Origin of the sequence: Marinoscillum sp. (assembly GCF_965229915.1) — a bacterium.
GTDB lineage: Bacteria > Bacteroidota > Bacteroidia > Cytophagales > Cyclobacteriaceae > Marinoscillum.
On record NZ_CBDDJZ010000002.1, the window covers coordinates 57265 to 172607 of the forward strand.

The following is a 115343-nucleotide window of genomic DNA, read 5'->3' on the forward strand; positions in this document are numbered from 1 at the left end:
ATCCCAACTACTGGTTTTGATTGGGAGAGGAGTGGAAAAGTGGTATTTTGGAGGGGTAGAAGTGTTTGTTTACAACATCCCAATTGCTGAGATAATGAAAAAGAAACTAAAGAAATTAATTGGCATTAATGAAGAGGAATTCAAAAGCTATATCGAAGATGGAGAGATAAAGCTTAGAAAAGCTCGCTTAATTCCTCTTATTAAGATTGGAGATGAAATGGCTTTGACTTCAATCTTCTTGTCTGCTCTTAAATATGTTGATGAATATAGGGCAAGCTTCTTTTCTGATATCAAGCTTAGCAAAGCAGGTAAAGCTAAATTTTACACAGAAATCTGTTTCCCTAATATCTCAAAAGAGCGATTTGATGGATTGGTAATCATTATTAGTGCAGGTAGAATCAAGGATGCTGCATTTTTCGAAATGAAGAATAAGAATAATGAGATCGACTCCAAGCAAATAGAGTCTTACATGAACTTGATCAAGGGAATTGGTGTGGATAAAATGATAACCGTTTCAAATCAATTTGCTCCAAATCAATCTCAATTACCATATCAAATAAAGAAATCTTCTAGCATAAATAACTATCATTTCTCTTGGACTTATTTGCTTACAATAGCTCATTTATTGCTTTTCAAAAATGAAACTAATATTGAGGATGATGACCAAGTGAATATTATGAAGGAAGTCTTAGCCTACTTGGAACATAAGGATTCAGGAGTTACAGACTTCAATAAAATGAAACCAGGTTGGAAAGCAGTGTCAGAGAAAGTCTTATCAAGAAGCCCATTAAACCAAAATGATGAAAGTGTTATTGAGGCTGTTGAAAGCTGGGTACAGGAGGAAAAGGATATGGGTTTGATGCTAAGCAGAGAGCTAGGTGTAATGGTGAAGTTGGGAAGAGATTCTAAATCCTACAAGATAGACACTGACATAAAAAAGTTGATTAAGAGTCATCACCTTCAATCGACATTAAAGGTCGTAGGCTCTGTTTCAGAGATATCCATTCAGGCAGATTTTATAACAAGAACCGTTTCAATGTCTGTTGATGTTGACGCACCGCTGGATAAAGGCATGAAAGGTCGCTTGGGATGGATGCTAAGACAAATTGAAAAGAGCAAGGCAAGATATCCTGAGGAGTTCTCTAAAATCGAAAATGAGATTTTCATTGATGTAATTGTTAAATACTCTCGTAGCAATGTTCGTCATGGATTAAAGGTCTTTGAAAAGTTCTATGAAATCGATAAAGCTTCAGATATTACACAGTTCAAGGTCGTAATGATTAGAGATTTTGGAAGAACATTTGAAAGTGTTAGAAAATTCGTGGAAGTTTTAGAGTCTATGCTTTTAGAGTATTATATGCTTGTTGTTCAAAATTTGTCCAATTGGGATAGACCTGCCCCAAAACTTCAAGAGAAAGCCTAACTATTTCATCTCACATCCAAACTTCGTATATTCATCCTATGAAATTCGGAGCTCCTGAAAACCTCGACGATCTGGACAGTCTGGATCTCAGCTTGCCACCAGATCACCCAGATAATGCCAGTGTGCTTTCTGGTTCGTCTAACCCTCAAATCTTTGTGGGCTGCAGTGTCTGGGGAGAAGATGCCTGGGTAGGTGACCTGTATCCGGAGGGCACTAAAAAGAAAGATTACCTCACGGAGTACATCAGACGGATGAGCTGTATTGAGCTCAATAGCACCTTTTACAATGTCAAGAAAGCCAACATGCAGTCGTGGGCAGAGGCTGCCAAAGGGCATGAGTTTAAGTTCTGTCCGAAGTTTAACCGCCGCATCAGCCACATCAAGCGACTAAAGGACGAAATTTTTGATATTACTGACTACTTCGTAGAAATGTGTCAAAACTTTGGGGACAATCTGGGCATGACCTTTCTGCAGATGCCGGAAAACTTCATGCCGAAGTGGTTTGACCGACTAAAAGAATTTCTGGAGCACCTGCCCAACGACTTTCCGGTGGCAGTGGAGCTGCGTCATCAGGACTGGTACGAAGGAGCGGTGTTCGATGAGTTGTTTGATTTACTGAAAGCAACGAACAAAACAGCCGTCATCACCGATACGGCCCTGAAACGGGAAATCATTCACCAGCGATTCTCCAATGACAAGGTGTTTGTCCGCTTTGCGGCTTACGAGCAGCATCCGACCAATCTGAAACGCATGGACGAGTGGTCAACACGAATAGGTGAGTGGGTCAGGCAAGGAGTGAATGAAGTCTACTTTTTCAGCAAACAGGACGATGAGACCTTTGCTCCACGCCAGGCGGAGTACATGATCGGTCAGCTCAAGAAAACAACCGGATTGCCGTTGGTATCTCCTTACTCGGTGTAGTTCATGCCCAAACAAAAAGTGCATGTAGAGGTCGGGAAGCGGAAGTTGGAACTGTCCAATTTGGAGAAGGTCTTGTATCCGGATGATGGAGTGCTCAAAGCACAGATCATCGAATACTACCTGACGCTGGCTCCAACCATTCTCAGGCATATCAAAGGACGTCCATTATCGTTAGTTCGGTTTCCGGATGGCATCTATGGCGAACAGTTTTTCCAAAAGAACCGACCCGACTGGACCCCTGACTGGATTGATTACATCCGTCTGGGAAAAGAACGCAAGAAGGAATACATCGTAGCGAAAGAAGAGGCTACGTTGGTGTGGTTGGCCAATCTGGCCTGTCTGGAGATTCATCAAATACACAGCTTTAGCGAATATGCCGATAGACCGGATTACATCGTCTACGACCTGGATCCTCCAGAGGGTAAGGATGATTTTGAAGAGGTGAAGGATTTGGCTTTTAAGCTCAAGGAAGAACTGGAAAGCTATGACTATCATGTATTTGTGAAAACAACAGGGGGTAAGGGGCTGCATTTGATTACACCGCTAGAGACCAATTACACGTTTGATGAATGCTTTGATACGGCAAAGAAGATTGCTGATAAGTTCATCAAAAAGTACAAAAACACCACACTCCATCTCAACAAGGAAGCCCGTAAGGGACGGGTGCTCATTGACATCTTTCGCAATAAGTCGTCTCAAACCATTGTCAGTCCCTACAGCATGCGTGGACGTGCAGGTGCTCCGATTTCTACACCCATCAGCTGGGATGATCTTGAAAAGGTCCAGTCTCCAAAAGAGTTTACCATTGATTATGTGAAACAAAAGGTACTGGACGAAGGTGATCCCTGGGAAGCTATTCGCAGTTGGGCAGTGCCTTTGCATACCGATACGGCCAGGCGATCACAGTATCGCGAGTTACCGGAAAACAAGCGACATAAAAGTCCGGAGCAGCTAGCTGAATATGAAAAGAAGCGTGATTTCAATAAAACGCCCGAACCCTATGTGCCGGAGGATGATGGTCGGGGAAATCGCTTCGTCATTCAGCGACACCATGCCAGTCACCTTCACTATGACCTGCGGCTGGAACAAGATGGGGTCTTAAAATCCTGGGCGGTTCCACGTGGCATGCCCCCACAGCCTGGTGTGAAGCGGCTGGCAGTCCAAACGGAGGATCACCCCTTGGAATACCTGGCTTTCGAAGCAGAAATTCCGAAAGGACAGTATGGCGGTGGCATGATGTGGATTTATGCAGCCGGTAGATATGAGATCACCAAAACCAAAAAGAACGGGTTCTATTTCCGCTTATCTGGTCCATTGATCAATGCCGAATACCGCATGCATTTGATGAAAGACAAAGAGTGGCTGCTGGAACGCGTGGATGCACCACAGATCAACATGCTGGAGCAGGAAGTGCAACCGATGATGGCTGAGGCTTTAAAGAAGCCACCAAAAGGCGATTATCGCTATGAAGTCAAGTGGGATGGTATTCGGGTGATGATTACGCTCAATGAAGGCGAGTTGACCATTAGAAGCCGGAACATGAACATCATTACCGATCAGTTCCCGGAGCTGAACATACCAGAAGAAGCCTTTCGGGTCAATAATGGCGTGTTTGATGGGGAGATTGTGTGCCTAGATGCTGAGGGAAAGGCCGATTTTAAAAAGGTGATCAAACGGCTGATGACTAAAAAGCAAATGGAGATTGATTATCTGGTAAAAAAGAATCCAGCCTATTGTTATCTCTTTGATGTGCCGTATCTGGATGGTAGATCGCTTGTTAATGATCCGTGGTTGAGAAGGCGGGAATGGTTGAAAGACTCTTTTCGGAAGAACACACCTTACAGATTGAGTGAAGATATAAAAGATGGCGAGGCACTTTTTGCTGCCACTCGTCAAATGGGCGTGGAAGGAATCATGGCCAAAGACCCATTGGGGAAATACTACCCTGGCAAGCGCTCAGATGTGTGGTATAAGATCAAGGTGAAGAACTATGTGGATGCCTGGATCGTTGGGTATACAGAAGGCAATGGAGATCGTCAGCCCTTTTTTGGATCGCTACATATTGTGGAGAAGCAAGACGATCAATTGGTTTATCGAGGAAAGGTAGGGACAGGGTTTACAGACAAACTCATGAAGGAGTTGACCAACGAAATGCAGGAGCGAGTAGGAGAGGTTCAGCCGATCGAGGAAAACATCAAGGAGCCGAGTTTCTGGTTAGCCGAATTCATTCCTTGTGAGATTGAATATAGCGAGCTAACAAAAGACGGAAATTACCGTGATCCGGTCTTCAAAAAAGCACGGTTTGATTTACTATAATCAACTGTTATACAATAATTTAAGTCTACTTACTTGTAGTTATAGTTGATTATTGATTAACTTTCTCGACGAAAGTTAACGAGAGAAGCTATGAGAGCAATCTGGAAAGGACATATTCGGTTTTCATTGGTGACCATTCCCATTCGCATATACAACGCGATTGATAACAAGCAAACGGTTTCCTTCAACCTGCTAGCCAAGGAAACCAACAATCCTGTCAAGTACGAGAAGAAGGATAAAGTGACTGGTGAGACGCTACGATCTGAAGATATTGTCAAAGGCTACCAGTATGAGCCGGGACAATATGTCTTGATTGACCAGGAGGATTTTGAGAAAGTAAAACTCAAAAGCACCAAGGTGATTGAGATTGAGGGTTTTGTCGATGCGAATGAAGTGCATCACACCTTGTTTGACTCGCCATATTTTGCCGGGCCTGATGGGGATGTTGCGGCCAAAACGTATCAGCTACTTTCAGAATCGTTAAGAGAGTCTGGCAAAGTGGGAGTAGGTAAAGTGGTATTGAGGGACAGGGAAAGCACTGTTTTGTTAACTCCACATGAGAAAGGAATTCTTCTCTACAAGCTGCGTTATCCTGATGAGGTTAGAAGCATTAAGGATGTACCGAATACCGATAAGGACATTGAATTGGAAGCCGAGCAGTTGAAAATGGCCAACACGTTGATCGACTCCATGACCAAGAAGTTTAGCGATCTGAAGCTGGAAGACCGATACAACGGGGCACTGAAGGAGATGATCATGAACAAGATCGAAGGCAAGGAAGTTGTGTCCTTTACAGAGGAAGAGCCTGAGGTAGTGGATATTATGACCGCATTGAAGGCAAGTATTGAGCAGGCCAAGGCAGATAAGAAGCCAATGAAAAAGGCCAAGAAAGAAGAGCAAGAAACCAAAAAGAAACGCAAGGCTAGTTGATGGCTAGAATCGTCAAATTTCCGGTTACACCTCCTGAGAAATTAGGACCGAAGAAAGTCAGGAAGAAAAAAAGCAGAAAACCTGACCCGGAAGACTTTGGCCAATTGAACCTGTTTGCTCAACCACCCAAGGAAGCCAAACTGGTCAACTTACCACAATCAGATAGTTTTTTTGAGGAAGCCTTGACACTGGATGAAGAAGGAAATCCGGAGGCTGAGAAGTTCTATTTATTGGCCATCAAGAACAAAGAATCGGAAGTAGATGCCTATTGCAACCTGGGCATTCTTAAGTCCCAGCAAGGTGATTTAGCGAAAAGTATTGACTACTTAACGAAGTGCCTGGAATTGGATCCGCGACATTTTGAAGCCCATTACAACCTGGCCAATGTCTATTCAGATATGGGCAATTTCAAGTTGGCCAAAACACACTATGAAGTCTCGATCAACATTGACCCGGATTTTCCCAATAGCTATTACAACCTGGGGTTGGTACTGATCTCTCTTAAGAAATACAAGGAAGCGATTGAGGTCATTGATACCTACATTAACCTGTCACCAGACGGTGACCTGGAAGTTGCAACCGAACTGATTAAAACCTTAAAATCCTTTGCCTAATGACGAAGAAAAACGAAATCCTAAGCCAACATTTTGAGCAGTTAAAAGCGCTCGTACCTGAAATCTATCAGCATCAACCTGAGTCTGAAGATCATCGGGCCACCAAACTATATGAGATCCTCAAACGATCTTTGGGAATCATAGAAGCAGTATATCTTCAAAATGCTGAAGGATTTAAGAATGTCCGGATGGAAGAATATGGGAAATTGATCCGTGATTTGAAATCTTTAGGCTATGATTATGAAGGAAATGCTGAGCTTTTAGAAAAAGCGGCAGGATATTTGATTTTGCAAAACAAGAAACCGATGGAGAAAGCCAAAGGTTCTAAGAAATCAAATCAGGAACGCAAAGCAATGTAACATGATCAAAAAACTACGACTCCCACTTTTCTTACTGGCCTTCGCCAGCTTAATGATCTTCAACCACTGTACTGAAGATGATGTGTTAACCCAGTGCGCGGGTTGTCCTTCAGACTCTCCCTGGTCTGTACCAGGCTCTACCCAGTGCTACCAGACCTTTGATGATTGTGATGCAGTAGAAAGGGGTGATTGCACAATTTGCGATTGATATTTAAACTTTGTTAATTCATCTAACCAAACGAATTAACAATGAAAAAGACCATTACCAACCTATTGTTCTTAATTGGAATACTGTCTTTCACCGCACTGATGTCCTGTGATGAAGATCTGGAAAACTGTACGGGTTGTCCAGATGATGCACCATACGGCACTATCGATGGAGGCTGTTATGCCACATTGAGCGATTGTGAAAACAATGAATCAGGCAACTGTGTGATCTGTCAGTAAACGGGCAATTCTGCTAGAATTGCCTCTGACAGCAGTGCGGCATTGACCGCTTCTAATTCTACTTTTTTGGTTATTGTTCCTTTCTGGACAAATGTGATCGTAGCCTTAAGCAATCCATCAACTTCTTCATACCGCCCGTTGATGATGGTGGCTCCACTGAAGTCTTTGTCATCTACAAATGCGATGGAAGCATCGTCCATTTTACTCCATTCGATGAGTTGCTGATCCACCATATCGCTCAAATCAAGTCGATCAAAAATCGCCGATTCATCCTGAAAACGACTGTGTACATAGACTGGTTTAGGAGCTGCAAGTTCTATAGCATCCCTGTCGGCTGAGTTCAGGCGTCCAATGTCAAAACTCTTACCATCCTCAGGTACTCTGATTTCTGGCTTTTGAATACCTCCGATCTCTTCTGCCAGTTCCGGCACTTTGTTGGCTGCAAACTGAAACAGATCCAGCACATCGATGAATTCATTGTCGCGCAGCGCGGCACCTTTCATCCCAAAAAGCAGGGAATAGGTGAGCAATCCCTGACCGTACAGCGTTGTTTCATAACTCACTGCATCAGCAGCTGATCCGGCGAGTACAAATAGGCCGGTTCGGTCTTTCATACGCTCCAGGGCTCTTATTTGGGTAGAGCTCATCGCACTTCGGCTGGAGGCCAATGAAGAGGCGAGGCGTCCGGAGTGGCATGCGTCAATGATCAGGATCTGTTTCAGCGCAGGAACAGCCTTGATGTACTCGGTAAATTCACTGCTGGAAATAGCAGTTTGATCTCGCAAGACCGTATTGTTCATATCTCCACTTCCGGCAGTACAGGTTAGGTAATAGAAGTCGCTCTGATCTCCTGTATGATTCACACCATGACCGGAAAGGTAAACCAATAGAATGTCACTCGCTTTTGCCTTGGACGTATACTCTTCAAAGGCCTTTTGAATGTTCTGCTTGGTTGGCCACTCAGACTTATCCTTGTCAGTGGTGAGTAGGGTGATGTTGGTGTTTTCAGTGCCCAGGTATTTAGAAGCACTCAACTCCAGCGCATGTGCCAGATCAGCAGCATCCTTGGCCGCATATTTCAGGTCCAGCGCTTCACCTTCATAATCCGAACTACCCGCGATGATGGCATACAGGTTAGGAGCTTCCAGAGTCTTTTGCTCACCAAATACATACAGGCTTTTTTCTTCGGTACTCAGCGTACCATCTGTGTTGTAAGCCTTGATGGTAATCTTGCTCACTTTGTCGTTGTACAGAAATGGGTGATCTGTAATGTCGTAATCAATCTCTAGCGAACTGGCATCAGGTGTGCTACTGGCAGCTCGCACGTCGCTGCTCACTTCCTTGCCATTGATGAGAATAATCACACGACCTATTCCTCCACCTTTGTTGCCCAGATGGATGCCTAGCTTACCGTCATTTTTAAGTGGGTGTTCAAGGGTCATTTCCGGGTATAGCCCAACTCCCGCAAGGCTTTCCGATGAACGTATCGGCTCGGTGTTGAGCTCGAGTAGCTTGGAAAGCAATTTAGGTTCGTAGTAGCTGTCTTTGATCTGTTCCAGGTTGATCAGTTCACCTTCTTTGACATAATGGAGCTGATCCATTGCCTTTGCCGTCGCGTCAAACAAACCAGAAGGAGTGGTTACCACATATTGATCGTTGGTTAGCGGAATGACCATTCCCTTGGGTTCAGTGCTTTTATCGGTTACCTCCCAGATGTTAATGACGCCATCCACCGCACAGGTCAGCATTTTTCCATTCACAAATTCCACATCAAAAGTAAATCCAGAATGACCAGATAAGGTTTTTTTCAATTGACCGGTCATTGCGTTATACAACTTGATGGAAAAGTCCGGTGCGCCTTCTCCGCGTTTTACCGAGTTTCGAATCCCGATTAATGTGGTGGCATCTGGCGTCCAATACAGTTTGTCTGCTGATGCTTCCAGGGAAATCGTTGATTGCATCTTCATGTTGCTGGCATCATAGATTTTCACAGTTTGATCGTCGCGCAGGAGTACTCCAAGTTGCCCGTTATTGGATATGGATAGGTGTTGGATGTTTTCTAAAGGTAATTCTGTCAGTTTGGTCAGTCCAATTGGATCGAATGCCGTAAGTCCTTTAGAAGTATGAAAGATGAGTTTTCGACCATCAGGAGTGAATACATAATCCTTACCATCCTTTACTTTCAGGTTGTTGGGCTTGTTGGTAGAGAAATTGTAAAAATCAAAGTCCTCATCACTGCTCTTGCGCAATACATATTTACCCGTAGGATCAAAAGTTACTGGAGTGGTGCTGTATTCTCCTTTTGCTTTGAGGGTAAAGAGTTCCTTTTGATTGATCAGGTTGGTGACCCGAATTTGCTCATCCAATCCATAAGATGCGAGTACTGGATTTACCGGGTGAAAGTCAACGGCACGTGATCCTGATGGGCTGGCCTCAAAAACCACGTCAGAGGATGCTCCAGTGAGGTCCAATACCTTAATAACACCATGATTGGAAGCAATGGCTAGCTGGTGACCGGTGCGATCTACCGCCAGGTCGTAAATGCTTGCAGCTTGACCTTTGAAAGTTTTATTCCACCGCTTGTTTTTAAAATCATATTCAAGAATTTGGTTTTCATAGTTGGCCAATAACAAAGTAGAGTCCGTATTGGTATTTACCACACGCAATCCAAATTGAAACGCTTCCGACTCCATGTTTTCGGACCAGGAGAAGGGCAGTGGCTGTTCTTGCAAGTTGAGGTCAAATGACTTGATGTTTTGTTTTGAGTCTCTCCCGCAGGCAATTATCTGATTCAATTGTTTGTTGTAAGCAATATCATAGGTTCGGAGGGAGAACGCATTGGTAGATTTAGTGGATTTGGATACTGGATTGTAAGTAAGCAATTGACCTTGCTGTGTACCTATTAGAGCTCCTTCTGGATAACTGCTGATACTAATCAGGTCATCTTCCGACACTTCAGCCAATCCAAGAGACTCCATTTTATTCAGGTCAATTGTTTCCAGTTTTCCACCGGCACCACCTATGTACAAGATCTTCTTGTCTACACTGGCAGTGTTTATTTGACCTATTTTGGATTTCAGTGTTTGGTCTTGCTTCCCTTTAATCCAAAGTGAAACCAAATTGTCAGCCACTACCACCAGTGAATCCGAACCCAGTGCCTTTATCCATGGAGAGGAACTATTCGTGTTGATGGTTAGTAGGTTTTGTGCTTTTTCATTGAGTTGATACACTTTACCGGATAGGTCAGCTACATAGAGCATTGGGCCTTTTGGCGCATAAGAGATGGAGGTGACTGGCTTTTCAGTTGAAAAATGATAGGTTTCCAGCTCATTGGTATAATTCCAAATCTTCACTACATCTGAACCATCTGTAGAGGCCAGCCATTGTTGGTTAGCGGACTGTTGCACCTCTGTAATTCGTCGGCTGTGGCCAATGGGGACAATGAGTTCTACTTGCGCTACAGAAAACATGGATGAGCTGAGCAGAGTGAAAATGGCTAGTGTGAATCGCATGGGTACTTTGGTTAATCCAATATAAAGATAGGAGTGTTACCCAATAACCGGGCCATTTGCATAGGGCAAAAAAGAGTTTTGAGGATTTCGTCGGTAGTGGCCAACATTATGATTAGCTTTGCAACATCAGAAAGCGGTTAGAGTCACGCTGTATTTAGCCTTCTAGTAGTCCTAAGGCGCCTCATTGTTGATTTTGTTTCGTCTTTAGAAACACGCTGACCTCCGTCAGTGAGCTGTGCTTATTGGTTTAAGACCTCATCTACGAGCAAAAAAAGGGCATTCTGGTTAAAGAGTCTACACCGACTCACGTGACTTTATTTATTCATCTAAAAAGTAAAAATGTATGGGAAGATCACAGAATAGTTTCATCAAAAAGCAAAAGGAGAAGAAGAAGGCCATGAAGAAGAAAGAGAAGATGGAGAAGAAAATGGAAAGGAAGGAGAACAATGATAAAGGTGGAACTCTGGAAGATATGATCGCCTATGTAGATGAGTTTGGAAATATTGTTGATGAAAAGCCGGAGCCTCCTAAAGAGGACAAGAAAAAGAAAAGAGACGAAAAGCCAGAAGAAGAATAAAGAGATGCAACCCTGACAGAAACGTCAGGGTTTTTTTTGTGCAATCATCCGATCCAGACCAAGTCCCATGCCCAACAAACTGGCACCAGAGGTCAGCCCGGCAAGAACAGAGGTATCAAAACCTAATGCTGTTAGTGAATAGATCGAGGCAATGCATGACAAGGCCCCGATGGCAATGAGAATGGATTTGATCGCTACTTTTTGAGAATGACTAATGGAGTGGTTTGATTGTGTCATGAGCTTTTTATTTTGGTTAGTGTGGTTGCACGGCTCACGATTACAAAAAAGTCAGAAATTTCTGATTTTTCTTCTACAACCTCAAAGTTGGCCGTTTATGGCCCCTAAAAGTCCTCTCTATAACCATCCTCGAACTCCTACTGTTGTTGGGTCAACCCGGTTAGATCCAAGCTCAGCATTAGGTGTTTAACCATCTCCAAAACTTGCCCAATACGGTCTTAGGTTGTGGGCGCTGTTCTTCCACGGATTTAGCTTTAGAGGCTTTCTTTTTTTTCAGCTTGGTCGGTGGGACAGGCTTGTTGATTTTTTGCTTGTAGTGGTTCTCTTTGATTTCCTTTACACGTCTTTCTTCCTGTTCCTTACGGCGGGCTTCCTGTCGTGCTATGCGTTTGGCCTTCTCCCGCTTGTTGCGTTGACGTCTGGCTTCACGTTCTTCTTCTGTGAGCTGACGTCTGGCGTTTTTTCGGTTGTGACGAATCACCTTTGGCCCTTCTGTACTTTCTTCTATCGGTTCTTCTGAGTTGTCCTCGTCTGCTGTTTCTTCCTTTACCTTGGGTTCAGGAAGGTCAATCTTTCCGACTACCTTCAGTCCGGGAAGCTCTACTTTAGGTGCTTTGATCACGTCAAAGTCTGTGTATTCTACTTCGCCATCCTCATCCTCGGAGTTCAACTCTGCCGCCGTGATGGCAATGGGAGATTTAGATGCTTCTATCGTGTTTTCATTGTCCTCTGGGAGAGTCACTTCCGATTCAGTCAATGGTTCAGCCATCTCAGGTGATGCTGTCTCTTCTTCCGTTTCAGAGGTGAACTTGGTGGCTTCTGGGGTGGGTGGCTCTTCTACCACTTCATCAACTGCAGCTTCTACCAAATCGGGCCTGAAATGTGCAATGACAGAAGCCTCATCTTCCTCATTGAGTTTTACATTGGGATGACTATTCTTCTCGATACCTTGGGTTGCCAGGTATTCAGTAATGTCGTTTATCGAAGTATCTAGATGTCGTGCGAGTTGACCGAGCCTCATTTTTTGCAAATCGTATTTGGTGCAAAAATAGAAAACTGTCATAAATCGATCTTGCTGATCCAATTATTTATTAGTGGACTTGTTTTCTTCTTCCGCCAGAGAGGATTCCCACTCATTCATTGTCTCTTCTATGCGCTTCAAATGACCATTTTTATCTTTCTTTTTTAAGAACCTGAGGTATTTGCGAAGAAAGGGGATTTTTGGGGCAAGAATGAACAAGGCTAAAAAGATGAGAACGTATCCTAAGGGTATGAAGGGAATGAATAGGAATGCAACACCCAAAATGGCGCTGATTCCACCTAAAGCATACCTGATGTACGTTCCGTAAGCTTGCACAGATTCTTATTTTTGATTCAAATCCTCGACGTGTTGAAAAACAATGTCTAGCAATTGACGCCTGGAAGCCTGAGATGCCCAGGCTATGTGAGGAGTTATAATACAGTTGTCTAACAGCGCAAGAGGGTGAATTGTTGTGGGTGGCTCCTGAGAAAGGACGTCAAGGCCTGCTCCGGCAATGCGATTTGCCTTCAAGGTATCCAAGAGATCTGCTTCGTTGATCAGGCCTCCCCGGGCCGTATTAATCAAATAGGAGGTAGGTTTCATCAGAGATAACAATTCCTTGTTGATTATTCCTGCCCGATCTTTGGTCATAGGCCAATGCAGGCTTACCACGTCAGCTTCTTGGAAAGCCTTGTTGAGCGATACTAGTTCGAAGGCTTCTAGATCTGTGGCATGTTGGCTTACCACCATTACAGACATTCCAAAAGCATGACCCAATTTAGCCACAGCCTGTCCGATCTGCCCATAACCCACTACTGCGAGCTTCATGGAAGAAAGCTCAGGGATGGTATGGAGAGTGTAGCTGAATCCCTTGCTTTTGTCCCACGCTCCACCTGCTACAGATTCATGATGAGCCTTCACCTGGTTGGTGAGTTCCAGGAGTAGGCTAAAGGTATGCTGTGCTACAGAATTGGTGCTGTAGCCCGCCACATTTTTCACGGTTACACCATATTGACGTGCAGCATCTAATGCCACATTGTCCATTCCGGTGGCTGAAATGATCACCAGCTTTAACTGCGGCAGTTGTTCAAACTGGTCAGCACCAAGATGGATCTTGTTGATAATTAGGATATCGGCATTTTCAGATCGGGAGATTACCTCATCAGGGCTGGTTTGGTCATAAACCGTGGTGGTGCCGAAAGCCTTCAAAGGGTCCCAACTTAAGTCTCCAGGGTTGGCGTACTTTCCGTCTAATACAACGATATTATGCGACATTGTTTACCTCGTCTTTTCGAAGTTCTTTTCTCAGGATTTTACCGACATTTGATTTAGGTAGTTCCTCACGAAACTCAATGAACTTGGGCATTTTGTAAGCCACCAGATGATCTCGGCAATGCTTCATGATTTGTTCATCAGACAAGCTTTCATCCTTTTTGACGACAAAGGCTTTGACTACTTCACCTGAATTCTTGTGAGGAACCCCAATAACACCTACTTCGAGTACTTCTGGCATCATGGCTATTACATCTTCTACCTCATTAGGAAATACCTTCATGCCTGATACGTTGATCATTTCCTTTTTACGATCCACGATTTTGATATAGCCATCACTGTCAAAGAAAGCAATATCTCCCGTTTTGAACCATTCACCTTCCATCACAATGTCCGTTTCTTTCTGGTTTTGCCAGTAGCCAGTCATCACCTGTGGACCTCTCGCCCAGATCTCCCCAAAGTCTCCAACACCTTTTTCTTCGCCATCATCTCCAATTATTTTGATCTCGGTAGATGGTACTGGTAGTCCAATGGTGCCCAGTTTACTATTGCCATCAATAGGATTGCAAGTGAGTAGTGGGGACGTTTCTGATAACCCATAACCTTCTACGATTTCATTGCCGGTGATGGCTTTCCACTTTTCAGCCACCGCTTTTTGTAAGGCCATTCCGCCAGCTACAGCAACTTTTAGGTGAGAGCAATCAACTTCTTTAAATTCAGGACGTTGTACTAACCCATTGAACAAAGTGTTGACTCCCGTAATTACAGTGAAAGGGGTGTTTTTCAATACTTTGATGAAGTCTCCCATTTTACGAGGATCAGTGATCAAAACACTCTTGGCACCGATCCGCATCATGCCAAAACAATTGACGGTGAGTGCAAAAACGTGATACAATGGGAGCGGTGTGATGGTGATTTCTTCTCCATCCACGAGCGAGGGCTTCATCCAGGCAGCTACTTGTTCGATATTGGCTATCAGGTTTCGGTGACTCAAAGCAGCCCCTTTGGCTACTCCAGTAGTGCCACCTGTATACTGTAACAGGGCCAGATCAGTATTGGTGAATGGAGGACATAGATAGTTGTGTTTTTTACCCTTTTTGAGTGCATCACCAAAATTAATAGCTGCGGGTAAGTCATAATCAGGAACCATCTTTTTGACCCGTTTGACCATGAAATCAACAATGGCTCCTTTGAACATTCCCAGCATGTCACCAACTTCAGCAATGATTACTTCAGTGGCCGGAGTGTGTTTCATCACTTCCTCCAGTTTATAAGCAAAGGTGCTCAGAATGATGATTCCTTTGGCTCCAGCGTCGTTGAACTGATGCTCCATTTCGGATGGTTTGTACTGAGGGTTGGTATTGACTACCACCATTCCAGCTTTTAGCACTCCGAACAGTGCTATGGGATATTGCAGCACATTGGGCATTTGCAGTGCGACACGATCCCCTTTTACCAGTGAGGTCTCATGCATCAGGTAATTGGCCAAAGCGGTACTTTGCTCATCTAACTCATTGAAAGAGAGTTCGACACCCATATTCTCAAATGCCGGCTTGTCGTCAAATCGCTTGACACAATCATCAAGAAAATCTACAAGCGAGGTGTATTTATCGGGATTGATCTCATGGGGAACTACTTCAGGATACTTCGCAAACCAGGAAAAATCTTTCATTTTGTGGGATAATGTGTTAGTTGTTATTTCTTAATCAGTGCTTTGGCGGAAAGTGCTGCGCCAATAATTCCAGCGTGGTTACGCGTAGCAGCAGGAACGATCTTGGTATCCAATGTGAAGAATTTTTCATAGCTCTCAAACTGTTTGCTGATACCACCACCCATGATGAACAGGTCCGGCCAAAAAAGCTGCTCCAGGCGCATCAAGTATTCGTTGAATCGTTTCGCCCACTGTTCCATGCTTAGATCCTCCGCTTTTCGAACTGAGTTGGCGGCATAATGTTCCCCAGCCATTCCATGTAATTGGACAAACCCCAATTCGGTATTGGGCACTAGTTTTTTGCCGATGAATAGAGCAGTACCAATTCCCGTCCCGGCTGCCACCATTAGTGTGGTGTCATCTTTTTTCTGCTTCACCCCAGCTCCAAACTTCATTTCGGCCATACCAGCCGCATCCACGTCATTCAGCAGGTGAGTAGGGCATTTGGTGGCTTTTCTGATTTGCTCTGCAGCGTTCATACCAATCCAGGATTTATCGATATTAGAGGCAGTCTTGACGATTTCATGTCTGACAGCTGCTGGAAAACCACAACCTATAGGACCTTTGTAATCGAACTCTTTGACCAGTTGAATGACCGTTTCTATCATCGCTGTGGGTGTGGCTGGATCTGGGGTAGGTATTCTTACTCGGTCGGTAATCAATACCCCTCGTTTAGTATCTACAATACCTCCTTTGATTCCCGTGCCTCCAATATCAATTCCTAGTACTTTCATATGTAATTTCAAACATACCAAAAAACTATCGATTCAGAGAGTAACCGGCTTTTGCTTTAGCAAATAAAGTGATCTACCTTGGTGCTCAAGACAAACTTTTGAAACACATGATAAAGAAAATTTTAATTGGTGTTGGAATACTTGTAGTCCTGCTAGCTGCTGGAGCAGGTTACATGATTTATCGCGGATATGCATTGAGCCCTTCGGATCAAGTGCAGCTAACTAACGGTGACCTTGAGGTGTCAGTGGACTATTGCAGACCATCTGTAAGAGATCGTTTGATCTTTGGGCAGTCAGAAGAAGGTGCATTGCAGCCTTATGGTCAATACTGGAGATTAGGTGCTAACGAGAGTACAGAAATAGAATTCAATCAGGATATCCTGCTGGTTGATCAGGAAATTCCAAAAGGAAGGTACCGAATGTATACTGTACCTGGAGAGCATTATTTTGAATTGTTTCTCAATTCAGAGCTCGGTGTATGGGGAGCCATAGAGCCCAATAAGGAATTGGATCTCGCTTCAGTTATGATTCCTGTTCAGAAGGCAGATCCTACCGAGCAGTTTACCATTCGACTGGAGCCACTATACGATAATAGTGTCAAACTATTCATGGAATGGAGTAATGTCAGACTGGAAGTGCCGGTTATCGTTAATAACTAGTGTGGTCACCAATGGGTCAAAATAAGAAAGGCCGCTGAGCGGCCTTTCTAGTTTGTTTACAATCGAGCAGGTCTAAACCTTAGTAAAGGTATTCTAGAGCCACACGATCATAATTTCCGAATTCTCCGTCTTCATTTGCGCTAAAGCAAGATAGCATTATGGAGTTGGCATCAAATCCAGTTGGAGTGCCTGGAATATGAACGGCTCCAACGCCACCACTACCTTCATTGCCACCGCTACCACAAGAAAGTGATCTGTTGAAATAGTCTGTGTGTCTCAGACCAAGAGTGTGACCAATTTCATGCGTAATTACGTGCTCTGTGGTGTTAGTTCCATAGCTGGATGTGCCAGACTGGATCTGCACCCACTTGTACGGATTACCTCCACTAGGGAAACCAGCAGAACCACCACCTCCACCACTGACACGGTAGACTACAATGTCAGAATTGCTGAAGTTGGTACCATAGGATAAGCTGAAGTTCAACCCAATGTTGAGTGCATTGTAGTTGTCAACAGCCCATGAGAGTGCTGTTCTCATAGTGTTGTCCAACGCATTTCCACCACCGGTGTAACCCAACACAGTAATTGTTTGTGGAGAGCTTACAAGATTGTTCGTTCTGTACTGTTCACCGCAAGCACCTTCATGAGCAATTTTGCTTTCAAGCATCTCTTCGAAAAGAGTGCTTGTGATCATGATATCATTTTCCAATAGATATCCAGATTCTACTTCTCCTGAAATTGGATTTTTACGCGTTGACTTCTGAATGTCACTCACGTCAAAACCAAGTTCTTCAAACTTGGCAGAAACCTCGTCCGAGATTTCATCTGTGGTAGGCGTTACATCATCTTGAGCACAAGATGACCAAATGAATACTGAGGCTAAGAGTGCAACAGCACTCATTAGCGGAAATCTGAGTTTTAACATAATGAATTAGGTTTAATTAAGGGCCCAATATAGGAATCATAAACTATTGAAGAAATAAAAAATATAATATTTTATTCGTAGTATATCATTTGATATAACAAATTAATAAAACAAATAAAGCGTAAATGCAAAATTTAATTTGGTTTACGTTCAATATTATTTATAAAAATTATTGAATGTAATTGTGTGTAAATTCACTTAAACCTTCCAGTTATGCCGTGTTTCATGCATTATCGTTTTATTCATTTTAGGCGCTCAATCATGGGCTTGCTATTGGGTGTTTTGACCCAGTTCTCCACCATAGGTCAGCCCGATGAGGATTGGATGAAGGAGCTACTTGTGAACCCGTCTGTCAATCTCAAAAAAATGACTGGGAATACATTTTTAGCACAACTAAAACCGGAAGCTTACTTAAATCCTGAGTTAAAAAACCGTTTCAAACCAGTGCGTAGGCTTGACGGAAATTGGCTGGTGGTTCAGAGTGATTCAGTAGGTATACTAATGGCACACGCTACTCAGATTTATCCTGTCAATGATAAGTGGAAATGGTCCAAGTCCATTTTCAGCTTACCGAAGGGTAAAAAAGTTTCATTTTTGGTGGATTTTATATCAAATGATAAACAACAAATCCACCGGACGGCACAGAAATATCAGCTTCATCGAATCACAGATCGTTACTATCAAGGCTTTGGGAAGAGGAAGCTCCTCGCTGCACTGGCGAAAGAGTCCTGTGTTAGCTTTCTGTCACTTGAGTCCTTGGAGGCACAAGAAGAAAGCCGGGTGATTGATTTAAACTTAAATGCCAATGTCATTTCAAGAATACATGCTGAACGGCCAGATTTAAATGGCGAAGGTGTCATCATATCTGTCAAGGAAAATGCCTATAACTCCACAGATTTGGATTTGAGAGGTAGAAGTACCCCGTCAGGACTGGAGGCCGAGTCACTCAGCAATCATGCTACGGAAATGGCCACCATCATCGCTGGAGCCGGCAATAGCTTCATCACGGGCAGGGGAGTGGCGCGTGGTGCTCATCTCACCGGCGCTTCATTTGAAGTGTTGTTTCCTGAAGCTAAAGAGGACTATGATCGCTTGGGAGTGCACCTACAAAACCACTCTTATGGTACAGAAGTGGAGAATTTTTACGGTCTGTCCGCTCAGGCTTATGATGAAAGTACCCAGAATGACTCTACACTCATACATGTCTTCAGCATTGGGAATAGTGGACAAGAAGTGCCAGTTGAAGGTAAATACACTGGTATTGGACCCTTTGCCAACATGACTGGAAACTTCAAATCCGCCAAAAATGTACTAACCATCGGAGCGGTGGATTCTGTGGGCAGGAGTCAGGTGTTTTCTTCACGGGGACCTACATTTGATGGGAGAGTGAAACCAGATCTATCCGCTTACAGCATGGTGGGAAGCTCCAACAGTGCAGCGATGGTGTCTGGGACTTTAGCTTTGCTGCAGCAGTCATTCAAGAATCAAACGGGGCAATATCCGGCATCCTCGTTGCTACGTGCATTATTGGTGACTGGATGTGAGGATTTGGATGCTCCCGGACCAGATTATGAGCGGGGATTTGGTATGCTGAATGCCTACCGGAGTTTATCTCTTTTGTCTTCGGGCCAATTTGTTAATTCTAGTCTTAACGCCAACCACACCGATTGGAATTATGACCTGGAAGTAGACGCCACAGTAGCTCAAGTGACTATTGCTTTAGTGTGGAATGACCCACCAGGAAACCCCGGAGATCAAAAACCCCTGATAAATGACCTGGATTTACAGGTAATCTCCCCCTCTGGTCAGGTGTACTTACCCTGGGTGCTGGACAGTAGTCCTGATGTGGATCGACTCAAAGCCCCAGCCGTCCGGAGAAAAGATGTAGCCACCAATACGGTAGAGGTGGTGTCATTTTTAGTGGAAGAATCTGGAACGTATCAGTTGCAGGTATCGGGAACTCTGTTGACAGAGAAGCAATCTTACAGTGTGGTGTATCGAGCAGACACGCTCAATACATTCGAATGGAATTACCCGGTGAAAGGTGCCAATATGCCCTACAATGGAGAAACAGGCACTTACTTCAGATGGGAGAACACCTTGTCTTCACCAACAGGATCACTTATCTACTCCTATTTGGGAAATTCTGATTGGCAGGTTCTTGATGCAGCGGTTAATCTCAAGCAGAAGAGTTGGAGGTGGGAAGAGGCTGATCGGCAACCGGCTGGTGTTGTTACTGCTGCAATGGTTGTGGGAGTGGATACGTTTAAAACGGAGCCATTTACCATTTCATCAGCACTTTCATCAAGTGTTGGATTCAATTGCGGAGACTCACTGTTACTTGCCTGGGAGAATGTAAATGGAGTGGCAAGCTATGCGGTGAGACAACCGGGTGACCAATATTTAGAGGATTACCAACTATTACAGGACACCTCATTGCTGATCTATTCTCCAGATAACCCATTTTTCAGTATTACCCCGATGTTGCAGGATTATCAGCTTTTACCAACGTACACTTTCGATTATCAAGAACAAGCAGCCGGTTGTTTTGTAAAGTCCTTCTTCCAGGAAGTAGATGTGGAAATGGGAATATACCTCAATCTACAGCTAAGCAGTACGTATGGAATCAACAATCTACGGATAGAATCCTGGAAAAACCAGCGATATGAACTGCTGTATGAATCCACGACGATAAAAGAAAATGAACGAGTGTTAGATGCTTTTCCAAATCAAGGATACAACAAATACCGTCTCACGATTGAATTTATCAATGGTCAGATGCTACAGGAGGAGATAGGTGACACCTATTACCTTACAGAGAAAGATGTTTTAGTATTTCCGAATCCGATCAAGTCAGGAGATCAGTTATTCGTTTATAGTCGTGAAAATGCTTCTTTGGGCAGATGTAGCGTATATGATGTTCAGGGCAGACTCGTTCTGGATCAGGAACTGCAATCAACTAGGGAGGCCATATCCGTACATGACCTACGGCCAGGTCTTTATACTTATATCATAACGCTCGACGGACGGCAAAACAAAGGAAAGCTATTAGTGAATGAATGAGATGGCCTCCAAGTGTTCAAGGCATCTTGGGTCCGTGTTCAATCTGCACTCTTATTCTACTTTTTACTTGGCAGGTTAGTAAGATGAGGTAGACTTATTGACCAAGCTGCTCTCAAATACTCCAGAACCAGACTTGGCATTGTACACAGTAAACCCAACGATGAACCCTGCAACAATAACACCCAATATGAGTAATCGTTTTCGCATGGTGGTAGAACATCACACAATGCTTTATGTTTAAAGAAAAAATGAAAAGTTTAAACAAAACTACTAATAGGTAGTGAATGACCTCTAGTCATCAGAACTTAACCCAAAATAAATGATGAACGGTTATTTATATCGCCTAATAGCTCGTAGTTTTACGAGGCTTCATTCTATGGACCATCGTAAAGAAATAAAATTAACCTCATTCAGTACTTCAATGAGCATCACACAAATGGTTTAGCGTGTGACAGAAGTACTTACCAACCTTTCATGAATACATACAAATTTGCAAATCACACTGGCATCAATTTCACTAAAGAGTTGAAGGAAAGTGTCAATCAATATTTTGCTTCGAAGAAGATCTCCAAGAGTGGTGATTATCGAATGCTGATCAAGTCAGCTGTAATGCTCTCTTTATTTCTCATTCCTTTGATCGTTCTTAGTACAGGAGTGGTCAGTAATGTGGCTCTTCTATTTGGATTGTACCTGATCAGTGGATTGGGTATGGCTGGCATAGGCATGAGCGTAATGCATGATGCTTTGCATGGGTCATTTTCGTCTAAAAAGTCAGTCAATAAGATCATGGGTTGGTCCATTAATCTAATTGGTGCCGATCCTACAGTCTGGAAGATTCAGCACAATGTGTTGCATCACACCTATACCAACATTGATGAGGCAGATGATGATCTACATATTCCTGGTATTTTAAGGTTTTCACCTGATCAGAATCGCTATTGGATTCATAGATTCCAGTTTGTTTATGCTTGGATACTATATGGGCTCATGACGCTTATTTGGGTAACCACTAGAGACTTCACCAGACTGGGGAGGTACATGGAGTTTGGATTCATCAAAAGCAAAGGAGAGTATAATCGCTTACTAGTGTCAGCAGCTTTCTGGAAACTGTTCTATTTCAGCTATGCACTTGTTTTGCCGCTAATTATGCTACCAATGGCCTGGTGGGTGATTGTGGTTGCGTTTCTGAGCATGCATTTTGTGACTGGCATTATCCTTAGTGTGATCTTTCAGATGGGGCATATCATGCCTACTTCCGAATTTCCTCAACCCGATGAGAATGGTTTGATCGGTCAAAACTGGTCCATTCATCAGTTGGCTACTACGTGTAATTTTGCACCATCCAACCGGATTTTGTCCTGGTATGTTGGTGGCCTTAATTACCAGATAGAGCATCATTTAATGCCTCACGTTTGTCACGTCCATTATCGAGATATTTCGAAAATTGTGCGAGCTACTGCGGAAAAGTACGGAATTCCATATCATACACAAACGACGCTTTTTGAAGCACTGAGAAGCCACACCGACATGCTTTATCAATTAGGTAGAGCCTGATAAGTGGTTGTACGATAGTTATTTAGATGGTTTTACTACTATTTTGCTCAAGTTAGATAGAATAAAAGAGCTGGGATAGTGAAATGCCATTAATAAGGTGTAGCTTTGCACCATCATTTCGTTAATACGGGAGTAATCATATCAATAGTTTAGTTTTCGAACTTCTCCTATTCTCATTCTTATTCCTTCATATTTTCAAGTGCAGACTAGCTCAAGGCTACGGTTTTGATCTGGTCGAATAATATTTTTAATCAATACAAGTAATACAATGCAAGAAGGAACAGTTAAGTTTTTTAACAATTCAAAAGGATTTGGTTTCATTAAGCCAGCTGATGGTGGAGATGATATTTTCGTACATGAGAGTGGTCTTGTAGACGAAATTCGTGAAAACGACAAAGTAACATTCGAAACAGAAAGAGGAAGAAAAGGAATGAACGCTGTAAATGTAGAAGTAGTCAGCTAATTCCTGGATAACAATATTCCAGTTTTCATTAAGAGAGCCGTGTTCGAGAGATCACGGCTTTTTTTATAGCATCGCGTAAACCAATCCTGCTATCAAAGCACCCAGAACAGGGCCAATCACTGGAATCCACGCATACCCCCAGTTGCTGTCTCTTTTGCCTGAAATAGGAGCAATGGCATGAAAGATTCTGGGACCCAAATCTCGTGCAGGGTTAATGGCATAACCAGTACTTCCGCCCAGAGAGAGCCCAATTCCCAACACCAGCAACCCAACTGGAAGAGCATCCAAGGAGCCCAACCCTTCACCACTGACTAAAAAGAACACCGCAAAAACCAGGACGAATGTTCCGATGATTTCAGACATCAGGTTATCTACAGTGCTTTTGATTGCTGGACCCGTACTGAAAAGACCGAGTTTAGCATCTGCATTTTCTGTTGCTGTAAAGTGTGGTCGGTATTGTAAATAAGTAACCCATGCTCCCAAAAAGGCTCCAATCATCTGGGAGACAATGTAGAAAGGAACCTCTTTCCAGGGGAACTTTCCAGCTACTGCCAAACCAATAGTCACCGCAGGGTTAATGTGAGCACCACTTATGGGTCCAGAGATAAATACTGCCACGAATACGGCAATTCCCCAACCAAGCGAGATCACTATCCAGCCAGCATTTTGACCATAGGTCCTGTTCAATGATACATTGGCATTTACGCCGTTTCCCAACACCATGAGTATAAAAGTGCCAAGAAGTTCTCCAAAAAATGGGGTCATCAGTTTCAGGTTTGATTCCTCCCAAATTAAGGAAAAGAACGCATATATGGAGAGATGGTCTGCGGTATTCTTATGCCATTCCAATTGAAAAGTAGGGTTTATCCATGTTTGGCCTTTCTACCATCAACAATCAAACGATTAAACCATGAAACATATCAGTATTTTCCTTTTTCTGGGTTTGTCCATTTTGTTAATGGTCCCTGCCTTCGCTCAAGGCGCACCACCTGCCACGCCAATTGACGGAGGATTATCTGCACTGCTCGTAGCTGGCGGAGCCTATGGCTTGAGAAAGATTTACAAGCATCGAAAGTCTTAATCCTTCCTTTGAAGAATCAGTCACTTAATCTATCAATCTAACCATGATACAAACCAAGATTAAAAACCTACTTTTCATTGTGCTGCTACTCGGTGTGTCAACAGCGTGGGCACAAAACGTAGGTATCAATGAAGATCAATCCGCACCAGATCCATCAGCTATGTTGGATGTTAGTTCTGCCAGCAAGGGGCTTCTGATACCTCGTGTATCCACTGCAGAACGGACAGCCATCGCGTCACCAGCTATTGGACTCGTAGTTTTCGATACGGATTTAAGCTCGTTTTACTACTACACGAGCGCCGATTGGCGGGTAATGAAAACGATCGCTACCGGTACCAGCAGTTCAGATGTCCCGGATAGTCCCTATACAGGCCAGTTATACTTCGACACAGCAGGAGAAAAATTATTTGTATACGTAAGTACTGGCTGGGCCGAAGTAGCACTCGGTACAGCAGGATCTTCTCCGTATTAATCACTCCAAAATGTTTGAATCTATGAAATCAATTAAAACAACCCTCATAGTGATGGGTCTTCTGATGGGACAGTGGTTACTTGCCCAACAAGTGATCATCACCTCCGAGGCTGAAGTAAAACTAACAGGTGATGTTAATGTGGTGCTTCAAGACATGTCCCTTGTAAACAAATCCACATTAGATGGGGCCGGAGGAGTAGTCAAGTTCAACCCGATTACTACAGAACGAATTCTAGAAACGAACACTCCGGTGTTCTTTAATGGATTCAACCTTGGTGATTATGGGGGCAACTTCACACTCTATGGAAGCCTGGAAGTAAACGATCTTGGCATAAGCGCCAATTCAAATTTTACCATTGCGGATACGTCAGGTCTTTTGATCAATACTTCCATAGCAAGTATGGGAAATCTTTTTGTAGAATCTGGAGGCTCTTTGATTATCAAGCCAGCAGTGACGAGTCCAGGGGTGGTGACATTATATCGAAATACCACCTTTGACAATACCACCGGAAAATATAGTGTAGTTGGCTCTCCCATAGCTGCTGCAGCGCTTTCTGATCTAGGTGTAAATGCTCAATCATGGATATTCGAATACGATGAGAGCACTCCCTACGGTGAAGATGGCTCAGATCGCTTCCAAACTCCTTCTGAAAGTAACATGATTCCTGGCAAGGGATATTTCAGTGCTTTTACAGGAGACGAAAACGGGATAGTGGTATTTTACGGAACACCAAATTACAAGAATGTTCAGTATGCCGTGACCCTCACTGACAATGCAACAGATGCGTCTGACGTAGAAGGGTTTAACCTTCTTAGTAATCCATTTACCAGTCCTATTTCCTTTGATCAATTCATGATCGTAAACACTGATGTATTGAGTGAGGAAACCATTTGGATTTGGGATGACTATTCATCCAATTCGGGTGGTGGGGATGCATCATCGGACTATATCACTATCAGCAACCTGGGAAATACCGATAGTAGGGGTGAGCGTCTCTCGGATTGGGATGGTAGCATCAATGTGGGCCAAGGATTTTTTATCAAAGCCGATGAGAACAACAATGTGGTATTTAATCATGCCATGAAAACGCATGATGGAAACGATGATGCTTCATACTATCGAGTAAACGAGTCTGAAGTGGAGCGGTATTGGGTAAGCATTGCTAGTGACAAAGGTGCTAGAGGATCTAATATGCTCGTTGGATTTACAGATGCCGCCACTGCTGGATTTGATCGGAAGTATGATGCAAGCAAATTAGGAACGGGTTTTTCTGTTTATTCCCTGATGGGTGATCGGAAATTGGCAATTCAGGGTCTACCAGTTAATTGGCTAAATAAACAGGCGGATCAATCAATTGCTCTTGGTATTTATGTACCAGAGGCAGGAGATTACACACTGAATCTTCAGGAGTCAACCAATCCTCAAAGCGAACTGCTATACCTCAACGATCACCTCAGTGGTCGGTCTGTTGATCTATTTAAGGAGTCCTATAGTTTTCATTCTGAGGCGGGTACATACAATGACCGCTTTAGTTTGTCATCTTCACCATTGAGCACTTCAACCATTCTGGGCCTTCAAAGCCACCAGTTGGATTTGGTTGTTTATGGCATTTCCGGTGCTATAAGAGTTCGGTCAGAAGTGACCGGTCACCTGACTATCTACACAATGGAGGGTAAGAAAATAATGGAAAATACCCTAAGGGTTGGGGAAATGGAAGTTCCTGTCCCGAAAGGAGGTCTTTACATAGCTACTGTTGCAAACAAGGATGGAAATGCTTCCTATAAGGTACTAGTCAAACACTAACCCCAAAATGTAAAACGAGGACCGGTAACGGTCTGTCATTGCTCTACCAACCAAAAGTTAATACTATCATGAAAATAAAAAACATAAAATACCTCTCAACTATTCTTCTAGTGGTTGTCCTGAATAGCGTCTACTCTCAGGGCATGGCGATCAATGAAGATGGCTCCTCACCAGATGCATCTGCCATTTTGGATGTAAGCTCCACATCAAAAGGAGTCCTCATTCCGCGCATGACCACATCTGAAAGAACGGCCATCTCCAGTCCAGCTATAGGGCTGATGGTTTTTGATACGGACTTGTCAGTGTTTACCTACTATACCGGTAGCAGTTGGCAAACGATGGATGCGACAGTTGCTGGCTCATCGGCATCAGATGTCCCCACCAACCCTCTACCGGGGCAGTTGTATTTAGATGCCGCTTCAGACAAGCTTTTTGCTTATGTGAATTCAGGCTGGGCCGAAGTTTCGCTAGGAACTCCTGCCGCTTCACCTTATGGTGAGGAATCTACCTGTGCTAATGATAATTCTACAGATATGGACAATCACGAGTGTACTACATCTCCTGTGACCAATTCGTACAGTGAGTCAGTTAATGCTATGGATGGTGATCTGGTCATTTCGACCAATGGGATCCCCACTCATGATTACCGCAATCAAATACCCGAGATAGTTTCAGACCTTGACAATAGTGCCAAGACTTACGTAGTGGCTCTATCGCCCTCTAAAGCGGCGAGTATAACTGACATTAATGGTTCATCTGGTATGCCAGAGTGGAGGTTTGGAGTGGCTAAAAATGGTGTAGCTATCGATCCGGCACCCGCCGAGCCGTTCATTTTTGAAGATGTGAATACCGGTGAGTACAATTGGGACTGGGTGATGGAGCCTAATAATAACATGGATGCTGTAGGCTTGGACTGTGCCGTGGCTCATGTACAGCCAGATGGCCTATACCACTATCATGGCGACATGGCAATCTATGCTGAAGAACTATCTTCGGGGATCTCAACAGGCACAGCACCTAGTACACCCGTGCAAATAGGATGGGCTGCTGATGGATTTCCAATCTTTTACTATTACGCACCGACAGCTGACGGAACGGGCGTGGAGAAGTTGACTTCTAGCTATCAACTGAAATCTGGCGAACGACCAGGAGATGGGGAGTCTGCTCCGTGTGGTACCTATAACGGAAAATACACCAACGATTATGAATACGTAAGCGAATCCGGAGATCTGGATGAATGCAACGGTATCGACAGGTCTGTGACCATCGATTCACGAACGTACACTTACCTTTACGTAATCACAGAAGAATTTCCGATCATTTCTCGATGTATAACCGGAACTCCAGATAACTCCTTTTCCATTGGGATGTAATTAATGAAGAGGCTGTCTCAAAAATAATTTCCGAATGTCAGGTTGAGCCTGTCGAAACCAATTATCGTGCTATTAAGTACATTTCGACAAGCTCAATGTGACAATTATCGAGATTGGTTCACTTTTGAGACGGCCTCTTTTTCACTTATCAGCCACCAGGAGCTAGGAAGAACTGGCGGCTTCTTCCTCCAATTCGATAAACTGGGTGTAATAACTGAACCGTTCCAGAATTTCCTTCACGTAGTTGACGGGCTCTTCACCTCTGCAGTAACCATAGTGGACTACTTCATCATTATAGTATTTTTTCTGACTCTTCAGTAGCATACAAGACTCCACATTTTCATACCATACATTGGCATCATAACCCAGCTTCTTAGCCAATCTTCTGGCGTCCTGCACGTGGTTGTGGCCGGCATTGTAGGAAGCCAAAATGAACTTAACTCGCTCCAGGCTATCTGATATATGCTCATGCCAGTATTCATTTAAGAAGGAAAGATGAGCAACTCCTGCCTTTAGGTTATTTGTTGGTTTAGTCAGGTTGTTTGATTTTACACCATAACTTATAGCTGTTTTGGGCATCACCTGCATTAAACCAACAGCACCTACCCAGGATTTTTCTTTCGGGTCGAAGCGCGATTCCTGGTATATCTGGGAAGCCAGAAACCTCCAGTCCCAATTGATCACATCTGCATTGTTTTGAATTACCTCATCATACTCGGAAATCCGATTTCCTTCTTTGGAGTACAGATCGCTTTTTGCCCTTGTAGTAAATGCTCTGCTGTTTTTAAAATACTTGTTATAGATGACATAGAAGTCCGTTTCTTTTCGTTGCGATTCCAGCCATTGGTTTACTGCGTTCTTCAAGTCTGGGGAAGTCTTTCGTACGGCCCAGGCCAGTTGCTGCATGACTCCCACGGTTGTTTCTATATCGATGTTTTGATAGTATGAAGCATTGATATTAGCAATATTGAAGTCTGCAATGGTATAGTCAATTTCGCCTCGGCTTACCTTCTTGATGATCTCATCCGTAGAGAGGTTGCCATCCACAAATTGGATGTCGATAGTACCTCCCAGTTCATTTTGTAGATTGATCAATCGCTCTCTATACGAAGAGTTTTCCCTTACCGATACTGGTAAATCAATCATCTGGATCGGATTACGAATCAGCTCTTGTTCTATTTCGTGAAGCTTCATCTGTCTCCAGTTTGAAGGTTTACGCTGAACAAGCACCTGGTGGGTGAAGTTCAATGGAAGCGTAAAGTCAACATATTGTTTACGGTTATTGGTGACTGTGAGGTTATAGGTGATGATATCACCTTGTCCATCCACCAGCATGTTGAATATTTCATTAATGTCTTTGGCAATGATCATCTCCAATTCAACACCCAGGTGCTCAGACAATCTTTTGGAGAGCTCATATTCATAGCCCATTGGCTGCCCTTTGTACAAGAAGTACGAAGTGGCAGAGTAAGTGGTGATCGCTTTGAGCGTGTCTCTTTGTTGGATTTCATCCAGATCCGCTATGAATTTGGACGTTCGGTCTATTTGGCTCAAAAAGGAATCTACAAAATCATTTTGTGCCGTTTCTTCATTGTGTGTTTGGTAGCTCTTCTTCTCTTGTGAGGTGGATTGTGAGCAACCTATTAAGAGCACGAATACAAAAACTAACAGTAAGGTTGAATGGTTTGAATACTTCATAAAGAGGTGGGAGCGTTCAAAAGAACTGTCCCTAAGAATTTTAGTTGGTTCTATTTTATAACACCAGATGTGGCGTACTGTTTAAAACCTACCTTCTGATCAACTACCCCTTTCTAATTGCTGACTGGACATGTTTCAGTGTATTCGATTGAGGTCCCGACGTATTCCACCCATTCCTCTTTGCTCAGATTACGATTGACCATAGTGCATATTCTATCGGCTAGTTCCTGATGATCTACCGGCCAAAAACGGATATAATTGTCTCTTGATCCTGAGATGACACGTTTACCATCTGGCGAAAAACAAGCAGACATTACCCAGTCAGTATGATCATCTAGTACTAAGGGGAGTTTTCTTGGGTCATTGACATCCCACACACGCACCGACCCATCTCGGCTGGCAGATAATAGCTTGGTGCCGTCAAAATTAAAATCCACATCTGTTATTGCCGATTGATGTCCACTGATAATTCGTATCATTTCGTGCTTTTCCAGATCATAGAGTACTACATCGCCTTTTTCTCTTCCCAGCGCCAATGTCTTGTAATCTGAACTGATGGCCATCGCGTTGACGGCAAAGGCCTCTTCTATGTAAAGCTTGCGTGCCAGTGTATCTTCCCAAAATTGTACATTTCCTGAAGCGGTGCCAACCAATATTTCTTTATTCGATTTATTCACTTCCATAGAAGATACTCTCTCAGAGGTTCTTCCGATTGTTTCTTCTTTTCCGAACCCTTTAATTTTCAGTTCACCATTTTTGGTGACTACTGCTACTTTGTTTTCACCGGGCATGAACACCCCGCTTTGGACTAATTCCCGATCTATTGCCAATTCAGATTCTTCATCGGAAGTAGTTGCTTGGCGATGCGCTGGCATGATAATAATACCCTGCTGTTTGGTAACAACAAGAATCAACTCTCCATCATCGGAGATGTCCAAAGAGCGTATCAGATGATCGCCCTCATAGATCACTTCTGGGGTGTTGAATCCTTCTTCCAGTTGCCATCGAATCACTTTGCCATCTGATCCGGCCGTGTAGAAGGTGTTAGCATTTGCACCATATTGGACACCTATGACCGATTCATTATGTCCCAATGCCTGATTAAACGACTGTTTTTTTACGGGATCATACCCCAGGTACTTGTTGGCGTAGTACAACGCCTGATATACATTCAGATGAGAGACTAAACGATCACCGGGATTCTCAATCCAAAAATTATAAGCCTGCCGCGCTACCAATGCTTTTCGTTCAGGAAAATAGGAGGGAGTGAGCAGTGATCGCTGTGACATGGATTGTACGAGTTCTGTGGTTCGCAAAATCGCTATTTCTGTTTCCAAATCCAGTTTGGATGGCTGACCATACATGACTACAGAAGCAAGTAGCGAGATAATTAATGTGAGGCTTAGTTTCATTATGATATGGTTTATCAATTAAAGATAACTCATTTGAGAGTGTTTGTGAACAATTTCACTTTAGTAGGTTAATAAAAGAGGACTAACAATACGCTATGTCATTCACAGCATCACTTATCAAGGGGGCCATTGATCTGAATCAACGGTTGAGTTTTTCTTCAGTCGATCCAGGAGAGCAACAGAAAGAACAACTGACCCATTTATTAGAAAAGGCCAAAAACACTTCATTTGGCAAGTATTACAACTTCTCTGGACTCTTGAAGTCCGATAATCTACTTGCAGCATATCAAAAGTCCGTTCCCATTTTTGATTACCATCAAATGGATGAGGCCTGGTGGTCTCAACAGCAAAAACATCCTGATATCACCTGGCCCGGGCTACCAGACTATTTTGCGCTTAGTTCAGGTACTACAGGTAAAAGCAGCAAGAGAATACCCATTACTTCTGAATTCATTCAGAGCATGCGCGATGTTGGTACGAGTCTGGTAAAGTCGCTACCCAATTTTGATTTCCCAAAGGAGCTTTTCGATACGGAGATCTTAATGCTTAGTAGTTCCTCAAACCTCAACAAACGCAATGGCCATTTTGAGGGGGAGATTAGTGGCATCAACGTGAGTAATTTCCCTGGCTGGTATGACTGGTTTTATCGTCCAGGTCAGGAGATAGCCGCCATTGATGATTGGGACGAGCGAATTGCCAGAATTGTTGAAGAAGCCCCATCATGGAATATTGGGGCGATTGCTGGAATTCCTTCCTGGGTGTTGACCATGCTACAAGAGATTGTAAAGGCTCATGACCTGAAAACCATTCATGACATTTGGCCCAATCTCACAGTCTATGCTTCTGGTGGTGTTGCTTATGACACCTATCGCAAAGGGTTTGATGCTATCAGTGAAAGACCGCTTACCATTATTGATACCTACCTGGCATCAGAGGGCTTTTTTGCCTATACCTCCCGACCGGATAGTATGTCTATGCAATTGGCTCTTTCACATGGTTATTTTTACGAGTTTGTTCCGTTTGATCAGCGGGGTGTGGACGACCAGGGCAATCTGTTGCAAAACCCTTTGGCTTTAGATATAAATGAGGTTGAATTGAATCAGGAGTATGTCATGCTCGTTAGCACTTGTTCTGGAGCCTGGCGATATGTTATTGGAGATGTGATTCGATTCACCAGTCTGGATCCACATGAAATGGTCATTACTGGGCGAACAAAATTTTTCTTGAACGTTGTTGGTTCACAGCTTTCAGAAGAAAAAATGGATGCCGCTATCTTAGAAGTCAATGAGCAATTAAAGGTAGATGTTGGTGAGTATGCAGTAGCTGCCTTACAGGATGAACACAGTGATTATTTCCATCAATGGGTAGCAGTGTCTGATGGTCAGATCGATGAAAATGCCTATAGGCTCCAACTTGATAAGGCATTACAACAAGCCAATAAGAACTATCAGGTAGCTCGAGGCAAAGCGCTGAAATACATTAAGTTAAAAGTGATTAGTAAAAGTACTTACCATCAGTATTTGGCATCCACCAAAAAAGTAGGGGGACAAATGAAAACACCTAAAGTAATGGGAGCTGAAAAGATGCAGAACTTTCTACAAGCGATTAACTAAATGTCTGCATTGGGGTTGAAAAACAACTCATCTTCTGTGCAGAGCTCTACATCCTCTATGGGAAGGTAGTACTCTCTGATTTTGTTCTTGTAAGATTCGTCCAGCATGTCATTGTTCAGAAGGAAATTTTTACTCGCCAAAATCTCCTGTTTGAAACCATACGTAATGGCAATGTAGTCTGCGGCATGCTCTACCTTTCGTTTAAAATCTCCAGACACTAGGTATTTGATTCCATATTCAATCATCTCCAGATTGGTATAGGGCTCATAGTCCACCAGGTGACCCATTTCGTGGGCAAACCACCCGACCAATACATCTTCTGATAAGTCTTCCACACGAATCTCATCGCTATCACGTACAAACTCAGCTATCTTAATTTGATAACTCTTTACTCCTCTAAACAAGGTTTTTAGGCTATAAACAGGCTGAGCCTGCATGGTAGATTCCTTTATCTCGTCCTGTACAAGAGTTATTTCATAGTTCTGAAGTGGTTGGTATCGGTCTAGTACTTTCTTGAATGCATTGATGATTTTCTCACTCTTGATGTTTTTGACTTTCACTTTCATGAAGGCACTACTTTGAGAATAGGCCTGATCATTAGCAGATACACCAAAAACAATGGCCAATATCAGTGGAGCGATAACGTGAAAAAATGTAGTTCTCAAAATGGACAGTAATTTCAATGCGGGCATGAGAGTAAAACAACCAGCTAATGGTAAAGTTCCATGCCAGTTGATTTGACAAAGATAACAGGTAATAAAAAACCATATATATTCACGTCGATGAACAACCCAAAAATATCGAACAAAAAGACCCAAATCCTGCAGACCAGTACGGAACTCTTCCGCAAAAAAGGATATGCAGGCACCTCGATGAATGATATTGCTTCTGCTATTGGTATCAAACCGGCAAGCCTTTATAATCATATTGCTTCAAAGCAAGAGATGCTGGTGGAGCTTCTTTTACATGGAGCTGGATTGTTTGTGTCTGGAATGAAAGATATCAAAGCATCGCAGTTGAATGAACTTCAGAAGCTCGAGCGTTTAATTGGATTGCATTTACGCGTGACAGTCGAGAATACTGATCTGATGGCGCTAATAGCTGTGGAATGGAGACATCTGGATGGGCAGGCCATGCGGGATTACATACAGCTTAGAAACTCTTATGAAAATGATTTTAGGGTCATATTAAAAGGAGCTATGGAAGCAGGGCTAATCCATGAAATGGATGTTGAGATTGCTTTTTTTAGTATTCTTACGACACTCAAGTGGTTTTACAGTTGGTATGACAAACATTCTGACCTCAGTATCATTGACCTGGAAGAACACCTAAAGCAACTCTTGCTAGGAGGCTTGAGAAAATAAGTTTTTTGAACTTTAGCTAATAGTCGTTAGTTTTGAACTAATAACTGTTAGTATGCAATTTTACCCCATTAAAGTACGACAGCTCGACAGATCAACCCAAGACTGTACCATTGTGACACTTGATGTCACACCAGAGCTGCATGACCAGTTTCAATATAAACAAGGACAATACCTAAATCTCAAAACCCATATCAATGGAGAAGAAGTACGCAGGTCGTATTCTCTGTGCTCCAGCCCATTGGATTCCGAATGGAAAATAGGGGTTAAAAAAGTGCACGATGGTAAGTTTTCTACTTACGTGCATGATGAACTCCAGGAAGGCGATGAACTGGAAGTAGCGGTTCCGGATGGACGCTTCTTCGTCGAGTGCACAGATACGGAGCAACGAAATTATGTTGCCTTTGCAGCTGGTAGTGGTATCACACCCATACTGTCTATCATTAAAACGCACTTAACCAAGGAGGCCAACTCCACCTTTAAGCTCTTTTACGTGAATCAATCCGTATCCACCATTATGCTGAAAGAAGAGCTGGAGGCTTTGAAGAATCGATTCATGGACCGGTTGGAAATCTATCATTTCCTAACCCAGGAACAGCGAGATGTGGAACTGTTCAATGGACGTCTTAGCGAAAAGAAGTTAGAGATTATCTTTAAAACAATCTGTGAGCTGGATAGCCTCGATCATTTCTTCATTTGTGGTCCCGAACCAATGATCTTTATGATTCGGGATTTCCTGGAAGCTAAAGGCGTCGTGAAAAAGCAGATCCATTTCGAGCTTTTCGGCACATCAGGTAAGTCCGTGAAGAAGAAGGTGCCAAAAGCATTTGACGGCAAGGTGTCTGATGTCACCGTGCTGGAAGGAGGAAAATCCATAAACTTCAAGACACCACAGGGAGTTAATAGCATACTGGATGAAGCATTAAAGAACAATGCAGATCTGCCATTTGCCTGCAAAGGAGGGGTGTGTTGCACCTGCAAAGCCAAATTGGTAGAAGGTCAGGTAGATATGCAAGTCAACTACGGTCTGGAAGATGATGAGATTGAAAATGGTTATATTCTAACCTGTCAGTCGCTACCTATCTCAGATAAAGTGGTGGTGGATTTTGATGAAAAAGGATAAGAATGTAAGTGATTGGTCATGTGGTGATTGGTGATTAGTGAGAAGTAATTAGTAGAATCTCAGCTTTTCACTAGTAACTAATCACTCATCACGAGTCACCAAAAACTAAAGAATATGGACATAAAAAGCTTAGAAGATCGATTTGAGGCAAAGATTGCGGCTGGTGAGAACATCGAGCCAAAAGATTGGATGCCTGAAAAGTATCGCAAAACCCACATTCGTCAGATATCGCAGCACGCGCATTCGGAGATTGTAGGAATGCTACCTGAAGGAAACTGGATCACACGAGCTCCTTCTTTACGCAGGAAAGTTGCGTTACTGGCCAAAGTGCAGGATGAAGCGGGACACGGCTTGTACTTGTATAGTGCCGCTGAAACGCTTGGCATCACGCGTGACGAAATGACGGAGCAGCTTCTGTCTGGAAAAGCTAAATACTCTTCCATCTTCAATTACCCTACGTTGACTTGGGCAGATATTGGAGCCATTGGATGGTTGGTTGATGGAGCTGCTATCATCAATCAGGTCATGCTCACCAGAACCTCTTTTGGTCCATACGCTCGTGCGATGGTCAGGATTTGTAAAGAAGAAAGCTTTCACCAGCGTCAGGGCTACGAAATCATGCTCACGCTTTGTCAGGGGACCCCAGAGCAAAAAGCCATGGCTCAAGATGCACTGAATAGATGGTGGTGGCCTTCCTTGATGATGTTTGGTCCAAGAGATGCAGAATCCCCACACACTGAGCAGTCTATGAAGTGGAAGATCAAACGTAAAACCAATGATGAATTGCGCCAGCAATTTGTGGATATCACCAAACCACAGGCTGATATTTTGGGAATTACCATCCCTGATCCCGATTTGAAGTGGAATGAAGCCAGAGGTCATTATGACTTTGGAGACATAAATTGGGATGAATTCTGGCAGGTGGTCAACGGAAATGGTCAATGCAACAAAGACCGAATTGCGGCCAAGCAAAAGGCTTGGGACGAAGGTGCCTGGGTACGTGAAGCAGCGGTAGCTCACGCGGAAAAAAAGGAGCAAAAGAAACAAAAGTTAAGTGCATAATGAATTGGTGATCAGTGACTATAGGTTAAACCAGTCACTATTCAACTAATCACTATTCGTCTAATCACAAAAATGATGAACAAAAAAGAATGGCCTCTTTGGGAGGTTTTTGTACGAAGTAAAAATGGTTTGGAGCATCGACATTTTGGTAGCCTCCATGCAGCCGATGCTGAAATGGCCATCGAAAATGCTCGAGACGTATACACCCGTAGGAGTGAAGGAGTAAGTATCTGGGTGGTCAAATCCAGTGAAATCACCGCTTCTAATCCTGAGGAGTCTGGTGAGCTGTTTGAGCCTGCTAAGGACAAAGTCTACAGACATCCAACTTTCTACAATTTGCCTGACGAACTTAAACACATGTAATCATGCATCAGTCCAAATACGAATATCTTTTGATGCTCGGTGACAATTCCATCATTCTTGGACACAGACTGTCTGAATTATGTGGTCATGGACCAAGTCTTGAAACGGATATTGCTTTAACTAACATCTCATTGGACCTTTTTGGTCAGGTGCGGAGTTATTTTCAACATGCCGCTGAACTCAAAGATGAAGATGCTACGGAGGATTCCATTGCTTTTTTACGAATGGATCGGGAGTACCGAAACAGCATTCTCGTAGAGCAACCAAATACCGATTTTGCTCACGTTATTGTAAGGCAGTTTCTTTTTGATAGCTTTCATTTACCACTGTTGGAGCAATTGATCCATTCCAAAGATGAAACCATAGCGGCGATTGCAGCAAAGTCTATTAAAGAATCGAAGTATCACCTGCGTTTTTCTTCCGAGTGGGTGAAGAGACTAGGAGACGGTACTGAAGAGAGCCATAAAAGAGCTCAAGCAGCCTTAGATCATTTGTATCCATATCTCCATGAGCTTTTTGAAGAGTCGCCAATTGAAAAGGAGATGAAAGAATCTGGTGTTGGCGCTGATCTATCTAAAGTAGAAGAAAAATCAAGAAGTCGGATTCATGAGGTGATGCTAGAAGCGAATCTCGCCATTCCAGAGATTGCAGATCGCATGGTTCGTGGGAAACAAGGGATTCACTCTGAGCACATGGGATTCATTTTGTCTGATGTGCAGTACATGCAGCGAGCTTATCCGAACATGCAATGGTAACACCAACGCTACATATCGATAATGATCAAGTAGAAAAGGCATTATGGGACGTTACAGACCCGGAGATTCCTGTTCTGTCCATCATGGATATGGGAGTGGTGAGATCAGTGACATTAGATGGAAAGGAAGTCCAGATTGCAATTACCCCAACATACTCTGGATGTCCGGCCATGGATACGATCGCTGACGATATCAAAAGAGCCTTGAAAGGGCTGGGCTTTACAGCAAGAGTAAAGCTGGTTCTTTCACCAGCATGGACCACAGACTGGATCACCGATCGTGGCAGAAAGAAATTAGAAGAATATGGGATTGCTCCGCCTATGAGTGAGGCCGCTGATAAGGCCGCTTTACTCGATGGTGAGCGAATTGTGAAATGTACACATTGCGGTAGTACCAATACGCGAATGATTAGTCAGTTTGGGTCTACTGCGTGTAAAGCCTTGTTTCAATGCAATGAATGTGATGAGCCATTTGATTATTTTAAATGTTTGAAGTAAACCTAAATCCCTGGTCGGGCACCCCTAGTCGGGCACCCCTTTGAATGAGACTTAAATGACACCCCTTAAGCCCCGATGACTATCGGAAGGGGGTAAACAATAACTAACCAACAAAAACCCAATGTCTGCAGTACTTTTTGATGTAAAAGACAACATCGCTACCATCACCCTCAACAGACCTGAGGCTTACAACAGTGTCAACACCGAGTTGGCTCACGGGCTAATCGATGCCTTACAAAAATGTGAAACAGAAGGTGAAATCCGAGCAATAGTTCTCACTGGTTCAGGAAAGGCTTTTTGTGCTGGCCAGGACTTGAAGGAGGTTACAACTCCCGAGTTGAATCCAGGTTTCGATACACTCATGAAAGAGCACTATGAGCCAATTGTTCATTTGCTTCGAGGGATAGAGAAACCTATCATTGCTGCAGTGAATGGCGTAGCAGCTGGAGCAGGAGCTAATTTTGCACTGGCATGTGACATCATTTTGGCTGTGGAGCATGCATCATTTATTCAGGCGTTCAGTGCCATTGGTTTAATTCCTGATTCTGGAGGCACTTACACGTTGCCACGGACGATTGGTATGGCCAAGGCTACTGCATTAGCCATGTTGGGAGATAAGGTCTCTGCTGAAGAAGCAGAGCGAATGGGTATGATCTACAAGTACTTCAGTGCGGATACATTCGAAGAAGAAGTTAAGAAGATAGCTACCAAGCTATCAAAAATGCCCACCAAAGGACTTGGTCTAACCAAGTTGGCATTCAACCAATCCCTCAAAAATTCATTTGAACAGCAAATGTTGCTGGAAACAGACTTGCAGCTCAAAGCAGCAAGTACAGAAGATTACAATGAAGGAGTAGCGGCCTTTGTAGCCAAACGTAAACCCAATTTTAAAGGAATGTAGCATGACAGTAGGAGTAATAGGAAGTGGAACGATGGGTAGTGGCATTGCCCAGGTAGCAGCTACTGCGAATTGTAAAGTGGTTGTTTATGATACCAGTGAATTCGCCATAGATAGAAGTCGAAAGCAATTGGCTAAAATACTTTCACGCCTTGTGGAAAAAGGAACCATAGATGAAAGTAAGAAACAATCAATACTCAATAACATTCTGTATATCAATGAGATAAAGTATTTCAAATCATCTGATCTGGTAATAGAAGCGATTGTTGAAGATGATGAAGTTAAAAAAACAGTTTTCAAGGAGTTGGAAAAGCATGTTTCCAGTGACTGCATCATCGCTAGCAACACATCTTCTCTGTCTATCACGTCATTAGCGGCTTGTTTGGAAAAGCCAGAGCGTTTCATTGGTATTCACTTTTTCAATCCAGCGCCATTGATGAAGTTGGTAGAGGTAATCCCTGCCATTCAGACGGCACCATCATTAGCTAATCAGGTGAAAGAGATTATCACCGGGTGGGGGAAAGATGTAGTATTGGCGAAAGACACTCCAGGTTTCATTGTGAATAAAGTGGCCCGGTCTTTCTACGGAGAATCCATTCGCATTTACGAAGAGGGTATCGCTGATCAAGCCACCATAGACTGGGCCATGAAAGAACTGGGAGGGTTTAAAATGGGACCTTTCGAACTAATGGATTTCATTGGTAATGATGTGAATTACACGGTGACTGAAACGGTTTATAAGGCCTTTTTCTATGACTCCCGATTCAGGCCATCTTTTACTCAAAAGCGATTAGCTGAAGCAGGTTACCTCGGTCGAAAAAGTGGTAGAGGACATTATGATTACTCAGAAGGAGCTAAAATGCCTGAACCAATCAAGAATGAGGAAGAAGGGCAAAAGATTTTGGATCGCGTGTTAGCCATGCTGATCAACGAGGCAGCCGATACCCTTCATTACAACATTGCCTCACGGGATGATATTGATACAGCGATGACCAAAGGAGTCAACTACCCGAAAGGCTTGCTTCGCTGGGCCGATCAGATAGGTATACAAACCTGCGTGGAACGTATGGATGAGCTATATTTCGAATATCATGAAGAGCGCTATCGATGCAGTCCACTACTTCGAAAAATGGCTCGTGAACAGCTTAAATTCTATTCCGAATGAGCAAAGCCAAAGATGTATATGATCGAATGATGGACCAAGACTACTGCAGTCAGTGGATGGGTGTGGAGCCTGTACAGATTGAAGAAGGTCATTGTTCCATTCAGATGACGGTCAAAAAAGAGATGCTCAATGGTTTTGGGATTTTGCACGGAGGTATAGCCTACGCCTTTGCGGACAGTGCTTTTGCCTTTGCGTCTAACTCCTATGGACGCGTGGCAGTCTCCATCCAGGGTAGCATGAATTTTTTAAAATCAGCGAGTGAAGGTGATGTCTTGGTAGCTGAGGCTAATGCCTTAAATGTCACACACAAAACGGCTGATTTTGATGTGGTGGTAACCAATAAACAAACGGAAGAAAGGCTCTATCTTTTTAGAGGGACTGTTTACAGAAGCAGTAAAGAACATTTAGCATAAGAGATGAAAGAAACTTACATAATAGACGGCATAAGGACACCGATTGGAAGTTTCACTGGCACACTGGCTCCGGTGAGAACAGACGATTTAGCCGCTCTGGTTATCAAAGAGTTAGTAGCTAGAAACAAGAGCATTCCAAAGGAAGCGTATGATGATGTGATTTTGGGTTGTGCCAATCAGGCTGGTGAGGATAACCGCAATGTGGCTAGAATGAGTGCCTTACTTGCTGGACTACCTCATACTGTACCAGGAGAAACGGTCAATCGACTGTGTTCTTCCGGCTTGTCAGCTATTATTCATGCAAATCGTGCGATAAAAACCGGAGACGGAGACCTGTTCATTGCAGGCGGAGTGGAGCATATGACTCGTGGACCCTGGGTGATTTCCAAAACATCCACACCATTTGGTCGTGATGCTGAGATGCATGACAGCAGTTTCGGGTGGCGTTTCGTCAATAAGAAGATGGTCGACATGTATGGCACGGATGGAATGGGTCAGACCGCTGAAAACCTTGTTGATAAGTACGGGATTAGTCGAGAAGATCAGGATCAGTTTGCCTACTGGTCTCAGATGAAAGCAACTAAAGCACAGGAAAATGGGCGATTGAGTAAAGAGATTGTTGCTGTAGAGATTCCTCAGCGCAAGAAAGATCCGATCATATTTGACCAGGATGAGTTTGTGAAGCCAAATACAACATTGGAGGTTTTAGGAAAATTACGTCCTGCTTTCAGAAAAGAAGGAGGTTCGGTTACAGCTGGTAATGCCTCAGGCCTTAATGATGGAGCTGCCGCTGTACTCGTTGCTTCCGGTGATGCCGTGGAGAAGCATGATTTGAGACCATTGGCTAAGATCATCTCTTCAGCGGTAGTTGGGGTAGAGCCACGCATCATGGGAATTGGACCCGTAGAGGCTTCCAACAAAGCTTTAGCAAAGGCGGGATTGACCATGGATGACATGGACATTATTGAAATCAACGAGGCATTTGCTGCACAGGTGCTTTCTTGTACAAGGGCATGGGGTATAGCTGATAATGATCCTAGAATCAACCCTAATGGAGGGGCCATTGCCATTGGTCATCCACTTGGAGCAACCGGTGCCAGAACGTGTTACTCGGCTGCATTGGAGCTGAGTTTGACTGGTAAAAAATATGCATTGGTGACCATGTGTGTGGGCGTTGGTCAGGGATACGCGGCAATTTTAGAAAGAACCTAGTGATCAGTGACTAGTGATTGGTATTGAGTATTTCTAATCACCAATCACTAATAACTACATAACTAAACAACATGAATAAACTCGAAAATCTAGTTTGTGGAAAGTGGATCGCTCCGGATGGAGATGGCATACCCCAGTATGATGCTATCACCGGGGATGTGATCAGTATATGTGGAAGCGAAGGTCTTGACTTTGCCGACATGGCTAATTATGCCCGTACTGTAGGCAATGAAAACTTACGCAAGATGACCTTTCAGGAGCGAGGGATGATGCTCAAGAAGCTGGCCATGTTCCTCCACAAAAAGCGAAAAGAATACTATCCATTGAGCTTTCGAACCGGAGCTACCAAGGTGGACAGTTGGATTGATATTGATGGAGGGATAGGAACTCTATTTGCTTATGCAAGTCTGAGGAAGCAGTTTCCCAACACACCATGGCATGTGGATGGAGAATTAGCCAATCTATCCAAAGAAGGCACTTTCATAGGTCATCACATCATGGTTCCGAAACGAGGCGTGGCTGTTCATATCAATGCCTTCAATTTTCCCATCTGGGGAATGCTGGAGAAGTGCTCGGTCAACTGGTTGGCTGGTATGCCGGCCATTGTGAAATCAGCTGAGCCAACATCGTTTCTAACAGCTGCCATGGTTCGTGATATCATTGATTCTGGAATACTTCCTGCAGGAGCCTTGCAGTTGGTCAATGGACCTGGAAATGGAATTTTAGATCCATTGAACGAACAGGATGTCGTGAGCTTTACTGGATCTGCCAGCACTGGAAGAATGCTTAAAGGCCTACCAAACATCATTGAGAACGCTATTCCCTTCAATATGGAAGCGGATAGCTTGAATGCTTCAGTCCTCGGTGAAGATGCGGTGCCGGGAACTCCAGAGTTTGATTTGTTTATAAAGGAAGTACGAAATGAAATGACCGTGAAAAGTGGTCAGAAATGTACGGCTATTCGTCGGATCATTGTCCCTGAAAAACTGGTAGAAGATGTTCAGATTGCAATAGGCAAACAACTAGGTAAAATCAGTATCGGAAATCCAACCAATGAATCCGTTCGAATGGGATCACTTGTCAGTAAGGAGCAAGTGGAAGAAGTGAACAAGCAAGTAGAAAAACTACTGACCGAATGTGATATTGCTTTCGGAGACCCTAAGGGTACATTTGATGTCATAGATGCGGATGTGAAAAAAGGTGCTTTTTACTCTCCGTTGTTATTGATCAATGCAGATCCTTTCAAAAAGACGTTAACACACGAGACGGAGGCTTTTGGCCCCATCAGTACCATTATGCCTTACAAGACATTAAGTGAGGCGGTTGAGTTATCGCAAATGGGTAAAGGTTCATTGGTTAGTTCCATCGCTACTTACGATGATACAATCGCCAAAGAATTTGTGGTGAATGCAGCATCGCATCATGGTCGCATCCTTGTTTTGAATAGAGAAAGTGCCAAAGAAAGCACAGGTCATGGTTCACCTATGCCAATGCTGACTCATGGAGGCCCGGGTAGAGCCGGAGGTGGCGAAGAAATGGGCGGTAAGCGCGGAGTGATGCATTATTTGCAGCGCTGCGCTATTCAAGGTACGCCGACCACTTTGACCGCTATCACTGAGCAATACCAGCCAGGAGCGAAAGTACAGGAAGCTCCTCAGCATCCATTCAAGTACCATTTTGAAGACATTAAGCCGGGCATGTCACTGACTACTCATAAACGCACAGTAACTGATACAGACATTCAGAACTTCGCCAATCTCACCTGGGACCATTTCTACGCACACACGGACATTACCTCTTTAAAAGGGACGATTTTTGAGAGGCGGGCTGCCCATGGTTATTTCTTACTGTCGGCAGGAGCAGGCTTGTTCGTGCATCCTAATAAGGGCCCCGTTCAGGCCAATTACGGATTGGATGAATGCCGGTTTCTGAAGCCGATTTATCACAACGAAACCATTTATGTGCGGTTAACCTGTAAACAGAAAATCGATCGGGACAGTAGAGGCAGAGAGTTTCCGTCCGGAGTAGTTAAGTGGTACGAAGAGATTTTTGATGCAGACAATGAATTGGTTGCGTTTGCCACCATACTTACTCTGGTGCAAAAGAAATGTCCATTTGATGAGATCAGCAGATCTTATCTGGAAGAGAAACTGTCATTGTTAACCGAAGACATGAAACCGCAGTGGGGCATCATGACTCCTCAGCACATGGTAGAGCACATTGAGTTTTTCCATCGTATGAGTATTGGTGAAATAGCAACGGACATTCAGACACCAGAAAAATACATCGAAAAGTTGCAAGAGAGTTTGTACACCTATGAACCCATGGTGAAGGAGTTTGATCATCCATTGTTGAAAAAAGGAGAAACTGAAGATCTGAGATATGGCAGCTTGGCAGAAGCCAAAGAGAAATTGCTAGAGGCCTATGACAACTTCGAAGCATATTTCAAAGAAAACCCCGATGCAGTAACGCCTAATACCGTATTTGGTATGCTGGATAAAGAGCTGTGGGATTTATTAAATAGAAAACACTTTGATCATCATTTTAGGCAGTTTGGAATTGTTTAGTGGTATTAAATCAATTTGTTTTACCTGAGCCTAAAGCCAGGCGCCCTAAAGGGTGAAAATTGATTTATGAGTCTTCCCTTTAGGGAGGCCCATAGGGCAGGGTAAAAGGCGTTTGAAAGTGAAAGAATCGAAATAATGAATTAACCAGCGTCATTCCGAACTTGTTTCGGAATCTTTTTGATTTATCCAGCAGATTCATAATAGATCCTGAAATAAATTCAGGATGACCAAACGATTGTTAATTCATCAAATAGAAAATATACATGTCAGAAGCATACGTAAAAAGAACCGACACAGACAAAGGAATAACCACCATCGAGTTTTTCCATCCTAAGCACAATTCTTTACCAAGTGATGTGTTGGGGGATTTGGCAGAAACCATCACCAAAGCAGGTGAGGATGCTTCAGTGAATGTGATCATTCTCAGAAGCGGAGGAGACCGCACATTCTGTGCTGGTGCGAGTTTTGATGAGCTCATCAATATCGATGACTTTGAAACGGGTAAGAAATTCTTTTCGGGGTTCGCCAATGTCATCAATGCTTGCCGAAAGTGTCCAAAACTCATTATTGGTCGAGTACAGGGTAAGGCTGTAGGTGGTGGAGTAGGCGTTGCTTCCGCAGTAGACTATTGCTTTGCTACTACGTTTGCCTCCATCAAACTAAGTGAGCTCAATGTCGGTATTGGCCCTTTTGTGGTAGGACCTGCGGTGGAGCGCAAGGTAGGCTTATCAGCCATGAGTCAGCTAACGATCAATGCAGATGAGTTCAAGTCAGCGGAATGGGCTCAGGAGAAAGGACTCTTTGCTGAAGTGTTTGATGATGCTGAAGCAATGGATAATGCTGTTGAGAAGCTTGCCGATTATCTCGCAGATACTAACCCAGAGGCACGTGCTGAACTGAAGAAAGTGTTCTGGGAAGGGTGTGAGAATTGGGATAAGTTACTCGCCAAACGAGCAGAACAAAGTGGAAAACTGGTGCTTTCTGAATTCACTAAAAAGGCATTGGCCAAATACAAATGATTTACGAATTCAATGGTTTTGTTCCGGTAATTGATCCAAGTTCATTTGTTCACCCGATGGCGGTTGTTACGGGTGACGTGATCATCGGAAAGGATTGTTACATTGGTCCGGGAGCAGCCATTCGAGGCGATTGGGGCAGGATCATCCTGGAAGACGGCTGCAATGTTCAGGAAAACTGCACCATTCACATGTTTCCCAACAAAACCGTAACACTGCATGAATCTGCTCATATAGGACATGGAGCTATTGTGCATGGAGCTAATATTGGTCGTAACAGCATGGTAGGGATGAATGCAGTGATCATGGACAATGTGGAGATAGGTGAGGAGTGCATCATTGGAGCACTGGCCTTTATCAAGGCGGGTGAGGTGATACCACGAAGAAGTCTGGTCGTAGGCAATCCAGGAAAGGTCATCAAAGAGGTATCTGATGAGATGATCCATTGGAAAACTGAAGGGACCAAAATCTATCAGAAATTACCCATGTACTGTTACGCTACATTGAAAGAGGTCGAGCCACTCAGAGAGGCTAATCAAGAACGATTACAACGCAAGATTGAGGTGGATTATAAGCCCATTAGCGAGAAGGAATAGCAAAATAGTGATTAGTTTAGGGTACATAAGATCATACTTATCTCTTGTCTATATATGAAACTGCTCTCCATTCAAATAGGTCAGCCCAGAACAGTCAGCTACAATAACCGCCTTGTCAAAACCAGCATATTTAAGGAATCCATAGATGGACCAGTCAAAGTGGGCAAACTGGGAATAACGGGAGACACACAATCTGACCTCACGGTACACGGAGGACAGTTTAAGGCGGTATATGCGTACCCTACTGAGCATTTTGAATACTGGAAAGTCACTACTCCACAACACAGTTTTAGTAACGGCTCTTTTGGTGAAAACTTAAGTACTCAAGGGATGCTGGAAACTGAAGTATCGATTGGTGATGTTTTTGAAATTGGCTCGGTGGTTTTGCGGGTCTCTCAACCCCGTTTTCCATGTTACAAACTAGGTGTCAAGTTTGGTGATTCTCAGATGGTCAAGCATTTTTACGACAGCTTAAAATCAGGAATTTACTTTGAAGTATTGGAAGAAGGGATGATTGAGGCGGGTGATGAGATTGTCATGAAATCTAAAAGTGGAGGCACTAGCATTCATGATTTTGTTATGGCCAAAAACTCCAATGGATCAGACAAACTGCGAATCAATAAATTGTTAGTTGATCCGCACCTCATTGACGAATGGAAAGAATACTTTGAGCAAAAGCGCTAAACCTTCAGTGTCTTATTCCTGCCTCGCTTCACATCCAGTGAAAGGAAAGACTCAATTCGGGCGATATTCGGTATGCCAAACAGTTTCTCGGTCACAAACTCTTTGTACTCTTCCATATCCTTCAGTCGAATCTTAATGATAAAATCAGCAGCACCAGTTACATAATGACACTCCAATACTTCTGGCAGATCCAGAATGCGATCTTCAAACTGCTTGATGAGTTCTTTAGAATGGTCTTTAAATGAAATGTGAGCAAAGGCTGTAAACTTTTGACCGAGCAGTTCATGATTTATTTCTGCAGTGTAGTGATCTATGATTCCTGACTGTTCCAGTTTTTTGATCCGCTCAAACACAGGAGTGGTGGAGAGGTTCAACTGAGCCGACAATTCCTTCACCGTGATGCGAGCATTCTCGCGTAATTGCTGCAGTATTTTGAGGTCCGTTTCGTCCAGTTTCTTAATCTCTTTCATTGCTAGAAAATTCGTGATTGACTAATCCAAATGCCTGATTAACTATCTCACTAGAATGGTATTCTTTTTTTGAGTAATTAATCGATTGTAAAAGTAGGAATATTCTAATGTAACTCCATAAAAAAGAATAAAACCCTTAATTATCTATAAATAAATCAATAAAGCACATCATTCGTTAATTTTATAGTAGAAACACAGAATCATTACCCATATAAACCACAATCAAAATGGAAACGCTGACAAAACCCCGGGTTAGTAAAAAAGTCCTCAAAGAAGCATTTCTAAAAATGGCCACTGCAAAGGCCATGACCGAATTGTATGAGGAGCATTTCAAAGTGGTTTCTAAATACGTTCATGCTACCTCCAGAGGGCATGAAGCGATCCAATTAGCGGCTGCCATGCTGCTGAAACCTCAGGACTTTGCTTTTCCATATTATAGGGATGATTCCATGTTACTGGGCATTGGCATGAGACCATATGATCTGATGCTGCAATTGCTGGCCAAGCGCGACGATCCGTTCTCAGGCGGAAGAACCTACTATTCGCATCCCAGTTTGAATGATCCGGATAAACCCAAAATCCCTCACCAGTCTTCTGCTACGGGGATGCAGGCGATACCTGCCACTGGTACGGCAATGGGACTGCAGTACAAAGAACTTCAGGGAATAGATGATGGCGATCAACCATTGGTTTTGTGTAGTCTGGGAGATGCGTGTGTAACTGAAGGCGAAGTTGCTGAAGCATTTCAGATGGCCGCTTTGAGACAATTACCCATTTTATTTCTGGTGCAGGACAATGGCTGGGACATTTCAGCCAGCGCCGATGAAATACGTGCAAATAACGCGATGCATTATGCCAAAGGATTTAAAGGACTGGAAGCAGTTCACGTTGAAGGAAATGATTTTGTGGAAAGCTACGACAAGCTACAGCAAGTCATCAAAACCATCCGAAAGGAGCGAAGACCATTTTTGGTACATGCCTCTGTACCCTTGCTGAACCACCACACCTCCGGGGTAAGAATGGAGTGGTACCGAGATGACCTGGACGAACATAAGATCCACGATCCATACCCAATGTTGATTGAGGAGATGGAAGAAGCCGGGTTCTCTGAAAAGGAAATTAAGAAATTAGAGGCGCAAGCTAAAGCAACCGTGGCAGCAGACTATGAAGAAGCACTGAAGGCAGAAGATCCTACACCGGACGATCTTTATACTTACGATTATGCACCCACACCAATTACCGAAGAGCGAGGCGAACGAAAACCCAAAGGTGCTGAGAAGTCTGTGATGGTGGATAGTGCACTGCATGCAGTAGAGGAGATGATGAAGGCGGATAAGAAATGCTTGCTTTATGGTCAGGATGTGGGGCATAGACTTGGAGGTGTATTCAGAGAAGCTGCCACGTTATCTCAAAAGTTTGGGAAAGATCGGGTGTTCAATACCCCGATTCAGGAGGCATTTATCATTGGATCAACTGTGGGGATGTCTGCTGCTGGACTGAAGCCGATTGTAGAAGTGCAGTTTGCCGATTACATCTGGCCAGGTCTGAATCAGTTATTCACCGAGGTGAGCCGATCGTGCTATCTAAGTAATGGCAAATGGCCGGTGAGCATGATCCTGCGTGTGCCAATAGGCGCTTACGGTAGCGGTGGTCCATATCACTCTTCCAGTGTGGAGTCTGTAGTTACAAATATCAGGGGAGTGAAGATCGCCTATCCAAGTACAGGAGCCGACTTGAAGGGCTTGATGAAAGCGGCTTATCATGACCCCAACCCAGTAGTCATTTTTGAGCATAAAGGGCTGTATTGGTCCAAAGTACCGGGCACACTAGCTGCAAAAACACATGAGCCTGCAGAGGATTATGTGTTACCATTCGGTAAAGCCAATGTATTTCAAGCTGCATCCGAAGAAGCGCTGGAGGCCAATGAAGCCATGACCATTGTGACTTACGGTATGGGCGTGCACTGGGCCTTAAATGCATCGAAAGATTTTGAAGGACGTATTGAGATCATTGATTTAAGAACCTTAAATCCAATCGATTACGACACCATCTATCAATCAGTGGAACGTACCAATCGATGCATGGTGCTGACTGAAGAGCCTCGCAACAACACCTTTGCCATGAGCTTATCTGGAAACATTCAAGAGCACTGCTTCAAGCATTTGGATGCCCCTGTCGTGACGATGGGTTCAGAAAACATGCCAGCTATTCCTCTCAATAGTGTATTAGAGGAAACCATGCTGCCTAGTGCAGAAAAAGTATCTCAGAAGATCGGTGAGTTGTTTGATTATTGGGGGTAGTTAATAGACACTAGACGTAAGATTTAAGAAGTAAGACTGAAGATCAATCCGTCACTCCCCGAATCAATAGAAGAACCGGTTTGTTTTCAAGAATTTCGTTTGATTCCAGAGGAGTCCCAAATGGGGATAAATCCAATGCGGTAGCAAGCTCGAAATTGTGAACGCTACTATCATTCGGATTCCCTTAGAATGCATAGTGATTCCGATAGGCATGGTATTCTTTTGAAGCATTCAGGGAATGACGAATGCTATTTCCTCACACTCCAAATTTCATAAATCGGATCGCCTTTGCTCGATAGACCTTTATGGTGCCAATCACCATCTTTAAGTGCATAGTCAAACTCCAGGCTGGCTCCAACACGCGAATCATCTCTGGAAAAGAACTCAATGTTTTCGGTGTATTTGCCGTCCACAGTGGTGTAGGTGCCACCGCCTGTACCCATAAACTCTTTCGTTTCGGTATTATAGGCAATCCACTGAAAACGGGTGCCAGATAAGATCTTCATGGTCTTTCTTGGACGGCTCGTATCTCTTGCCTGAATTTCACCATCACGCACTCTTCCAGACATTAGCCAGGCACCTGCTAAAGCTCCAGGTGCACCATCGTCTACACGCGTCATGATCATGTCACGGCCAATAATAGCAAGGGTGCTATCAGTGATAGCTACTTCAAATTTGACTTCAGTACCAACTCGCTCAGGAGTTTTGGTGTCAAACTCAACCGTTTCTGTCATGGTATTGCCTTCGAGCACCCACGAACCACCATTGGTGCTAATGAATGCTCCAGTCAGTGCATTGTAATTAGCGATGGACTGGTAGCCATCTGCAAAGATGACAACTGATCTAACTTGCTGACCAGCTTCATCCTGGTAGGTACGTTCCCAGGCACCAATGGTGATTGGGCGTATATGGATAGAGGAATGAGTCCGAGAACAACTAGGAGGATTTTCATTTGGATAAGTTACTCCTTTTTTTAGCTTTAACCTTTCTGACAACCGCAATAGCTATGAGAATTAGCGACGGCCAGAAAGTAAAATAGGCCATAACACCATAGAGAAAGGGGTTAGGATTCGGGTCTTCCGTTAAACCAAACTGAGCCATCAGCAGTTTGGTTATTAATGGTCCTGAACCTACTATCAGTAGCACTAGCCCAACAACTAAAATCCAATTGTTTTTTGACATAATTCCTTAATGGATGTTTATCAAAACAGGACGATCACTTCACTATTGCAATTTGGGTGAAACGGCTCATTTCAGAATTTTTGCATTCAAAATGCGGACATCCACCACTGGTCGGTCTAATGAATTGGTTTCCACTGCTGCGATAGAATCCACCACAGCCAATCCTGAAACAACTTCCCCGAATACGGTATAATTCTGATCCAAATGAGGAGTACCTCCTATGGTTTTATAAACCTCGCGGTGTTCCTGTGGAATCACATACTTTTCAAAGTCCTCCAGTTGTTCTGCTTCTTCTTTGAAGAAATTTGACAGACGCATGTAGGTTTCACGGTCTCCATTTCGCATGGCCACATTCATGGAATCCACATATGGAGTATAGGTACTATCATTTTTGAGGAAACTCTCAGCCAACCAACCATTGATCCGGCCTTGAGCGGCATCTAGCAAACTATCTGTAAATACTCTTCCCTGTACAATGTAAAATTGAGTGCTGCTGGACGCTTTCTCTGGGTTGTTGTCACGGGCAGCGGCTAACACTCCCTTCTTATGAAAGAGGTCCGTGTGGAATTCGGCAGGAACTTGGTAACCCAGACCTCCGTTGCCCAATGTGTCATCTGGTGCAGCCATTTTACTATCCGGGTCACCACCTTGAATCATGAACTCTTCGATCACACGATGGAATAACACGCTATCCAATACACCTTCCTGCACGATCTTGATGAAGTTGTCACGATGCTGTGGTGTTTCGTTGTAAAGTTTCAGCACAATTTCACCTTTCGTGGTTTCCAGCTTGATTTGTGTTTCTCGCAGAACTTCAGATTCTTGAGTGGTGTCTTTAGTGGAGTTGGTGCAGGCAAAGGCTAGCATCAAAGCAATCAGAGATAGGTTTTTCATGGATAAATCGTTTGATCAAATATCTATTATTCTGCGCACTTTCTCACCCAATCAGGTATTCTTGGGTTCAGGTATCAATTATTCCCGTTCACTTAAGCTTTTGACTTTTCAATCTTCCATCAAAAATCAATTATTTTAGGTTTGAGTTTTACACTGCATAACCATTAAACCTAACCCACAATCAATGCGCTTCATTGCCTCACTTCTGATATACCTGCTCTTTAGCACAATTACTTTAGCCCAATCAAATAAAACAGAAAAACAACTGGTTAAATGGGTTGATGAGCATAATCAGGAAGCGTTGATGCTTTTGGAAGAGCTCGTCAATATCAATTCGGGCACCATGAATTTTGAAGGTGTAAAAGCCGTAGCGGATGCTTTGGTTCCAAAATTTGAAGCATTGGGCATGGAAGTGGAGTTTACTGATGGCTCGGCATTCAACAGAGCAGGTCATCTTGTTGCGAAGATAGAGGGAGGGAAGGGCCCTAAAATACTGATGATCGGTCATTTGGATACCGTTTTTGAACCTAACAGTCCCTTCCAGAAATGGGAAAAGGTAGATGACAATACGGTCAAAGGTCCTGGTATTGCGGACATGAAAGGTGGCGATGTGATCATTTTGCAGGCACTCTCTGCTTTGCATGCACAAAAGTTACTTAAGGACATGAATATCCTTGTGGTGATGACCGGTGACGAAGAGCTCAGTGGTAGCCCTCTGTCAGAATCCAAAAAGGAATTGATTGAAGCGGCTAAATGGGCTGATATTGCCTTGGGATTTGAGAATGCGGATGGCAACCCCGCCACTGTTAATGTAGCACGAAGGAGTTCGTCCAGTTGGAAACTGGAGGTGTCGGGAAAGGCGGCCCATTCATCTCAGGTGTTTAAGTCTGAAGTAGGTGCCGGCTCCATCTACGAAGCTTCCAGAATCCTGAACCAGTTTTATGTAGAACTAGCGGGAGAGGAGTACCTGACATTCAACCCCGGGGTGATCCTGGGCGGTACGGATGTCACCTATGATGAAAAGTCCAAATCAGGAACTGCTTTCGGTAAAAATAATGTGGTAGCTCAGTCAACTATTGTTACTGGCGACATACGCTGCCTCACCAATGAGCAGTTGGAACGAACCAAAGAATCCATGAAGCGAATAGTTAAAGGGAACCTACCTCGCACCACTGCAACTATAACATTTGGTGAAGGTTATCCTCCATTTGCCCCGACCGAAGGTAATTATCAACTAATGGAACAATTCAGCAAGGTCAGTCAGGATCTGGGGTTTGGTCCTGTAACTGCCGTGAATCCGGCAGATGCGGGAGCTGCGGATATTTCTTTTACGTCGGAATACATCAGCATGGGGATAGACGGTATGGGACTCAGCGGAGCGAACGATCACTCTGTCAATGAAATCGGTTATCTGGATGCCTTACCCAAGCAATCCAAACGAGCTGCAGTCTTGATTTACCGATTGACGAAATAACAAGGTGCTAACCAATGCAGCGCTAAGTCATGTTTTCAATGGTTCTTATCCTCGCTTGAAGGCCAACAAGTTGTCATTCGAATTGGCTTCATCAAAGTAGTAATCCTCGTAGTTGAAGCCTTTGAGATCCTCTACAGCAGTGATCTTATTTTTGATGATGTATTTGGCCATTAACCCCCGAGCTTTCTTGGCATAGAAGGAGATAATCTTGTACTCTCCGTTCTTAAAATCTTTAAAGTCTACGTCAATTACATTGGCTTTAAGTGCCTTTAAATCAACAGCTTTAAAGTATTCTTGTGAAGCAAGATTAACCAGAGTATTGTCTCCTTGCTCTTTCAGATCGCGTCTCAGTTTCTTGGCGATTTTATCTCCCCAAAACTCATAGAGGTTTTTGGAACCATTCACGCGAAGGGAGGTTCCCATTTCCAGGCGATATGGCTGAATGGCGTCTAGCGGACGTAGCAATCCATACAAACCAGATAGAATTCTAAAGTGATCCTGGGCAAAGGCCACTTCAGACTCGTCAAAAGATTCAGCATCCAATCCTTGATACACATCTCCCTGAAATGCATACATCGCTTGTTTGGAATTCTTTTCAGTATGCCGGGAGGAAAAGGCCGCAAATCGCTCCACATTTAAAGAGGCCAGTTTATCACTAACGCTCATCATTTCCTGAAGGTCATCTTCAGTCTTTCCTTTCAGTGTTTCCAACAGCACTTTTGAATCATTGAAAAACCGCGCTTTGGTTCGTTCAGTATCTATTTTTGTCTCAAAATCCAGTGTTTTCGCAGGGGAAACGATAGCAATCATAACTTCAGTCAATGTTTCTTAATAAAATCGAAATACGATGGAATTGTTCCGATCAGATGCGAAGATAATTGGCTAAGTATAACTATAACTTATAGCGCCTTAGTAAATAGTCCATATGCCCATTGTATTTCGATAGTTGTGCTGTTCATGTAATGTCAATTGACTGTTGACTATTAACTATCTTGCGAAAGCATGTCACAAGTTCCCAAAACACTGTATGCAGTCATTGATACCGAGACCACTGGAGGAACTCCCCGGTTTTCAAAGCTGACGGATATTTCCATCTTTATTACCGATGGAGAGCAGGTGCTGGATGAGTTTTCATCATTGATCAATCCTGGCATACCCATTCCACCCTTTATCACTCAATTGACCGGTATTGATGACGGCATGGTGGCCGGTGCTCCTCGTTTTGAAGAAATCGCTAAACAAATTGTGGAGATTACTGAAAATACCGTTTTTGTAGCTCACAATGTCAACTTCGATTACGGCATGTTGCAACATGAGTTTGCCCAGCTCAGTTATCCATATGAGCGGAAAAAGCTCTGTACCGTTCGGTTGGCAAGAAAGTTTTTACCCGGACATCACAGTTACGGTCTGGGCAATATATGTTCGGACCTGGGCATACCGATAGTGGGTCGTCACCGTGCCAGGGGAGATGCGGAAGCTACTGTGGAGCTATTTCATCTGATCTATGAGCAATCCGATGGTCATCCCACGATGGAAAACGAGAAGTGGCTTAAATCGCTTCCGGCCCACATGGATCGTGACATTGTAGATCGATTACCCGAGGAGCCGGGCTTGTATTATTTGTATGATGAAGCGGGCACCCCACTGTATGTAGGAGCATCTCGCAACCTGTTCAAAGCAGTAACCAAACAGCTGACCAGCAAAGCACAAAAGAATAAGCAAATCATGTCGCTCATTCATGATATTGATTTTGAATTGACCGGTAGCGAACTGATTGCTCAATTGAGACTGCAGGAAGAGCGCGAGCGACTAGAACCACATTTCAATTATGTAAAGTCTCGATCTAAATGGTCCATTGCCACACACCCTGATTTGTTTGGTTACCTCAATCTGGCTGTAATGCCTGGTGAAGGCTCAGGACAAACTTTTGGTTCTAAGAAGGAAGCACTGGCTTTTTTAGAGAAAATCACACAGAATTACCACTTGTGCAAACCGCTGGTTGGATTAGGTTCTGCTTGTCAGGGAGCGTGTTTGGGTGCCTGCAGGCAATTAGAAAAGTCGGGTACCTACAATGATCGGGTGGAAGCTGCACTTTCTTCCAGAAACTTCGAAAGAGATAGTTTTGTCATCCTCGATCATCGCTTGTCGGTCAACCACGACCAACCTTTCGTGCTGGTCGAAAATGATCAGTATATAGGCTATGGACTTATTGACACCAGTGAAGAATCAGTAGGGGATTTTTATAGCCTGAAAGATCGAGTAAACATAGATGAGAACACATCTGATAAAATCTCCATTATTCAAACCTATTTATCTAAAAACAAACCTAAAGTCATCTATGCCTAAATTAACATCAATCTATTTGTTAGTACTGATCATCACTTCATGTTCTAATCCAAAAGAGCAAACTAAATCAATAGTCGCTGAGGGAGCTGAGTTACAATTGGTAGCTGATCAATTCAAGTTCACAGAAGGTCCAGCGAGTGACCGGGAGGGTAACATTTACTTCACAGATCAGCCAAATGATGATATTTGGAAATGGTCTCCAAATGATGGCTTGACGTTGTTTATGGATAGCTCTGGAAGAGCTAACGGTCTGTATGTGGATGATCAGGGTTACTTACTTGCCTGTGCTGATGAAGCCAACGAACTTTGGCGAATCAATCTAGCTGACAAGTCCCATGAAGTGCTTCTCAAGGGTTGGAATGGCATGAAGTACAATGGTCCGAATGACATGTGGCTAGACGCAAAAGGAGGAATTTATTTTACAGACCCCTTCTACAAAAGAGTTTACTGGAAAGACACGTCGATGCAGCAGTCCAACTGTAAAGTGTTTTACCTACCACCTGGTGGTAGTACACCGATTGTTCAGGATAGTACATTGATTCGGCCTAATGGAATCATTGGCACGCCGGATCAGAAATACCTGTATGTAGCCGACAATACCGGCAAGAAGCTCTACCAATACCACATTGGACTTGATGGCCAATTAGAGAACAAAAGGCTTTTCGCAGATACAGGGTCTGACGGTATGACGATAGACAATCAGGGTAATATTTATGTGACTGGAGATGGTGTGACAGTTTATGACGATTTGGGAATAAAGATTCACCACATTCCGGTAGATCGTAGCTGGACTGCCAATGTAACCTTTGGTGGACCTAATCAGGACATTCTTTTCATCACGGCTATGAATTCCGTATTCACACTAAAGATGAATGTGAAAGGAGTGAGATGGCAATAGATTCGGCGCTTTTATTCGGTTTCATGTGGTATTTCTTCGGTATGAATGAATAAATAGTTGTACTAACGAAATACCATTTTATTATGTCTACCTTTGCAGTTCATTTAATACACATTCTTTGAATAAGTTTAGTCAATTAGGTTTGTCCCAGGTTATTGTAGACAACCTTCAAAAAATGGGGTTTGAAACCCCAACTCCGGTTCAGGAACAAGCCATTCCCTTACTTTTAAATCAAAATCCAACAGACTTCATCGGTTTAGCACAAACAGGAACGGGTAAAACCGCTGCTTTTGGGCTTCCCCTGATAGATCTGATAGAAGACGATAGCCGTACTCAAGCGCTGGTAATGGCGCCAACACGGGAGCTTGGACAGCAGATTGCCAAGCAACTTGATGATTTTGCCCGAGGCATCAAATCTGTCAACATAGAAGTGGTCTATGGTGGAGCCGCCATTACCAATCAAATGAAGGCACTCAAGAAGCCTACGCAAATCATTGTGGCCACTCCAGGCAGGCTGAAAGACTTGATCAACAGACGAGCAGTGAAACTGGACAATGTCCAATATGTAGTGCTGGATGAAGCCGATGAAATGCTCAATATGGGCTTTAAAGAAGACATTGACGAAATTCTGTCTTACACCAATGAAGATCGGGTGACGTGGTTGTTTTCAGCCACCATGCCTTCGGATGTTCGCAAGATTGTCAATAAGTACATGAATAACCCGCTAGAAGTGGCGGTCAATACTGTTCAGCAGAGTAATACAGACATTTCCCATAAATATGTGATCACCAAAACAGCGAATAAACTGGCTGCGGTCAGAAGGTTTATGGACCTTCAGCCCGAAATGAGAGCGGTGATGTTTTGTCGTACCAAATGGCAAACCCAAGAAATCGCTGATGAATTGGGTCAGCAGGGATATGGGGTAGAGGCCTTGCACGGAGACCTATCTCAATCGCAAAGAGATGCAGTCATGAATCGCTTCAAAACACGCTCTATGCAGATGTTGGTCGCTACCGATGTGGCTGCCAGAGGGATAGATGTGAACGATCTGACCCATGTATTCCACCACACGCTGCCTGATCAGCTGGAAAGTTATACCCACCGAAGTGGTCGAACAGGACGTGCAGGTAAGAAAGGCATTTCCATGGTGTTTATCAACCCAAGAGAAGGCCGGAAAATCCAGGAGTTAGAGAAAAAAATCAAAATCTCCTTTGAGCGTGTGGAAGTTCCTACGATGGAAGAACTGAAAACGAAGCGCATTCATAATTGGGCCAACATCATCATCAACACCAATGTGGACCCACAATCTGATGATATTCTCAGCGAAGTGTCCCATCACTTTGCTCATCTGAGTAAAGAAGATCTTTTGAAGCGATTAATCACCACTCAGTTAGATCACCTGACGTCCGGTACGAAGGAAGAAGATAATCTGAACGAATCCCATGGAGGTAACCCTGAAAGGAGGGGTAAAGGGGGTGGATTTAACCGCTATTTTATCAACGTGGGTTCGGTAGATGGTTTGACAAAATCCGATCTGGTTCACTACATGTCCGACATCACTAATATAGATAGGAAGTTTTTTGGTGACATTACCATGCAAAAGACACGTTCTTATGTGGATGTAGATTCCAGCAAGGATAAAGGCATCAGCCTGAAGTTTGAAGGAATTGAGATTGAAGGCAGAGCCATCAGAATGAATAAAGATGATCAAGCCGGTCCGTCATCTTCTGGTGAAGGAGCGTTTGACAAGTTCAAGAAAAAGAAAAATAAGGACCGTAAACGCCCAGATAAACGTCGGGAAGGCAGACGTGGAAGAAGAAGATAGTCTTGATAAAGTGTGATTTTTCTGAATCACACTTTTTTTATTACGCTAATCATCGTATTATTGCAATATAATTATGGGAGTATCTAGAACAGATCTTTTTTCAGACAGACAAAATGCACTGGCTACAGCAGCTAAGGCGTTTTCACATCCAGCTCGAATCGCCATCATTGAATATTTATTGCAGGCTAATGCATGTATCAATGGGGATCTTGTGCAGGAGCTCGGTTTAGCTCAGGCAACCATTAGTCAACACTTGAGGGAATTGAAAGATATTGGGATCATTCAGGGAACAATAGAAGGGGCTCGGATTAGTTACTGTATCAACCCTGCACGTTGGAATGAAATACAACAACAATTTGATCGCATTTTCAAAAGACTAGATACCAACAAAAACTGTTGCTAAAAAAATTTAATTTAATCAATCGTAATATTGCAATAATATAAAGCCATGAACAACGAACAAGAATTAAAGCAGGTCGTTCGGGAACGATACGCAAAGATCGCCGAACAAGGTAAAGCCGAAAATGCAGCATCATGCTGTGGAGCCACAGACACTTCCAACAAGGTGTACAACATCATGATGGATGATTACACGGACACCGGAGGATATGTAGAAGACGCAGACCTGGGACTTGGGTGTGGTCTTCCTACTCAGTTTGCACAGATAGATAAAGGAGATGTAGTAATCGATCTGGGTTCTGGTGCGGGTAATGATTGTTTTGTCGCTCGTCATGAAACGGGTCCTGAGGGTAAAGTAATAGGTATAGACTTTACACCTGCGATGATCAACAAGGCGAGAGCGAATGCTGAAAAACTCGGCTTCAACAATGTGGAATTTAGAGAAGGCGATATAGATGATATGCCAATTAGTGATCAGGTGGCTGATGTGATTGTGAGCAATTGCGTACTCAATTTGGTTCCGGACAAGCCTAAGGTTATCAAAGAAATTTTTCGCGTGTTAAAGCCTGGTGGCCATTTCAGCATTTCAGATATCGTATTGGTAGGAGAGTTGCCTGAAGCGCTTAAGAAAGATGCCGAAATGTACGCGGGTTGTGTTGCGGGAGCTATCCAGAAGGAGGATTACCTAATGGCCATTGAAGACTCCGGATTTGAACAAGTGATCATTCAGAAAGAAAAGCCCATTACCATCCCTGATGATATTCTGAGCAAATACCTTTCTGCTGAGGAAGTTATCGAGTTCAACAATGGTGCAACAGGTATTTTCAGCATTACCGTTAATGGCCAAAAGCCGGGAGGAAAACCAAAAGAGTTGGTTGAGGCAAGCGAAGAAGCATGCTGTGGACCTGGGTGCTGCAACTAATCACTGTACTCAACTATGTCGACAAAACCTAGTTTATACCCTGAGCTTTCTCGGACAATAGGGAAAGCCAGGGCTTTGTCCATACCAGCTGGACGCAAGGAGGTCTTAAAAGCTTTAATCGACTATATCCAGAAAAAAGTAGATGCTGGTGGCGATAAGGTTAATCTGAACTTCATCTGTACGCACAATTCTCGTAGAAGTCAGTTTTCACAAATTTGGGCACAAACGGCTGCAGATTACTTTGGCATACCGGCTCAATGTTATTCGGGAGGAGTAGAAGTTACTGCTTTCAATGAACGAGCCGTTGCTTCGATCAAGCGAAATGGTTTTCAGGTAAAGGCCGAAGGTATTGGTAATCCAATTTACTGGGTCACTCATTCCCGGGAAGGCCAACCCATCAAAGCTTTCTCCAAGGTATTTGATGACCCGGCTAATGATCCTGAACAATTTGCTGCCGTGATGACCTGCTCACATGCGGATGAGAATTGTCCATTCATACCAGGCACAGAACAGCGCATACCTGTTCGTTACGAAGATCCGAAGGCATTTGATGATACTCCGGAGGAAGCAGCTAAGTATGACGATCGTTCCTTGCAGATTGCTTCGGAAATGTTTTATGTATTCTCTAACATCCATCTTGCTTAATTTTTTTCCTCAACTTGTAAGAATCCATAACCGCCCTGGTACTAGTTAGCCAAATGTTCGATTGATGACGGAAGAAAAGCAGCAGGACATACTTCATGATTGGTTGGACCGCCATAAGGGACTGTTCTTCAAAGTAGTAAGAGCGTATGCTCGTACAGAAGAAGACCGGGATGATCTGTTTCAGGAAATCACCTTACAAGTCTGGCGCTCCATTCCCAATTTCAGAAGAGAGTCCGCTGAAACTACGTGGATTTACCGAATTGCTTTCAATACGGCCATTCGATGGCATGGCAAGGAGAGAAAGCATCAAGATGGCAGACAGTCAATAGAGGCTATGCCTATCCTTGAGTATCAGCCGGAATATCAGGATGAGCGCCTGGTTTGGTTGTACGAACGAATCACTGAATTGGCAGAGACGGATCGATCTCTCTGTCTGTTATTGCTTGATGGTTTTAGCTACAAAGAAATGGCCAAGATCGTAGGGATATCTGAAAGCAACGTGGCAGTAAAAATCCATCGCATCAAAAAGTACTTACAAGAACAGTTTGAAAAAATGAAAGTTTAACAATGGAATTTGAAGACATGCAAAAGATATGGAATGCTGATAGTCAGCAATACGCTTATGCTATCAATGAAGATGCAATGTATCAGCGTATCTTGACAAAAAAGAGAAGTTCTAGTAAAGTGATTAACAAAATGGAGCTAGGGTTGATGCTTATCAATCTATTAGTTGGATCCTTTGTCCTGGGTGTAAATCTGATGAAGGAACTATCAAACCCATATCATTATGCTATGGTGGGCATCCTGTATGCCTCTGTCATATATATATTCTGGAGACGGCAGGAGCGACTAAAAGGAGAAAACATGTTTGATCGCACCATGCTCGGAGATTTGGATCATGCTATCCGCAATGCTATTTACCGTGAGCGGTTATCATATTTTGCGTTCATTTATGCTTTCCCGATGTTCGGTGTGGTATGGGTCTCTTTCTATCAAAAAGATAAACCAGTAGAGTATTTAGTTGGCATCTTCGTATTCTTTATCATCATGATCATATTGGCTTTTTTTGAGCACAAACTGATTCATAAACGTTACAGAAAACGCCTAGAAAAGATGAAGGAAATGCTCTTAAACGGGTAATTATCAGTCATTCACAAACTGATCAGGTCGTTGGTGAATTAAAATACAATAGCGCATCAAATAATGGCTAAATAGGTGTGAGTAAACTAAAACTCCGCCTATTATGAAAAAGACTTATTTCTTATGCTCCTTATTGGCAGCCTTACTCATCAGTTGCCAGCAAGACCAACCAGCCGATCCAGAAGACTTTGGTTACTTAACCATTGGAATTACCGTAGAGGTGGAATCTGAACCAGCATCTGGCCGGATAGCCGCCGTGAATACCGACAATTTTAAAGTCACCATCTTTCAAGCAGACGGCACTGAATACCTGGTGATCGATCCGTTCTCAAGCGCTCCACCTGAGGTTCAGCTACCTGTAGGCGAGTATTACGTGGAAGCGACCTCCAATGACCTGGTAGAGGCCGCTTTTGATAGTCCATACTATTTCGCCAGGTCAGACAACTTCACCATCGATAAGGAGGAGCTGAAGACCATTGACATAGAAGCGAAGCTGGCCAACTGTAAAGTGGCGATCAATTTCTCTTCAGAGGTCACGAGTGTTTTTGATGCTTACAGTGGCCAAGTGGAAGTGGTCAGTTCGGGTACTACCTTAGTTTATGCCCAAGGGGAAACCCGGGAAGGATACTTTGTCGTGGAACCGCTGGCTGTTGAAGTTTATCTAAGCTATACGAAACTAGATGGTACTACCATTGATCGCACATTCAATGCTTCCATAGACAATCCTCAGCCAGCCACCCTTTACAATATCAATGTGGATGCTACACTGGAAGATGGACAGATCGTCTTCAACCTCACGGTCGATGAAAGTGTGGATACAGTGAATATTGATTTGGGCAGTGATGTTGTTACCCCATTTGCTTCCTCTTATGGAGGTTCATTGTCAGACCTGGCACTTGGTGGCCCGCTTGTTTTAAGTGACGGTAATTTTCTCATTAGTGGCATGACAGAATCTAGCGATGGTGATCTCACCACCAACAATGGTTCAAGGGATGCCTGGGTTTTCAAAATCGATCCAGATGGTAACATTATTTGGAGTACTACTTATGGTTCACCCGGGATTGAAGAAATACAAGACATTCAGGAAGACTTAAACGGAAATATCATCATAGCCGGAAATCAATCCAATGCCTCCGTTTTTTATGATGCACACATTGCGAAAGTAGATGCATCTGGTATCCTGATTTGGGATTACATTTTTGGAGGTGGCAATGAAGATAGGGTGGATGCAGTAGTTCCGTTGTCTGATGGAGGATACCTTATAGGAGGTTCATCATATTCCCAAGGACCTGGAAGCCCGGATATATGGTTGTTTAAATTGGATACTGATGGCATCCTGCAATGGGAAAAAACTTTTGGTGGTTTTTCACTTGATTTCCTGGGAGATATGATTCCTACATCAGAAGGCGGCTTTATGATCATCGGAAGTACGTCTTCTTCAGATGGTGATTTAGGTGAGGACAATGCAGATGGCAATACTTGGATTATTAAGCTGGATGCATCTGCTGAAATTGAATGGGAACAAACCTACGGTGGAACTGGCTCAGAACAAGGTGTCAGTATTCTGGAAAATGGCACTGGCTACATAGCTAGTAGTACAACGCAATCCAGTGAATTACCTGGTTTTCAAGGAGATGTAGATACCTGGCTTTTTCAGATTGATTTTAACGGCAACATGATTTGGAACCGAGCTTTCGGTACTTCTTTGAAGGATTATTGTACAGCAAATCTCAACACCTCTGATGATGGGGGATACCTACTTGGTGGCTACAGCACACCTTTGCCTGGAAATGGCCTGGATGAAGGTTGGTTGGCAAAAGTAGATGCTAACGGCAATGAAATCTGGAACAAAACATTTGCCGGCAATCATGATGATCAAATTACAGGAGTTGCAGCAATACCCGGTGGAATTTTAATGGCAGCTCATTCCAGGTCCACAGACGGTGATTTCCCAACAAACCAGGGCTTCTGGGATGTATGGGTATTCGTACTGGATGAACAAGGAAATTATTAATCACACTAGATCCTCATAAACATGAAAAAATCATCCATGTGCTTCGTTGCGGTTTTAGTGTGTGCCTATGCTTGTGTTCAACACATGCCAGAAGACTTTGAATCTCAAGCATTTGGATATCTCGCTCTTGGCATTTCTGTAGAGGTGGAATCTGAACCAGCATCTGGCCGGATAGCCACCGTGAATACCGACAACTTTCAAGTCACCATCTTTCAAGCCGACGGCACAGAATACCTGGTGATCGAACCGTTTTCAAGCGCACCGCCTGAAGTACAGCTTCCTGTCGGAGAGTATTACGTGGAAGCAACCTCCAATGACCTGGTAGAAGCCGCATTTGATAGTCCATACTATTTTGCACGCTCAGATAACTTCACGATTGATAAGGAAGAACTGAAGACCATTGACATAGAAGCCAAGCTGGCCAACTGCAAAGTGGCGATCAACTTCTCCTCTGAGGTTACCAGCGTCTTTGATGCATATAGTGGTCAGGTCGAAGTGGTCAGCACCGGTACCACTTTAGCCTATGCGCAAGGCGAGACTCGAGAGGGATATTTCGTAATAGAGCCACTAGCTGTGGAAGTCTATCTCAGCTACACCAAACTGGACGGTACCACCATCGACCGTACGTTCAATACTTCCATTGATGATCCACAGCCCGCCACGCTTTACAACATCAATGTGGATGCGACGCTTGAAGATGGACAAATCGTATTCAACCTGACGGTAGACGAGAGTGTAGATACAGTGAATATTGATTTGGGTGGATCTGCAAATCCGGCTGGAGGAACATTGTTCATTGATGGCTCGGATTATGAATTAACTACTGCCTATTTCGGTTGCTCATTCCAACCAGATCTGGGCTTTTACGATTGTCAAATTCTCTTTTCAGATGGAGAGCCTGATTTGTGCAGTGGCAACCAAATTGCCTCCGTTGCGGGAATAGGTACAGCTTTAGAGTTGGATCAACTAACTAATGCTTCGTTCGATTTCAGCACCAATAATGGAGGTAGCTCTAATACTCCTCAGGAAGAAGGCATATTTATTTGGGCATTGACCATTTGGGATATCCCAGGTTATGATAGTAGTTGTGAAGTTCTTCCTGGCTATACACTGTATGATACTGATATCAATGGCACTTCTGATGGAGAAATCACATTCCAAAAAGCTGGCAATATCTATCAAATAAATTTCAATTACTCATTTACCGGTGGTCCTGATATTACTGGGAACTATAATGGCCCGATAATTAATCTTAACTAATCATTATGAAACACTTACTGCTTTTATTTCTATCAGCAGCACTCGTATTCAGCTGTCAACAAGATGAACCAACCACCCCTGAGGACTTTGGTTACTTAACCATTGGAATTACCGTAGAGGTAGAATCTGAACCAGCATCTGGCAGGGTTGCCGCTGTAAACACTGACAACTTTAAAGTCATCATCTTTCAAGCTGACGGTACGGAATACCTGGTCATTGATCCATTCTCCAGCGCACCGCCGGAGGTACAACTTCCAGTCGGTGAGTATTACGTAGAGGCAACCTCAAATGACCTGGTAGAAGCGGCGTTTGACAGCCCATATTACTTTGCTCGATCAGACAACTTCACCATCGACAAGGAAGAACTGAAGACCATTGACATAGAAGCCAAGTTGGCCAACTGCAAAGTGGCGATCAACTTCTCTTCGGAAGTTCAAAACGTATTTGATGCTTATAGTGGACAGGTAGAAGTGGTTAGTTCCGGGACTACCCTTAGTTACGTGCAAGGGGAGACCCGAGAAGGCTATTTCGTAGTAGAGCCACTAGCCGTTGAAGTGTACCTCAGCTATACGAAACTGGACGGAACCACCATTGATCGTACGTTCAATACTTCAATCGATGACCCACAGCCTGCCACGCTTTATAATATCAATGTAGATGCTACACTGGAAGATGGACAAATCGTCTTCAACTTGACAGTAGACGAGAGTGTAGATACGGTGGACATTGACCTTGGTGATCTGCCTGTTTCTTCCATAGATGGCTGCAGAATGACCGAGTTTTCTATTGTGGAAGGAGCAGACGTAGAGAGTTGGCTGATCAGTTATGACGTTGATGGTTTAATCGACTCTATAGAAATTGTAGATAATGATAGCGACGCTCACTGGACATTAGAATACAATGGCATTGGTCAGCTGATCAGAGCAAATGGTTACGGAGAAACGGTACGAAGAGAAGACTTCATCTATGATGACAATGGCAATTTGTCCATAAGAGAACGTTATTATGATTTTGGATCAGGTTTAGAGCATAGCAACCATGCTGAGTACACCTATAACGCGCAAAACCAATTGATCCATTATCAATCATTCTCAGTGAGTGGAGCCAATATGAACGTTCAGGATGACTATCAATTTACCTATACGGATGCCAGTAACAACCCGGCACGACTCGATAAGTACGATGCTAGTGGAAATCTCTATGAATACAATGAATTCATCTACGATGATAAGATCAACATCATCAGAGAGTCAGGACTTTGGGTTTGTGATGATTGTCTGGACTTTGAGTTTCTTCCATTTACGGATAACAACATGGACTCGATGTTAAAATACTTACCGGACGGAACGTCAGATGGATTTGTATTGGCTAGTTTCAATTACAATTCCTTCGGATATCCATACAATGTCTCATATTTTGATGGGGAGGATGTTTTTGAACATGACTTTGTATTGGAATGCCAGGAGCCTTGACAGGTGATTTGCCAAAGATTGATGGCAGCTAGGTGTTACTTAGCTGCCACTCTCTAGGAGTCATTCCTACCTCTTGTTTAAAGCATTTGGTGAAGTGTGACACATTTTCAAATCCACTTGAATAGCAAGCCTCTGATATGCTGATATACTGCGACTTAAGGTGATCCTGTGCCAGTTGAAGTCTGGATTTAAGGATGTATTGGGCAGGAGTGATACCCATCGTTTCTTTGAATTTTTTGAAGAAGCTGGCCCGGCTCATGCAAGCCTGATCGGACAGCTTATTCATATCGATTTTACTCCGCAGGTTCACTTTAATGTATTGTATCGCATTGGCCAAAGCATTGCTAGCTGATAGGATATTGTAGGACTCTTCAAACAGTACTCGAGCTTGTGTTTGCATCAACCGAATGAGCATCTCTCTTAGCGTAAGCTCCACCATGAGATCTTTGACTTTTCCCTGTTCACTTTTTGTGATTCTGATGATCCGGTTAATGGTATCGGCCAGTTCCATATTATTGGTCAGATGAAAAATGGAAGCATCAATGGTCCAGGCTCCCCATGTTTGAGCTTTAGGGTGAAGGTCATTGAGATTATCCATGGTTTTCTTGATGACATCATCTGAGATAGTTAATGCGAGACACTGAGTGGGATTTCGCTCACGTGCTTCTGGGAAATCAATACTCATTAGTTCCCCCGGGGGTAGGATAACCGACTCACCCGGCAAATAGTCAAAGGGCTTTTTTTCAGGTAGTTTCATCACTTTTTTCCCGCTGAGCATGCTGGTGAGCACGAAATGATCGAACATTAAATTCACATTTTCAGCACTCTGATGTGTTTCAAACAAGTTTAGTTCACAAGTGTCAAATGAGTGTGCCGTTCTATTCTCCACCAGGGTGAAAAGTGAACGCTCTTCCTTCGGAGCAACTCTGTCGATGAAATACTTCTTCATACTATTTCCTTTCAATTATCCCATTAAAAACACGGTATAACTATCAATTTGCAAAATTATCTGCATTAATAAGGTGTGAGTTTAGAATATTTTCAATCTTTAGACGCATAGCACAGCGTTTTAGACTCAGAGCAAATTGGAGCTGAGATTATTGAAGGAGCTTTAGAAAAGCATTATTCAATAACAACTTTCAAAAATGAGTATGGAAACGTTAACAGAACCTTATCAGGCCGTAGAGCGACCAAGCATCAAATCGCAGTACGATCATTTCATTGGTGGCGACTGGGTAAAACCCAGCACTGGAGAATATTTTGACAACATCAGTCCGATCGATGGCAAAGTTTTCAGCACTGCAGCAAGAGGAAACGCCCAGGACATAGACAAAGCACTTGATGCCGCGCACAAAGCTTTTGCCACCTGGTCTAAAGAATCTGCTGCAGCGAGAAGCAATGTGCTGTTAAAAATTGCTGATATCATTGAAGCTAACCTCGAAATGCTCGCACGGGTTGAAACCATCGATAACGGCAAAGCCTTACGGGAAACCAGAGCAGCTGACTTACCTCTTTGTGTAGACCACTTCAGGTATTTCGCTGGAGTCATCCGAGGAGATGAGAGCACCATGTCGGAGCACGATGAAAATACCGTCAGCATCAACCTTCAGGAGCCACTTGGAGTAGTAGGGCAAATCATTCCATGGAATTTCCCACTTCTTATGGCTACCTGGAAGATTGCTCCAGCGCTCGCAGCTGGCTGTACCACGGTGGTGAAACCGGCTGAGCAAACACCTACCAGTATTATGGTGCTGATGGAGCTTATCGCAGAGGTAGTTCCTCCGGGAGTGATCAATGTGGTGACGGGATTTGGCCCGGAAGCGGGCAAGCCATTAGCTACTTCGTCCAGAGTGGCCAAAGTAGCTTTCACTGGTGAAACTACTACTGGTCGCCTGATCATGCAGTATGCTTCAGAAAACCTGATTCCAGTCACCATGGAGCTTGGAGGTAAGTCACCAAACATTTTCATGCCCTCCATAGCGGAAGCCGACGATGAGTTTTTTGATAAATGCGTGGAAGGTGCGGTAATGTTCGCCCTGAATCAAGGTGAGGTATGTACCTGTCCATCGAGGATTTTGGTTCACGATTCGATCTATGACCGATTCATGGAGCGTGTGGTAGAGCGCACCAAGGCTATCAAGCTGGGGCATCCATTGGATGGGTCAGTCATGATGGGTGCGCAAGCTTCCAATGACCAGTACGAGAAGATTTTGAGCTACATGGACATTGGTAAGAAAGAAGGAGCCGAGGCACTGTGTGGTGGTGGAGCCGCCAATCTCAACAGTGGTCTGGAGAATGGGTACTACATCCAACCAACCATCTTTAAAGGACACAATAAGATGCGCATCTTTCAGGAGGAGATTTTCGGACCCGTTACGTCGGTCACTACTTTCAAAGATGTGAATGACGCTTTGGATATTGCGAATGATACCTTGTATGGTTTAGGAGCAGGTCTGTGGACCCGAGACGCTCATGAGATTTACAAAATGCCAAGAGAAATAAAAGCTGGAAGAGTTTGGGTCAATTGCTATCATGCCTATCCTGCTCATGCACCGTTTGGCGGCTATAAGAAGTCTGGTTTCGGGCGTGAGACCCATAAGATGATGCTGAATCACTATAGAAATACTAAAAACATGCTGATCAGCTACGATAAGAAGAAGCTTGGTTTCTTCTAAATGCTCCACAATAGGTTGGTACCTGGTTGGTTGCCAGGGTGTTCCGTACAATCGGAACTAATGATGAAAACATGCCCGATCTCAAGGATTTGGGCATGTTTGTTCAATTTTTCATAATCGTCTTTATGCTACTATGACCGAAAGAATAGGAATCACTAAGGCTGCCTCAGCGGTAATTGAAGAGCTAAGAGAACGCTTTGGGCCATTAATGTTTCATCAAAGTGGGGGCTGCTGTGACGGCTCTTCACCCATGTGTTTTGAAGATGGAGACTTTAAAACAGGAGCGAGTGACGTACTGTTAGGTCATGTGGATGATTGTCCATTTTACATGTCAAAAGATCAGTACGAATACTGGAAGCACACGCACCTCACGCTGGATATCACCAAAGGAAGAGGAAGCAGTTTTAGTCTTGAAATCCCCATGGGTATCCGCTTTTTGATCCGCTCCAGATTGTTGACTGAGTCAGAACTCCAACAGCTAAAAGAAGAAGGACTACTGTGATCCAGACATTTGATTAGCGGTCGAAAGAGCTTATGAAGTTCAAACAAATTGAGCTTCAGGCTATTCCTTATAATGTGAGATACGCTAATCTTCGAACCTGTCGTCAGGTTCATTACATGTTATACGTCCTTGGATTACTCCAGATCAGCCTATTCAGTGAGAGTTGTTCTCCGAACATTACTCCAGTGGACTTACCATATGACACGTTACAGCAATTTAGTCGCAGTGGAGACTCTGCAGCTATCGATCGGTGGTGGACTACATTTGATGACCCTCAGCTCAACCAATTGATCGATTCTGCGACTGTAGAGAACTTACCTCTCCAATCAGCCTGGGAGCGTTTGGAGGCTTCAAGACAGTCTGTGAAGCAGGCCAGATCCGGATTGTTTCCTCAAGTTGACTTGGGGCTACAAAGTGGTATCAGTCGTCCGAAACCTGATTTTGTAGGAGGGGAGAATACCAGACTCTCACTGGGAGTAAGTTATGAAATAGACCTTTGGGGCCGTATCCGATATGCGGCTCAGGCCGAGGAATACCGAATGGAAGCTTCCCAATTTGACTACCAGACCGCAGCTGTTTCGCTTGCAGCACAGCTTTCCTTGACCTGGTTTCGGTTGCAAGCGGCCTACCGCCAATTAGATCTGGTTGATCAGCAAATTGCTACCAATGAGCAAACGCTCTCTTTGATTCGTGTTCGATTTGGGTCAGGTCAGGTTCGTGGTGTAGACATTCTCAGACAGCAACAGCTCATTGCTTCTACTCAGGAGCAAAAAATCATCCTTGAAACCTCTATTGCAACCCTTAAAAACCAATTGACTGTGTTGCTCGGGCGACCACCTGCTGAGCTGGCCAACGAAAACTTAAAAACCCACATTCCACAGCTGCCGCCATTACCTGCTACTGGAGTGCCTCTTGAACTGGTCAATCGCAGACCTGACATCCGCAGTAGCTATAGCCAGCTTATGGCCGCAGATCGTGACTGGGCATCCGCCATGAGTGCCAGGTATCCACGCATGAACTTATCACTGACTGCAGCTATTCGTTCGAATGATATCAATGATTTATTACAATCGCAGGCTGTCTCTCTTACTGGAGGCATATTGGCTCCATTGTTTTACGGAGGACGTCTAAAAGCAGCAGCCAAACAGGCAGAAGCCAGTCGCAACCAGGCAGTACTTAACTACGCCCAAGCAGTACTCATTGCCTTTCAGGAAATTGAGAATGCGCTGGTTCAGGAGGCACAACAAATAAGACGTATTGAAGTGGTGGAGCAGCGACTGGACCTATCACAGCGTGCCAACCAACAGTTACAGACAGAGTACCTGAATGGCTCGATCCAATACCTGGATGTGCTCACAGGATTAAATCAGGAACAGCAATTGCAGCGGGAATTGGTTGGGGCCAGACTAAGCCTGCTAGAGATCAGGGTAGCGCTTTATCGTGCTCTGGCTGGAGGATTTGAAACATCAAGAGAAACAGAAGAGGACCAATCATGAACAAAAGAAAAACCCTATTGATCAGTTTAGGAATTCTGCTACTCAGCATTGTCATCACCTCTTTGGTGTTCTTCACGGAGCCAACAGCCAAACGTGAAGGAGCGACCAAAAAAACGGCCATGCTGGTAGAAACAACAGAGGTAGCACGAGCAAACTACAGTCCCGTGATTGTGGCCACTGGCAATGTGCAGGCGTCACGAGACATCACGCTGAGTCCACAGGTAAGTGGTGCTATTATCGCCATCTCAGAAAATTTCACACCAGGCGCGTATGTCAAAAAAGGACAGATGCTCGTTCAGATTGATCCCTCAGATTATCGCAACATGCTCAAACTGCGTGAAAGTGATCTGGAACTAGCCAAAGCGGATCTACGAGTAGAAATGGGTCGTCAGGATGTAGCCAAAAAGGATTATGAATTGGTTGGTCAGGATTTATCTCCTGAAAACAAGGCATTGGTGCTACGTGAGCCCCAACTTCAGTCCGCTAAGGCAAATGTCGCTTCAGCGGAAGCTTCCAAGGAACAAGCAGAACTTAACCTAAAAAGAACAACCATTAGAGCGCCTATTGATGCACACATCATCAGCAGAAATGCTAATGTTGGCTCACAAGTTGGAGCAGGAACAGCGTTGGGTCGAGTGGTTGGGATGGACGAATACTGGGTGGTGGCCAATGTGCCTGTTTCCAAAATTCCCTACTTGAGTTTTGAAGAGAACAATCAAGCAACCGGAACTCCGGTCATGATAAAAAGTGAAACCAATTGGCCTGCAGGCCAGTCGAGAAATGGAACACTATTCCGATTGGTAGGGGCTTTGGATAACCAAACGAGACTGGCACGAGTCATTGTGCGGGTGAAAGATCCATTATCACAATTGACTGACAACCAGGAAAATCCTCCGATGATGATTGGATCATTTGTAGAAGTGCACATGGAGGCCAAAGAACTGAAAAACGTGATTCGTCTGGATAGAGCTTACCTGCGGAAAAATGATGACGTATGGGTCATGAATGAAGGTCAACTGGAAATACGAGATGTCACGTTGGTATTTGAAGATGCCCGGTATGCCTACATCAGCGACGGACTGGAAGACAAGGATCAGGTAATCACTTCCAACCTTGCTACCGTGGTAGAAGGATCGGCATTGAGACAGGAAAGTGAATCCAACACAATAGAAACGCAACCCGAATAGTCATGAAAGAAGCACTTGAACAAAAAGGGCCAATTGCCTATATGGCTAAGAACCCAATCATTGCCAACTTACTGATGATCATTCTCATTGGTGGCGGGATCTACACCATGTACACCATCCAGAAAGAAGTGTTTCCTGAGTTTCAGCTGGACATTGTAGAAGTCAGCGTGGCCTATCCTGGTGCAGCACCAACCGAAGTAGAAGAGGGAATTATTCTACCTGTAGAAGAAGCCATTCGAGGTGTACAGGGTATTAAAGAGGTGGTTTCTGATGCACGAGAGGGATCTGGCAGAATTACCGTGGAATTAGTGGCTGGAGCTAATCGCATGAAATCCTTTCAGGACATTGATCAGGCTGTTTCCCGCATACAAACTTTTCCAGATGATATCGAACAACCACAAGTGCGCCTTCAAGCACGTCAGCGTGATGTCATGCAAATAGGGCTCTTTGGGGATGTGGACATCTGGACGCTGAGACAATTGGCCGAACGACTCAGAAACAGACTACTCAGCAACAACGAAATCACTCAAGTGGAGATCGGAAACGTTCCCGATTTTGTCACCCATGTAGAGATTTCCAGGAATACACTACGCGAATACGGACTCACATTGGGTCAGGTAGCTAATCTCATTCGCCAGTCAAGTCTGGATGTGCCAGCTGGAGCCGTGGAAACGAAAACCGGAGAAGTGCTGCTCAGAATGCAGGAGCGTAAGGTGTGGGCAGACGAGTTTGCCAACATCGATATCATTAGTTCCGAATCAGGTACCACAGTAAAACTCTCTGACATTGCCACCATCACGGATGGATTCGAAGAAACAGGTTTTCATGGAGAATTTAACCAGCAAAAAACAGTCGATCTGGAGATTTTCCGAATCGGAGATCAGTCACCTCTTGAGATAGAGGAAATTGTAAAGGAGATACTAGTAGAGTACGAAGCAAGCTTGCCACCAGGAGTAAGTGTGCGCATCGATAGCAACCGAGCTGAAGATTATCGCGAACGATTGTCTTTGCTGACTGAAAACGGCCTGATGGCCATCGTGATTGTGTTGGTTATTCTGGGTTTGTTTCTAGAATATCGTCTGGCCTTTTGGGTGATGATGGGCATGACCATTTCCTTTATTGGAGGGATTGTTTTCATGCCGACTATCGGTGTGAGTATCAACATGATATCCATGTTTGGTTTCCTGGTCGTTCTTGGAATCGTAGTGGATGATGCCATTGTGGTTGGAGAAAATATATATGAGTACCGACAGAAAGGGATGAGCTTCATGCAAGCCGCCATTCAAGGGACCAAAGATGTTTCTACACCGGTCATTTTCAGTGTGTTAACGACCATCATAGCTTTCGTTCCTTTGCTATTCATTCCGGGAACTACTGGTAAATACTGGTGGCCATTGCCTGCCGTGGTAATTGTTGTTTTGGGTGTTTCTCTGTTTGAAGCACTGTTTATTCTTCCTTCTCACGTAGCACATAAGCCTAAGCCTAACAAGTGGAAGGTAATCAAGGAGTTAGAAAGCTGGCAGAGATCCATTGCCAATGCTTTTGACCAGTTTGTCAATAATCGTTACAGACCATTTCTGGAGCTGTGTCTGAAGCATCGATACATCACTTTGAGCATCGCTCTCGGTTTACTACTGATGGTTGGCGGCTATGGCTATAGCGATCACATGGGGATGGTGATGATGCCGGAAGTAGCAGCCGATGAGATTGAGGCGGGTGTATCCTTACCGGTTGGAACCACCACCGATCAGGCAGCTGTCATTGCTGAGGAAATTACCAACTCTACGCAGCGAATGTTTGAAGAGCATAACCTGTACGAACAGGCAGATGGAATCAAAACCAACGTTCGAGGTAAGAGCTTCATCGATGTGGAGATTGTCATGAAGAATCCGGATGAACGCGAAATGTCAGCTGGAGAGATGATCGAACTCTGGCGTGATAACATCGGTGATATTGAAGGCGTTGATCAGATTTCATTCGAGGCAGAACGAGGACCAGGAGGCTACCGTCAGGATATCAGTGTGGATCTCAGCCATCCAAACATAGAGGTGTTGGAGAAAGCCAGCATGACCTTCATGGCTCGTATGGAAGAGTTTCAGGAAACGCGAGATATTAATGACAACTACAACAAGGGCAAAACCCAACTTGGGTTTGAGCTACTGCCTGAAGGTAGAAGTCTGGGATTGACACCAAGCTTCGTAGGACAGCAGGTTCGGGATGCCTTCTTTGGTGCGCTAGCAATCAGGCAGTTAAGAGGTATCAACGAAACAGAAATTCGCGTAAAACTACCGCGAGAAGAACGGAAAGACCTGAACAACCTGGAGGACTTTATCATAAGAACACCAAACGGCACTGAAGTTCCTTTACTCAATGTGGTGAAAATAACTGAAGGTGAGACGTTTACGAACATCAATAGGAGAGATGGTAAGCGTGTGGTGAATGTAGGAATGGACGTGGAGCCAGCCAGTGCGCAAACACGGGTTTTGGATGCCATCAATACGGATATCTTACCAGAGCTAAGAGCTGATTTTCCGGGTATTACCTGGACCTTTGAAGGGAGTCAGGCCGAAATGCGCGAATCCACTCAGGCACTCTGGGCAGGATTTGTCATCGCTATGATGGTCATGTTTTCCCTATTGGCCATAGCACTGAATAGTTACATACAGCCACTAATCGTGATGCTGGCCATTCCCTTTGGTATCGTCGGGGCAGTGATTGGTCACATTCTCCTGGGGTACGACTTATCGTTGGTCAGCCTGATGGGCGTGATTGCTCTATCTGGTGTGGTGGTCAATGACTCATTGATCATGATCGACTATGCCAATAGAAATAGAGGTGATTTATCTGCTTACCAAGCCATCCATGAGGCGGGAACACGTCGTTTCCGGCCGATCTTGCTTACCACATTGACCACCTTTGGAGGACTAACACCCATTATCATGGAAACGAGCAGACAAGCATATCAGCTCATACCGATGGCCATTTCACTTGGATTTGGGATCATTTTTGCCACGTCGATCATTCTGGTGATTGTACCCTGTCTTTACATGATCCTTGAGGACATTACACAAGCTATTGCAGATCGTCCGGTGGTCAAAGAAGCGGCAGGATAAACATCGGACCAATTGGCTGTCGAAAGAAATAGCCGTATGTTGCGACCATGAAAATCAAGGACCTGGTTGTACTAGTGATACTCATGATTATCGGAGAGGTGGTCTTTGTGCTGCCGTTCGTGATCATTCGGATCTTTCGACCAACCTTTTTGACCGTATTTGACATCAGCAACCTGGAGCTGGGTACGGCCTTTTCCGTATATGGAGTGGTAGCCATGGTCGCCTATTTTGCTGGGGGTCCGGTTGCCGACCGATTCAAACCCAAACAGTTAATTCCGACCGCTTTATTGGCGACAGCCGCTGGTGGTTTGTTGCTTTACACCATTCCATCAGTAGGGACTTTGGCTGTTCTTTATGGCTTTTGGGGAGCATCTACCATTTTGCTTTTTTGGTCAGCTTTTGTGAAGTCACAGCGTCAGTTGGGTAGACACACCGGGCAAGGCAAGTCTTTCGGGCTGGTGGATGCGGGCAGGGGACTTGTAGCTGCTCTTATGGCTACTTCGTCCGTGTATTTGTTGGATTGGCTCCTGCCAACTGATGCGGCTGTAGCAGCTCCAGCAGACTTCAAACACGCCTTACAGCAAATCATTTTGATTTTTTCACTGCTCACGGCCGTTTGTGGCCTATTGGCCTGGCTGGTGTTGGGTAATGAGCAATCTGCTACTGGAAATCATCTTAATCTTAAGGGCATCCGTCAAGTGATGAGTAAACGCACCATTTGGCAGCAAGCCATTATTGTCTTGTGCGCTTATGTAGGCTACAAATGCACGGACGATTTTTCCTTGTATGCAAGAGATACACTGCAGTATGACGATGTGGACGCTGCTCATTTAGCCGCCATCACCTTTTGGGCCCGACCAGCAGCAGCTATCATCAGTGGACTGCTTGCCGATAAATGGATTACCTCCAAAGTAGTGATGGTGTGTTTCGTGATCACTATGATTGGTAGCTTGGTGATCTCCACCGGTGTATGGGGCGTAGGCACTGAAGTATTTGTGATCATCACAGCCACTAGCACCAGTTCCGCTATTTACGGGTTGAGAGGCATTTATTATGCCTTATTTGAAGAGTCAGGATTACCAATGAAAGTGACCGGAAGTGCTGCAGGGCTGGTTTCGGTGGTAGGATACACTCCAGATGTCTTTATGGGACCGCTGATGGGTGTTATTTTGGATAACAATCCCGGACCACTTGGTCATCAATACTTGTTTGGACTACTAGCAGCCTTCAGCCTGGTGGGTTTGATCGCCTCCGTAGCATTTCATAAGAGTACACCAGAAGCTTAATCAGCACTTTTTTCAGCCAAGGCTTTCTGATAAAGCGCTTCAAATCGCTCCGGAATACGTGTAGGCTTTTTCCGCTGAATGTCAATAAAATAGCCATCCTGAACACCAGAAGCATGCAATCGATCAGCGGTCCTGATTTCAAAGGAGCATTCCCATTTGGACTTAGAAATGGCGGATAACCAGACCAAACCAAATGCTCGATCCTGTATGGTCAAGGGATACTTGTATTGCACTGCAGTATTGGCCAACACTGGTGACTTGCCTTCCTCATATAGTTGTTGAAAAGGATAGTAGGTATCCAGAAAGTGCATACGCAGGTCCTCAAACCAGCGGACATATACAATGTTGCTAACGATACCTAGAACATCAATGTCGTAACCATTGATCGGAATGGGCTTTTCCAGGAGTAGGGGTCTGATTGTGTTTTCCATAGAGAGCAAACAGGTCTTATTCAAAGTTAGCGGTACTATGAATGAGATTCAAGGTGATTTTTAGATACTGAAGAATGTAAGGTCTTCTCTGCGGTGTAACATCCTGTTTTAGATCCCCCGGTATTTCATCCGAAGTATCGGATAGAAATCCGTGGGATGACGACTGTACTTATCGTCATTCCACGGTGTAGCGCAGCGAAAACCGGGGAATCTGGAGATCGGGGTGCCCGACCAGGGGTGCCCGACCAGTGAGTGACGGTTTTGATCTATTAGCTTTCTATAGGATAGTCTGACCTGTGTCTCTCAGAGTTCTCCACTTCTCTGCGGTTAAAAAAACCCTCAGAGCATTTACCTTCACTACGTTTCGCTAAATGCCCAGCTCCCCTTTGGAATGGGAGCGTGGGATTACATTTTGATGTAAAATTACTCTCTGTTAACTCTGCTCTCTCTGCGGTTAAAAGCTGAAGCGCGTCATTCCCTTGCTAGGCGCCCCAGAATACGCACACAAACCAGGAAAAAAGTAAGCGGAACAGGTGGATTCTATGGGAATCTTCATGAAAATAACACCGCTCTTGATCTAATTAATTTTCATGACTTGAATTTCCACCTTGGACAATAACACTAGTCCGACTGTGTGACATCCTGTTTCAGATCCCCCGGTATTTCATCCGAAGTGTCGGATAGAAATCCGTGGGATGACGGTTACTCTTATTGTCATTCCACGGCTGAGCGTAGTGAAAACCAGGGGTGCCCGACTAGGGGTAACCGACATGGGGTGACCGACTCTGAGTTCTCTGCTCTATCTGCGGTTAGAAAAAATAACTATCCGTTTTTAATCGTAAGTCGGTGTTCATCGTCTATTAGTGTATAGCTCACCGTAATATTAAACGCTTCGCAGATCTCCTTCACCACAGACAGCCCGATACCCATGGATTCCGGGTTTTTGGAGTGTTTTTGGAACATGTTAAACATCTTGTCGGGATCGATGTATTTGTTGAACCCTGTATTGGCAATCACCAACTGCTCACCGGATTCACTAGTCGCTTTGGTTAGCTTGATGTACCCACTGTCTATGTTGTGGCGAATGGCATTCTGACCCAGATTGGAAACCAAGATTTCCACCAGCGCAGGATTGATAGTGACATGAAAAGCTTCCTTGCATTCATTGATGAAGCTGATGTTCTTATTGTCCAGATGCTCTTTGTTGCGGTCCATGTAGCCCACAAAATAGCCCACCAGATCGACCGACTGAACATAGTCAAACTGGTTATTCTCTATTCTAGACAGAAGCAGCAGTGATTTGACGATTCTAGAGAGCTTAATAGACGATTCGGAAATATTCTGAATCGACAGATAATCCTCCTGGGTCAAGTGTTTGTTTTGCAGGATGTTCTCAATATTGGCATTGACAATGGATAGGGGAGTTTGCACTTCATGTGCCACATGATCAATGAATTTCTTTTGCTGCAAAAAATCATTCCTGATCTTGTCACTCATTTTCATCACCGTATGGTTCAGCAACTGAAACTCCTGAATGGTGCTTTCCTCCAGCTGGAGGCCCTTTTTGGACTCTACGGAGTAGTTGGATAGGGTGCGAATGGTTTTGTAAAATGGTGACCAGACCGTGCGAGTCAGAAACCGATTGATAAGGGTGAACCCAAGGATCAGCAGGGAAGAAAAAACGATCCCCAAACCGAAAATAGAATACATAATGGAGTTGTACTCCACCATGGATTTGCGAATGGTTAACTCGTACGTTTGTTCATTGAGTGAAATGGTACAGAAAAGCTGCCGATAGGGTTCTTCTTCATCTTCCAGCTCATCATAGATCATCAGGGTGCTGAACTGATTGGCGACCGTTTCTTTGCTCATAGACCTGCGCAAAGCATAATCGTCACTCAAGTCTACAATCACATCCATGAGCTGCTCTGATCCCTGAAGCTGAGAAATGATGTATGATTTGTCCTCCAGCAAGAGTTCGTCTGCCTTGCTGGTGATGATTTTGACCAACAAAAAGTAGTAACCTATCGCCACGAGTATAAACAAAGGGACAGTGAGCAGCAGGTAGATCTTATAATAGTTGGAAAGGAGCTTCATTTCTTTTCAAACTTATAACCGACACCATAAACGTTCTCCAGGTAATCACATCCACCAGCCATGAGCTTCTTACGCAGGTTTTTGATATGGGTGTAGAGGAAATCATATGAACCAAAACTGAAATCATCAGACCATAGATGATCGGCAATGGATGTCTTGGTAATGATTTTTTCTTTGTTTGACACAAAAAACAATAGCAGGTCAAACTGCATAGGAGAGAACTGCTGCTTTACCTCATGCATAAAGACTTCCTTTTTTTCAATGACCAGGCGCAGTGAGCCATACTCCACCTGATCCAGCCCATGGTGCATGCGTCTGCGCAAAACCGATCGTATGCGGGCTTTAAGCTCTGCCAGGTGGAAGGGCTTGGTGATGTAGTCATCGGAGCCAAATTCCAGGCCTTTCACCCGGTCTTCGAGTGAATCCTTTGCCGAGATGATGATAATGCCCGTATCGGCTTTGTAGAGCTTCAGCGTATTGATCAGGTCAAATCCGGTACCAACGGAATCACCCAGCATCAGGTCCACCACCAGGCAGTCATAGTGATGTAAGCTGATGAAATCGATGGCTTCCTGCAAGTTGCCCGTGCTATCGATGATGTAGTCCTCATCCTTGAGGTATTCGAGGATGGATCGTAAGAGTTTGCTCTCGTCTTCTACAATTAATAATCGCATATAGCACCAGTTCAGGCTCAAAGATGAAGATGAATTCTGTTTCAATACTGAAAACGACGTTCAGATTTGAACCAGATTTGTTTAAAAGGTTTGCATGTGGAAAATGAAGACTCTGACAAGAGCTAAAACAAGGAGAGATGGATTCGCAGGTGACTGACCTATTAAAACGACCTATTTTTCATATTTCAGTGGTTTTCCTGTTGGCAGGAATTGGGCTTAACATGATGTCACAGAGCTATTTGCATCATTACATGAACGAAGGACAAACCTTGCCAGTATTGTCCGACTTGATCCTGAACAACATTCCATACATGGATGTGGATTATCTCTATGATTTTTTCTCATTGATCTCTCTGGCGATATTCATTTGGTACGTCATCAAAAGAAACAATGTCAACGAAATTCCCTATTACCTTTTGCTCATTGGGGCCTTTCACATGGTGCGGGCTGTGTTTATCATTCTCACACCATTTGGTAATCCACCCATGTTTGATGGTACAGACAGTCCCTTTAGCGGGTTTTCCAACTATGAGTTGGGAGTTTATCCTTCAGGACATACGGGTGTTAGTTACCTGTACTTTCTGATGGCTGAAAACCAATCGTTTAGGATTTGGCTTTTTCTTTCATTTTTGGTCATTGTGGTCTCGCTGTTTCTAGCAAGAGGGCACTACAGCATTGATATCCTCTCGGGGATCTTTTTTGCCTATGCCATCAAGGCATTTGGCGACAAACACTACCGTCATAAAATACTAACAAGTTAAGCTCATGCTACTCACCTATGTTTTGTTCATTCTAGGATTTGCCATCCTGATCAAAGCGGCCGACTTCCTGGTGGAAGGAGCCGGATCCATTGCCAAACGATTTGCCATACCTGAGCTGGTCATTGGGCTGACCATAGTGTCCTTTGGCACGAGCATGCCCGAGCTGATTGTGAACGTACTGGCTAGCTTCAAGGGGAGCTCAGAACTCGCCATCGGAAACATATTTGGCAGCAACATTGCCAATATTTTGTTGATCTTGGGTGCATCTGCACTGGTGCGGCCACTGCCCATCCAGAGGAGCATCTATTACACGGAGATTCCCATATCGCTGGTAGCTACCTTTATGGTAGGCTTTCTGGCCAATGCCAACTTATTCAGTTCAGGTTCAGGATTGGCGATCAGTCAGTTTGACGGAGTGCTGTTACTACTTTTCTTTGGGCTGTTTATGACCTACATCTATGTGGTGAGTCAGGACAATAAAAAAGACCTCTACAATACGGATGATGAAGAGGTCAAATTGATGACCATGCCCAAATCCGTGATCTATGTGGGGATAGGGGTGGTTGGACTGTTTGTTGGCGGCAAATGGATAGTGGATGGAGCGATTTTAATTGCGCAAAACTTTGGATTGAGCGAATCGTTTATAGGCCTAACGGTCATCGCTATTGGCACCTCACTACCAGAGCTGGTCACCAGTGTGGTGGCAGCACGAAAGGGCAGAGCTGACATGGCGATCGGGAATGTGATCGGGTCGAATATCTTCAATATATTCTGGATTTTGGGGCTCAGTGCCACCATCAAATCCTTGCCATTCAATGAGCTGAATAATGACGATATCCTGATGCTGATTTTTTCCAATACCGTATTGATATTTGCAGTAATAAATGGCAAGAAACCCATGGTTAGTCGATTTGAAGGACTTGTATTCGTAGTGATCTACTTTTCTTATTTGACGTACCTGGTATTGCGCGGATAAACGATGAAAGTGCTCTGGCTGATGTGGTGTCTGTGGTGGATGCCGAAGACTGACCCTGTAAAACCTGCACTGGTGGTGCGATTTGAGGGCGTACGCTACCCAAACGGGTACGTGTTTGTAGGACTGTATGAGAACCAGGAAAGCTGGAAAAAGCGTGTACCCAGCAAGGAAATCAATTTTGAGAAGTGGACGATGAAAGACGGCTGCCTTACTGGCACCTTGACGGATTTGAAACCTGGCGGGAAATACGGTCTGGCAGTACTGGATGACGCCAATGGCAACAATGTGGTGGATATGGGATTGGTTTTTCCGCTGGAAGGTTTTGGTTTCAGCAACTTTGAAGTGCGAGGAATCATGCTGCCGAAATTCGAAGATTTCGCCTTTACCTACCCAACACCAGATACCGTAGTGGTGAAGATGCGCTATTTGGATTTTTAATTGAAGGAATCCACCATGCGTCATTCCCCGAATTCTTTACGCAATTAGATTCGACAAAACTCCAACCTTTTAGAATTCTAGGGGAATCTCCTAGAAAATAGCACCGCTCTCGATCTATTTAATTTTCATGACTTGAATTTCCACCTTGGACAATAACACTAGTCCGACTGTGTAACATCCTCTTTCAGATCCCCCGGTATTTCACCCGAAGTATCGGCTAGAAATCCGTGGGATGACGGTTACTCTTATTGTCATTCCTTAAATTTCTTTCTTGGCTTAGGTGACGGTTTTGATTTTTATTAGCCTTCTATAGGATGACTGACCTGTGTCACTCAGAGTTCTCTGTTCTCTCTGCGGTTGTTTCCCAACCCACCCTAAAAACATGGCTTTAAATAAACTAATTCTGCTCGTCCCTCCCTTGAAATGGAGGGAAAAGCTAGGTTCTCTGAGTTCTTCGTTTTCTCTGTAGTTAAAAAAATTAGTTTTCTCGGTAGTTAAGTAAAAAAGCAATCTCAAAAATGACGCAGACTCCCTTAGAATTTCTTCATAATCTCTAAAAGGACTCTACTTATCATGGAAATTCAGGGGTGCCCGACCAGGGAGTGACGTAAGTAGAATAGTAAGAAGTGACGATTTTGATTTTCATTGGCTTTCTCTGGCGGTGTCTCTCTGTATTCTCTGCTCTCTCTGCGGTTAAAAAAAAGTTGGTTAGGAGAAATCCGGATTATTCGAAACAATGGCATTTACAGCTAGTTGTATTATTGAAACTAACATAAAATAAAACGACTATAATTATGAGTACGGTAACTGAAACTTACAGCGAAAATGGAACGGACACCAAGACGCCGAACAAGCGCGCTTTTGCAAGCCTAGGTTACACCAAAGAAGGAACACACGAACTGGTCAATGCATTGAATAACCTGCTGGCAAACTATAGTGTGCACTATCAGAAACTTAGAAATTATCACTGGAACGTGAAAGGTCAGGATTTTTTTGATATTCACGAACAGTTCGAAAAGCAATACAATGAAGCAAAGCTGGCTATTGATGAAATAGCCGAACGGATCAGAGTCTTCGGCAGAACACCGCTGAGCACCATGAAGGATTACCTGGAGATCAGTGACATCAAGGAGACTGGAACGGACTTGAAAGCGATGGAGATGGTCAAAGAGATTTTAGACGACTATCAAATCCTGATAGAGTTTATGTACAACGCCATAGATGTGGCCATCGAAAATGGCGACATGGGTACAGAAGATATGGTAAAAGGATTCGTTTATGAAACGGAAAAAAATCACTGGATGATGACTTCATTTGCTACCGAAGAGTAGTCACAGAAAAATAAAAACGTACACATACATACATCAAACGGACAGCTCACTTGGGTTGTCCGTTTTTTTGTGCCTGAAAAAGGGGCCACAGGAAAGTGTCGATGGCGGGAGGTGGCAGTGCAACTCAAGTCTTTTTAACATTGATCGAGATGATCGAATTAACCACCGAGTTTTTTATTGATCTGGTGCCTGATAAAAATTCCCGCAGTAAATTGCCATAAAATCAGTGTCTCTAAAATGAATGTCATTGGTGGCCAGAACGACTGAAGAGTCAACACCCACACGAGAAGGACAAATGTTAGCATCCAGATTCCCAGGCCAATCTTTGTTAATGCGGGAAACCCCAGTGGAAGATTGAACGTGTAGCGCACATGCCAGCCAAGCGACGCAAGAAATAAAACAAATGTCAACTGCGGTATATAATCAGCCCAGGTGTAGGTGTCAATGAGTGAAACTGGTACGAACACCATGAGCAGTAGCAAACCAGCGGAAACAAATAAAGTCAGACGTTCATTGTAAAATGTGAGACCATACATTACCAAGATCAAACAAGTGATAAGGAGTAAGCAGACCACCAGGTATCGCAAGCCGGTGTATAAGTATGAGTCCATAGATGTAAACTGAATTTCTTCATTAGAGATGAAGAGGATTGCCAAGGCTATCACAATCGGAATGATGAGTGTGATGATGCCGAGTAGCAGTCGGAGAGTTTGTTTACGTATCGATAGCTGTAACGTCATATGGATTAAAGTTAACACAAAGGATATGGTTCACCTAGAAGGAAAACTAAGATGGCCGAAACGTGAGATAGAGGAGTTCCAAAATACATAACTTAACATAATATAAATTATATAACATTGTTATATGGATTTGTGGTCAGCTTTGCTGATTAATATAAAATCAGTTATTTGACGCCAGTCGAATAACGACAATGATTTTATGTTAAAACAAATCCATATCCTTCACACGAATCCATGTATATATAATTCAATATTATATTAAGCTGGCAGTAGCCAGCGAGTTTGTACGTGTACTGCTCCTTAGTTTGATTTTTTGGATTCCGGTCCATGTTATATAATTAGACGGCCTCTATGGTCTATACGGGCGTAATGTACATTTGCGATTATAAAAAGTACGTACACTCTAACCACCTTTTCACACCATCAACAATATTGATCAATTAGCTTAAGATCTTGAGGTAGCTTTAAGCCCTATTTAATTTCCGTTATACTAATTGGTGAATCTATCCCCGGTTCATCATTTCTAGAATAATACTCACAGAGCCAAGAATCAAAACCTTGTAATTCTAATTTCATTTTCCTATTAAAGTGATTGATGACCACATACTTTCCGTTCTTAGTTTTTTTATAGAATAACATGGCGTCTTGGCTAAAGTCGTCGTTTTCGTCCACTCTATTGGCATACCCTCTTAGCCGATAAAGTGTCTCCTGGATGTGATTACCGTTCATTAATTTCATATCTTCTTAAAAAAATCTCTTACAATTTGTGAAGACAAAATCTCCTTGTTTCTATTCCAATATTCATATGCTTCGTGTACAGATCCTACGGGTACTCCTTCTGGAATAAAGTTTGGCTCACCAGGTATTCTGTATGGCATTGGCTTATTGCGCCCACTTTCAATTACAATCTGAGGTAGATGCTTGTTAGACGCTATTGCCTCGTTGATATTGTCTAGCGCTAAATCCTTATTGTTAGTAAGAATGTCAATTAAAACTCTTCCGTAGGTAAACTCAATTGAAGCGTCATAATGCATTTCAAGAAATTCACGACCTTTTTCAAGATTTCGCTTATGCAAATAGCATTCAAATACAAGGTATCGTACTCCCTGATTATCCCCAGGATTTTTCACTAAAACATCATGATATAGGTCAATTGCTTGATCATATCCATTCTTGTCTTGATACTCTAAACCTAAAATATGACATGATCTTAAATATTGTCGGTTTTCCTGGATCGACCATTTTAGCATATCTTGATTATGGTCAAACTCTGGTGGAAAAGCAGCTCTTCCAATTTGATATCCCTCTATCGCAGTTTTAAAACTCTTATCTCTCAAATTGAGGTTTTTGTAGGCAATACTTAAATGATTATGAGCATCAATGAAATACGGGAATCGGGTTGCTAATTCAGACAAAATCTCTGCGGATTTTTTAGTATCTACATCTAGCAGTTCTATAGCTTGCCAGTATCTATCCTGCACATCCTCAGATTCAATATCTTCAGGAAAAATAAACTGCCATAAGCCGTCTAGCATTTCAGCAACAATCGGTTGTGTGGCCATTTAGTAAAAATATGAAGTAGAGGATTAAATTCAATTCTATGTATAGAATCGTTCTTTCCTATCGTTCGCTTTATTATCTAAGGAGATGAGTCTCTATATGTAAGTTTCACAAAGAAAGGATCAAAAATACCTTAACCTACCAGCCTTTTCCATAAGGATCAAATCCTCACACTTCTCCATTTCATACATATATATAAAGTCTGGAGTTATTTCCAAATTCGCAATAGGATCAATAATAGCACATACATGCTGACTAATGATCTATTAATTTGGATTAATATTTAATTCCTCACATGTCTTGAAAATTGCTCATGAATTTGTGAAAAGTTTAAAAATCTCATTTTTCCTTTGAGGACAAATCAAAAAGTTTCTTTTTCATATGTCCTATATGGATTCTAAGGATTGGTTCGAATTTTATTTTTGCAGGCTCAGTCAAGAATCTTAGGTGACTCAAAAAAGAAATCTGCAATTCTAACCATTCACGTTCTGAATATTTAGATCAAAGTAAGTATTCCCACTCTTTTCTTAGTGCCTTGGCTCTCCTCTCCATATCTAAAGTTCCGATATGACTCAAATCTGCATCATGAAGGATTTCTTGCATTGTGGTTAAGCATGGTGAAGTTAGTTTTGTTGAAAGAATCAAGGATTTAACTGTTTCAATTTCTTCCTTTGCCACATCTCTAATTTCTAGAAACTCAGCTGCAATCCATGCACTCATTTCTTCATGATTGGTGTAGCTTTTGACATGCCCAGTGTCGTGAAAATAAGCCGCCACTTTCAAGATTGACAAATCCTTTTCTGAAAGACCACATTGTTTACCTAATTCCATTGACACTTTTACAACTTCCTGCGTATGATTCCAATTATGAAATAGGTATTTGTGGTCTAAACTAATAAGCAGTTCATTTGTATATTGTTTGACTTCTATTATGGTTGACTCAGAAATCATTGTTAAAACACGGTCAATTTCCTTTCTAAATCTTCTTCAATATTGATTACTTGTAGTTCTATTTTTTAATTCATTTTTATCAAATTTGCAAACAGTGGTTTTACGGCCTTCCTTTGGCATAGTTCGAAATATAATATCCCATAATGGTGTGCTTACACCGAAAGCACGATCGTGTTGTTGATAATGGTGTATATTATGATGTTTCCACCAGAAATTAAATCTACTGGGCACAGGTAATCGATGGATCATTGTGTGTATCCACATGTAAACTGAGTATCCTATAACAAATCCCGGACTGAAGATGAGTGCTTCATGACCGAGGATAACATAAAACAAACCAAAAAAGAATCCAGCTATAACAAGTGAAGGTACTGGAGGTAAAACTGTTTTGCTTTTGTCATTGGGGTAGGCATGATGGATGCCATGAAACATATAATGAAATCCTGTGTCATAGCTGGCATCTTTAATTTTATGATAAATAAAGCGATGGAGTAAATATTCGGCAAATGTCCATGAAAACAGTCCAGATAAGAAGTAGATGATTATCAAATCAATTCTCGCATTAAACTCACTATAATATATAAACACAGCTGCAGCAGATAGCAATAGATACATAGTGAAAATCAGAGCTGGATGGGACCATGTTAATGCATTTAAAATTTTGCTCCTGAATAAGCTAGGTGCTTTTTGATTGGGGTATATTACTGCTTCTTTCATTACATCTATCTTTTAAGTTTACGTTTGAGTTGCATTCAGCTCAGTGGTATATTTCTCTTTTCTCTCCGTCAATCCTAATTTTTCTACCAATCTATCAGCAATCAAATAGACAACTGGGACGACCACAAGGCTTAAGAGCATTGAACTGGAAAGACCCCCGATAATTGCCCATCCAAGGCCATTTTTCCACTCAGCTCCAGCTCCACTGGCGAGAGCTATTGGCAATACACCAAATACCAGGGCAATGGTCGTCATCAATATCGGTCTTAAGCGCGCTTTAGTTGCTTCTATCAAAGCGTCTCGTGTATTAGAGCCACTTTCTTTGGCTTGATTAGCAAAGTCAACCACCAAAATGGCATTTTTAGCTACAAGGCCAATTAATACAATGATCCCCAAGATGGAAAAGATATTCAGTGTTTGTTTTGCCAGCGCCAGGGCTAGGAGTGCTCCAACGATGGCTACAGGTATGGAAAAAAGAATGACCAACGGATAGATATAATTATCGTATAAGGCCACAAGAATTAGATATACCAAGATTATTGAGAAAAGAAAAGCAGAACCTAAAGCCCCGAACGATTGTGATTGCCTTTTCAAATCACCATCAAATGAATACGTTACTCCTGGAGGTAGATCCTTATTATCAATGATGTCCTGTAATTCCTGACCAACAGCCCCTGCTGGAATACCTATTATCTTAGAAGATAGTTTGACCGAGTTGATCCGGTCTTTTCGTTCCAGCCTTGATGGACCTACTGTATCAGATACTACTGCAAACTGATCGAGTGTTACCGGCTGATTATACCTATTAATAAATATCAAGGATTCTACATCTCTAACTTTTCTCCTATCAAATTCATTCAGTTTCACATTAATGTCATATTCATAGTTTCCATCTTTATAGGCTGCATCAGTGTTTCCTGAAAAGGCTACTTGCATGGTAGCACCAACTGTACCCAAATCCAATCCCAGGCTAGCCATTTTGTCTCTGTCTATATCCACTTTTACTTCTGGTGTTCCCTCTTGAATACTCAATTCAAGTTCTGTAGTACCCGCTACTTTTGCCAAGTCATTTTTTATGTCATTAGCAAGCTTCATCAGCTGATCCAGGTCCGGTCCGGCAAAGATCACTTGTATTGGCGCTTCAGTAGCTGTACCTAGTATACTTGTGGGCGATGAATAAACAATGATTCCTGGTATGGATTCCTGAAGTAAGAGTTTAACCTGCTTTGAAAACACGGTGGCAGATACATCTCGCTGATCATAAGGAACCATCTTGACATTGATTTCAGCTTCATTTGGAATGGCCTGGGTTCCACCAAAACCCTGGCTGGTCTGACCAACCGTGGTGAAGGTGCTCACCACCTCCGGTAATTTTGAAATCAGGGTTTCAGCAGTCCTTGTTGTAAGGCTGGTTTTTTCCACCGAAGCGTTTTTAGGGAGCTCAATGCGAATCACAAACTCGCCTCGATCTCCTTGTGTAATGAACTCGCCACCAATGAATCCAAATCCAACAAGCAAAAAGGATCCAATTAACAATCCCCCGGTGACAATAAGTGTGATTGTCTTGTTGTTCATTGATTGAATCAAAACCCTGTTGATCCATCCACCAAAAGAGTCTATAACACCTTCAAAAGTCCTGTTAAACCGAGCTGGAATTCCATTGGGATTAAAGCTTTCTATTTTAGCAAAACGAGAGGTTAGAAGGGGAATAATTGTGAATGCCACCAAAAGGCTCAATAGCGTGGCTACAACGATCACCAGAGAGAAGTTCGTCAATATCGGGGATATAAGAGATTCTACCAGTGCAAGCGGTAAGAAAACCACAACAATCACAAGTGTGATGGAAGTGACTGTAAACCCAATCTCTTTCACCCCGTCAAAAGAAGCCCTGATCCGGTTTTTGCCCATCTCCATATGCCTGTATATATTTTCTATAACAACAATGGCATCATCCACAAGAATACCCACCACTAAGGATAGTGCCAGAAGGGTCATCAGATTTAGCGTAAAGCCGGCAAGGTACATCGCAGTAAAAGTGGCAACAAGGGAAATCGGCACAGCTATCATTACAATAATAGCATTCCTTATACTGTGCAAAAACAAAAACATGACTATGGCTACAAGAATGACTGCTATGTACAGATCGTGAATTACACTATCTGCTGCTTCAAGTGTAAATTCTGACTGATCTTGGGCAATGTTAAATTTGAGGCCTTCCTCACTGTATATTTCTTCCAGCTCCTGGATTTTATCTCGTACAAGCTCACTAACCGCTACGGCATTTGCATCTGTTTGCTTGGTGAGGAGTATTCCTATTGAACTTTCAAGATTAAAGCGCGCTACCTTTTCCACCTTGACTTTTCCGTCCACTACCTCGCCTATATCCTTAACCCTTATCTCTGCTCCGCTTGGTAAAGAACCAATGACTAAATTTCTTATTTCTTCCAGGTCTTGATATTTACCTGAAAGCCGTATGGTTCGCTGCTCTTCATTGGTTTCTATTTTCCCGGTTGGAAAATCAAGATTTGATACTTCAATCATTTGTACCAACTGTAAAATGGAAAGGTTGTATGCTTTTAGCCTTTCCCTGTCAATATTGACTTTGATTTCCCTCTCTTCTCCACCTACTAATTGTACCTGAGCCATGCCGTCTATCCTTGAAAGCTCGGGAACTATCCGTTGATCTACCAAATCAAAAAATGCCGAAGGGGCCAAGTTGCTTGCTGTACTGGCCAGGCTAATAATTGGCAAGTCATCAATTGAAAATTTTGATAACGAAGGTTGATCAGCATCCTCCGGAAGTTGAGATATGATTCCGTTGACCTTACGCTGTGCTTCCTGTAGCGCCAAATCTACGTCTGCGTCTGTAGTGAGCTCAACCGTGACAATTGAAACAGACTCTAGCGAAGTAGAACTGATAGATTCCACATTTTCCATGGAGGAAAGTACATCTTCAATTTTCTCAGAAACTGATGTTTTCACTTCGCTGGGAGCCGCACCTGGATAAGTGGTAGTGATGGTAACAATGGGTTGAGTAAACTTGGGAAGAAGCTCATAGCCTAAAAGCGAATAAGAGACTAAACCGAGCAATGTAAGTACTATAAAAACCACAACAGGTGCTGTGGATCGTTTTATTGATATTTCAGTGATTTTCATAATGAGCTATTCTTTAATCCCAACTTTAGCACCATCTGTTAAATTAATTTGACCGGAGGTAATAACTAAGTCTCCTTCATTAATGCCTGAGACTACTTCTATGTAGTTGTCATTTCTTTGGCCAACCACGATTTTCTTCAATACCGCTGTGCTGTCCTGATAAATATAGACCTGTGGGTTTTCAATGCTACCCGCAAGGACATTTCGATTTAAGGCTAATCCCTCACTGGTTTGAATATTGAAATGGGCAGTCCCAAACATTCCTGTTTTTAAATTCTTTGATGCATTTGTAATTTTAATTTCTACTGGAAATGTAAGGGCCTCTGAACTTCTGACTCCAATTCTGCTTACTGTCCCTTCAAATTCATTACCACTCATGGCTTGTAATGTAATAGTAACAGACATGCCCAATTCCACCTGCTGTATGCGATTTTCAGAAACCATTACCACCATTTTCATCCTACCTATATCTACAATGTCAAAAAGTGGATCTCCGCCTCGCACATAACTTCCCTTTTCAATGTATCTTTTGTCATTTATTCCTGAAAATGGCGCTCTAATAAATGTGTCATTATAAGCCTTTTCTGCTGAAATCAAATCAGTCTTGGCCTTTACGTAAGCCAGCTGAATATTATCCAAGTCCTGCTGGCTAATTCCACCAGCTTTAAATAGGTTCTCAATACGTTTCTTGTCTTTTCCTATTTTCTCTAAATTGGCCTTCGCTAAATCCAAAGCTGCTTTTATAGTTTGGTCATCAAGTCTGGCAAGTACCTGGTTTGATTTTATATATGTACCATCTTCAATCTGTATTGATTCAATAACTCCGGGCATTTCTGATGAAACAGTAACTTCTTTGTTCGGAATCAGGTTACCATTTACCTGAAAGCTCCTCTCAATCGTTCTTTTTCTCAATGGCTCTACACTCACCGGAATGAAGTCTGGTTTTATCTGGGCCAATTTCACTTCCTCTTTCATTTCTTCTTTATTGCTCTTCAGTATAAAGGCAACCAGAGCAATCAGGGCTAGGAATATTATTGAGTTAATTATTATCTTTTTCATATTTTTAATTAATAAGATTCGAGGAGTTTACCTGTTGATTTGAGTATTTCTATTTCTGATATTTTCACTTGAAGAAGTGCTGCTGAGTAGTTGAGCTGAGCGGTAGTAAGTGCAGTCTCTGCACTCAATAAGTCTGTCAGGTCGGACAACCCTTCTTCATAACTTTTCTGAGAAAGGTCATAGACCTTTTGTGCCAGATCAACACTTGTTTTTCTCGTCTCAAGGGTGGATAAACTCTGATTGAGTTTATTCTGAGCATTGGCATAGTCGACACTATATTGTTCTCTTGTAAATTCGATGGACTCCTCAACCTGCTCTTTTTTCAGTTGGGATTGCATGCTTTGGGCACTTCTCCTAAAACCATCAAAAAGTGGCAGCTTAAGACTGAGCCCAATGGATGAAACGTCATACCAGTTGGTAGTTGCATCTGAACCCGAAAATAGCGCATCGTTACTTATGCCATTGTAGGCATAGTTGGCAAAAAAACTCAGCTTAGGGAAATACCCTGATTGAAAATTTATTTTTTCCAGTTCGTATAGTCTCTTTTGAACATTAAGTAGGTTGAGATCCGTGAGATTTTCATTAGTCATAGGCGGTACATCAACCAACTGCACTTCTTTATCTTCATCGTTTTCCAAAATGAGGATAGTCCCCTGATCCATCCCCATGATTAGCTGCAGTTGCTTTATGGTGTTTTTTCTAGTAAGGGACAGGTCGGATAGTTGTATTTCAAGGTTCATTTTAGAAACCTTGAGACGATCATGGTCAACTTGCTTGATGAAGCCCTGATCTAATTGCACTGAGGATATTTCAAGAAGTTTATTGGTCTGATCCAAATTACTTTGAAGGATATCAATATTCCTATCTAATATGGAGACATTGTAATAAAGGACTACTGCTCGGTAAACGACCTCTTCTTTGGTTTTTTTTACCCTTAAAGCATACAACTCTTCAGAGGATCTTGCAGCTTTCAAAGCAGTAAATACAGATTTATCAAAAAGAGGTTGGTTAAGCGACAATGCAATAGAGTTGTTGTAATCCAACCCTACTTCTAAGGTGCTAACCTCACCCGGATTGCCTGTAAGTTCTCCAGGCACAACCAAAACCGGAAGAAGCAGGTTATTAGTGTAATTCCCACTTGCCATTACCTGTGGTAAAGCCGTACTTCTGACTTCTTTAGTCACCTCGTAACCTATCTTTTCCTGTATCAGGCTTTTCTTGATCTCGCTGTTGTTTTCCAGCGTATATGCTACCACTTCAGGCAATGAAAAAATTTCCTGACCCGCTGCACTATTTCTGAAAACAGATAAAGCGAGTAGAATAAAAATAGTTTTATAAAAGATTTGATTCATCGATGCTATGATTGTATTGAATTTTTAGCTTCCCATTCAGAAAGAATAACGGGAAGCTTATTCTCAAAAAGTTGATATAAATCTCGAATTTCAGTGAGTTGTAAATTGCTTTCTTTTAATTTATTAGATCTGAGTTCCAATGCTTGATCCAGCACCACCCTATAGCCTTTGTATTCTTCGCTAATTGATTTTAACAATTCAATCCAGGTCTTAAAATTCAGGCGGAAGTACCTCTTACGATCACCTATATTTGTACTAGCCTCTATATATTTTTTATCAAGAAGATAGTTTATTCCGTTACTCACTGCTGATTTACTGGCTTTCAGGGTTTCTTGTATTTCATAGAAATTCATCGTTTCAGAATCAGATACCAATAGCAGAGTAAGTACCCTACTCACTATAGGGGAGAATCCTTTTTTTTCAATGAGAGCACCAGTAGTCTCAATAAACTGAGCTTTTTCTTTTTCCATGAGTTTTTTATGAAGTGCAAATATGTAATTTTTAGTTCTGAAACAGAAAAACTAACTTTATTTTATTAATTGACAGTATGAAAAAACTTAGGATTCTGGCGACAATTCGAAAATTGATTTTAGAAGAGGGTTTTGAAAATGCAAGCCTCGATCGTTTATCCGTTGAATTAGGAATTTCAAAAAAAACCATTTATAAGTACTATGATTCTAAATCAGACATACTTACTATTCTTCTAAAAAGGTTTATTGTTAAGCACATAAAATATTACGAAACCAAAATAGATTACCTAGATCCAACACAAAGAATTATTCAACTCTTCTATATGTGTAACGAAATATACATGCTTATTGACGACAAGGTTTTGAGATTTATAGCCATTTATATACCTGATGGGAAAGATGAACTCAGCACCTTTGAAAATAATTTTATTGTTTCTTCATTTGAAAAGGCAATTAGTGAGGGGGTTTCATTGCAATGTTTCAGAAGAGAGGTTGATGCACGGATTTTGGCTATAATGGCCCTGCAATTGGCTAAACTGCGATGTAGAATTCCTGAACTAAAGAAAAGTAATAAGGACTTACCTCAAATAATAGATCATTTTATTGCGGGATTAAAAAATCACCATGAGGAAATGAAAATATGATTATTATCAGTTTGTTAGCTGATCAGAAAGATTCCGAAACCCATTCTATCTGTGTACTTTTTTTACAAGAAGAGAAGAAATAGACATTGAATTTAAAAAAAATGAAAATACTTGTTCCTACCGATTTCTCAGACATTATCACAACTGCATTGAAGTACGTAAACACTGTCTTTTCAGAAGATGCCACAAAATATGTACTAAATGCTTTTATGGGAACTCAAGGGGCAAAAAAGAAATCGTCAATGATTTTAGGTTCCAACGCATAGGCAGTTTTAAGCAAATCCGGCTTTCCTGTTTTAATAATCCCTCCAGAAACTGTAGTTACCCCCCCCTAAGCGTATAGCTATCGCCATTGAACCAGGAGACTTAATAGATAGCAAAAATCTAATCTTTGATTGGTTTGCAAATGCAAAAATAAAAACCGTACAGTTCTTAAAAGAGAAGCAAGAGAAATACGCCGATACGGAAAGTTATATTGAGCTACCGCTAGAGGATGAAATCTATAAAAGTCTTCAAAAATTTGTTTCTCAAAATAAAATTGACCTCTTGGTTTTAAAAAGTAAGAAATACAATCTTATTGATAGAATATTTCATAAAAGTCTGACAAAGAAACTGGCCCTACATTCAAGTATTCCTATGATAGTTATTAAGGATTGAAAAGTATCAAGTTTATTTTCAAAATTCTTAATTCACCGCCTCAATAATGAAGCTCCTGTTACTAAACCCGGGAAGCATTTCTGAATAAGTATGTATAATTTCATCCCGACTATCAGCCAGCGCCATTGAGTAGATCAGCGGAACATAATGATCAGGTGTCGGAGCTGCTAACAGACCCAGTTTATTCGTTTCATAGTTAATGATGCTTTTCAAGTCCCTTGCATCAATTCGCTGTTTAATCCAACTGTCAAACTCCATTTCCCAACCGTATAGTTTGGTGTCTCTCCTTTGCATTTTTGCGATCGCCAATTGGAGATTATGCACCAGTGCACCGCTTCCTATAATTAACACTCCCTTTTTTCGATACTTCTTTAACTGTAATGCCAAGTCATAATGATACTGTGGTGGCTTGTAATAGTCAATACTCAACTGAAAAACAGGAACATCGGCTTTGGGAAAAAGATGCTTCAGCATGGGCCAGTTGCCATGATCAAAACCCCAGTCTGTAGTTTCATTGATAGTAGAAATATTGGAAGCTATCACTTTTGCGATTTCTGGTGCTCCCGGTGCAGGATACTTTTCGGTATAATAGTTTGCAGGGAAACCATAATAGTCATAAAGCGTTTCAGGCCATGGTGATGTATTTACGTAAGTACCATTCGTGCACCAATGAGCGGAGACGACCAAAATAGCATTTACTTTATATTTTTCCCTGATCTGCTTTCCAGTATCTCCCAAATAGGAGGTGAATGGATTCCCATAAGCTGGTATTGGTATATCCATTGGGTTTCCGTGAGATGTAAACAATACAGGTAACACTTGATCAGTACGTTTCATATCTTGGATCGACTTTGCAAATCCCTTTAACCCGTATGTGGTTGCACCCATAGTTCCTATAATTGATAGTTTTAAAAAAGTGGATCGATCCATAATAGTGTTATGACCTGATCTTGTCTAGTAGCATATTTAAATGTTGCACCTCTTGTTTGTTCAAATTAGAAAGGATGGCGTCTTCCTCTTCCTCGCAAAAAGACATTTTCTCAAGTAAATCCAAACCCTTTTGGGTAATGATTACTTCCTTTTGTCTTCGATCAATTTGACTTTCGGTACGGTTTACTAACTCTTTTTTGTGTAGCCTGTCCACAATTCTACTAGCATCGGAGTTTTTATCAACCATTCTATCTTTTATAAGTCCAATAGTGGCAGCCTTAGGATACTGGCCTTTTAGAATTCTGAGTACGTTGAACTGCGGGGTGGCTAACCCATGCTTGTTGATTAGCTTAAAAAATTTTTGTCCGATTAAACTATTGGTATAGTACAAGTTGACAAGAGCCTTGTGATACTCGTTTCTAAAGCTACTTTTTATTTCGTCTTCTAATCTCACTATAAGTCTTTTGAATCTAACTAATCATTATTCCCAATGGCGAAATTATATGATTGGGTAAGGATGATTTTGGCTACCTCCAATTCTTCATTGTTTCTGGGAGCATAAAGCATAATGAAATTTGGTGGAAGCCAACCCTTGTACACAACAGGGTGCATTTCACCCCATCCCTTGTCGATGACTTCTTTTACGTCATTTTCTGGCAGACTTAGGTGCATGCTATAATCCGGATAGGGATGAAAATGCGCGAATTCTGTACCTACCATAAACGCATTGCAGTGCTGGCAACTTTTATCATGGGGTAAGCACATAGCTTGAGCTCCGGGTACCGAAATTCTGCTTTGCTCCCTAGAGATATATGGGAGGGAAAAGGCCCATTTATTTAACTCTTCTATAAAGGTTAAATCCTCAGGCTGCTGATCTAACTGTGTATGAGGGTTCGTGGGGGTGGTTTTGGGTTTTGCTCCAGGCCTATAAGAGGTTAATTCCAATTTGTTCATAGCTTAATGTCATATTCAATTACGTAGTAAATGAAAGAAGGCAGCTCAAAAAAATCAAAATTTCTGAGCTGCCCTTATCTTAATCGTTAGAAATACTAGGGGCTTTCCTAAAATATTGCTCATCTTTTAAGATACTCAGCATAAACTTAGCTACGTCCTTTCTTCCAATTGTCATGCGAAGTTTTTTTGAACCATCTATGCTTACACGTGTTGGTTTATGTTTAAGACTATTTGTTAATCCGACAGGTCTTACAGACGTCCACTCCAGGTCGCTCTCCTTCAGGATTTTTTCCTGTTGCTCATGCCCCCTATAAGCAGTGCCTACATTGGTTTTGTTGATCAATAGTTTAAACATCCAGTTGGTTTCTTCATAGCTATCCGCCACTCCCCAGGCAGACACAGTCAATATCCTTTTAATCCCTTTCTCTTTCATTACCCTCACAATATTGGACATGGACTGTTCTAAAAGGTTCTGAGGTGAAACAACTTTTGACCAGGGATTATCAGATTCTCGAGCAATGTTTAGCGCACAAAATACCGCCTCACAACCATCAATGGTTTTCTTTACATCTTCATATTCAAGTGGTGACCCGGTTACGATGGACACCTTCTTCGAAGATAGTTTTGAAGAAGATTCGTCACGCACCAGGCAAACAGGATTATGCCCCAAAGAAACGGCTTCATCTACAAGATGAATGCCAGTTCTTCCTGTAGCTCCAAAAATTGCAACGTTCATGTTACTCTACCTTTTGATAATTGTTTTGTTTCCATATTAACTAATGATTAGATGCTATTTTTTTGTAGCTAATAGCTCGATGCGAAGCTCAATTTCATCTGCCAGGACCATATCTCCCATTGTGTTTTTATATGAAATCCCATAGACCTGACGGTCAAAAGTCAGATTTCCGCTTGCACTTAACTTTCCTCCGTCTTCATTTATGGAAACATTCCTAACCGTCTCTTCATTTGTTACCCCTTTAATGGTCAGATCTCCGGTGATTGAACCTTCTGTGGCACTTTTTACCGTAAAACTCGATGTTGGAAAAGTCTCTACGCTAAAAAAGTCATCAGACTGAAGGTGCCCGATCAACTTTTCACGAGGAGCCATTTCATACAGCGCATCATCATCTGTAGTGACCATTGATGACATGTCCACTACAAAGACACCCTCAGACACAATGCTGCCTGTAATTGTGAGTGATCCTTCTTTGAAGCTGATAGTTCCTTCATGGGCATATACGCCAATCATGCTACCCTTCCAGTTTACTAAACTGGTTGTGTCAATTGCGTAAGAAACTGAGGTGACTGTGTCTTCATTTGCTACTTGTTGTTCCCCAGAGTCAGACGACTCATTTTTGTTTGAATTGTTACACGCAAATAGCCCTAGGATAAGTAAGCTTGCGATCAATCTGGTTTTCATTTTCTTCGTTTATTGGTTTTAGATAGTTTTCAAATCATGCTATAAGTAAAAAGTTGAATATCTATATGAAAGCTCTTTCATATTAAGAAGAATAATAAAATCGTTCATGGATTATCTGTCCATCCTGCCACCTTTGGACAGCTACTTGGCACATGGTCATCCGAGGCGCTCCTTTATAGGTCACATCCATTTCCCATTCTACCATAGTCACATCGTCTCCAATCGCTACACTTTTTACTTCTGCGCCATGGAATGTTTCAATATTTCCCATTGACTCAATTTCACGTTCCCTGTTAGCGTCTTTTCCAATTGTCGGTGGTTGACTATTTTCTTGCATAGAAACATCGGTATGGTAGTGCTTTTCAAAAGCCTCCATCATTTGTCCGGACAAAATCATCTGATTCAGGTCTTCAATTTTTTCTTTTAAACTCATTTCTCTCTGGATTTAAGTGATTAATTAAGTATTAATAAGTGAATCTAATTAAAAGTTTAAACAAAATATGTCTAAACATATATTATAAAATCGTAAATTAAAAGGAGATTGTAGGCTCAGTTTGTGAATCCTTTACTTTATTAATTGGTACTCATAATATATAATTTTCTTTCTTAGATGTTATTAAATAAATAATGTTATCATTTTTTTGATGTTTGACCAATTCCTTAATCATTAGCTTTAAAAATAGATACTATTTTAGCTAGTGATTAAATTGTAACATGAAGTCAATTATATACACCAGAGTCTCCACAAAAGATCAGTCTACCTTAAGGCAGGTAAATGATATGAAATCTTTGAAAGGCTTTGAAGTGATCAAAGTCTTCTCGGAAAAGACATCTGGATTTTCAGTCTCACTTAATGAACGTCCTATTCTTCAGAAGGCATTGGCATACATAAAATCTAATGGTGTTGAATGTATAATGGTATCAGAAGTCTCACGACTCGGAAGAAATACTCATGAGGTTCTTGGACTGATAGAAGAACTTAAACAACAATCAGTAGCCATATATATACATAACCTGGGAACCACAATTAACAAATCTGACTCTTCTAGTGAAATATTTACAAAATTGATTGTTACGATTATGGCTGACCTGGCCAGGCTTGAAAGTGAACAAATGAGTTATAGAATCAAATCAGGGATAAGGTCTCGTAAAGCTAAAGGACTTACCACTGGAAGAAAGATTGGATCAAGGGAATCGGTAGATAAGTTTATTTCCAAGCATACCGACATTCAAAAGTATTTATCCAAAGGATATTCCTCTAGGGAGATTCAGAAGCTGTGCAAGTGTTCACCAAACACAATCAAGAAGGTAAAGGATTTACAAGATGAGATAAAAATTAAGTAAATTCATTTTTAGACATTGCGAGCCTTGCTATTAAATATTCTCAACGAATACGAAAAAAGTGACTTTGACAAAGTCCCTGAATTAGATGATGATCAAAGAGAAGCGTTTTTTGATATATCCTCAGTACGTCAATATCAGAATCATTTTCGGAAGCCAAAGACTCTCGTAGCATTCATTTTACTAAAAGGCTACTTTAAGGCAAGTGGGAGATTTTATCAAGTCAAAGATTTTCATCAAGATGACGTCCGATATGTAATCAATAAGTTAGGTTTATATGAACTGCCATCTTTTGATAACTATCATAGAGTCACATATTCGGAGCAGAAATCCATTATCGCAAAAAGTCTTGGAATTACCTTGTTCTCTAATTGGAAAGGTCAGTTTATTCAAGAGGTTGAGGGTTTAGTTAAAACTGCATTAAAACCAAAGCAGATAATACATACACTTCTTAAAATTCTTGACGAAAGAAACGTTGAAATTCCTACATATCACGTTTTTGCCGATGTGATTACTAAAGCTCTCAGGAAATTAGAGAGTGACCTTTTGGATAGCGTGTCAAGAGTATTGGGCCAATCGCAAAGAGATGAAATTGACTCTATCCTCGAATTACCAAAAGATCCTACTAAACCGCTCTCACCTAGTAATCCATACTTACTGACAACTATTAAGACTCCAGAGCAGGAAATAACCCCAAGTAAGATTAAGGAAAGCTTAAAGGATTTTCAGGTTGTTGCCGATTTGTTCAGGCAATTTGAAACCTCTTTAGAAAAAATTGATCTATCCGATCAGTTGCTTAACTACTATGCATTATGGCTTATTAAGTCTAAACATATCAAATTCTTGACAATTTCAGAGCCTTCTAAAAGACACCTATACTTTTTGGCTTTTATAATATATCAATATCGAATAAGACAGGACCTATTCGTAGATACCCTTCTGAAGTGTACTCAAAAGTTTCAAAATGATATTGAAAAAGAAATTACAGATGATTTTTTAAATCAGAGGCCTGTTCGTGTTCAGCAGACAAAAAAAGTCATCCAAATGGTCAGATCCTTATCAGATCACGTAGAGCATATGAGACAATTAGCGTTTTCTAATGTTCAAAATGATAGTGAAAAGGTTGCTCGGATACAAGAGATCTTTTATGACATTGATAAATCGAGAGGTGATCGACAGGCACAGCAAAAGAAAATTGAAGAAGAGCTTATAAAGCTAGAAACTTCGATTTCTTCCGGATTAAAAAATCAATTGATGTATGAAAAGTTTATAAAGAACTATAGGAAAATTCAGAATCGTACTGGGGGAATAATTCGGGTTTTAGACTTCAATAGGTCGACTTCAAATCTTGACATTATTGATGCAATAGATTTCTTTAGAAACAATAGTCAGGTCAGTTCATTGAATAAACTTCCTGTAAAATTCATGGACTCTAGGAGTCTACTGGGAATGAAGGATTACCCAGGGGATGAATGGATTATCTGGAAAGTAATTCTATTTATTCAAGTTGTTGAGCACATCAAAAGGGGCTCACTAAACCTTAGTAACTCAGAAAGATATAGGGCGGTTGAAGAATATCTTATTTCTCAGGAAAGATGGGAAAACCAAAAGGACAGCCTACTCGATAGGGCTGCTTTACCATTTGAAAGAGATGTGAAAGTGTTCATCAATAGAATGACTTTTAGCCTTCATGAACAATATTTAAAAACCAATGAGAACATAAAAACTAATGACCATTTGACTTTCACTAATTCTGGGGCAGCAAAGGTTGTGACTCCAAAAGTGGAAAAACCAGATCAAAGTGGGTTATTAGACCTTCTCGAAGATGAAAGGGGAATTATTCCTTTACCGCTTGTTCTTTCGGAGGCTAATCTCGTATCTAAATTCACTCAAAATTTTCTCTACTTTGGACAGAAGGGACAAAAAAGTACTCCATCAAATGAAGCATTTTACGCTGCAATAATTGGATTGGGCTGTAACATCGGAATAAGAAAAATGGGACAGATTTCTAAGGGAGTAACACCAGATAGCCTTGACTATTTGATAAAATGGTATTTCAGCAAAGAGAATTTGGATACTGCGAATAACAAAATCAATGCAATAATTAATGATCTGTCCTTGCCAAAGCTCTACAAGAAGGAAATTAACCAAAATCACACATCTAGTGATGGACAAAAATTTAGTGTTACCGTACCTTCAATAAATGCAAACTTTTCGTTTAAGTATTTTGGATCTGGGAGGGGAGTGAGTGCTTACAGCTTCATAGATGAAACAAGTAGACTATACTATAATACCGTAATAAGTTCATCAGAAAGAGAGGCGGCATATGTTATTGATGGCTTAATGCACAATGAGGATATTGAAAGCGATATTCATTCAACCGATACACATGGATTTAGCGAAATCATCTTTGGCATAACCAATGGTATAGGTGTATTCTTTGCACCAAGAATCAAAAATTACAAAGACCAACTCAAATACACGTTTAAACAGAATCCAAGAAAATCATATGAACAGCTTAATTACAAAATAGTCCCAAATGCTCAAACCTATATCAATACAAATATTATAGAAGAGCAATGGGATAATATATTACGATTGTTGGTTACAATTAAGCTTAGAGAAACGACAGCATCACGTATCTTGAAAAGGCTAAGTTCATACTCAAAACAACATCCTTTATATAAAGGACTAAAACAGGTTGGGCGAACATTCAAAACGTACTTCTTACTCAAATACCTTGATGAGTTGGAACTAAGGCAATCGACTGAAAAAGCCTTAAATAGAATTGAACTTTCCCATCAGTTTGCTAAAGCAATTTTCTTCGGGAATAATCAAGAAATAAAGGTGAAAACAAAAGAAGAACAGGAGCTTGCTGTAGCTACTCGGCATCTAATTCAAAATGTTATTATTCTTTTCAACTACTTGAAAATTAGTGATCGGCTAGCAAAGACGGATGACGAATCAGAGTTTCAAGAAATTCTTCGAAAGGTGAGAAATGGATCAATCATGACTTGGCAACATATAAACATACATGGAGAGTATGACTTTGAAAATCTATTCGATAATGGAGAGATAAGTTCATTTGAGTTCGATAAGATTAGATCACTACAAGTAGTTTCCTAATGTACATCACACCCGTATAGACCTTGAAGGCCTAGACGTTATATTAAATAGCCGCTCGGCCAGCGCACAATCCTTCGCTCGGCCGTTCCCTGACCAAACGGCTATTAATAGTTTCCCCGCCCGCTTGTGAGCTTAGGCTCACTGACCAGCCCTAAGCAAGAGAATCTCAGGCAAAAGCTTATCGTCCTATTTTTCGTTATCCGTACGATTGGTCAGATTGATTTCAAATACACGATTCTCAGCGATTAGGATTTTGCCTGTGATACACTTGCAAGCCCACGCTTTGTCTGGCCCACAGCACAAGCCAATCTCAAGCGTCATTCTGAGGAATCAGTAAACCGAAGGTTGTTGATGACGTGAGAATCTCTTTGACGCTTGTAGCGCATTCAGAATAGCTCACAAGTCGGCTGTCTTTTATCTGTGTTCGCTTAATCGCTCAAGCCGCTGGGCTTTTACTTTTTTCATTGATAAAAAAGTAAACAAAAAATCTAGGCAAAATAATCACTCCCAACACACAGGCCAGCCCACGCCCGGGTATTTTGGCAGGCCAGCGCCACACAGAATAACATTTCTACTTAACATAATATCATGTCTTCTGAATCTCCTTAGAATACTGCCAAAGTGCTTGATCTAGTGTTCTCATATCCACATTAGCTTGATCAGCTAAACCTCGTGTAAAATCCGTGTATTGCTGCCAGAATTCAAATCTGTAATCTTGTGGCTTGATATGCTCACAACTCAAGGAATACAAGGCTCTGAAATCTATAATTGGATATCTGTCTGTATGATAGAAATGCAGCAGCACCGAAGCTGTTGGCCAACTTACGCCAGTTAGTAGATTGAGTATTTCCACTCTTAACTTCTCGCTGTTTGTGGAGAATGCTATCTGTGTAATCTCTTTGATGTAATCCTCTGCATTGGAAGCTACTCTGGACTTTGTGCGTGGTGTTTTCCATTCACCGATAATTTGTAGTTCTTTTTTGGTTAGATACCCCCTACTCTTGATTTGTTGAGTATTTTGAATGACCTCAAGCTCAGATCGACCATATGAGTATCTAGAAGCATAATAATCGATTTTGCTGGTATGGAATTTAAGCTTAAGGGCGTAATCGCTCATTTTATTTTTGAGATATATAAATCATCCATTATTGATCTAATCATCATTCGTTTATATTGAATTTGCATTTTTTTTAATTTGGATTTCAGTGCGTTAAAATCAGCTGGCTTGACCTTCTTAAAACTATCTTTCTCTATATCAAGCTTTCTTACAACCTGAATTGTATTCTCTAATTCAGTCTTAAATTCTGGTTTCTCTGTATCATCATGGCTAAAGGGATTCATAACAACACCACGATAAATCTCGATATCTCTTACTAAATCTTCAGAAATATCAGTCTGTGATAAAATCGTTTCCCAAAAATCATTGCTTGCTAGTTCCTTCTGATTTTTTTTATACAGTACCTTTAGGTTCTTTCCCTCGCAAATATTCTTAACTAATCTCTCAAATGCAGTTCGCACATAGACTGCAGATGCCTTATAATCCTTCTCATCAAGATGCTTTTCAGCAGTTTTTAACAATCCGTCATTGGGTTTAATGACGGGAATTTCAATGTCTTCATCTTTCAGCTTTTTGGAATAAACCTCCAGATACTTCCATTTTTTCTTACCAAAAAAGTTCTGAACCAACTCATACCATATCTTATCATATGTAGTCATGAATATTTGAAAATCTGGTTCAAAGTTGTCTTTTAGAATATTCAATAAAGGCATTCGATTACTCATATCTAATCCGATGAGTAAATCATCTAATACAAGTAGCTTCAATTTCCCTTTTGATGGGTTTACCTTGATTGCAGCTAAATAAACGCTTATCGCTAATGCAGAAAGTCTGGCTTCATTGAGAAATTCATGATGCCTAAGAATTGATCGCTTGAACAACGTTACATCAAGTCCAATACTTGTATTTTCCAGCCATCTTCTACCCTTATATTTTACACCCTTAAAATCAAACTTAATTTCAACACTAGAATTGAAGTATTGCATAAACTTATTTGTGTCACTCTCTATGGAGCTAAGAAGTTCTGTAAGCCCATTATTGAACTTTTCTATGTAATCAGCAACTCTTGCTTTGACATGATGCCCTTGCCTCAACTCATGTGAATCATATATTATAGCCTCCCATTCCTTCCCAATTTCTTTTTTAGTGAATCTATTGACTGCATGAGATAAAATATCCTTAACCAGTATATCAAATAGGTCAACCTTTTCTTCATAACCCACATGGGTATTCAGCAATTTTCTATAGTCAAAGAAGCCTTTAATCTTATTTGCATCCTTAATGGCAATTAGTGCTTCTTCTTCTTTTAGTTTCCCGTCTGATTTAAGAACAAATTTGTTGGACACGCTTGAATCCGCTGATTCTTTTGTTTCAATGGTAACAGTTGCTGTCCCCTTTTTTGAATCAGGCAGAAAGATGTTTTCCTCTACATCAACTTCCTGAATTGAGGACAAGAAAAACTTCCAAAGTGCGATATAAAGAGAGCTCTTACCGCTTCCATTCTCTCCATAAAGCATAAGATTCTTGCCATCCTTATCCAGGCTTATATGATGGTCACCGTAAAATGCTTTGTAATTGCTTATATGAATATCAGTGATCCTCATCTTTTCCTTCTATGATCCTAATCTCAGGAATACTATCCATGTAGAAAATATTGTTTCTTACAGGGTGCTCCTTGTTGTCTAATCTTTCAAAAACCTTCTTACAGATTTCGAGCTTCTCCTGATCTGACATAGAGTCTTTCAAGGCTGGCAACTCTCCTAAATGTGGGATGATCTGCCTTTCATATTTTTTGAGTAGATCGGGAAAATAAAGCTCATAGACAATGCCATCAATAATTTGCTCAAAGTACGTTTTCGCAAGTTTCATTTCATCAAAGCGATATAAAAACAATACATATTCAACAAACCTTTCGATCTCTGATGAATTCTCTGGATATATCGGTATCTCCAATAGAGGCTCTTTATCCACTTGAAATTGACCACCTTGTAATTTCCCTTTTTTCTCAAGCCAAAATTTTATCAAAGTAGAATTTAGCAATCCTGTCAAAAACTTGTGGGAGAATCTATCTGTCCTAATGATATTAAATGACATCATTACATAGATTTCTTCCGTTGTGTAGATAAAACTTGGTGATGCACACTTTCTTATAGAGAGTATTTTTTCACCCTTATCGAAGAAATAAGAGTCCCTTGGCCAATGAAGATGGTAAAATTCTAGTCTTCCATTCTGATTCTCTCTTCTTTCATCCATTATCCCTCTATACTTTTCTAAATGTTTAATTAAAGAGGGAGCATCGTTCTTATAATTTGATTTAGAAATGTAAATGATGTTTTTTGAAGAGTTCTTAACATCTCCATATCGTTCCGTATCTGTCGGCTCAACTAGAGGTTTTAGATATTTAAGCTCTTTGTTTGAAAGATTAGAGAAATGATTTTTATCAACTACAAAGACTCCATCTCCTACATCAACATTAGATACATTAGAAATCTTCTTAATATTTCTAGAGTTTACTACATCGGGATTAGGAACTATTCCTTGAATAATTTCTGAATCCTCAAGTCGATGACTGCCTTTTACTGCAATAGCATTTAAGATATCTTGATACTTATAATCTCGGAAGGAAATATATCCGCCCAAATATTGTGTTGGCTTAAAGTTGATTTTCGCTTTTTCTGTACCATCATAATTTATGTTGAAGTCTAATACATACTTAAGATCTTCTTCCCCAATATTTGAATTTCGTAATAAAGTATATTGAACATTGCTTGATATTTGAGAATTGTCTTTATCCTTTTTAAGAACATAAATCATCGTTTGAATACCCGCAGACTTAAAAACCTTATAATCATTGAAATCGGTAAATAACTCAATTTTAGTCTCTGATAAAACCTTATCTCTAAATTTCGAAGCACCTGAACTTGTAATCCAATTGTTCTGAGCAATAAAGCATTCTACTCCGTCAGCTTTTAGGAAATCGATCATTTTGCAGGCAAAACCGTACCATAAATCCATTTTACCTTGATAGTAGGGAGAATCTCTAAAGCCATCGAAAGCTTTTCGACTCGTATATTCTTTAATATATGGAGGGTTAGCAATTACTACATCAAATCCACCATGATCAAAAACATCCTTGAAGTATAAATGCCATAGGAAATAATTCTTATCAGGTTTCTTTCGATCTTGGATTAATTTGTGTTTTGTTGCGTCAAGATTTACTAAATCTACTTTCCACTGATCAACTTGCTTTTTGCCCTTGCCGCTAAGGTTATTGTAATTCCCTGACTCATTAATCCAGCGTTCTAACTGATTTCTCCTTAGCTCGATATTGAATTCAATGTGATTATAAACTTCATGATCAATCTGCTCTCTAATTTTCTCTTTCTTCTGAGTTTTGGTTTCGCTATAATATTGATTGATCAGTTTTTCAATGGCTCTGGAAGTCTCTCCTTTCTCAACAGTAAACTTTAATTGGGGATCATCATAGTTACCAAATAAGTCTTTATTTGGCTCATACACCTTCATATTGCCCCCTTTAGCAACATTACTAAGATCTATTCCTTCATAACTCTCTACAAGGCTATTCCCTTGCATAATTTTATAATCTAGGTTTGGAAGTGCTTTTGGTTTGTTCTTATCCACTACCAATGAAAGCCAGAATCTGAGTCGAGCTATATCAACTGCCCCTTTTTCTATATCCACTCCGTAAACGGAGTTTTGTATGATATCCTCTTTGGTTTTGGCTGGATCCCATGGCAAATCAATATGGTAAGCAATGATCTCTTTGATACTGAAAATCTCCTGTAACAGTCCCATTGGAAATGCTCCTGAACCTATAGCAGGATCACATATCTTTACTTCATCAAGCTTTTCATTGATAGCTTTCAGGATTTCTTTTGATAGATGATTGGGTTCTTTCTCCCGAACCAACTGCCCTAACTCCTTTTTATCCGTTTTGTCTCCAAGATGTGTATTCAGGTATTCCAGTAGGCTTTCCTGACACATATAGTTGACAATCTCCTTAGGTGTATAGTACGCCCCCTTGTCTTTGTTGTCTTCCAGTAAGTTTTCGAAAATGTGCCCTAGCATTTCAGGATCAACAGCGACCGTATGATCATCCTGACTGTCTTCATACACTGTGAAATTAAAGGCATTCAAAAAGTCTAAAAACCCTCTGTACTCGTAAGTCTCATCGGTTTCTATGGATGCATTCTTAGGTAGTGGATCTTCTTTCTTTTCTTCGTTGGAGAACAGTTTGAAAGGAAAAGTCATCATATCCCCTTTCTTATGAAGCAATTCGTCAACTTCATCTCTGGTGAATAGGCCACCATTTAAATATGGAATCCGAACCTCTCTCCCACCTGGTGTTTCGTACAAGTCATCCGGTCGTTCTTTATTTAGTGCATTGAAGAATAATTCAGTAAGTCCATGTGGAAAGAACCGCTCATCACCTCCAGTTTCTTCAAATATTTCAAAGACGAAGTTTTGAGAGCCATCTTCATAGTCTGTATCAGATGCTCCTAACCATCGCTTCTTTTGTACGAAATACAGAAACACAATCCTACCCAATAGTTTCTTGCAGAAATCTCGTGCATCCTTCTCATTTCCATTGAAAATACTTTTCAGAAATGCACTAGGTTGACTTACTTCTTCCTCCTGCCATTTGCTACCTTTCTTCACCATTCGCTTACCTGTGAGATACTGCACAAAGTTTTGATAGTGTTCTTTGTACTCGTCAAAGAAGGCATTGCTCATTTTCTCAACCGAGAATGCCTCTACAAGCGACTCCATGGTCTTGTCTGACTCTAAAGAAAGCCATTCCATGCGTTCAGCAAAGGTTTTGTTGTTTCTACCTGATTCTACAAGAAATGTGTAACGCTTTGGGTGTGTGGCTTTTTCCTGAATGCCTTTTGAAGTCAGTTCACTGTCTTTGGCAACCAGGGTAAATCGCCACATATCCGTGTATGTAGGTGATACGAAATTGATCAAAGCAGCTTGTCCACTTGTCAATAGCTTTCTAACATAATGCTGAATGGCAACTTTGCTCTGATCAATCCTTACATGATCTTTCAGAAGTATTTCATAACACAATACTCCCACATCATCTTCCAGATTGATTCGTCCATATATACCAACATCTTCTATGACTTTGCTTTCCGTATTGTTAGGCTGCTCAGCAGGTCTTTGCAATGAAGAATACACCTCCAGCAAACTCCCAAATACAGGACTTAGCACTTCAACAGCAAATAGCTTTCTGTCGTAGTTCTTTTTTAATGATTTGATCAGTTCTTCCTGTGCTGCCATTATACGAAGCTTTGTGTGAGTACTATTTTAGGATTGACAATACCTCTGGGTTTTACCTTCATTTCATCGGAATCAATCCTTGTTGAAAGGTCAAACCGATCCAGAACATCTTTAAAAAGTCCATCCATAAAAAGCTCTTCATTTGATATTAGTGAGGCATTCTTTTTGAAGTATTCATTTACTGATTTAGGAAGACCTTTTGAAGCGAATACTCCTTTTCTAATCAATTCTATTGTTCGGTTAAGCGCCTTCTTCTTCTGTTCAGTTTTTACCAATTTTAGGGCTGCTCTAAGATTAGAAATTGCCTTATTTTCGGCTGGACTTAAGTTCTTTTTCGAGACTGTTTGAATGTTCTCCTGATTCTTTTCTGATTTGAAAAACTCCAAACCTTTTGAGGTCTGCTCATAGTGAAGGTCATGTAGCTTGATTGGCTTTTCATCACGCTCTGCGTTGTAAATCTTGACTGCTTGTAAGAAATTGATTTCAAGGCAATTGAATTCTGGTGTCACAAAGCAGAAAATGCCCGGGTGATTATCACTTTTCAGATAAGTGAGTGAGGACTTCTTTAATGGGTATTTTAAGTCACCCTCATCTGCCGTTTGAAGTACCAATTCATGGTCTTCATTAGCGTTTCTTCCACATCTAGCTTTGTTGGGAAGTTTGCTGATCTCCTTGAATAGCTTTGGTTCTTTCTTCTTGAATTCCCTCAATTCATTCAAGTACTTTAAAATCTCGCTTTCCTCTTTTTGAATTTTACTTCCGAAAAGAGCCCCCTCACCCTTTTCTTCCATAAGTGAGAATATCTTATTGTCTTCTCCAAATGCAGAATGAAATGCCTGAAGTTTTCTTAAGGCAGTGTTAATCAGATTTATCTGTTGATCTCCATGTGCAGAAGGGTAAAAATTGTAAACATAGATTTTGGAAGCTTTTGATCCGATTCGGTTAACACGTCCGATTCTCTGCATCAGTCGCGTACTATTCCATGGCACATCATAATTGATGATCAGATTACTTCTGTGCAGATTGATTCCCTCTGCAAGTACTTCGGTTGTAATTATAATATTGTAATCATCCTTCCATTTATCATCCTCCAGATTTGCATCAAAATTTTCTCGAATTGTGTTTTCTACTGCCTGTCGATTGTCAGCCGAAACAGTCAAAATCTTATGTTCTCCAATCTCCTGTAGCTTACCTGACAACTCTTTGGCTGTCTCTTTGGATTCACTAAAAATTACAAGTTTTGCACTTGGGTTCTTTTTCTTATCAAAGAACTCAGTCTTTATTTTCTCAGAAAACTCGATGAGTTTTGGATCGGTAGTGACTTCATTCCACCTCTGACACAAATCCTGAATCTTCTTCTTATCTTCTTTTAAAAGTTCATAGAATTTATCATCAAAGGCATCAGTTGTGAATTCTCGGTTATTACCTCCTTTTTCGTTGATTTTCGCTTCAATCTGGTCATAACTCCATTCCTCTTCGAGTAGCTTATTGATGTCCAGATCCGGTGCAATAAATATGCGGTTGTCCTCAATCATTTTGAGCATATTGTCAATTGCTTTGCTCAACCTATTCAAAGATTGTTTGAAAGCGTAAAAGCTACTTTCCAATCGCTTGACTAGTAACGTTCTCATAATCGCAGAAAGTCGACTTGATATTCCTTCTGCTGTCCTTGCACCACCATAAATATCCTGATCTTCTTTTCTGACCAAGTATTCAATTGCCCGATACCTGAAATAACCAAGCCCTTCTATTTCATTTCCAAACTCATCCAAGCCAGTAATCAAACTGACAGTTTCAAAAAACAGCTTACTTAGCTTCTCATCCAAGTGATAGTACAGAGCTTCAGGATCACCAACTTTAGGGAACTTGATATCCTGCCTTTTCATGTCTTCTAGATACTCTTTATTGTTTTCAATATCTGTTCGTGTTCTCCGAATCACCAAAGGCTCAACCACATCATCTCTTAACTTCTTAAAAAGCTCTCTTAACTTCTTAATATTGAGTTTTTTCTGTGATGAAAGTTTTTTGTACTGATCGTTAATTGGCTTAAAGTACTCCTGTAAGTTTCTGATTTTCTCAAGTGTACTGTTTCTGCGATCTTGAAACAGATACAGTTGATTTTCAATGTCTTGCGGTCTGTTATTTAAAGGCGTTGCAGAAATCAAAATCACCTTCTTCTTATAATCACCATCCTCTGATGGTCTAGACCTTGGCTTCTTACAAATCTCTTGAAGTGCCAAATACATATCGGTATAGTCATTTCGGAATTTATGAGATTCATCTACTACTACAAGGTCAAACTTTTCAGCATTGGAGTACCTGTAGTTTTCTTCATCAAGTATCTTGTTAAGACTTCCAAGCGTGATGAATTCGAAATGATTCTTGATTTGAAAATCTTCAGCAGTTCTTTGCCAGTTGGCTTCTAAAGCAGGCGGTACAACTATTAGGACTCTTGTATGTGTACCATTTTCATAAATGAATTTCTTAATAACCATGCATGCAACTATGGTTTTACCAAGTCCCACAACATCAGCTAAAATGAATCCATTATGCTTCATCATGATTGCATATCCTTGATTGGCTGCATCTGATTGATATTTCAACCGCATAAACTTATCAGGAAGTAATAAGTCAATATTGTAAGGATCATACTCCACACGTTTTCCGAAATACTCTATCAGCATCTTGATGTATAATTCAAATGGGGTGAAGTCATCTCTTAAATGAGTTCGCTTTTTTAAACCCTCTGCTTCGGCTTGGAGTATTGGTACAGATTCATTCCAAAGCCTCTCAAACTCATCAGTTGCAAACTTGACATCATCAAAATCTCTAAGACTTACATTGAATTCATAATTTGATTCTGGATTTGCTCCTAGTCCTGCATCCGTCAAGTTGGAAGAGCCTGTGATTACTTCGCAAGGTGCATGTTCATTAAAACTTGCTGGTCGGAATATGTAGATTTTCGCATGAAGCTTCTTTTTGGGGTGAGCTCTTAACTCTATTTTATCATTTATTAGATCATCAATGAATTGAATAATTCCTTCTTCCGTTTTTTGATCGTAATCAGCCTTTTGAACATCCTCGATCATTCTTTCTAAGAATGCTTCTTTTGTCTCATCTGGATTTTCAATGTAGTACTGTCCTCTATCGTGATATTCCTTTGTTAGCTTTCCTACATTGATTCCTACCAGTATTCTGATTTTAGGAATTTTGTCTAAGAATGGTCGAATCTTGAAATATCCAGAGGCTCTGAAATAGCCTACCAGAGCATCAAAGTGACGAATACTGTCAATATGAGTAAATACTCCTTCAAATTTTTTGAGGAGACTATTTCCATCTTGATTTGTAAAAAACTTTGTACTCATTTACCTGCCTCCTTTTCTATTAATAGATCCTTGACACTCACTTCAAGAATCTCAGCGATTGAATACAAGTCTTCAAGACTTGGTTGTCTTCTATTTTGGACATATGAATTCACCATATTGTAACTCTTACCAAGCTTTTCAGCTAACCAAGTCTGCTTAATTCCCTTGGACTCTAGGACTTCTTTAATCCTGTTCATCAGTTCTTAAATTGATGGAAGTCCAAGATAACGAAATGAAATAGAATTATATCACTGAATGAGATATAAATATTGTATGAAGTGAATGATAGGCCAACCCTAGAGCCACACACATTTGTCATCCACGCAAGCCCTCGCTAATCCAAGGATGCCAAAAGAGTGTGTCTCTCCAACCCTAGTGAAAAACTCTTTTCTCTCCCCTCTTAAAAGAAAAATGATTAGTCCCTACCCCAATCCCTAAGCTACATTAACATAACGCAGGCCATTATATAACTAATATACTGATTTGTGGTCAAGACCCGTATGGCGTCTTGATTAACATAAAATCAGTTATCGCTACGTAGTACGATAACGGTAAAGATTTTATGTTAAAGCAAATCACGACTGGTGTACTTCCAGCCGTCTGGCAAAAGCTGCCTGTGAGAGATTCCTTTGCTGTCGGACATGGATGAAAATTTTTGAACAGACGGTTTGCATAGGCGTAATAGTTAGTTAATACATCAATTTCAATTTTGTATTTGGTAAACCGCCTGGTATTCCAAATATTGTTTAACAACGGAAACGGTCAACCCAATTTCATTAAAAAGCCATGCGTTTACCTGCCGGCAGGCAGGTTTTGGATGATCTCATTGTCCTATGCGTTTTGGATGTCATCATGGTTCCATGCGTTTTGATACCCCCTATCGGACTCATGCGTTTTAGTCGGAGTGGACGCTACCATGCGTATGTGAATTGAGCTAACGCATTATGCGTAGCAGGAATATGCTTTTGGGTTGGTTACCAAAATCAATAAATGGGTAACCAAATCATATAATGGGTATTAGTCCTTATGAGAGTTTATGATGAGACAAATACGTTCAGAAGAGGAATGGCATCTAGCTTGGGCAAGTCAGAAGATTCGAAAGCAATAGCCAGACAAAGACCACCAATTCAGCTCATGATGTCCTCTGATGATAATCAAAAGGATCAAAAGAATGATTCTAATACAGCTGTTACCAATAGTCCGCCTACAGTAGATCAAATTAAACCAAAAGTTCGTGAGTTGTGTGAAAAACAATTAGGGAGGATGATTAATGCTCCAAAGAATATTAGGCGATTCCAAGCAAATGGTGAGACCATTGACTTTTATTTTCCGGAAGATCCAGCTTCAGCTATCCTCTCAAAAGAGCTTAATACCCAGATAATTGTTCATGAGTTTAGATTGCACCTTCATGGGGCTCGCCCTGGCCCTGCGGGAAATGAGGACAGAGCACAGTTTCAATCAACTAATGGTTATCATTTTGGCAGAGCATGGATCAAATGGTCAATCGGAACGGAAGGTGAGGTACAAACTGAAGAATTAACTAGAGATCAAGTCCATGTCCAGTTGGAAACGTATTTAGCTCACATGTACGGTTCTGGTAGAGAAAGCAAACAACAAATGACTTTGGAGCAGTTGATTGATTTGATAACATCAACAGAGCCCACCCCTAAATACCATACCGATTATAAAGTGACGACTTTTGACTGGAATGCTATGGAAGATCAGATTAGGGCTAGTTTGAAAGAAGACGGAAGCCTTTCTGTCAAGTATACTATTGGAGGCTCTAAAGTTTCGCTAAATGCTGAGAGTTTGGCACGGATACAAGATGTAGTTAGTGCCAAATTGAATTTAAAGAATTCCAGTGATAAAAAAACTTAAGAGTTAAGAACCAGTTGAGATTGGATCTAGAGATTCCAATCATGATCTATCCAGTCAGTGTCTTGCAATTCACTCCCAGGAGGATCTTCCTCTAAGCCATTCATGTATATGACCCCAACAATGGCCATTACGGTAATAACCAGCCATATAATTCCATGAACTTCTGGTTGAGTGCTTTTGAGAGCATTGATTGAGCCCCAAAACAAACCGGATATTGATCCAAGTATGGCTCCAATTACCATCAAACCTAATATTCTAAGTATTAACATAGGCTCGTTTGTTCAAAGCTCGTGCCAGTTTAAATAAGATACAGAAAAAAGCCTGGTCGATTTCTATTAAAAAGTCATAGGCTTATCTGCCGGCAGGCAGACTCAGGCCATTATATAACATCTCAAAAAATGGTATATTGAATACCATATAACTCACCAACCTTGTTATGAGACCAAAAGCAACAGTGTTTATTGGAAACGGATTCACCATCTCATTAAGTCATCAACTAAATTTTACTGATTGGCATGAAACATCCAAAATTCTACCCCCTCCAAATTGGATGCAAATTCCTGAAAATGAGGATATTGGATCAGGCGGTCCAATTTGGACTTCACAGGAATTCCCAGAATTGTGGGAGCTTGAGAAGCGACTTTCTAAGGCCAATAATGGTAATAGTGTCAACTTTTATCAATTATGTGAGGAAGTCTTAAAACAAGGCAAAACGTTAAAAATCAATCACGGCAGTAAAGAATATTCATTCAGCACTGATGATGTGGGATATCAAATCAGAAAGTATTTATGGGAATACTTTTATCGGCTAGAAGAAAGGTTTTCCTCAGAAATACAGGAAGATTCAGGATTTGAACAATATTTCAGTAGTGAAGCCAAAAAACTTTCCTACAACCTATATAAGAAAACTGCCTCATGGAAATTGATCTATGCTTTAAAGGAAATGAGCCAAGCCTGGGACCTTACTTTGGTCTCGTATAATTATGACAAATATTTAGAATCAATTCTAGAGGCCCATGGCTGCCAATTGGTTTACCAAAATCCATACGACGAAAATGAGTTGGAAGAGCTTCTTATCGATAAAATACGTGTGCTTCACATACACGGCACTTTAGCCACTCAAATGAATCCAACAGAGCGAAACACTCAACAAACCGAATTTACCGGCAATCTGGATGATCAAAGGCAACTTAAGTTATTTTTCCCATCAAGACGACCTGCTCCAGAGTTTCCGGATTTGGTGCCGCCTGGCCATTCTGAAGAACATTTGGTCAGTAAGTTTTCAAATTTCAGAGGCTTTATTCAGAAGCTCATTGAGCGCTCCGATGTTATAGGAAGCATAGGTTTCTCTGGGGCGTCACCAGATGATACAGAACTCAAGGCCATCCTATCTTTTGCTCGAAATAGTGTGAAAACATTCTGTATTGGTCTTGAAGATGAATTGAAGAAAACTATTTCCTATCAAGAGTTGAGCAAATTGAATGGTGATGGTCATGTGGCATTTGATATCAGTAAAGTGGATGATTTTCTTCAATGGTCAAAAAACCAATTTGCAGATTACTTTAGTCCAGAAGGCATTGAGGAAAACCTTCCCAACTTGAATTTTGGAGAATTATTCATAGTTATTATGCACCTTATCGGCCAAGGTGATTTTGACACAACAAGACGATTGGTTAATATATTGGAGGGAGATGATAATCTTGGTGGAAATCGTTTATTGACAATTAGAAATTATATAGAAGCTGAATTATACCGTCAAGGTGGAAATCCACAAATGGCTCAACAACATTACCTCCAAGCATTAGACATGATAGACGAAGAGGAAAGGCGAGCTGCTGTTCATATTAAACTGAAAATTTGTGATTGCTATCACAAACTTGTTATGACTGATGAGAGCCAGCCAATTCTTAATAGCATTGAGGGCCTAATTCGTGAATTCACAAATAGTAAAGAAGAGTCAGAATTCTTCTACTGCAAGGCTGATAGTGCCATACTAAAAGGTGATTTAAGAACAGCTCTCACCTATTTCAAAAAAAATTTCGATTCCAATATTAACAGAAAAGATTGGTTGAACGCAGCACTGTCGAGCATGCGTATATCAACTTGCCTCTACCATCAACAAGCGTTTGAAGATGCGATAACATGGCTAGATCGAGCAATGGAATTATACATACTTGAAAGAAACAATAAAGGAATTGGAATGGTCTTAAGTACCCGGGCTCATTACATGTCTGACCATAATCACAATCTTGAATTGGCTGAAGAGTTCTGTCAGCAAGCAATAGACGTGTTACGTGACTCCTTAGATGAATTAGTCAAAGCCAAATTTATCTATGCAAAAGTATTGAAAGCCTCCAATAGAATCGAGGAGGCCTTAATTCAAATCAATGAAGTCATTGAAATTTGTTCTGAATCTAACTTTGATTTGATTTTAAGAGTAGCATTGGAGTTTCAACAGGAACTAAATGCTTAACGAGATAAGAGTTCATCAATGGCGATGATCTGGTCTTCCCGATACTTTCGCTGCAGTTTTAGCTCATCTATCTTGGCTT

At 42.0% G+C, this 115343-nt stretch carries 101 protein-coding genes; 60 read left to right on the forward strand and 41 right to left on the reverse strand.

Features of this window, described 5'->3' with window-relative positions:
• Positions 1-31 precede the first annotated feature (31 nt).
• The 7 genes from ACO067_RS22305 to ACO067_RS22335 all read left to right on the forward strand — a co-directional run bounded on the left by ACO067_RS22305 (position 32) and on the right by ACO067_RS22335 (position 7009).
• Entirely contained in the window at positions 32-1423 is a 1392-nt protein-coding gene (locus tag ACO067_RS22305; RefSeq protein ID WP_421878531.1) for a hypothetical protein, read from the forward strand.
• Between the two features lie 38 nt (positions 1424-1461).
• A complete protein-coding gene (locus tag ACO067_RS22310) occupies positions 1462-2343 on the forward strand; it encodes a DUF72 domain-containing protein (protein WP_421878534.1) in 882 nt (293 codons plus the stop codon).
• A gap of 3 nt (positions 2344-2346) precedes the next feature.
• Positions 2347-4659: a non-homologous end-joining DNA ligase gene (ligD, locus tag ACO067_RS22315; protein WP_421878537.1), complete on the forward strand. Its 2313-nt coding sequence runs from the start codon at positions 2347-2349 to the stop codon at positions 4657-4659.
• Between the two features lie 90 nt (positions 4660-4749).
• The gene (locus ACO067_RS22320) at positions 4750-5589 is read left to right on the forward strand and encodes a Ku protein (protein ID WP_421878540.1); all 840 of its coding nucleotides are present in this window, start codon (positions 4750-4752) and stop codon (positions 5587-5589) included.
• Complete coding sequence (locus tag ACO067_RS22325; RefSeq protein WP_421878543.1) at positions 5589-6203, forward strand: tetratricopeptide repeat protein; 615 nt, start codon at positions 5589-5591, stop codon at positions 6201-6203. Before ACO067_RS22320 ends, ACO067_RS22325 begins: the two co-directional genes overlap by 1 nt.
• Positions 6203-6562 (forward strand): hypothetical protein, encoded by a 360-nt coding sequence (locus ACO067_RS22330; protein ID WP_421878546.1) that lies wholly within the window; start codon positions 6203-6205, stop codon positions 6560-6562. Before ACO067_RS22325 ends, ACO067_RS22330 begins: the two co-directional genes overlap by 1 nt.
• Positions 6563-6811: 249 nt before the next feature.
• Positions 6812-7009: a hypothetical protein gene (locus ACO067_RS22335; protein ID WP_421878549.1), complete on the forward strand. Its 198-nt coding sequence runs from the start codon at positions 6812-6814 to the stop codon at positions 7007-7009.
• Here ACO067_RS22335 and ACO067_RS22340 read toward each other — a convergent pair.
• Positions 7003-10521, reverse strand: coding sequence for a caspase family protein (locus tag ACO067_RS22340; RefSeq protein WP_421878552.1), 3519 nt, complete (start codon positions 10519-10521; stop codon positions 7003-7005). The genes ACO067_RS22335 and ACO067_RS22340 overlap by 7 nt on opposite strands.
• Positions 10522-10864: 343 nt before the next feature.
• Between ACO067_RS22340 and ACO067_RS22345 the strand changes: the two genes are divergently transcribed.
• On the forward strand, positions 10865-11098 hold the full coding sequence (locus ACO067_RS22345) for a cold-shock protein (protein WP_421878554.1): 234 nt from the start codon (positions 10865-10867) through the stop codon (positions 11096-11098).
• Positions 11099-11122: 24 nt separating this feature from the next.
• Here the strand turns inward: ACO067_RS22345 and ACO067_RS22350 are convergent, their stop codons facing one another.
• The 6 genes from ACO067_RS22350 to ppgK all read right to left on the reverse strand — a co-directional run bounded on the left by ACO067_RS22350 (position 11123) and on the right by ppgK (position 16073).
• The gene (locus tag ACO067_RS22350; protein ID WP_421878557.1) at positions 11123-11335 is read right to left on the reverse strand and encodes a hypothetical protein; all 213 of its coding nucleotides are present in this window, start codon (positions 11333-11335) and stop codon (positions 11123-11125) included.
• A 178-nt stretch (positions 11336-11513) separates the two neighbouring features.
• On the reverse strand, positions 11514-12398 hold the full coding sequence (locus ACO067_RS22355; protein WP_421878560.1) for a hypothetical protein: 885 nt from the start codon (positions 12396-12398) through the stop codon (positions 11514-11516).
• Between the two features lie 21 nt (positions 12399-12419).
• On the reverse strand, positions 12420-12692 hold the full coding sequence (locus ACO067_RS22360) for a hypothetical protein (RefSeq protein WP_421878563.1): 273 nt from the start codon (positions 12690-12692) through the stop codon (positions 12420-12422).
• A 6-nt stretch (positions 12693-12698) separates the two neighbouring features.
• A complete protein-coding gene (locus ACO067_RS22365) occupies positions 12699-13631 on the reverse strand; it encodes a D-2-hydroxyacid dehydrogenase (RefSeq protein ID WP_421878566.1) in 933 nt (310 codons plus the stop codon).
• On the reverse strand, positions 13621-15300 hold the full coding sequence (locus tag ACO067_RS22370; protein ID WP_421878569.1) for an AMP-binding protein: 1680 nt from the start codon (positions 15298-15300) through the stop codon (positions 13621-13623). The genes ACO067_RS22365 and ACO067_RS22370 overlap by 11 nt, the downstream gene beginning before the upstream one ends.
• Before the next feature lie 23 nt (positions 15301-15323).
• Complete coding sequence (gene ppgK, locus ACO067_RS22375; RefSeq protein ID WP_421878571.1) at positions 15324-16073, reverse strand: polyphosphate--glucose phosphotransferase; 750 nt, start codon at positions 16071-16073, stop codon at positions 15324-15326.
• Positions 16074-16180: 107 nt separating this feature from the next.
• Between ppgK and ACO067_RS22380 the strand changes: the two genes are divergently transcribed.
• Positions 16181-16732 carry a DUF2911 domain-containing protein gene (locus ACO067_RS22380; RefSeq protein WP_421878574.1) on the forward strand — a complete coding sequence of 184 codons (552 nt, stop codon included), beginning with the start codon at positions 16181-16183 and terminating at the stop codon, positions 16730-16732.
• Between the two features lie 79 nt (positions 16733-16811).
• On the opposite strand, the gene ACO067_RS22385 is transcribed toward ACO067_RS22380, so the two are convergent.
• Entirely contained in the window at positions 16812-17657 is an 846-nt protein-coding gene (locus ACO067_RS22385; protein ID WP_421878577.1) for a M57 family metalloprotease, read from the reverse strand.
• A 261-nt stretch (positions 17658-17918) separates the two neighbouring features.
• Here ACO067_RS22385 and ACO067_RS22390 point away from each other — a divergent pair, with 261 nt between their 5' ends.
• Positions 17919-20720: a S8 family peptidase gene (locus ACO067_RS22390; protein WP_421878581.1), complete on the forward strand. Its 2802-nt coding sequence runs from the start codon at positions 17919-17921 to the stop codon at positions 20718-20720.
• A 75-nt stretch (positions 20721-20795) separates the two neighbouring features.
• Here the strand turns inward: ACO067_RS22390 and ACO067_RS22395 are convergent, their stop codons facing one another.
• A complete protein-coding gene (locus ACO067_RS22395; protein WP_421878584.1) occupies positions 20796-20927 on the reverse strand; it encodes a hypothetical protein in 132 nt (43 codons plus the stop codon).
• A gap of 267 nt (positions 20928-21194) precedes the next feature.
• On the opposite strand from ACO067_RS22395, the gene ACO067_RS22400 reads away from it, so the two are divergent.
• Together ACO067_RS22400 and ACO067_RS22405 are read left to right on the forward strand one after the other, a co-directional pair.
• Positions 21195-22274, forward strand: coding sequence for a fatty acid desaturase family protein (locus tag ACO067_RS22400; RefSeq protein ID WP_421878587.1), 1080 nt, complete (start codon positions 21195-21197; stop codon positions 22272-22274).
• 268 nt (positions 22275-22542) lie between these two features.
• Positions 22543-22737: a cold-shock protein gene (locus ACO067_RS22405; RefSeq protein ID WP_421878591.1), complete on the forward strand. Its 195-nt coding sequence runs from the start codon at positions 22543-22545 to the stop codon at positions 22735-22737.
• Between the two features lie 63 nt (positions 22738-22800).
• Here ACO067_RS22405 and ACO067_RS22410 read toward each other — a convergent pair whose 3' ends face one another.
• Positions 22801-23502: an MIP/aquaporin family protein gene (locus tag ACO067_RS22410; RefSeq protein WP_421878594.1), complete on the reverse strand. Its 702-nt coding sequence runs from the start codon at positions 23500-23502 to the stop codon at positions 22801-22803.
• 145 nt (positions 23503-23647) lie between these two features.
• Here ACO067_RS22410 and ACO067_RS22415 point away from each other — a divergent pair, with 145 nt between their 5' ends.
• From ACO067_RS22415 to ACO067_RS22430, 4 genes are all read left to right on the forward strand, one after another.
• Positions 23648-23818, forward strand: coding sequence for a PID-CTERM protein-sorting domain-containing protein (locus ACO067_RS22415; protein WP_421878597.1), 171 nt, complete (start codon positions 23648-23650; stop codon positions 23816-23818).
• A 43-nt stretch (positions 23819-23861) separates the two neighbouring features.
• Complete coding sequence (locus tag ACO067_RS22420; RefSeq protein WP_421878599.1) at positions 23862-24290, forward strand: hypothetical protein; 429 nt, start codon at positions 23862-23864, stop codon at positions 24288-24290.
• A gap of 22 nt (positions 24291-24312) precedes the next feature.
• Positions 24313-26094 (forward strand): hypothetical protein, encoded by a 1782-nt coding sequence (locus tag ACO067_RS22425; protein ID WP_421878602.1) that lies wholly within the window; start codon positions 24313-24315, stop codon positions 26092-26094.
• A gap of 68 nt (positions 26095-26162) precedes the next feature.
• A complete protein-coding gene (locus ACO067_RS22430) occupies positions 26163-27467 on the forward strand; it encodes a YHYH protein (RefSeq protein ID WP_421878606.1) in 1305 nt (434 codons plus the stop codon).
• 162 nt (positions 27468-27629) lie between these two features.
• Here the strand turns inward: ACO067_RS22430 and ACO067_RS22435 are convergent, their stop codons facing one another.
• A complete protein-coding gene (locus ACO067_RS22435) occupies positions 27630-29120 on the reverse strand; it encodes a transporter substrate-binding domain-containing protein (RefSeq protein WP_421878609.1) in 1491 nt (496 codons plus the stop codon).
• A 158-nt stretch (positions 29121-29278) separates the two neighbouring features.
• Entirely contained in the window at positions 29279-30577 is a 1299-nt protein-coding gene (locus ACO067_RS22440; RefSeq protein ID WP_421878613.1) for a WD40 repeat domain-containing protein, read from the reverse strand.
• A gap of 95 nt (positions 30578-30672) precedes the next feature.
• On the opposite strand from ACO067_RS22440, the gene ACO067_RS22445 reads away from it, so the two are divergent.
• Positions 30673-32190, forward strand: a complete 1518-nt coding sequence (locus ACO067_RS22445) for a GH3 family domain-containing protein (protein WP_421878616.1) — start codon at positions 30673-30675, stop codon at positions 32188-32190.
• Here ACO067_RS22445 and ACO067_RS22450 read toward each other — a convergent pair.
• Positions 32187-32855 (reverse strand): hypothetical protein, encoded by a 669-nt coding sequence (locus ACO067_RS22450; RefSeq protein ID WP_421878619.1) that lies wholly within the window; start codon positions 32853-32855, stop codon positions 32187-32189. The two genes, ACO067_RS22445 and ACO067_RS22450, sit on opposite strands and share 4 nt — an antisense overlap.
• Before the next feature lie 117 nt (positions 32856-32972).
• Here ACO067_RS22450 and ACO067_RS22455 point away from each other — a divergent pair, with 117 nt between their 5' ends.
• From ACO067_RS22455 to ACO067_RS22520, 14 genes are all read left to right on the forward strand, one after another.
• Positions 32973-33554 carry a TetR/AcrR family transcriptional regulator gene (locus ACO067_RS22455; protein WP_421878622.1) on the forward strand — a complete coding sequence of 194 codons (582 nt, stop codon included), beginning with the start codon at positions 32973-32975 and terminating at the stop codon, positions 33552-33554.
• A gap of 52 nt (positions 33555-33606) precedes the next feature.
• On the forward strand, positions 33607-34674 hold the full coding sequence (gene paaE, locus ACO067_RS22460; protein WP_421878625.1) for a 1,2-phenylacetyl-CoA epoxidase subunit PaaE: 1068 nt from the start codon (positions 33607-33609) through the stop codon (positions 34672-34674).
• A 114-nt stretch (positions 34675-34788) separates the two neighbouring features.
• Positions 34789-35736 (forward strand): 1,2-phenylacetyl-CoA epoxidase subunit PaaA, encoded by a 948-nt coding sequence (gene paaA / locus ACO067_RS22465; protein ID WP_421878628.1) that lies wholly within the window; start codon positions 34789-34791, stop codon positions 35734-35736.
• 72 nt (positions 35737-35808) lie between these two features.
• Complete coding sequence (gene paaB, locus ACO067_RS22470; RefSeq protein ID WP_421878631.1) at positions 35809-36099, forward strand: 1,2-phenylacetyl-CoA epoxidase subunit PaaB; 291 nt, start codon at positions 35809-35811, stop codon at positions 36097-36099.
• A gap of 2 nt (positions 36100-36101) precedes the next feature.
• A complete protein-coding gene (gene paaC / locus ACO067_RS22475; protein ID WP_421878634.1) occupies positions 36102-36854 on the forward strand; it encodes a 1,2-phenylacetyl-CoA epoxidase subunit PaaC in 753 nt (250 codons plus the stop codon).
• Positions 36848-37351, forward strand: coding sequence for a 1,2-phenylacetyl-CoA epoxidase subunit PaaD (gene paaD, locus ACO067_RS22480; RefSeq protein WP_421878637.1), 504 nt, complete (start codon positions 36848-36850; stop codon positions 37349-37351). The genes paaC and paaD overlap by 7 nt, the downstream gene beginning before the upstream one ends.
• Before the next feature lie 121 nt (positions 37352-37472).
• On the forward strand, positions 37473-38252 hold the full coding sequence (locus ACO067_RS22485; protein WP_421878640.1) for an enoyl-CoA hydratase-related protein: 780 nt from the start codon (positions 37473-37475) through the stop codon (positions 38250-38252).
• Between the two features lies 1 nt (position 38253).
• Positions 38254-39414, forward strand: a complete 1161-nt coding sequence (locus ACO067_RS22490) for a 3-hydroxyacyl-CoA dehydrogenase NAD-binding domain-containing protein (RefSeq protein WP_421878643.1) — start codon at positions 38254-38256, stop codon at positions 39412-39414.
• Entirely contained in the window at positions 39411-39827 is a 417-nt protein-coding gene (locus ACO067_RS22495; RefSeq protein ID WP_421878645.1) for a hotdog fold thioesterase, read from the forward strand. Before ACO067_RS22490 ends, ACO067_RS22495 begins: the two co-directional genes overlap by 4 nt.
• 3 nt (positions 39828-39830) lie before the next feature.
• A complete protein-coding gene (gene pcaF, locus ACO067_RS22500; RefSeq protein ID WP_421878648.1) occupies positions 39831-41039 on the forward strand; it encodes a 3-oxoadipyl-CoA thiolase in 1209 nt (402 codons plus the stop codon).
• Between the two features lie 71 nt (positions 41040-41110).
• Entirely contained in the window at positions 41111-43606 is a 2496-nt protein-coding gene (paaZ, locus tag ACO067_RS22505; RefSeq protein WP_421878652.1) for a phenylacetic acid degradation bifunctional protein PaaZ, read from the forward strand.
• Positions 43607-43869: 263 nt separating this feature from the next.
• On the forward strand, positions 43870-44625 hold the full coding sequence (locus ACO067_RS22510) for an enoyl-CoA hydratase/isomerase family protein (RefSeq protein WP_421878655.1): 756 nt from the start codon (positions 43870-43872) through the stop codon (positions 44623-44625).
• Positions 44622-45218 (forward strand): transferase hexapeptide repeat family protein, encoded by a 597-nt coding sequence (locus ACO067_RS22515; protein WP_421878658.1) that lies wholly within the window; start codon positions 44622-44624, stop codon positions 45216-45218. The genes ACO067_RS22510 and ACO067_RS22515 overlap by 4 nt, the downstream gene beginning before the upstream one ends.
• A 54-nt stretch (positions 45219-45272) precedes the next feature.
• Positions 45273-45902, forward strand: a complete 630-nt coding sequence (locus ACO067_RS22520) for an MOSC domain-containing protein (protein WP_421878661.1) — start codon at positions 45273-45275, stop codon at positions 45900-45902.
• Here the strand turns inward: ACO067_RS22520 and ACO067_RS22525 are convergent.
• Positions 45899-46372 (reverse strand): Lrp/AsnC family transcriptional regulator, encoded by a 474-nt coding sequence (locus ACO067_RS22525; RefSeq protein ID WP_421878664.1) that lies wholly within the window; start codon positions 46370-46372, stop codon positions 45899-45901. The two genes, ACO067_RS22520 and ACO067_RS22525, sit on opposite strands and share 4 nt — an antisense overlap.
• 227 nt (positions 46373-46599) lie before the next feature.
• Between ACO067_RS22525 and ACO067_RS22530 the strand changes: the two genes are divergently transcribed.
• Positions 46600-48672, forward strand: coding sequence for an alpha-ketoacid dehydrogenase subunit alpha/beta (locus ACO067_RS22530; protein ID WP_421878667.1), 2073 nt, complete (start codon positions 46600-46602; stop codon positions 48670-48672).
• 248 nt (positions 48673-48920) lie between these two features.
• Here the strand turns inward: ACO067_RS22530 and ACO067_RS22535 are convergent, their stop codons facing one another.
• Entirely contained in the window at positions 48921-49667 is a 747-nt protein-coding gene (locus ACO067_RS22535; protein ID WP_421878671.1) for a hypothetical protein, read from the reverse strand.
• A 253-nt stretch (positions 49668-49920) separates the two neighbouring features.
• Positions 49921-50748 carry a peptidylprolyl isomerase gene (locus ACO067_RS22540; RefSeq protein ID WP_421878674.1) on the reverse strand — a complete coding sequence of 276 codons (828 nt, stop codon included), beginning with the start codon at positions 50746-50748 and terminating at the stop codon, positions 49921-49923.
• Between the two features lie 184 nt (positions 50749-50932).
• Between ACO067_RS22540 and ACO067_RS22545 the strand changes: the two genes are divergently transcribed.
• Positions 50933-52222, forward strand: coding sequence for a M20/M25/M40 family metallo-hydrolase (locus ACO067_RS22545; RefSeq protein WP_421878676.1), 1290 nt, complete (start codon positions 50933-50935; stop codon positions 52220-52222).
• Between the two features lie 45 nt (positions 52223-52267).
• On the opposite strand, the gene yaaA is transcribed toward ACO067_RS22545, so the two are convergent.
• The gene (yaaA, locus tag ACO067_RS22550) at positions 52268-53032 is read right to left on the reverse strand and encodes a peroxide stress protein YaaA (protein ID WP_421878679.1); all 765 of its coding nucleotides are present in this window, start codon (positions 53030-53032) and stop codon (positions 52268-52270) included.
• A 192-nt stretch (positions 53033-53224) separates the two neighbouring features.
• On the opposite strand from yaaA, the gene ACO067_RS22555 reads away from it, so the two are divergent.
• The 11 genes from ACO067_RS22555 to ACO067_RS22605 all read left to right on the forward strand — a co-directional run bounded on the left by ACO067_RS22555 (position 53225) and on the right by ACO067_RS22605 (position 65143).
• Positions 53225-54568: an exonuclease domain-containing protein gene (locus ACO067_RS22555; RefSeq protein ID WP_421878682.1), complete on the forward strand. Its 1344-nt coding sequence runs from the start codon at positions 53225-53227 to the stop codon at positions 54566-54568.
• Positions 54561-55466: an SMP-30/gluconolactonase/LRE family protein gene (locus ACO067_RS22560; protein WP_421878685.1), complete on the forward strand. Its 906-nt coding sequence runs from the start codon at positions 54561-54563 to the stop codon at positions 55464-55466. Before ACO067_RS22555 ends, ACO067_RS22560 begins: the two co-directional genes overlap by 8 nt.
• A 118-nt stretch (positions 55467-55584) precedes the next feature.
• A complete protein-coding gene (locus ACO067_RS22565; RefSeq protein ID WP_421878688.1) occupies positions 55585-57291 on the forward strand; it encodes a DEAD/DEAH box helicase in 1707 nt (568 codons plus the stop codon).
• 73 nt (positions 57292-57364) lie between these two features.
• Entirely contained in the window at positions 57365-57694 is a 330-nt protein-coding gene (locus ACO067_RS22570) for an ArsR/SmtB family transcription factor (RefSeq protein WP_421878690.1), read from the forward strand.
• Between the two features lie 45 nt (positions 57695-57739).
• Positions 57740-58612: an arsenite methyltransferase gene (locus tag ACO067_RS22575; RefSeq protein ID WP_421878693.1), complete on the forward strand. Its 873-nt coding sequence runs from the start codon at positions 57740-57742 to the stop codon at positions 58610-58612.
• 15 nt (positions 58613-58627) lie between these two features.
• On the forward strand, positions 58628-59257 hold the full coding sequence (locus tag ACO067_RS22580) for a protein-tyrosine-phosphatase (RefSeq protein WP_421878696.1): 630 nt from the start codon (positions 58628-58630) through the stop codon (positions 59255-59257).
• Positions 59258-59321: 64 nt separating this feature from the next.
• A complete protein-coding gene (locus ACO067_RS22585; RefSeq protein WP_421878699.1) occupies positions 59322-59822 on the forward strand; it encodes an RNA polymerase sigma factor in 501 nt (166 codons plus the stop codon).
• Between the two features lie 2 nt (positions 59823-59824).
• The gene (locus ACO067_RS22590; RefSeq protein WP_421878702.1) at positions 59825-60397 is read left to right on the forward strand and encodes a hypothetical protein; all 573 of its coding nucleotides are present in this window, start codon (positions 59825-59827) and stop codon (positions 60395-60397) included.
• A gap of 103 nt (positions 60398-60500) precedes the next feature.
• Positions 60501-62411 (forward strand): DUF4493 domain-containing protein, encoded by a 1911-nt coding sequence (locus ACO067_RS22595; RefSeq protein ID WP_421878704.1) that lies wholly within the window; start codon positions 60501-60503, stop codon positions 62409-62411.
• A 21-nt stretch (positions 62412-62432) separates the two neighbouring features.
• Complete coding sequence (locus tag ACO067_RS22600; RefSeq protein ID WP_421878706.1) at positions 62433-63671, forward strand: DUF4493 domain-containing protein; 1239 nt, start codon at positions 62433-62435, stop codon at positions 63669-63671.
• A 5-nt stretch (positions 63672-63676) separates the two neighbouring features.
• Entirely contained in the window at positions 63677-65143 is a 1467-nt protein-coding gene (locus tag ACO067_RS22605) for a DUF4493 domain-containing protein (RefSeq protein WP_421878709.1), read from the forward strand.
• Between the two features lie 28 nt (positions 65144-65171).
• Here ACO067_RS22605 and ACO067_RS22610 read toward each other — a convergent pair whose 3' ends face one another.
• Entirely contained in the window at positions 65172-66092 is a 921-nt protein-coding gene (locus ACO067_RS22610; protein WP_421878712.1) for an AraC family transcriptional regulator, read from the reverse strand.
• A gap of 196 nt (positions 66093-66288) precedes the next feature.
• Here ACO067_RS22610 and ACO067_RS22615 point away from each other — a divergent pair, with 196 nt between their 5' ends.
• The 6 genes from ACO067_RS22615 (at position 66289) to ACO067_RS22640 (ending at position 75402) form a co-directional block, all read left to right on the forward strand.
• A complete protein-coding gene (locus ACO067_RS22615; protein ID WP_421878715.1) occupies positions 66289-67818 on the forward strand; it encodes an aldehyde dehydrogenase family protein in 1530 nt (509 codons plus the stop codon).
• Positions 67819-67951: 133 nt separating this feature from the next.
• Positions 67952-68320 carry a DUF779 domain-containing protein gene (locus tag ACO067_RS22620; protein WP_421878718.1) on the forward strand — a complete coding sequence of 123 codons (369 nt, stop codon included), beginning with the start codon at positions 67952-67954 and terminating at the stop codon, positions 68318-68320.
• Between the two features lie 32 nt (positions 68321-68352).
• Positions 68353-69816, forward strand: coding sequence for an efflux transporter outer membrane subunit (locus ACO067_RS22625; protein ID WP_421878721.1), 1464 nt, complete (start codon positions 68353-68355; stop codon positions 69814-69816).
• On the forward strand, positions 69813-71003 hold the full coding sequence (locus ACO067_RS22630; RefSeq protein ID WP_421878723.1) for an efflux RND transporter periplasmic adaptor subunit: 1191 nt from the start codon (positions 69813-69815) through the stop codon (positions 71001-71003). The genes ACO067_RS22625 and ACO067_RS22630 overlap by 4 nt, the downstream gene beginning before the upstream one ends.
• Before the next feature lie 2 nt (positions 71004-71005).
• Positions 71006-74116 (forward strand): efflux RND transporter permease subunit, encoded by a 3111-nt coding sequence (locus ACO067_RS22635; RefSeq protein WP_421878726.1) that lies wholly within the window; start codon positions 71006-71008, stop codon positions 74114-74116.
• Positions 74117-74163: 47 nt separating this feature from the next.
• Positions 74164-75402, forward strand: coding sequence for an MFS transporter (locus tag ACO067_RS22640; protein WP_421878729.1), 1239 nt, complete (start codon positions 74164-74166; stop codon positions 75400-75402).
• Here the strand turns inward: ACO067_RS22640 and ACO067_RS22645 are convergent.
• From ACO067_RS22645 to ACO067_RS22655, 3 genes are all read right to left on the reverse strand, one after another.
• The gene (locus ACO067_RS22645) at positions 75399-75833 is read right to left on the reverse strand and encodes an acyl-CoA thioesterase (RefSeq protein ID WP_421878732.1); all 435 of its coding nucleotides are present in this window, start codon (positions 75831-75833) and stop codon (positions 75399-75401) included. The genes ACO067_RS22640 and ACO067_RS22645 overlap by 4 nt on opposite strands.
• An 822-nt stretch (positions 75834-76655) precedes the next feature.
• Complete coding sequence (locus ACO067_RS22650; RefSeq protein WP_421878735.1) at positions 76656-77930, reverse strand: sensor histidine kinase; 1275 nt, start codon at positions 77928-77930, stop codon at positions 76656-76658.
• Positions 77927-78604, reverse strand: coding sequence for a response regulator transcription factor (locus ACO067_RS22655; RefSeq protein ID WP_421878738.1), 678 nt, complete (start codon positions 78602-78604; stop codon positions 77927-77929). Before ACO067_RS22655 ends, ACO067_RS22650 begins: the two co-directional genes overlap by 4 nt.
• 137 nt (positions 78605-78741) lie before the next feature.
• On the opposite strand from ACO067_RS22655, the gene ACO067_RS22660 reads away from it, so the two are divergent.
• The 4 genes from ACO067_RS22660 (at position 78742) to ACO067_RS22675 (ending at position 82110) form a co-directional block, all read left to right on the forward strand.
• Positions 78742-79365 (forward strand): hypothetical protein, encoded by a 624-nt coding sequence (locus tag ACO067_RS22660; protein WP_421878741.1) that lies wholly within the window; start codon positions 78742-78744, stop codon positions 79363-79365.
• 4 nt (positions 79366-79369) lie between these two features.
• The gene (locus ACO067_RS22665; protein WP_421878744.1) at positions 79370-80341 is read left to right on the forward strand and encodes a calcium/sodium antiporter; all 972 of its coding nucleotides are present in this window, start codon (positions 79370-79372) and stop codon (positions 80339-80341) included.
• Positions 80342-80344: 3 nt separating this feature from the next.
• A complete protein-coding gene (locus ACO067_RS22670; RefSeq protein WP_421878747.1) occupies positions 80345-80779 on the forward strand; it encodes a DUF2141 domain-containing protein in 435 nt (144 codons plus the stop codon).
• A 794-nt stretch (positions 80780-81573) separates the two neighbouring features.
• Entirely contained in the window at positions 81574-82110 is a 537-nt protein-coding gene (locus tag ACO067_RS22675; protein WP_421878750.1) for a Dps family protein, read from the forward strand.
• 158 nt (positions 82111-82268) lie between these two features.
• Here the strand turns inward: ACO067_RS22675 and ACO067_RS22680 are convergent, their stop codons facing one another.
• The 8 genes from ACO067_RS22680 to ACO067_RS22715 all read right to left on the reverse strand — a co-directional run bounded on the left by ACO067_RS22680 (position 82269) and on the right by ACO067_RS22715 (position 92115).
• Positions 82269-82850, reverse strand: a complete 582-nt coding sequence (locus ACO067_RS22680) for a hypothetical protein (protein ID WP_421878753.1) — start codon at positions 82848-82850, stop codon at positions 82269-82271.
• A gap of 734 nt (positions 82851-83584) precedes the next feature.
• Positions 83585-84412 (reverse strand): tetratricopeptide repeat protein, encoded by an 828-nt coding sequence (locus ACO067_RS22685; RefSeq protein ID WP_421878757.1) that lies wholly within the window; start codon positions 84410-84412, stop codon positions 83585-83587.
• 499 nt (positions 84413-84911) lie between these two features.
• Entirely contained in the window at positions 84912-85361 is a 450-nt protein-coding gene (locus ACO067_RS22690; protein ID WP_421878759.1) for an HD domain-containing protein, read from the reverse strand.
• A gap of 36 nt (positions 85362-85397) precedes the next feature.
• The gene (locus ACO067_RS22695; RefSeq protein ID WP_421878763.1) at positions 85398-86078 is read right to left on the reverse strand and encodes a sterol desaturase family protein; all 681 of its coding nucleotides are present in this window, start codon (positions 86076-86078) and stop codon (positions 85398-85400) included.
• A gap of 18 nt (positions 86079-86096) precedes the next feature.
• Positions 86097-89234: an efflux RND transporter permease subunit gene (locus ACO067_RS22700; protein ID WP_421878767.1), complete on the reverse strand. Its 3138-nt coding sequence runs from the start codon at positions 89232-89234 to the stop codon at positions 86097-86099.
• A gap of 6 nt (positions 89235-89240) precedes the next feature.
• Positions 89241-90293 (reverse strand): efflux RND transporter periplasmic adaptor subunit, encoded by a 1053-nt coding sequence (locus ACO067_RS22705; protein ID WP_421878770.1) that lies wholly within the window; start codon positions 90291-90293, stop codon positions 89241-89243.
• Between the two features lie 8 nt (positions 90294-90301).
• Complete coding sequence (locus ACO067_RS22710; RefSeq protein ID WP_421878773.1) at positions 90302-91645, reverse strand: TolC family protein; 1344 nt, start codon at positions 91643-91645, stop codon at positions 90302-90304.
• Between the two features lie 5 nt (positions 91646-91650).
• Positions 91651-92115 (reverse strand): GbsR/MarR family transcriptional regulator, encoded by a 465-nt coding sequence (locus ACO067_RS22715; RefSeq protein ID WP_421878776.1) that lies wholly within the window; start codon positions 92113-92115, stop codon positions 91651-91653.
• Between the two features lie 77 nt (positions 92116-92192).
• On the opposite strand from ACO067_RS22715, the gene ACO067_RS22720 reads away from it, so the two are divergent.
• Positions 92193-92759 (forward strand): TetR/AcrR family transcriptional regulator, encoded by a 567-nt coding sequence (locus ACO067_RS22720; protein WP_421878779.1) that lies wholly within the window; start codon positions 92193-92195, stop codon positions 92757-92759.
• Positions 92760-93173: 414 nt separating this feature from the next.
• Positions 93174-93416, forward strand: coding sequence for a universal stress protein (locus ACO067_RS22725; protein WP_421879949.1), 243 nt, complete (start codon positions 93174-93176; stop codon positions 93414-93416).
• 27 nt (positions 93417-93443) lie between these two features.
• Here ACO067_RS22725 and ACO067_RS22730 read toward each other — a convergent pair whose 3' ends face one another.
• The 6 genes from ACO067_RS22730 to ACO067_RS22755 form a co-directional block, all read right to left on the reverse strand.
• On the reverse strand, positions 93444-94253 hold the full coding sequence (locus tag ACO067_RS22730; RefSeq protein ID WP_350221683.1) for a class III extradiol ring-cleavage dioxygenase: 810 nt from the start codon (positions 94251-94253) through the stop codon (positions 93444-93446).
• Positions 94254-94353: 100 nt separating this feature from the next.
• On the reverse strand, positions 94354-94800 hold the full coding sequence (locus ACO067_RS22735) for a MarR family winged helix-turn-helix transcriptional regulator (protein ID WP_370086939.1): 447 nt from the start codon (positions 94798-94800) through the stop codon (positions 94354-94356).
• 20 nt (positions 94801-94820) lie between these two features.
• Positions 94821-95300, reverse strand: coding sequence for a phospholipase (locus ACO067_RS22740; protein WP_370086941.1), 480 nt, complete (start codon positions 95298-95300; stop codon positions 94821-94823).
• A 79-nt stretch (positions 95301-95379) separates the two neighbouring features.
• The gene (locus ACO067_RS22745; protein WP_421878783.1) at positions 95380-96036 is read right to left on the reverse strand and encodes an NAD(P)-dependent oxidoreductase; all 657 of its coding nucleotides are present in this window, start codon (positions 96034-96036) and stop codon (positions 95380-95382) included.
• 54 nt (positions 96037-96090) lie between these two features.
• The gene (locus ACO067_RS22750) at positions 96091-96720 is read right to left on the reverse strand and encodes a YceI family protein (RefSeq protein ID WP_421878786.1); all 630 of its coding nucleotides are present in this window, start codon (positions 96718-96720) and stop codon (positions 96091-96093) included.
• A gap of 82 nt (positions 96721-96802) precedes the next feature.
• Positions 96803-97153 (reverse strand): SnoaL-like domain-containing protein, encoded by a 351-nt coding sequence (locus tag ACO067_RS22755; RefSeq protein WP_370086947.1) that lies wholly within the window; start codon positions 97151-97153, stop codon positions 96803-96805.
• A gap of 281 nt (positions 97154-97434) precedes the next feature.
• On the opposite strand from ACO067_RS22755, the gene ACO067_RS22760 reads away from it, so the two are divergent.
• Complete coding sequence (locus ACO067_RS22760; RefSeq protein ID WP_421878789.1) at positions 97435-98064, forward strand: recombinase family protein; 630 nt, start codon at positions 97435-97437, stop codon at positions 98062-98064.
• Between the two features lie 24 nt (positions 98065-98088).
• A complete protein-coding gene (locus tag ACO067_RS22765; RefSeq protein ID WP_421878792.1) occupies positions 98089-101187 on the forward strand; it encodes a Tn3 family transposase in 3099 nt (1032 codons plus the stop codon).
• 586 nt (positions 101188-101773) lie between these two features.
• Here ACO067_RS22765 and ACO067_RS22770 read toward each other — a convergent pair.
• The 5 genes from ACO067_RS22770 to ACO067_RS22790 are packed head-to-tail and all read right to left on the reverse strand — an operon-like array spanning position 101774 to position 111110.
• Positions 101774-102304 (reverse strand): hypothetical protein, encoded by a 531-nt coding sequence (locus tag ACO067_RS22770; RefSeq protein WP_421878795.1) that lies wholly within the window; start codon positions 102302-102304, stop codon positions 101774-101776.
• Positions 102301-103848 carry an AAA family ATPase gene (locus tag ACO067_RS22775; protein ID WP_421878797.1) on the reverse strand — a complete coding sequence of 516 codons (1548 nt, stop codon included), beginning with the start codon at positions 103846-103848 and terminating at the stop codon, positions 102301-102303. Before ACO067_RS22775 ends, ACO067_RS22770 begins: the two co-directional genes overlap by 4 nt.
• Positions 103835-107548 carry an Eco57I restriction-modification methylase domain-containing protein gene (locus ACO067_RS22780; RefSeq protein WP_421878799.1) on the reverse strand — a complete coding sequence of 1238 codons (3714 nt, stop codon included), beginning with the start codon at positions 107546-107548 and terminating at the stop codon, positions 103835-103837. The genes ACO067_RS22775 and ACO067_RS22780 overlap by 14 nt, the downstream gene beginning before the upstream one ends.
• On the reverse strand, positions 107548-110913 hold the full coding sequence (locus ACO067_RS22785) for a helicase-related protein (protein WP_421878803.1): 3366 nt from the start codon (positions 110911-110913) through the stop codon (positions 107548-107550). The genes ACO067_RS22780 and ACO067_RS22785 overlap by 1 nt, the downstream gene beginning before the upstream one ends.
• Positions 110910-111110, reverse strand: a complete 201-nt coding sequence (locus ACO067_RS22790; RefSeq protein ID WP_421878806.1) for a helix-turn-helix transcriptional regulator — start codon at positions 111108-111110, stop codon at positions 110910-110912. Before ACO067_RS22790 ends, ACO067_RS22785 begins: the two co-directional genes overlap by 4 nt.
• Positions 111111-112047: 937 nt before the next feature.
• Here ACO067_RS22790 and ACO067_RS22795 point away from each other — a divergent pair.
• Positions 112048-112791 (forward strand): hypothetical protein, encoded by a 744-nt coding sequence (locus ACO067_RS22795; RefSeq protein WP_421878809.1) that lies wholly within the window; start codon positions 112048-112050, stop codon positions 112789-112791.
• A 26-nt stretch (positions 112792-112817) separates the two neighbouring features.
• Here the strand turns inward: ACO067_RS22795 and ACO067_RS22800 are convergent, their stop codons facing one another.
• Entirely contained in the window at positions 112818-113060 is a 243-nt protein-coding gene (locus tag ACO067_RS22800; protein WP_421878812.1) for a hypothetical protein, read from the reverse strand.
• A gap of 167 nt (positions 113061-113227) precedes the next feature.
• Here ACO067_RS22800 and ACO067_RS22805 point away from each other — a divergent pair, with 167 nt between their 5' ends.
• On the forward strand, positions 113228-115264 hold the full coding sequence (locus ACO067_RS22805; RefSeq protein WP_421878815.1) for a hypothetical protein: 2037 nt from the start codon (positions 113228-113230) through the stop codon (positions 115262-115264).
• Positions 115265-115343 lie beyond the last annotated feature (79 nt).

Coding starts and splice junctions, on each gene's coding strand:
- ACO067_RS22635 (WP_421878726.1), top strand. CDS start 71,006: ATGAAAGAAGCACTTGAACAAAAAGGGCCAATTGCCTATATGGCTAAG.
- ACO067_RS22685 (WP_421878757.1), bottom strand. CDS start 84,412: ATGGCCACACAACCGATTGTTGCTGAAATGCTAGACGGCTTATGGCAG.
- ACO067_RS22385 (WP_421878577.1), bottom strand. CDS start 17,657: ATGTTAAAACTCAGATTTCCGCTAATGAGTGCTGTTGCACTCTTAGCC.
- ligD (WP_421878537.1), top strand. CDS start 2,347: ATGCCCAAACAAAAAGTGCATGTAGAGGTCGGGAAGCGGAAGTTGGAA.
- ACO067_RS22645 (WP_421878732.1), bottom strand. CDS start 75,833: ATGGAAAACACAATCAGACCCCTACTCCTGGAAAAGCCCATTCCGATC.
- ACO067_RS22510 (WP_421878655.1), top strand. CDS start 43,870: ATGTCAGAAGCATACGTAAAAAGAACCGACACAGACAAAGGAATAACC.
- ACO067_RS22605 (WP_421878709.1), top strand. CDS start 63,677: ATGAAACACTTACTGCTTTTATTTCTATCAGCAGCACTCGTATTCAGC.
- ACO067_RS22425 (WP_421878602.1), top strand. CDS start 24,313: ATGAAATCAATTAAAACAACCCTCATAGTGATGGGTCTTCTGATGGGA.
- ACO067_RS22770 (WP_421878795.1), bottom strand. CDS start 102,304: ATGAGCGATTACGCCCTTAAGCTTAAATTCCATACCAGCAAAATCGAT.
- paaC (WP_421878634.1), top strand. CDS start 36,102: ATGCATCAGTCCAAATACGAATATCTTTTGATGCTCGGTGACAATTCC.
- ACO067_RS22545 (WP_421878676.1), top strand. CDS start 50,933: ATGCGCTTCATTGCCTCACTTCTGATATACCTGCTCTTTAGCACAATT.
- ACO067_RS22800 (WP_421878812.1), bottom strand. CDS start 113,060: ATGTTAATACTTAGAATATTAGGTTTGATGGTAATTGGAGCCATACTT.
- ACO067_RS22660 (WP_421878741.1), top strand. CDS start 78,742: ATGGATTCGCAGGTGACTGACCTATTAAAACGACCTATTTTTCATATT.
- ACO067_RS22585 (WP_421878699.1), top strand. CDS start 59,322: ATGACGGAAGAAAAGCAGCAGGACATACTTCATGATTGGTTGGACCGC.
- ACO067_RS22720 (WP_421878779.1), top strand. CDS start 92,193: ATGAAAAAACTTAGGATTCTGGCGACAATTCGAAAATTGATTTTAGAA.
- ACO067_RS22415 (WP_421878597.1), top strand. CDS start 23,648: ATGAAACATATCAGTATTTTCCTTTTTCTGGGTTTGTCCATTTTGTTA.
- ACO067_RS22650 (WP_421878735.1), bottom strand. CDS start 77,930: ATGAAGCTCCTTTCCAACTATTATAAGATCTACCTGCTGCTCACTGTC.
- ACO067_RS22780 (WP_421878799.1), bottom strand. CDS start 107,548: ATGGCAGCACAGGAAGAACTGATCAAATCATTAAAAAAGAACTACGAC.
- ACO067_RS22625 (WP_421878721.1), top strand. CDS start 68,353: ATGAAGTTCAAACAAATTGAGCTTCAGGCTATTCCTTATAATGTGAGA.
- ACO067_RS22740 (WP_370086941.1), bottom strand. CDS start 95,300: ATGAACAAATTGGAATTAACCTCTTATAGGCCTGGAGCAAAACCCAAA.
- ACO067_RS22485 (WP_421878640.1), top strand. CDS start 37,473: ATGTCTGCAGTACTTTTTGATGTAAAAGACAACATCGCTACCATCACC.
- ACO067_RS22600 (WP_421878706.1), top strand. CDS start 62,433: ATGAAAAAATCATCCATGTGCTTCGTTGCGGTTTTAGTGTGTGCCTAT.
- ACO067_RS22610 (WP_421878712.1), bottom strand. CDS start 66,092: ATGAAGAAGTATTTCATCGACAGAGTTGCTCCGAAGGAAGAGCGTTCA.
- ACO067_RS22590 (WP_421878702.1), top strand. CDS start 59,825: ATGGAATTTGAAGACATGCAAAAGATATGGAATGCTGATAGTCAGCAA.
- ACO067_RS22340 (WP_421878552.1), bottom strand. CDS start 10,521: ATGCGATTCACACTAGCCATTTTCACTCTGCTCAGCTCATCCATGTTT.
- ACO067_RS22430 (WP_421878606.1), top strand. CDS start 26,163: ATGAAAATAAAAAACATAAAATACCTCTCAACTATTCTTCTAGTGGTT.
- ACO067_RS22715 (WP_421878776.1), bottom strand. CDS start 92,115: ATGGAAAAAGAAAAAGCTCAGTTTATTGAGACTACTGGTGCTCTCATT.
- ACO067_RS22555 (WP_421878682.1), top strand. CDS start 53,225: ATGTCACAAGTTCCCAAAACACTGTATGCAGTCATTGATACCGAGACC.
- ACO067_RS22325 (WP_421878543.1), top strand. CDS start 5,589: ATGGCTAGAATCGTCAAATTTCCGGTTACACCTCCTGAGAAATTAGGA.
- ACO067_RS22755 (WP_370086947.1), bottom strand. CDS start 97,153: ATGAGTTTAAAAGAAAAAATTGAAGACCTGAATCAGATGATTTTGTCC.
- ACO067_RS22525 (WP_421878664.1), bottom strand. CDS start 46,372: ATGAAAGAGATTAAGAAACTGGACGAAACGGACCTCAAAATACTGCAG.
- paaD (WP_421878637.1), top strand. CDS start 36,848: ATGGTAACACCAACGCTACATATCGATAATGATCAAGTAGAAAAGGCA.
- ACO067_RS22700 (WP_421878767.1), bottom strand. CDS start 89,234: ATGAAAATCACTGAAATATCAATAAAACGATCCACAGCACCTGTTGTG.
- ACO067_RS22455 (WP_421878622.1), top strand. CDS start 32,973: ATGAACAACCCAAAAATATCGAACAAAAAGACCCAAATCCTGCAGACC.
- ACO067_RS22320 (WP_421878540.1), top strand. CDS start 4,750: ATGAGAGCAATCTGGAAAGGACATATTCGGTTTTCATTGGTGACCATT.
- ACO067_RS22730 (WP_350221683.1), bottom strand. CDS start 94,253: ATGAAACGTACTGATCAAGTGTTACCTGTATTGTTTACATCTCACGGA.
- ACO067_RS22570 (WP_421878690.1), top strand. CDS start 57,365: ATGGGAGTATCTAGAACAGATCTTTTTTCAGACAGACAAAATGCACTG.
- ACO067_RS22710 (WP_421878773.1), bottom strand. CDS start 91,645: ATGAATCAAATCTTTTATAAAACTATTTTTATTCTACTCGCTTTATCT.
- ACO067_RS22440 (WP_421878613.1), bottom strand. CDS start 30,577: ATGAAACTAAGCCTCACATTAATTATCTCGCTACTTGCTTCTGTAGTC.
- ACO067_RS22490 (WP_421878643.1), top strand. CDS start 38,254: ATGACAGTAGGAGTAATAGGAAGTGGAACGATGGGTAGTGGCATTGCC.
- ACO067_RS22680 (WP_421878753.1), bottom strand. CDS start 82,850: ATGACGTTACAGCTATCGATACGTAAACAAACTCTCCGACTGCTACTC.
- ACO067_RS22350 (WP_421878557.1), bottom strand. CDS start 11,335: ATGACACAATCAAACCACTCCATTAGTCATTCTCAAAAAGTAGCGATC.
- ACO067_RS22520 (WP_421878661.1), top strand. CDS start 45,273: ATGAAACTGCTCTCCATTCAAATAGGTCAGCCCAGAACAGTCAGCTAC.
- ACO067_RS22310 (WP_421878534.1), top strand. CDS start 1,462: ATGAAATTCGGAGCTCCTGAAAACCTCGACGATCTGGACAGTCTGGAT.
- ppgK (WP_421878571.1), bottom strand. CDS start 16,073: ATGAAAGTACTAGGAATTGATATTGGAGGCACGGGAATCAAAGGAGGT.
- ACO067_RS22745 (WP_421878783.1), bottom strand. CDS start 96,036: ATGAACGTTGCAATTTTTGGAGCTACAGGAAGAACTGGCATTCATCTT.
- ACO067_RS22775 (WP_421878797.1), bottom strand. CDS start 103,848: ATGAGGATCACTGATATTCATATAAGCAATTACAAAGCATTTTACGGT.
- yaaA (WP_421878679.1), bottom strand. CDS start 53,032: ATGATTGCTATCGTTTCCCCTGCGAAAACACTGGATTTTGAGACAAAA.
- ACO067_RS22630 (WP_421878723.1), top strand. CDS start 69,813: ATGAACAAAAGAAAAACCCTATTGATCAGTTTAGGAATTCTGCTACTC.
- ACO067_RS22405 (WP_421878591.1), top strand. CDS start 22,543: ATGCAAGAAGGAACAGTTAAGTTTTTTAACAATTCAAAAGGATTTGGT.
- ACO067_RS22805 (WP_421878815.1), top strand. CDS start 113,228: ATGAGACCAAAAGCAACAGTGTTTATTGGAAACGGATTCACCATCTCA.
- ACO067_RS22670 (WP_421878747.1), top strand. CDS start 80,345: ATGAAAGTGCTCTGGCTGATGTGGTGTCTGTGGTGGATGCCGAAGACT.
- ACO067_RS22515 (WP_421878658.1), top strand. CDS start 44,622: ATGATTTACGAATTCAATGGTTTTGTTCCGGTAATTGATCCAAGTTCA.
- ACO067_RS22540 (WP_421878674.1), bottom strand. CDS start 50,748: ATGAAAAACCTATCTCTGATTGCTTTGATGCTAGCCTTTGCCTGCACC.
- ACO067_RS22595 (WP_421878704.1), top strand. CDS start 60,501: ATGAAAAAGACTTATTTCTTATGCTCCTTATTGGCAGCCTTACTCATC.
- ACO067_RS22665 (WP_421878744.1), top strand. CDS start 79,370: ATGCTACTCACCTATGTTTTGTTCATTCTAGGATTTGCCATCCTGATC.
- ACO067_RS22390 (WP_421878581.1), top strand. CDS start 17,919: ATGGGCTTGCTATTGGGTGTTTTGACCCAGTTCTCCACCATAGGTCAG.
- ACO067_RS22675 (WP_421878750.1), top strand. CDS start 81,574: ATGAGTACGGTAACTGAAACTTACAGCGAAAATGGAACGGACACCAAG.
- ACO067_RS22795 (WP_421878809.1), top strand. CDS start 112,048: ATGATGTCCTCTGATGATAATCAAAAGGATCAAAAGAATGATTCTAAT.
- ACO067_RS22575 (WP_421878693.1), top strand. CDS start 57,740: ATGAACAACGAACAAGAATTAAAGCAGGTCGTTCGGGAACGATACGCA.
- ACO067_RS22580 (WP_421878696.1), top strand. CDS start 58,628: ATGTCGACAAAACCTAGTTTATACCCTGAGCTTTCTCGGACAATAGGG.
- ACO067_RS22750 (WP_421878786.1), bottom strand. CDS start 96,720: ATGAAAACCAGATTGATCGCAAGCTTACTTATCCTAGGGCTATTTGCG.
- ACO067_RS22345 (WP_421878554.1), top strand. CDS start 10,865: ATGGGAAGATCACAGAATAGTTTCATCAAAAAGCAAAAGGAGAAGAAG.
- paaE (WP_421878625.1), top strand. CDS start 33,607: ATGCAATTTTACCCCATTAAAGTACGACAGCTCGACAGATCAACCCAA.
- ACO067_RS22355 (WP_421878560.1), bottom strand. CDS start 12,398: ATGACAGTTTTCTATTTTTGCACCAAATACGATTTGCAAAAAATGAGG.
- ACO067_RS22370 (WP_421878569.1), bottom strand. CDS start 15,300: ATGAAAGATTTTTCCTGGTTTGCGAAGTATCCTGAAGTAGTTCCCCAT.
- ACO067_RS22785 (WP_421878803.1), bottom strand. CDS start 110,913: ATGAGTACAAAGTTTTTTACAAATCAAGATGGAAATAGTCTCCTCAAA.
- ACO067_RS22495 (WP_421878645.1), top strand. CDS start 39,411: ATGAGCAAAGCCAAAGATGTATATGATCGAATGATGGACCAAGACTAC.
- ACO067_RS22400 (WP_421878587.1), top strand. CDS start 21,195: ATGAATACATACAAATTTGCAAATCACACTGGCATCAATTTCACTAAA.
- ACO067_RS22380 (WP_421878574.1), top strand. CDS start 16,181: ATGATAAAGAAAATTTTAATTGGTGTTGGAATACTTGTAGTCCTGCTA.
- ACO067_RS22560 (WP_421878685.1), top strand. CDS start 54,561: ATGCCTAAATTAACATCAATCTATTTGTTAGTACTGATCATCACTTCA.
- paaA (WP_421878628.1), top strand. CDS start 34,789: ATGGACATAAAAAGCTTAGAAGATCGATTTGAGGCAAAGATTGCGGCT.
- ACO067_RS22615 (WP_421878715.1), top strand. CDS start 66,289: ATGAGTATGGAAACGTTAACAGAACCTTATCAGGCCGTAGAGCGACCA.
- ACO067_RS22690 (WP_421878759.1), bottom strand. CDS start 85,361: ATGATTTCTGAGTCAACCATAATAGAAGTCAAACAATATACAAATGAA.
- ACO067_RS22705 (WP_421878770.1), bottom strand. CDS start 90,293: ATGAAAAAGATAATAATTAACTCAATAATATTCCTAGCCCTGATTGCT.
- ACO067_RS22530 (WP_421878667.1), top strand. CDS start 46,600: ATGGAAACGCTGACAAAACCCCGGGTTAGTAAAAAAGTCCTCAAAGAA.
- ACO067_RS22365 (WP_421878566.1), bottom strand. CDS start 13,631: ATGTCGCATAATATCGTTGTATTAGACGGAAAGTACGCCAACCCTGGA.
- ACO067_RS22655 (WP_421878738.1), bottom strand. CDS start 78,604: ATGCGATTATTAATTGTAGAAGACGAGAGCAAACTCTTACGATCCATC.
- paaZ (WP_421878652.1), top strand. CDS start 41,111: ATGAATAAACTCGAAAATCTAGTTTGTGGAAAGTGGATCGCTCCGGAT.
- ACO067_RS22760 (WP_421878789.1), top strand. CDS start 97,435: ATGAAGTCAATTATATACACCAGAGTCTCCACAAAAGATCAGTCTACC.
- ACO067_RS22695 (WP_421878763.1), bottom strand. CDS start 86,078: ATGAAAGAAGCAGTAATATACCCCAATCAAAAAGCACCTAGCTTATTC.
- ACO067_RS22640 (WP_421878729.1), top strand. CDS start 74,164: ATGAAAATCAAGGACCTGGTTGTACTAGTGATACTCATGATTATCGGA.
- ACO067_RS22335 (WP_421878549.1), top strand. CDS start 6,812: ATGAAAAAGACCATTACCAACCTATTGTTCTTAATTGGAATACTGTCT.
- ACO067_RS22330 (WP_421878546.1), top strand. CDS start 6,203: ATGACGAAGAAAAACGAAATCCTAAGCCAACATTTTGAGCAGTTAAAA.
- ACO067_RS22395 (WP_421878584.1), bottom strand. CDS start 20,927: ATGCGAAAACGATTACTCATATTGGGTGTTATTGTTGCAGGGTTCATC.
- ACO067_RS22445 (WP_421878616.1), top strand. CDS start 30,673: ATGTCATTCACAGCATCACTTATCAAGGGGGCCATTGATCTGAATCAA.
- ACO067_RS22620 (WP_421878718.1), top strand. CDS start 67,952: ATGACCGAAAGAATAGGAATCACTAAGGCTGCCTCAGCGGTAATTGAA.
- paaB (WP_421878631.1), top strand. CDS start 35,809: ATGATGAACAAAAAAGAATGGCCTCTTTGGGAGGTTTTTGTACGAAGT.
- ACO067_RS22420 (WP_421878599.1), top strand. CDS start 23,862: ATGATACAAACCAAGATTAAAAACCTACTTTTCATTGTGCTGCTACTC.
- ACO067_RS22410 (WP_421878594.1), bottom strand. CDS start 23,502: ATGACCCCATTTTTTGGAGAACTTCTTGGCACTTTTATACTCATGGTG.
- ACO067_RS22790 (WP_421878806.1), bottom strand. CDS start 111,110: ATGAACAGGATTAAAGAAGTCCTAGAGTCCAAGGGAATTAAGCAGACT.
- pcaF (WP_421878648.1), top strand. CDS start 39,831: ATGAAAGAAACTTACATAATAGACGGCATAAGGACACCGATTGGAAGT.